The sequence below is a fragment of the Streptomyces mashuensis genome (genome assembly GCF_014654785.1).
GTDB lineage: Bacteria > Actinomycetota > Actinomycetes > Streptomycetales > Streptomycetaceae > Streptomyces > Streptomyces mashuensis.
The window spans coordinates 112776-222412 of the sequence record NZ_BNBD01000011.1; the positions used below are offsets into that span (position 1 = coordinate 112776).

At 68.5% G+C, this 109637-nt stretch carries 131 protein-coding genes and 3 pseudogenes (2 of these 134 cut by a window edge); 70 read left to right on the forward strand and 64 right to left on the reverse strand.

Annotated features, from left to right (window positions below):
* Nucleotides 1-652, forward strand: partial view of a chitinase gene (locus IE305_RS23880; RefSeq protein ID WP_190131779.1) — the final stretch only. Its footprint begins 1046 nt before the window's first position; 652 of the gene's 1698 nt are visible here — the last part of the coding sequence; its start codon lies off the left edge, out of view; the stop codon is at nucleotides 650-652.
* Nucleotides 653-757: 105 nt separating this feature from the next.
* Here the strand turns inward: IE305_RS23880 and IE305_RS23885 are convergent, their stop codons facing one another.
* Nucleotides 758-1672 (reverse strand): trypsin-like serine peptidase, encoded by a 915-nt coding sequence (locus IE305_RS23885; protein WP_190131780.1) that lies wholly within the window; start codon nucleotides 1670-1672, stop codon nucleotides 758-760.
* A gap of 231 nt (nucleotides 1673-1903) precedes the next feature.
* Here IE305_RS23885 and IE305_RS23890 point away from each other — a divergent pair, with 231 nt between their 5' ends.
* From IE305_RS23890 to IE305_RS23910, 5 genes are all read left to right on the forward strand, one after another.
* Entirely contained in the window at nucleotides 1904-3295 is a 1392-nt protein-coding gene (locus tag IE305_RS23890) for a M14 family metallopeptidase (protein ID WP_190131781.1), read from the forward strand.
* Nucleotides 3296-3474: 179 nt separating this feature from the next.
* Complete coding sequence (locus IE305_RS23895; RefSeq protein WP_190131782.1) at nucleotides 3475-4758, forward strand: alanine racemase; 1284 nt, start codon at nucleotides 3475-3477, stop codon at nucleotides 4756-4758.
* Nucleotides 4759-4835: 77 nt separating this feature from the next.
* Nucleotides 4836-6467 carry an N-acyl-D-amino-acid deacylase family protein gene (locus IE305_RS23900; protein ID WP_190131783.1) on the forward strand — a complete coding sequence of 544 codons (1632 nt, stop codon included), beginning with the start codon at nucleotides 4836-4838 and terminating at the stop codon, nucleotides 6465-6467.
* Between the two features lie 87 nt (nucleotides 6468-6554).
* Nucleotides 6555-7766 (forward strand): pyridoxal phosphate-dependent aminotransferase, encoded by a 1212-nt coding sequence (locus tag IE305_RS23905; RefSeq protein WP_190131784.1) that lies wholly within the window; start codon nucleotides 6555-6557, stop codon nucleotides 7764-7766.
* Between the two features lie 48 nt (nucleotides 7767-7814).
* A complete protein-coding gene (locus IE305_RS23910) occupies nucleotides 7815-8225 on the forward strand; it encodes an SCO4983 family protein (RefSeq protein ID WP_190131785.1) in 411 nt (136 codons plus the stop codon).
* A gap of 50 nt (nucleotides 8226-8275) precedes the next feature.
* Here IE305_RS23910 and IE305_RS23915 read toward each other — a convergent pair whose 3' ends face one another.
* Nucleotides 8276-10105, reverse strand: coding sequence for a phosphoenolpyruvate carboxykinase (GTP) (locus IE305_RS23915; protein ID WP_190131786.1), 1830 nt, complete (start codon nucleotides 10103-10105; stop codon nucleotides 8276-8278).
* 272 nt (nucleotides 10106-10377) lie between these two features.
* On the opposite strand from IE305_RS23915, the gene trhA reads away from it, so the two are divergent.
* Both trhA and IE305_RS23925 read left to right on the forward strand, forming a co-directional pair.
* On the forward strand, nucleotides 10378-11112 hold the full coding sequence (gene trhA, locus IE305_RS23920; protein WP_190131787.1) for a PAQR family membrane homeostasis protein TrhA: 735 nt from the start codon (nucleotides 10378-10380) through the stop codon (nucleotides 11110-11112).
* A gap of 302 nt (nucleotides 11113-11414) precedes the next feature.
* A complete protein-coding gene (locus tag IE305_RS23925; protein ID WP_229891437.1) occupies nucleotides 11415-12011 on the forward strand; it encodes a TetR/AcrR family transcriptional regulator in 597 nt (198 codons plus the stop codon).
* 21 nt (nucleotides 12012-12032) lie between these two features.
* Here the strand turns inward: IE305_RS23925 and IE305_RS23930 are convergent.
* A pseudogene (locus IE305_RS23930) lies at nucleotides 12033-14155 on the reverse strand (thioredoxin domain-containing protein).
* Between the two features lie 103 nt (nucleotides 14156-14258).
* Between IE305_RS23930 and IE305_RS23935 the strand changes: the two are divergent.
* Complete coding sequence (locus tag IE305_RS23935) at nucleotides 14259-15911, forward strand: recombinase family protein (protein ID WP_190131789.1); 1653 nt, start codon at nucleotides 14259-14261, stop codon at nucleotides 15909-15911.
* Nucleotides 15912-16065: 154 nt separating this feature from the next.
* On the opposite strand, the gene IE305_RS23940 is transcribed toward IE305_RS23935, so the two are convergent.
* The 18 genes and pseudogenes from IE305_RS23940 to fabG all read right to left on the reverse strand — a co-directional run bounded on the left by IE305_RS23940 (nucleotide 16066) and on the right by fabG (nucleotide 26486).
* On the reverse strand, nucleotides 16066-16311 hold the full coding sequence (locus IE305_RS23940) for a hypothetical protein (RefSeq protein ID WP_190131790.1): 246 nt from the start codon (nucleotides 16309-16311) through the stop codon (nucleotides 16066-16068).
* Between the two features lie 8 nt (nucleotides 16312-16319).
* Entirely contained in the window at nucleotides 16320-18122 is a 1803-nt protein-coding gene (locus IE305_RS23945; RefSeq protein ID WP_190131791.1) for a DNA polymerase, read from the reverse strand.
* 8 nt (nucleotides 18123-18130) lie between these two features.
* Nucleotides 18131-18670, reverse strand: a complete 540-nt coding sequence (locus IE305_RS33835) for an endonuclease domain-containing protein (RefSeq protein WP_190131792.1) — start codon at nucleotides 18668-18670, stop codon at nucleotides 18131-18133.
* Nucleotides 18671-18702: 32 nt separating this feature from the next.
* Nucleotides 18703-19218: a D29-gp49 family protein gene (locus IE305_RS23955; RefSeq protein WP_190131793.1), complete on the reverse strand. Its 516-nt coding sequence runs from the start codon at nucleotides 19216-19218 to the stop codon at nucleotides 18703-18705.
* Nucleotides 19208-19429 carry a hypothetical protein gene (locus IE305_RS23960; RefSeq protein ID WP_190131794.1) on the reverse strand — a complete coding sequence of 74 codons (222 nt, stop codon included), beginning with the start codon at nucleotides 19427-19429 and terminating at the stop codon, nucleotides 19208-19210. Before IE305_RS23960 ends, IE305_RS23955 begins: the two co-directional genes overlap by 11 nt.
* Nucleotides 19426-19995, reverse strand: a complete 570-nt coding sequence (locus IE305_RS23965; RefSeq protein WP_190131795.1) for a hypothetical protein — start codon at nucleotides 19993-19995, stop codon at nucleotides 19426-19428. Before IE305_RS23965 ends, IE305_RS23960 begins: the two co-directional genes overlap by 4 nt.
* Nucleotides 19988-20809 carry a metallophosphoesterase family protein gene (locus IE305_RS23970; RefSeq protein ID WP_190131796.1) on the reverse strand — a complete coding sequence of 274 codons (822 nt, stop codon included), beginning with the start codon at nucleotides 20807-20809 and terminating at the stop codon, nucleotides 19988-19990. Before IE305_RS23970 ends, IE305_RS23965 begins: the two co-directional genes overlap by 8 nt.
* Nucleotides 20806-21243, reverse strand: a complete 438-nt coding sequence (locus IE305_RS23975) for a hypothetical protein (protein ID WP_190131797.1) — start codon at nucleotides 21241-21243, stop codon at nucleotides 20806-20808. The genes IE305_RS23970 and IE305_RS23975 overlap by 4 nt, the downstream gene beginning before the upstream one ends.
* Nucleotides 21240-21761 (reverse strand): DUF3310 domain-containing protein, encoded by a 522-nt coding sequence (locus tag IE305_RS23980; RefSeq protein WP_229891438.1) that lies wholly within the window; start codon nucleotides 21759-21761, stop codon nucleotides 21240-21242. Before IE305_RS23980 ends, IE305_RS23975 begins: the two co-directional genes overlap by 4 nt.
* The gene (locus IE305_RS23985; protein WP_229891440.1) at nucleotides 21761-22447 is read right to left on the reverse strand and encodes a toprim domain-containing protein; all 687 of its coding nucleotides are present in this window, start codon (nucleotides 22445-22447) and stop codon (nucleotides 21761-21763) included. The genes IE305_RS23980 and IE305_RS23985 overlap by 1 nt, the downstream gene beginning before the upstream one ends.
* 22 nt (nucleotides 22448-22469) lie before the next feature.
* Nucleotides 22470-22688, reverse strand: a pseudogene (locus IE305_RS33840) (CHC2 zinc finger domain-containing protein); the annotation flags it as partial.
* Entirely contained in the window at nucleotides 22666-22821 is a 156-nt protein-coding gene (locus IE305_RS23995; RefSeq protein WP_190131799.1) for a hypothetical protein, read from the reverse strand. The pseudogene IE305_RS33840 and the gene IE305_RS23995, both read right to left, overlap by 23 nt.
* Entirely contained in the window at nucleotides 22818-23240 is a 423-nt protein-coding gene (locus IE305_RS24000; RefSeq protein WP_229891442.1) for an endonuclease domain-containing protein, read from the reverse strand. Before IE305_RS24000 ends, IE305_RS23995 begins: the two co-directional genes overlap by 4 nt.
* Nucleotides 23237-23596, reverse strand: coding sequence for a hypothetical protein (locus IE305_RS24005; protein WP_190131800.1), 360 nt, complete (start codon nucleotides 23594-23596; stop codon nucleotides 23237-23239). Before IE305_RS24005 ends, IE305_RS24000 begins: the two co-directional genes overlap by 4 nt.
* 61 nt (nucleotides 23597-23657) lie before the next feature.
* Entirely contained in the window at nucleotides 23658-24452 is a 795-nt protein-coding gene (locus IE305_RS24010) for an AAA family ATPase (RefSeq protein ID WP_229891444.1), read from the reverse strand.
* 83 nt (nucleotides 24453-24535) lie between these two features.
* A complete protein-coding gene (locus IE305_RS24015) occupies nucleotides 24536-25312 on the reverse strand; it encodes a RecB family exonuclease (protein WP_229891446.1) in 777 nt (258 codons plus the stop codon).
* Nucleotides 25309-25656, reverse strand: a complete 348-nt coding sequence (locus tag IE305_RS24020) for a hypothetical protein (RefSeq protein ID WP_190131802.1) — start codon at nucleotides 25654-25656, stop codon at nucleotides 25309-25311. The genes IE305_RS24015 and IE305_RS24020 overlap by 4 nt, the downstream gene beginning before the upstream one ends.
* Nucleotides 25657-25781: 125 nt before the next feature.
* Nucleotides 25782-26486: a 3-oxoacyl-ACP reductase FabG gene (gene fabG, locus IE305_RS24025; protein WP_190131803.1), complete on the reverse strand. Its 705-nt coding sequence runs from the start codon at nucleotides 26484-26486 to the stop codon at nucleotides 25782-25784.
* Between the two features lie 307 nt (nucleotides 26487-26793).
* On the opposite strand from fabG, the gene IE305_RS24030 reads away from it, so the two are divergent.
* Nucleotides 26794-27615: an MmyB family transcriptional regulator gene (locus IE305_RS24030; protein ID WP_229891448.1), complete on the forward strand. Its 822-nt coding sequence runs from the start codon at nucleotides 26794-26796 to the stop codon at nucleotides 27613-27615.
* A gap of 80 nt (nucleotides 27616-27695) precedes the next feature.
* Here the strand turns inward: IE305_RS24030 and IE305_RS24035 are convergent, their stop codons facing one another.
* Complete coding sequence (locus tag IE305_RS24035; protein ID WP_190131805.1) at nucleotides 27696-28190, reverse strand: hypothetical protein; 495 nt, start codon at nucleotides 28188-28190, stop codon at nucleotides 27696-27698.
* A 546-nt stretch (nucleotides 28191-28736) separates the two neighbouring features.
* On the opposite strand from IE305_RS24035, the gene IE305_RS24040 reads away from it, so the two are divergent.
* The 25 genes from IE305_RS24040 to IE305_RS24160 all read left to right on the forward strand — a co-directional run bounded on the left by IE305_RS24040 (nucleotide 28737) and on the right by IE305_RS24160 (nucleotide 52307).
* Complete coding sequence (locus IE305_RS24040) at nucleotides 28737-29033, forward strand: HNH endonuclease (RefSeq protein WP_190131903.1); 297 nt, start codon at nucleotides 28737-28739, stop codon at nucleotides 29031-29033.
* 226 nt (nucleotides 29034-29259) lie between these two features.
* Complete coding sequence (locus tag IE305_RS24045; RefSeq protein WP_190131806.1) at nucleotides 29260-29691, forward strand: phage terminase small subunit; 432 nt, start codon at nucleotides 29260-29262, stop codon at nucleotides 29689-29691.
* A gap of 16 nt (nucleotides 29692-29707) precedes the next feature.
* Nucleotides 29708-30376, forward strand: coding sequence for a terminase large subunit domain-containing protein (locus IE305_RS24050; protein ID WP_190131807.1), 669 nt, complete (start codon nucleotides 29708-29710; stop codon nucleotides 30374-30376).
* Nucleotides 30377-30389: 13 nt separating this feature from the next.
* Nucleotides 30390-31382, forward strand: a complete 993-nt coding sequence (locus IE305_RS24055) for a terminase TerL endonuclease subunit (RefSeq protein WP_229891450.1) — start codon at nucleotides 30390-30392, stop codon at nucleotides 31380-31382.
* Nucleotides 31383-31391: 9 nt separating this feature from the next.
* Nucleotides 31392-32843, forward strand: coding sequence for a phage portal protein (locus IE305_RS24060; protein WP_190131808.1), 1452 nt, complete (start codon nucleotides 31392-31394; stop codon nucleotides 32841-32843).
* Between the two features lie 44 nt (nucleotides 32844-32887).
* The gene (locus tag IE305_RS24065; RefSeq protein ID WP_190131809.1) at nucleotides 32888-33421 is read left to right on the forward strand and encodes a hypothetical protein; all 534 of its coding nucleotides are present in this window, start codon (nucleotides 32888-32890) and stop codon (nucleotides 33419-33421) included.
* A gap of 66 nt (nucleotides 33422-33487) precedes the next feature.
* Nucleotides 33488-34588: a phage major capsid protein gene (locus tag IE305_RS24070; RefSeq protein WP_190131810.1), complete on the forward strand. Its 1101-nt coding sequence runs from the start codon at nucleotides 33488-33490 to the stop codon at nucleotides 34586-34588.
* Between the two features lie 14 nt (nucleotides 34589-34602).
* On the forward strand, nucleotides 34603-34941 hold the full coding sequence (locus IE305_RS24075) for a head-tail connector protein (RefSeq protein WP_190131811.1): 339 nt from the start codon (nucleotides 34603-34605) through the stop codon (nucleotides 34939-34941).
* A 24-nt stretch (nucleotides 34942-34965) separates the two neighbouring features.
* Nucleotides 34966-35271: a hypothetical protein gene (locus tag IE305_RS24080; RefSeq protein WP_190131812.1), complete on the forward strand. Its 306-nt coding sequence runs from the start codon at nucleotides 34966-34968 to the stop codon at nucleotides 35269-35271.
* Nucleotides 35271-35600 carry a hypothetical protein gene (locus IE305_RS24085; protein WP_190131813.1) on the forward strand — a complete coding sequence of 110 codons (330 nt, stop codon included), beginning with the start codon at nucleotides 35271-35273 and terminating at the stop codon, nucleotides 35598-35600. The genes IE305_RS24080 and IE305_RS24085 overlap by 1 nt, the downstream gene beginning before the upstream one ends.
* Nucleotides 35597-35980 (forward strand): hypothetical protein, encoded by a 384-nt coding sequence (locus tag IE305_RS24090; protein ID WP_190131814.1) that lies wholly within the window; start codon nucleotides 35597-35599, stop codon nucleotides 35978-35980. The genes IE305_RS24085 and IE305_RS24090 overlap by 4 nt, the downstream gene beginning before the upstream one ends.
* Before the next feature lie 63 nt (nucleotides 35981-36043).
* The gene (locus IE305_RS24095) at nucleotides 36044-36958 is read left to right on the forward strand and encodes a phage tail tube protein (RefSeq protein ID WP_444546172.1); all 915 of its coding nucleotides are present in this window, start codon (nucleotides 36044-36046) and stop codon (nucleotides 36956-36958) included.
* Between the two features lie 114 nt (nucleotides 36959-37072).
* A complete protein-coding gene (locus tag IE305_RS24100) occupies nucleotides 37073-37363 on the forward strand; it encodes a hypothetical protein (protein ID WP_190131816.1) in 291 nt (96 codons plus the stop codon).
* Between the two features lie 113 nt (nucleotides 37364-37476).
* Nucleotides 37477-37770, forward strand: a complete 294-nt coding sequence (locus IE305_RS24105; protein WP_190131817.1) for a hypothetical protein — start codon at nucleotides 37477-37479, stop codon at nucleotides 37768-37770.
* Nucleotides 37771-37778: 8 nt separating this feature from the next.
* Nucleotides 37779-43625, forward strand: coding sequence for a transglycosylase SLT domain-containing protein (locus IE305_RS33170; protein WP_229891485.1), 5847 nt, complete (start codon nucleotides 37779-37781; stop codon nucleotides 43623-43625).
* Between the two features lie 81 nt (nucleotides 43626-43706).
* A complete protein-coding gene (locus IE305_RS24115) occupies nucleotides 43707-44627 on the forward strand; it encodes a phage tail family protein (RefSeq protein WP_229891452.1) in 921 nt (306 codons plus the stop codon).
* Nucleotides 44628-44635: 8 nt separating this feature from the next.
* The gene (locus IE305_RS24120) at nucleotides 44636-45997 is read left to right on the forward strand and encodes a Gp37-like protein (protein WP_190131819.1); all 1362 of its coding nucleotides are present in this window, start codon (nucleotides 44636-44638) and stop codon (nucleotides 45995-45997) included.
* A gap of 3 nt (nucleotides 45998-46000) precedes the next feature.
* Complete coding sequence (locus IE305_RS24125; RefSeq protein ID WP_190131820.1) at nucleotides 46001-47074, forward strand: hypothetical protein; 1074 nt, start codon at nucleotides 46001-46003, stop codon at nucleotides 47072-47074.
* Between the two features lie 10 nt (nucleotides 47075-47084).
* Nucleotides 47085-47876, forward strand: a complete 792-nt coding sequence (locus IE305_RS24130) for a hypothetical protein (RefSeq protein WP_190131821.1) — start codon at nucleotides 47085-47087, stop codon at nucleotides 47874-47876.
* A complete protein-coding gene (locus IE305_RS24135; RefSeq protein WP_190131822.1) occupies nucleotides 47869-48699 on the forward strand; it encodes a hypothetical protein in 831 nt (276 codons plus the stop codon). Before IE305_RS24130 ends, IE305_RS24135 begins: the two co-directional genes overlap by 8 nt.
* Nucleotides 48700-48776: 77 nt before the next feature.
* The gene (locus tag IE305_RS24140; protein ID WP_190131823.1) at nucleotides 48777-49859 is read left to right on the forward strand and encodes a hypothetical protein; all 1083 of its coding nucleotides are present in this window, start codon (nucleotides 48777-48779) and stop codon (nucleotides 49857-49859) included.
* Between the two features lie 147 nt (nucleotides 49860-50006).
* Nucleotides 50007-50429, forward strand: coding sequence for a hypothetical protein (locus tag IE305_RS24145; RefSeq protein ID WP_190131824.1), 423 nt, complete (start codon nucleotides 50007-50009; stop codon nucleotides 50427-50429).
* On the forward strand, nucleotides 50426-50707 hold the full coding sequence (locus IE305_RS24150) for a hypothetical protein (RefSeq protein ID WP_229891454.1): 282 nt from the start codon (nucleotides 50426-50428) through the stop codon (nucleotides 50705-50707). Before IE305_RS24145 ends, IE305_RS24150 begins: the two co-directional genes overlap by 4 nt.
* A 68-nt stretch (nucleotides 50708-50775) precedes the next feature.
* Nucleotides 50776-52035, forward strand: coding sequence for a LysM peptidoglycan-binding domain-containing protein (locus IE305_RS24155; RefSeq protein WP_190131825.1), 1260 nt, complete (start codon nucleotides 50776-50778; stop codon nucleotides 52033-52035).
* A gap of 8 nt (nucleotides 52036-52043) precedes the next feature.
* Nucleotides 52044-52307 carry a hypothetical protein gene (locus tag IE305_RS24160; RefSeq protein WP_190131826.1) on the forward strand — a complete coding sequence of 88 codons (264 nt, stop codon included), beginning with the start codon at nucleotides 52044-52046 and terminating at the stop codon, nucleotides 52305-52307.
* 435 nt (nucleotides 52308-52742) lie between these two features.
* Here IE305_RS24160 and IE305_RS24165 read toward each other — a convergent pair whose 3' ends face one another.
* The 19 genes from IE305_RS24165 to IE305_RS24255 form a co-directional block, all read right to left on the reverse strand.
* Nucleotides 52743-53051 carry a hypothetical protein gene (locus tag IE305_RS24165; RefSeq protein WP_190131827.1) on the reverse strand — a complete coding sequence of 103 codons (309 nt, stop codon included), beginning with the start codon at nucleotides 53049-53051 and terminating at the stop codon, nucleotides 52743-52745.
* Entirely contained in the window at nucleotides 53048-53875 is an 828-nt protein-coding gene (locus tag IE305_RS24170) for a hypothetical protein (RefSeq protein WP_190131828.1), read from the reverse strand. Before IE305_RS24170 ends, IE305_RS24165 begins: the two co-directional genes overlap by 4 nt.
* A 299-nt stretch (nucleotides 53876-54174) precedes the next feature.
* A complete protein-coding gene (locus IE305_RS24175) occupies nucleotides 54175-55542 on the reverse strand; it encodes a DUF3987 domain-containing protein (protein WP_190131829.1) in 1368 nt (455 codons plus the stop codon).
* Nucleotides 55543-55553: 11 nt separating this feature from the next.
* On the reverse strand, nucleotides 55554-55760 hold the full coding sequence (locus IE305_RS24180; RefSeq protein WP_190131830.1) for a hypothetical protein: 207 nt from the start codon (nucleotides 55758-55760) through the stop codon (nucleotides 55554-55556).
* The gene (locus IE305_RS33175) at nucleotides 55757-56509 is read right to left on the reverse strand and encodes an Lsr2 family DNA-binding protein (protein WP_229891456.1); all 753 of its coding nucleotides are present in this window, start codon (nucleotides 56507-56509) and stop codon (nucleotides 55757-55759) included. The genes IE305_RS24180 and IE305_RS33175 overlap by 4 nt, the downstream gene beginning before the upstream one ends.
* 149 nt (nucleotides 56510-56658) lie before the next feature.
* A complete protein-coding gene (locus IE305_RS24190) occupies nucleotides 56659-56871 on the reverse strand; it encodes a hypothetical protein (protein ID WP_190131831.1) in 213 nt (70 codons plus the stop codon).
* Between the two features lie 16 nt (nucleotides 56872-56887).
* On the reverse strand, nucleotides 56888-57094 hold the full coding sequence (locus tag IE305_RS24195; RefSeq protein ID WP_190131832.1) for a hypothetical protein: 207 nt from the start codon (nucleotides 57092-57094) through the stop codon (nucleotides 56888-56890).
* Nucleotides 57094-57453, reverse strand: a complete 360-nt coding sequence (locus tag IE305_RS24200; protein WP_229891458.1) for a hypothetical protein — start codon at nucleotides 57451-57453, stop codon at nucleotides 57094-57096. The genes IE305_RS24195 and IE305_RS24200 overlap by 1 nt, the downstream gene beginning before the upstream one ends.
* Nucleotides 57454-57617: 164 nt before the next feature.
* Nucleotides 57618-57860, reverse strand: coding sequence for a hypothetical protein (locus tag IE305_RS24205; RefSeq protein ID WP_190131833.1), 243 nt, complete (start codon nucleotides 57858-57860; stop codon nucleotides 57618-57620).
* Nucleotides 57857-58117: a hypothetical protein gene (locus tag IE305_RS24210; protein WP_190131834.1), complete on the reverse strand. Its 261-nt coding sequence runs from the start codon at nucleotides 58115-58117 to the stop codon at nucleotides 57857-57859. The genes IE305_RS24205 and IE305_RS24210 overlap by 4 nt, the downstream gene beginning before the upstream one ends.
* On the reverse strand, nucleotides 58114-58350 hold the full coding sequence (locus IE305_RS24215; RefSeq protein ID WP_190131835.1) for a hypothetical protein: 237 nt from the start codon (nucleotides 58348-58350) through the stop codon (nucleotides 58114-58116). The genes IE305_RS24210 and IE305_RS24215 overlap by 4 nt, the downstream gene beginning before the upstream one ends.
* A gap of 508 nt (nucleotides 58351-58858) precedes the next feature.
* On the reverse strand, nucleotides 58859-59128 hold the full coding sequence (locus tag IE305_RS24220) for a hypothetical protein (protein ID WP_190131836.1): 270 nt from the start codon (nucleotides 59126-59128) through the stop codon (nucleotides 58859-58861).
* Nucleotides 59129-59451: 323 nt separating this feature from the next.
* On the reverse strand, nucleotides 59452-59688 hold the full coding sequence (locus tag IE305_RS24225; RefSeq protein ID WP_190131837.1) for a PRC-barrel domain-containing protein: 237 nt from the start codon (nucleotides 59686-59688) through the stop codon (nucleotides 59452-59454).
* A gap of 17 nt (nucleotides 59689-59705) precedes the next feature.
* Nucleotides 59706-60068, reverse strand: coding sequence for a hypothetical protein (locus IE305_RS24230; RefSeq protein WP_190131838.1), 363 nt, complete (start codon nucleotides 60066-60068; stop codon nucleotides 59706-59708).
* Nucleotides 60068-60406: a hypothetical protein gene (locus IE305_RS24235; protein ID WP_190131839.1), complete on the reverse strand. Its 339-nt coding sequence runs from the start codon at nucleotides 60404-60406 to the stop codon at nucleotides 60068-60070. The genes IE305_RS24230 and IE305_RS24235 overlap by 1 nt, the downstream gene beginning before the upstream one ends.
* A gap of 251 nt (nucleotides 60407-60657) precedes the next feature.
* On the reverse strand, nucleotides 60658-60819 hold the full coding sequence (locus IE305_RS24240) for a hypothetical protein (protein WP_190131840.1): 162 nt from the start codon (nucleotides 60817-60819) through the stop codon (nucleotides 60658-60660).
* Between the two features lie 397 nt (nucleotides 60820-61216).
* Nucleotides 61217-61570 carry a hypothetical protein gene (locus tag IE305_RS24245; RefSeq protein WP_190131841.1) on the reverse strand — a complete coding sequence of 118 codons (354 nt, stop codon included), beginning with the start codon at nucleotides 61568-61570 and terminating at the stop codon, nucleotides 61217-61219.
* A gap of 1237 nt (nucleotides 61571-62807) precedes the next feature.
* Nucleotides 62808-63146, reverse strand: a complete 339-nt coding sequence (locus IE305_RS24250; protein WP_190131842.1) for a histone-like nucleoid-structuring protein Lsr2 — start codon at nucleotides 63144-63146, stop codon at nucleotides 62808-62810.
* Nucleotides 63147-63184: 38 nt separating this feature from the next.
* Entirely contained in the window at nucleotides 63185-64528 is a 1344-nt protein-coding gene (locus IE305_RS24255) for an NsdA family TPR-like regulatory protein (RefSeq protein WP_190131843.1), read from the reverse strand.
* A gap of 209 nt (nucleotides 64529-64737) precedes the next feature.
* Here IE305_RS24255 and IE305_RS24260 point away from each other — a divergent pair, with 209 nt between their 5' ends.
* The 7 genes from IE305_RS24260 to IE305_RS24290 all read left to right on the forward strand — a co-directional run bounded on the left by IE305_RS24260 (nucleotide 64738) and on the right by IE305_RS24290 (nucleotide 68791).
* Nucleotides 64738-64974, forward strand: a complete 237-nt coding sequence (locus tag IE305_RS24260) for a hypothetical protein (protein ID WP_229891460.1) — start codon at nucleotides 64738-64740, stop codon at nucleotides 64972-64974.
* Nucleotides 64975-64977: 3 nt separating this feature from the next.
* Nucleotides 64978-65289 carry a DUF7848 domain-containing protein gene (locus IE305_RS24265; RefSeq protein WP_190131844.1) on the forward strand — a complete coding sequence of 104 codons (312 nt, stop codon included), beginning with the start codon at nucleotides 64978-64980 and terminating at the stop codon, nucleotides 65287-65289.
* A gap of 133 nt (nucleotides 65290-65422) precedes the next feature.
* A complete protein-coding gene (locus tag IE305_RS24270; RefSeq protein WP_190131845.1) occupies nucleotides 65423-65701 on the forward strand; it encodes a hypothetical protein in 279 nt (92 codons plus the stop codon).
* A 201-nt stretch (nucleotides 65702-65902) separates the two neighbouring features.
* Entirely contained in the window at nucleotides 65903-66403 is a 501-nt protein-coding gene (locus IE305_RS24275; RefSeq protein ID WP_190131846.1) for a hypothetical protein, read from the forward strand.
* A gap of 90 nt (nucleotides 66404-66493) precedes the next feature.
* Nucleotides 66494-67171 carry a class I SAM-dependent methyltransferase gene (locus tag IE305_RS24280; protein ID WP_190131847.1) on the forward strand — a complete coding sequence of 226 codons (678 nt, stop codon included), beginning with the start codon at nucleotides 66494-66496 and terminating at the stop codon, nucleotides 67169-67171.
* Between the two features lie 474 nt (nucleotides 67172-67645).
* Nucleotides 67646-67822: a hypothetical protein gene (locus IE305_RS24285; protein ID WP_190131848.1), complete on the forward strand. Its 177-nt coding sequence runs from the start codon at nucleotides 67646-67648 to the stop codon at nucleotides 67820-67822.
* 114 nt (nucleotides 67823-67936) lie between these two features.
* Nucleotides 67937-68791, forward strand: a complete 855-nt coding sequence (locus IE305_RS24290) for an aKG-HExxH-type peptide beta-hydroxylase (RefSeq protein WP_229891483.1) — start codon at nucleotides 67937-67939, stop codon at nucleotides 68789-68791.
* A 6-nt stretch (nucleotides 68792-68797) separates the two neighbouring features.
* On the opposite strand, the gene IE305_RS24295 is transcribed toward IE305_RS24290, so the two are convergent.
* The 6 genes and pseudogenes from IE305_RS24295 to mca all read right to left on the reverse strand — a co-directional run bounded on the left by IE305_RS24295 (nucleotide 68798) and on the right by mca (nucleotide 72156).
* Complete coding sequence (locus IE305_RS24295; protein WP_190131850.1) at nucleotides 68798-69487, reverse strand: pentapeptide repeat-containing protein; 690 nt, start codon at nucleotides 69485-69487, stop codon at nucleotides 68798-68800.
* 94 nt (nucleotides 69488-69581) lie between these two features.
* Nucleotides 69582-70511 (reverse strand): hydroxymethylbilane synthase, encoded by a 930-nt coding sequence (hemC, locus tag IE305_RS24300; RefSeq protein ID WP_190131910.1) that lies wholly within the window; start codon nucleotides 70509-70511, stop codon nucleotides 69582-69584.
* Nucleotides 70512-70684: 173 nt separating this feature from the next.
* A complete protein-coding gene (locus tag IE305_RS24305; protein ID WP_190131920.1) occupies nucleotides 70685-70834 on the reverse strand; it encodes a hypothetical protein in 150 nt (49 codons plus the stop codon).
* A gap of 57 nt (nucleotides 70835-70891) precedes the next feature.
* Nucleotides 70892-71050 (reverse strand): annotated as a pseudogene (locus IE305_RS24310) (DUF255 domain-containing protein); the annotation flags it as partial.
* 28 nt (nucleotides 71051-71078) lie between these two features.
* Nucleotides 71079-71279, reverse strand: coding sequence for an RAMP4 family protein (locus IE305_RS24315; RefSeq protein ID WP_190131911.1), 201 nt, complete (start codon nucleotides 71277-71279; stop codon nucleotides 71079-71081).
* Between the two features lie 7 nt (nucleotides 71280-71286).
* Complete coding sequence (gene mca, locus IE305_RS24320) at nucleotides 71287-72156, reverse strand: mycothiol conjugate amidase Mca (protein WP_190131851.1); 870 nt, start codon at nucleotides 72154-72156, stop codon at nucleotides 71287-71289.
* A 114-nt stretch (nucleotides 72157-72270) separates the two neighbouring features.
* Between mca and IE305_RS24325 the strand changes: the two genes are divergently transcribed.
* Complete coding sequence (locus IE305_RS24325) at nucleotides 72271-72687, forward strand: DUF4307 domain-containing protein (RefSeq protein WP_190131852.1); 417 nt, start codon at nucleotides 72271-72273, stop codon at nucleotides 72685-72687.
* 240 nt (nucleotides 72688-72927) lie between these two features.
* The gene (gene greA, locus IE305_RS24330; protein WP_190131853.1) at nucleotides 72928-73425 is read left to right on the forward strand and encodes a transcription elongation factor GreA; all 498 of its coding nucleotides are present in this window, start codon (nucleotides 72928-72930) and stop codon (nucleotides 73423-73425) included.
* A gap of 92 nt (nucleotides 73426-73517) precedes the next feature.
* Here greA and IE305_RS24335 read toward each other — a convergent pair whose 3' ends face one another.
* The 3 genes from IE305_RS24335 to ilvA all read right to left on the reverse strand — a co-directional run bounded on the left by IE305_RS24335 (nucleotide 73518) and on the right by ilvA (nucleotide 76792).
* Nucleotides 73518-74387 carry an ABC transporter permease gene (locus IE305_RS24335; protein WP_190131854.1) on the reverse strand — a complete coding sequence of 290 codons (870 nt, stop codon included), beginning with the start codon at nucleotides 74385-74387 and terminating at the stop codon, nucleotides 73518-73520.
* Nucleotides 74384-75418 (reverse strand): ATP-binding cassette domain-containing protein, encoded by a 1035-nt coding sequence (locus IE305_RS24340; RefSeq protein ID WP_190131855.1) that lies wholly within the window; start codon nucleotides 75416-75418, stop codon nucleotides 74384-74386. Before IE305_RS24340 ends, IE305_RS24335 begins: the two co-directional genes overlap by 4 nt.
* A gap of 150 nt (nucleotides 75419-75568) precedes the next feature.
* A complete protein-coding gene (gene ilvA, locus IE305_RS24345; protein WP_229891464.1) occupies nucleotides 75569-76792 on the reverse strand; it encodes a threonine ammonia-lyase in 1224 nt (407 codons plus the stop codon).
* A 270-nt stretch (nucleotides 76793-77062) separates the two neighbouring features.
* On the opposite strand from ilvA, the gene IE305_RS24350 reads away from it, so the two are divergent.
* The 3 genes from IE305_RS24350 (at nucleotide 77063) to IE305_RS24360 (ending at nucleotide 78444) form a co-directional block, all read left to right on the forward strand.
* Nucleotides 77063-77647 (forward strand): MarR family winged helix-turn-helix transcriptional regulator, encoded by a 585-nt coding sequence (locus IE305_RS24350; protein WP_229891465.1) that lies wholly within the window; start codon nucleotides 77063-77065, stop codon nucleotides 77645-77647.
* An 84-nt stretch (nucleotides 77648-77731) separates the two neighbouring features.
* Nucleotides 77732-78205 (forward strand): sigma factor-like helix-turn-helix DNA-binding protein, encoded by a 474-nt coding sequence (locus tag IE305_RS24355; RefSeq protein ID WP_190131857.1) that lies wholly within the window; start codon nucleotides 77732-77734, stop codon nucleotides 78203-78205.
* Nucleotides 78202-78444: a hypothetical protein gene (locus IE305_RS24360; RefSeq protein WP_190131858.1), complete on the forward strand. Its 243-nt coding sequence runs from the start codon at nucleotides 78202-78204 to the stop codon at nucleotides 78442-78444. Before IE305_RS24355 ends, IE305_RS24360 begins: the two co-directional genes overlap by 4 nt.
* A gap of 53 nt (nucleotides 78445-78497) precedes the next feature.
* Here IE305_RS24360 and IE305_RS24365 read toward each other — a convergent pair whose 3' ends face one another.
* A complete protein-coding gene (locus IE305_RS24365) occupies nucleotides 78498-79643 on the reverse strand; it encodes a cystathionine gamma-synthase (protein ID WP_190131859.1) in 1146 nt (381 codons plus the stop codon).
* 123 nt (nucleotides 79644-79766) lie between these two features.
* Here IE305_RS24365 and IE305_RS24370 point away from each other — a divergent pair, with 123 nt between their 5' ends.
* From IE305_RS24370 to IE305_RS24380, 3 genes are all read left to right on the forward strand, one after another.
* The gene (locus IE305_RS24370; protein ID WP_190131860.1) at nucleotides 79767-80876 is read left to right on the forward strand and encodes a hypothetical protein; all 1110 of its coding nucleotides are present in this window, start codon (nucleotides 79767-79769) and stop codon (nucleotides 80874-80876) included.
* 46 nt (nucleotides 80877-80922) lie between these two features.
* Nucleotides 80923-81591: a peptide-methionine (S)-S-oxide reductase MsrA gene (gene msrA, locus IE305_RS24375; RefSeq protein WP_190131861.1), complete on the forward strand. Its 669-nt coding sequence runs from the start codon at nucleotides 80923-80925 to the stop codon at nucleotides 81589-81591.
* 108 nt (nucleotides 81592-81699) lie between these two features.
* Complete coding sequence (locus IE305_RS24380; protein ID WP_190131862.1) at nucleotides 81700-82233, forward strand: NUDIX domain-containing protein; 534 nt, start codon at nucleotides 81700-81702, stop codon at nucleotides 82231-82233.
* Nucleotides 82234-82237: 4 nt separating this feature from the next.
* On the opposite strand, the gene IE305_RS24385 is transcribed toward IE305_RS24380, so the two are convergent.
* Nucleotides 82238-83545: an NsdA family TPR-like regulatory protein gene (locus IE305_RS24385; protein ID WP_190131863.1), complete on the reverse strand. Its 1308-nt coding sequence runs from the start codon at nucleotides 83543-83545 to the stop codon at nucleotides 82238-82240.
* A 126-nt stretch (nucleotides 83546-83671) separates the two neighbouring features.
* On the opposite strand from IE305_RS24385, the gene IE305_RS24390 reads away from it, so the two are divergent.
* From IE305_RS24390 to IE305_RS24400, 3 genes are all read left to right on the forward strand, one after another.
* Nucleotides 83672-84094, forward strand: a complete 423-nt coding sequence (locus IE305_RS24390; protein WP_190131864.1) for an ATP-binding protein — start codon at nucleotides 83672-83674, stop codon at nucleotides 84092-84094.
* A complete protein-coding gene (locus IE305_RS24395; RefSeq protein ID WP_190131865.1) occupies nucleotides 84094-84294 on the forward strand; it encodes a hypothetical protein in 201 nt (66 codons plus the stop codon). The genes IE305_RS24390 and IE305_RS24395 overlap by 1 nt, the downstream gene beginning before the upstream one ends.
* A gap of 479 nt (nucleotides 84295-84773) precedes the next feature.
* A complete protein-coding gene (locus IE305_RS24400) occupies nucleotides 84774-85061 on the forward strand; it encodes a hypothetical protein (RefSeq protein ID WP_190131866.1) in 288 nt (95 codons plus the stop codon).
* Between the two features lie 597 nt (nucleotides 85062-85658).
* On the opposite strand, the gene IE305_RS24405 is transcribed toward IE305_RS24400, so the two are convergent.
* Nucleotides 85659-86993, reverse strand: a complete 1335-nt coding sequence (locus IE305_RS24405; RefSeq protein WP_190131867.1) for an alpha/beta hydrolase — start codon at nucleotides 86991-86993, stop codon at nucleotides 85659-85661.
* Between the two features lie 69 nt (nucleotides 86994-87062).
* Between IE305_RS24405 and IE305_RS24410 the strand changes: the two genes are divergently transcribed.
* The 3 genes from IE305_RS24410 (at nucleotide 87063) to IE305_RS24420 (ending at nucleotide 88708) form a co-directional block, all read left to right on the forward strand.
* Nucleotides 87063-87680: a TetR/AcrR family transcriptional regulator gene (locus tag IE305_RS24410; RefSeq protein WP_190131868.1), complete on the forward strand. Its 618-nt coding sequence runs from the start codon at nucleotides 87063-87065 to the stop codon at nucleotides 87678-87680.
* A gap of 397 nt (nucleotides 87681-88077) precedes the next feature.
* Nucleotides 88078-88395 carry a hypothetical protein gene (locus IE305_RS24415; protein ID WP_190131869.1) on the forward strand — a complete coding sequence of 106 codons (318 nt, stop codon included), beginning with the start codon at nucleotides 88078-88080 and terminating at the stop codon, nucleotides 88393-88395.
* Nucleotides 88396-88426: 31 nt separating this feature from the next.
* Complete coding sequence (locus tag IE305_RS24420; RefSeq protein ID WP_190131870.1) at nucleotides 88427-88708, forward strand: hypothetical protein; 282 nt, start codon at nucleotides 88427-88429, stop codon at nucleotides 88706-88708.
* A gap of 180 nt (nucleotides 88709-88888) precedes the next feature.
* Here IE305_RS24420 and IE305_RS24425 read toward each other — a convergent pair whose 3' ends face one another.
* Nucleotides 88889-89020 (reverse strand): SapB/AmfS family lanthipeptide, encoded by a 132-nt coding sequence (locus tag IE305_RS24425; RefSeq protein WP_190131871.1) that lies wholly within the window; start codon nucleotides 89018-89020, stop codon nucleotides 88889-88891.
* A gap of 337 nt (nucleotides 89021-89357) precedes the next feature.
* On the opposite strand from IE305_RS24425, the gene IE305_RS24430 reads away from it, so the two are divergent.
* The gene (locus tag IE305_RS24430; RefSeq protein ID WP_190131872.1) at nucleotides 89358-89576 is read left to right on the forward strand and encodes a hypothetical protein; all 219 of its coding nucleotides are present in this window, start codon (nucleotides 89358-89360) and stop codon (nucleotides 89574-89576) included.
* 7 nt (nucleotides 89577-89583) lie between these two features.
* On the opposite strand, the gene IE305_RS24435 is transcribed toward IE305_RS24430, so the two are convergent.
* Entirely contained in the window at nucleotides 89584-89883 is a 300-nt protein-coding gene (locus IE305_RS24435) for a hypothetical protein (protein WP_190131873.1), read from the reverse strand.
* A 171-nt stretch (nucleotides 89884-90054) separates the two neighbouring features.
* On the opposite strand from IE305_RS24435, the gene IE305_RS24440 reads away from it, so the two are divergent.
* Nucleotides 90055-90726 carry an HNH endonuclease family protein gene (locus IE305_RS24440; protein ID WP_373311736.1) on the forward strand — a complete coding sequence of 224 codons (672 nt, stop codon included), beginning with the start codon at nucleotides 90055-90057 and terminating at the stop codon, nucleotides 90724-90726.
* Nucleotides 90726-91076, forward strand: coding sequence for a hypothetical protein (locus IE305_RS24445; protein ID WP_229891467.1), 351 nt, complete (start codon nucleotides 90726-90728; stop codon nucleotides 91074-91076). The genes IE305_RS24440 and IE305_RS24445 overlap by 1 nt, the downstream gene beginning before the upstream one ends.
* Here IE305_RS24445 and IE305_RS24450 read toward each other — a convergent pair.
* On the reverse strand, nucleotides 91073-91315 hold the full coding sequence (locus IE305_RS24450) for a hypothetical protein (protein WP_190131874.1): 243 nt from the start codon (nucleotides 91313-91315) through the stop codon (nucleotides 91073-91075). The genes IE305_RS24445 and IE305_RS24450 overlap by 4 nt on opposite strands.
* Nucleotides 91308-91919, reverse strand: coding sequence for an RNA polymerase sigma factor (locus tag IE305_RS24455; protein WP_190131875.1), 612 nt, complete (start codon nucleotides 91917-91919; stop codon nucleotides 91308-91310). Before IE305_RS24455 ends, IE305_RS24450 begins: the two co-directional genes overlap by 8 nt.
* 116 nt (nucleotides 91920-92035) lie before the next feature.
* On the opposite strand from IE305_RS24455, the gene ctaD reads away from it, so the two are divergent.
* The 6 genes from ctaD to IE305_RS24485 all read left to right on the forward strand — a co-directional run bounded on the left by ctaD (nucleotide 92036) and on the right by IE305_RS24485 (nucleotide 96800).
* A complete protein-coding gene (gene ctaD, locus IE305_RS24460) occupies nucleotides 92036-93685 on the forward strand; it encodes an aa3-type cytochrome oxidase subunit I (protein WP_190131876.1) in 1650 nt (549 codons plus the stop codon).
* On the forward strand, nucleotides 93682-94035 hold the full coding sequence (locus IE305_RS24465) for a hypothetical protein (protein ID WP_190131877.1): 354 nt from the start codon (nucleotides 93682-93684) through the stop codon (nucleotides 94033-94035). Before ctaD ends, IE305_RS24465 begins: the two co-directional genes overlap by 4 nt.
* A 126-nt stretch (nucleotides 94036-94161) precedes the next feature.
* The gene (locus IE305_RS24470) at nucleotides 94162-94515 is read left to right on the forward strand and encodes a DUF6247 family protein (protein WP_190131878.1); all 354 of its coding nucleotides are present in this window, start codon (nucleotides 94162-94164) and stop codon (nucleotides 94513-94515) included.
* Nucleotides 94512-94784, forward strand: a complete 273-nt coding sequence (locus IE305_RS24475; RefSeq protein WP_190131879.1) for a hypothetical protein — start codon at nucleotides 94512-94514, stop codon at nucleotides 94782-94784. The genes IE305_RS24470 and IE305_RS24475 overlap by 4 nt, the downstream gene beginning before the upstream one ends.
* A 52-nt stretch (nucleotides 94785-94836) precedes the next feature.
* Nucleotides 94837-95469 (forward strand): hypothetical protein, encoded by a 633-nt coding sequence (locus IE305_RS24480; RefSeq protein ID WP_190131880.1) that lies wholly within the window; start codon nucleotides 94837-94839, stop codon nucleotides 95467-95469.
* On the forward strand, nucleotides 95466-96800 hold the full coding sequence (locus IE305_RS24485; protein WP_190131881.1) for a nucleotidyl transferase AbiEii/AbiGii toxin family protein: 1335 nt from the start codon (nucleotides 95466-95468) through the stop codon (nucleotides 96798-96800). Before IE305_RS24480 ends, IE305_RS24485 begins: the two co-directional genes overlap by 4 nt.
* A 6-nt stretch (nucleotides 96801-96806) precedes the next feature.
* On the opposite strand, the gene IE305_RS24490 is transcribed toward IE305_RS24485, so the two are convergent.
* Both IE305_RS24490 and IE305_RS24495 read right to left on the reverse strand, forming a co-directional pair.
* Nucleotides 96807-98027, reverse strand: a complete 1221-nt coding sequence (locus IE305_RS24490; protein WP_229891468.1) for a DUF2786 domain-containing protein — start codon at nucleotides 98025-98027, stop codon at nucleotides 96807-96809.
* A 146-nt stretch (nucleotides 98028-98173) separates the two neighbouring features.
* Nucleotides 98174-99445, reverse strand: a complete 1272-nt coding sequence (locus IE305_RS24495) for a L,D-transpeptidase (RefSeq protein WP_190131882.1) — start codon at nucleotides 99443-99445, stop codon at nucleotides 98174-98176.
* A 307-nt stretch (nucleotides 99446-99752) separates the two neighbouring features.
* Here IE305_RS24495 and IE305_RS24500 point away from each other — a divergent pair, with 307 nt between their 5' ends.
* Nucleotides 99753-100061 (forward strand): hypothetical protein, encoded by a 309-nt coding sequence (locus IE305_RS24500; RefSeq protein WP_229891469.1) that lies wholly within the window; start codon nucleotides 99753-99755, stop codon nucleotides 100059-100061.
* 24 nt (nucleotides 100062-100085) lie between these two features.
* Here IE305_RS24500 and hutH read toward each other — a convergent pair whose 3' ends face one another.
* From hutH to IE305_RS24525, 5 genes are all read right to left on the reverse strand, one after another.
* On the reverse strand, nucleotides 100086-101621 hold the full coding sequence (gene hutH, locus IE305_RS24505) for a histidine ammonia-lyase (RefSeq protein WP_190131916.1): 1536 nt from the start codon (nucleotides 101619-101621) through the stop codon (nucleotides 100086-100088).
* A gap of 102 nt (nucleotides 101622-101723) precedes the next feature.
* A complete protein-coding gene (locus tag IE305_RS24510; RefSeq protein ID WP_190131917.1) occupies nucleotides 101724-102785 on the reverse strand; it encodes a sensor domain-containing diguanylate cyclase in 1062 nt (353 codons plus the stop codon).
* A 136-nt stretch (nucleotides 102786-102921) separates the two neighbouring features.
* Complete coding sequence (locus IE305_RS24515) at nucleotides 102922-103722, reverse strand: enoyl-CoA hydratase/isomerase family protein (protein ID WP_190131883.1); 801 nt, start codon at nucleotides 103720-103722, stop codon at nucleotides 102922-102924.
* Nucleotides 103723-103824: 102 nt separating this feature from the next.
* Nucleotides 103825-105060, reverse strand: a complete 1236-nt coding sequence (locus tag IE305_RS24520; RefSeq protein WP_190131884.1) for an adenylate/guanylate cyclase domain-containing protein — start codon at nucleotides 105058-105060, stop codon at nucleotides 103825-103827.
* A 130-nt stretch (nucleotides 105061-105190) separates the two neighbouring features.
* Nucleotides 105191-106051, reverse strand: coding sequence for a biotin--[acetyl-CoA-carboxylase] ligase (locus IE305_RS24525; protein WP_190131885.1), 861 nt, complete (start codon nucleotides 106049-106051; stop codon nucleotides 105191-105193).
* 205 nt (nucleotides 106052-106256) lie between these two features.
* Between IE305_RS24525 and IE305_RS24530 the strand changes: the two genes are divergently transcribed.
* The 4 genes from IE305_RS24530 to IE305_RS24540 all read left to right on the forward strand — a co-directional run.
* Nucleotides 106257-107867, forward strand: coding sequence for an acyl-CoA carboxylase subunit beta (locus IE305_RS24530; RefSeq protein WP_190131886.1), 1611 nt, complete (start codon nucleotides 106257-106259; stop codon nucleotides 107865-107867).
* Between the two features lie 13 nt (nucleotides 107868-107880).
* Nucleotides 107881-108090 (forward strand): acyl-CoA carboxylase subunit epsilon, encoded by a 210-nt coding sequence (locus IE305_RS24535; protein WP_190131887.1) that lies wholly within the window; start codon nucleotides 107881-107883, stop codon nucleotides 108088-108090.
* A gap of 68 nt (nucleotides 108091-108158) precedes the next feature.
* On the forward strand, nucleotides 108159-108290 hold the full coding sequence (mmpB, locus tag IE305_RS33560; protein ID WP_268255948.1) for a morphogenic membrane protein MmpB: 132 nt from the start codon (nucleotides 108159-108161) through the stop codon (nucleotides 108288-108290).
* Between the two features lie 129 nt (nucleotides 108291-108419).
* Nucleotides 108420-109637, forward strand: the 5' portion of a protein-coding gene (locus tag IE305_RS24540) for a peptidoglycan D,D-transpeptidase FtsI family protein (RefSeq protein WP_190131888.1). It continues 234 nt past the right edge of the window; the window shows 1218 of its 1452 coding nt (coding positions 1-1218); it begins with the start codon at nucleotides 108420-108422; the stop codon falls past the right edge of the window.

Below are 109637 nucleotides of genomic sequence, written 5' to 3' on the forward strand. Positions count from 1 at the left end.
GATCTCGGTGGGCGGCGAGCGCGGCACGGTCGTCGTCAACGACGCGACGTCCGCCGCCAACTTCGCCGACAGCGTGTACGCACTGATGCGCACCTACGGGTTCAACGGCGTGGACATCGACCTGGAGAACGGCCTCGACCCGACGTACATGACGCAGGCCCTGCGTGCCCTGTCCGCCAAGGCCGGCCCCGGACTCGTCCTCACCATGGCGCCGCAGACGATCGACATGCAGTCGCCGTCGTCCGCGTACTTCCGCACGGCGCTCGCCGTCAAGGACATCCTCACCGTGGTCAACACGCAGTTCTACAACAGCGGTTCGATGAACGGCTGCGACGGCAAAGTGTACGCACAGGGCTCCGTGGACTTCCTCACCGCGCTGGCCTGCATCCAGCTGGAGGGTGGTCTCGCGCCGTCCCAGGTGGGCCTCGGGGTGCCCGCCTCGCCGCGCGGCGCGGGCAGCGGCTACGTGGCGCCGTCGGTGGTCAACGCGGCGCTGGACTGCCTGACGAAGGGCACGGGCTGCGGCTCGTTCAAGCCGTCGCGCACCTACCCGGACCTGCGCGGCGCGATGACCTGGTCGACCAACTGGGACGCGGCGAACGGCAACGCGTGGTCGAACGCGGTGGGCCCGCACGTGCACGGCCTGCCGTAACCCGTGCTGCCGTAACCGGTGCTGCCGCAACCCGTGGTGAACGCCTCCGCCGGGCGGCCTCGCGCACGAGGCCGCCCGGCGGAGGGCGCGATCAGACCTGCGGGGTCACGGCTTGGGCAGCGTGCAGCCCGGAAGGCTCAGGTCCAGCTTGTTGCCGGTGGCTATGCACTTGGTGAGGCCGTAGGTCTCCTGGGCGTAGCCGATGCCCTTGCGGACGGTGGTGTTGCCGTTCTCGTCGACCTCGCACGGGTTGTTCATCGTGCAGCGGTCGCCGTCCTCGTTGGCGGTGTTGTTGACGGCGACGACCTTGCCGGTCTTCACGTCGACGACCGGCGAACCGGACGTACCGCCGATGATGTTGCAGGGCGCGGTGTAGCGCATGGAGTCCTTCCACACCCAGTCCGCCTCGTGCAGCTCGGGCACGAACCCGTCGGCGTTGCAGGTGTAGATCTTCTTCCAGTAGCCGGAGACGACCTTGATGGCCGCGCCGGCCGTGGGGTGGTCGCCGGAGAGGACCAGGGCGTTGATGCCGTAGCGCTGCTTGACGGCCGCGTAGGTGGTGTCGAGCTGGTACAGCGTGACGTCGGTGTCGGTCATCGTCGCGTACGCGACCTTCGCCGCGCGCAGCGTGGCGACCTTGCCGGCCGTGGAGTTGAGCAGGCTGAACGTGCGGCTGGAGGGCTGGTCGGTGATGACCTCGCCCGCCTCCGGCATGCCGGTCTCCAGGCAGTGGCCGTTGGTGAGGACGAGGGCGGGGTCGGTGTCGGCCGAGTTCGGCATCCGGACGAGCGAGCCGGAGCAGTTGCTCAGCGCCACCGTGCCGGCGAAGTCCACGGCCTTGGTCTTCGCGGCGAGGGGCGCGCCCTTGAGGGCGGCGGGAGCCTCCTTGGTGGCCGCCGTGGCCGCCGCGGGCGCCGTGGTCGCCGCGGCCGCCGTCCCGGTGCCGGCCGCGACGGTCGCCCCGGCGCAGAGCAGGGCGGCCAGCGTTCCGGCGAGGGGTCGGCCGAGAGGTCGTCTCATGGGGGGTGGTCCTCTCCGATCACACACGCATCAGTGATGTGTCACGCGATTTGTCATGCGCATTGTTGGTGTCGCTACCGCGGACCGGCAATCGGTTGAGGTGAACTCGGAAAGAAGTTGGCCGGAACCGACCGACCCCGGACGGTCCCGCAGCATTGACGAGTACACGTCAGAACAGAACGCTGGAATCCCCCCACCCGTCGCACGAGCGGACCCCACGAGGAGGCCGGAATGCGACCCCCCACCACCCCCCGACCCCAGACCCCCCGGAGCACGACCCGGAGAGCACCCCGGAGAACGACCCGCCTGACCGCCGCCGCGGGCGCCGCCGTCGCCGGCGTCCTCACCCTCGCCCTGGCCGCCCCCGCCACCCCCGCCGGCGAGGCGCCGCCGGCCCGGTCGTACGAGGTCACCGGCCCGAGAACCGCCGCGCAGCGCACCGCGCTCGCCGCCACCGGCGCCTCCGTGGACGCCGTCCGCAAGGGCTCCGTCGTCATCACCGCGGATGCCGCGCAGGCCGCGAAGGTCCGCCGGATGGGCTGGACCGTGCGCGAACTGCCCGGCCCGCCGGACCGCAGCGGCGGCCGCAAGGCCGAGCCCTTCGACTTCCCCTCGGACGACGCGAAGTACCACAACTACAAGGAGATGACCGAGGAGATCGACGCCGCCGTCGCCGCCCACCCGGCCCTGATGAGCAAGCAGGTCATCGGGAAGTCGTACGAGGGCCGCGACATCGTCGCCGTAAAGGTCACCGGCACAGGCACGGGCACCGGAGCCGGCACCGGCCGGACCGCGGCGGCGGCCACCAAGCCGGAGGTCCTCTTCACGCACCACCAGCACGCGCGCGAGCACCTCACCGTCGAGATGGCGCTCTACCTGCTCAAGGAGTTCGGCACCCAGTACGGCAAGGACGCGCGCGTCACCAAGCTGCTCGACAGCCGGGTGGTGTGGATCGTGCCCGACCTCAACCCCGACGGCGGCGAGTACGACATCGCGACCGGCACCTACCGCAACTGGCGCAAGAACCGGCAGCCCAACGCCGGCGCGTCGGCCCGCGGCACGGACCTCAACCGCAACTGGAACTACAAGTGGGCCTGCTGCGGCGGCTCCTCCGGCAGCCCCGGCTCGGAGACGTACCGCGGCACGGCCGCCGAGTCGGCCCCCGAGGTGAAGGTGGTCGCGGACTTCGTCCGCAGCCGCGTGGTGAACGGCAAGCAGCAGATCAAGGCCGCCATCGACTTCCACACCTACAGCGAGCTGGTGATGTGGCCGTTCGGCTGGACGTACGCGGACACCGCGCCCGGCATGACGCAGGACGACCACGACGCGTTCGCGACCGTCGGCAAGTCGATGGCCGCCGCCAACGGCTACACCGCCGAGCAGTCGAGCGACCTCTACATCACGGACGGGACGATCGACGACTGGCTGTGGGGCAACCAGAAGATCTTCGCCTACACGTTCGAGATGTACCCGGACGAGAGCGGGGCCGGCGGCGGCTTCTACCCGCCCGACGAGGTGATCGACCGCGAGACGAGCCGCAACCGCGAGTCGGTGCTGCGGCTGCTGGAGAACGCGGACTGCATGTACCGCTCGATCGGCAAGGAGGCGCAGTACTGCCAGTGACGCGACTGCACGTGACACGCCGCCGGCAACGGACGCGCGCTTGTCACGCTTTCATCCCGTCCGTCACAGTTCCGCACGCACCGTTGACCCCGCCTCGGGCCCGGTGTTAGACAGCGGCGGATCGAGCAAGGACCGCACGATCGCACGACCGTACGACGTACGACCCGACGGGAGGCCCCATGGCCGCCACAGCCGACGACGCCCTCGCCCGCCTCGCGCAGGAGCGCGTGGACCACCGCTTCAAGGGGCTGCCGCCGGACGCCGAGGGGCTGACCGTCGGCGAGCTAGCCGCCGAGCGCCGCTCGCTGTTCACCGGCGGCTTCACCACGCCCGTGCTGGCCCTGTCGGCCGAGGCGCTGGACCACAACCTCGGCGCGATGGAGCGCTGGTCGGCCGGGCACGACCTGGCCTTCGCGCCGCACGGCAAGACCTCGATGGCCCCGGCGCTGTTCCGCCGCCAGCTGGACCACGGCGCCTGGGGCATCACCGTCGCCACCGTCCCCCAGCTGCGCGTGTGCCGCGCCTACGGCGTGCCGCGCGTATTCCTCGCCAACCAGGTCGTGGACGAGCCGTCGCTGCGGCTGCTCGCCGCCGAGCTGGCGGCCGACCCGGAGTTCACACTCGTCACGTACGTGGACTCGGTGCGCGGCGTGGAGCTGATGGACGCCGGGCTGCGTGCCGCCGGTGCCACGCGGCCGGTGGACGTGGTGGTCGAGCTGGGCGTCGACGGCGGGCGCACGGGGGTGCGCACGGAGGACGAGGCCGAACGGGTCGCCGGGGCGGTGGTGCGTACGGGCACGCTGCGGCTGGTGGGTGTCGCCGGCTACGAGGGCGAGATCCCGCAGGCCGACGAGGAGCGCGTCGGGGCGTGGCTGCGGCGGCTGACGGGCCTGGCGGTGACGCTCGACAAGGCGGGGCTGTTCGCCGGGCTGGACCGGATCGTGGTGAGCGCGGGCGGCAGCGCCTGGTTCGACGCGGTGGCCGAGTCGTTCGCGGCGCTGCCGGAGCTGTCGGCTCCGGTGCTGAAGATCCTGCGCTCGGGCGCGTACGTGACGCACGACGACGGCCACTACCGCCGCGTCACGCCCTTCAACCGGCACCCGGAGGAGGGCGTGCTGCGGCCGGCGTTCCGGCTGTGGGCGCAGGTGGTGTCGCGGCCGGAACCGGGCCGGGCGTACCTGAACGCGGGCAAGCGCGACGTCTCGTACGACCTGGGGCTGCCGGAGCCGCAGGTGGTGCGGTCGGCACGGGACGGCGCGGTGCGGCCGGCCACGGGCCTGAGCGTGATCAAGCTGGCGGACCAGCACGCCTTCGTCGAGGTCGGCGAGGGCGCGGACGTCGAGGTCGGCGACTGGGTGGGGCTGGGCCTGTCGCACCCGTGCGCGGTGTTCGACCGGTGGCCGATGATCCCGCTGGCGACGGAGGACGGCACGGTCACGGATTACGTGCGGACGTTCTTCTAGCCGGCGTTCTCCGGCCTTCTGGCCGACGTTCTCCGGCCGGCGTTCTGCCGGTCGGCCGGCCGGGTAGGGACCCCGGCGTGGACACGGTCCTGCGTGACGTACGGGTCGCCGACGGCAGCGGCGGCCCGCTCTTCCGTGCGGACGTCGCGCTGGACGGCGGCCGGATCGCGGAGATCCGTCGCGCGGCGGACGGCCCCGGCGGCCCGCGGCCGTCGGGGCGCCGGGTGCTGGACTGTCACGGCCTGGTGCTGGCGCCCGGCTTCGTCGACATGCACGCCCACAGCGACCTGGCGCTGCTGGAGGACCCGGCGCACGTGGCGAAGGTGGCGCAGGGCGTGACGCTGGAGGTGCTCGGCCAGGACGGCCTGTCGTACGCGCCGGCCGACGGCCGGACGCTGCCGGCGCTGCGCACCCAGCTGGCCGGCTGGAACGGGGACGGCGCCGCCCTGGACGGGGAGGCCGGCTGGGCGTCCGTGGGTGCGTACCTGGACCGGCTGAACCACGGCTTCGGCGGCGAGGGCGTCGCGGTGAACGCGGCGTACCTGGTGCCGCACGGCTCGGTGCGGATGCTCGCGGCCGGCTGGGAGGACCGGCCGGCCACGGCGGACGAGCTGGGGCGGATGCGGCGTCTGGTGGCCGAGGGGCTGGAGCAGGGCGCGGTGGGGCTGTCGGCGGGCCTGACGTACGCGCCGGGCATGTACGCCGGCGCGGACGAGCTGACCGCGCTGTGCCGGGTGGTGGCGCACTACGGCGGCTACTTCTGCCCGCACCACCGTTCGTACGGGGCAGGGGCGCTCGCGGCGTACGCGGAGATGACCGGGGTCGCCCGGGCGGCGGGCTGCGCCCTGCATCTGGCGCACGCGACCCTCAACTTCCCGGTGAACCGGGGGCGTGCGCCGGAGTTGCTGGCGCTGCTGGACGCGGCGCTGGCCGACGGTGTGGACCTCTCCCTCGACTCGTACCCCTACACGCCCGGTTGCACGACGCTGGTGGCGCTGCTGCCGGGGTGGGCGGCGGAAGGCGGCCCGGAGGCGGTGCTGGCGCGGCTGCGGGACGAGGTGACGGCGCGCCGGATCGGGCGGGTGCTGGAGGACGGGGGCAGCGACGGCTGCCACGGCGTGCCGGTGGACTGGGACGCGGTGGAGGTGTCGGGCGTGGCGTCGCCGCGTCTGGCGGGGTACGTGGGCGGGTCGGTGGCGCGGTGGGCGCGGGAGCGCGGCGAGGAGCCGTGGGAGACGGCCCGGCGTCTGCTGCTGGAGGACCGGCTGGGCACGGCGGTGCTGCTGCACGTGGGGCACGAGGAGAACGTGCGGGCGGTGATGCGGCACCGGGTGCACATGGGCGGGAGCGACGGCATCCTTCAGGGCGCGAAGCCGCACCCGCGCGCCTACGGAACGTTTCCGCGCTACCTCGGACGGTACGTGCGGGAGCTGGGGGTGCTGTCGCTGGAGGAGTGCGTGGCGCATCTCACGTCGCGTCCCGCGGCCCGGCTGCGGCTGCCGGACCGGGGTCTGGTGCGGCCCGGACACCGTGCCGACCTGGTGCTCTTCGATCCGGAGACGGTGGGCGCGGGCGCCACTTTCGAAGCCCCTGCCCGGCTTCCGTCCGGCATTCCTTATGTCCTGATTGCCGGACGCTTTGCGATGGAAGACGGACGCCGGACGGACGTCCTCGCGGGCCGGTCGGTGCGGCGGACGCCGGTGGCCTGAGCAGGGCCGTCCGGGGGCGCCGGCGGCGGGGCGGGTGCGGCGGGAAACACCGCGCGGGGGCCGGGAGGGACCCGTAGGGTGGCCGTCATGCAGGTGATCCAGTCAACGAAGCTCGCCAACGTCTGCTACGAGATCCGTGGCCCGGTGCTGGAGGAGGCCATGCGGCTGGAGGCGGCGGGTCACCGCATCCTCAAGCTGAACACGGGCAACCCCGCGACCTTCGGCTTCGAGTGCCCGCCGGAGATCCTCGAGGACATGATCCGCAACGTCGGGGACGCGCACGGCTACGGCGACGCCAAGGGCCTGCTGTCCGCGCGGCGGGCGGTGGTGCAGCACTACGAGACCAAGGGCATCGAGCTGTCGGTCGAGGACGTCTACCTCGGCAACGGCGTCTCCGAGCTCATCCAGATGTCGATGCAGGCGCTGCTCGACGACGGCGACGAGGTGCTGGTGCCGGCGCCGGACTACCCGCTGTGGACGGCGTCGGTCTCGCTGGCCGGCGGCACGGCCGTGCACTACCGCTGCGACGAGCAGGCGGACTGGATGCCGGACCTCGCCGACCTGGAGCGGAAGATCACCGACCGCACCAAGGCGCTCGTCATCATCAACCCGAACAACCCCACGGGCGCCGTCTACGACGAGGAGATGGTGCTCGCGCTGACGGAGATCGCCCGTCGGCACAACCTGATCGTCTGCTCGGACGAGATCTACGACAAGATCCTCTACGACGGCGTGACGCACACCCCGACCGCCGCCCTCGCCCCGGACCTGCTGACGCTGACCTTCAACGGCCTGTCGAAGGCGTACCGGGTGGCGGGCTACCGCAGCGGCTGGATGGCGGTGTGCGGGCCGAAGGCGCACGCCGAGAGCTACATCGAGGGCCTGACGATCCTGGCGAACATGCGGCTGTGCGCCAACATGCCGGCGCAGTACGCGGTGGCCACGGCCCTGGGCGGCCGGCAGTCGATCAACGACCTGGTGCTGCCGGGCGGCCGGCTGCTGGAGCAGCGCGACGTGGCGTACGAGCTGCTGACGCAGATCCCGGGCGTGACGTGCGTGAAGCCGAAGGGTGCGCTGTACGCGTTCCCGCGCCTGGACCCCAAGGTCTACCCGGTCAAGGACGACCGGCAGATGGTCCTGGACCTGCTGCGCGCCGAGAAGATCATGGTGGTGCACGGTACGGGCTTCAACTGGCCCGAGCCCGACCACTTCCGCCTGGTCACGCTGCCGAACGCCAAGGACCTGGCCGATGCGGTGACCCGGATCGGGAACTTCCTCGACGGCTACAGCCAAGTTTAGACACTGTCTAAGTTAGGATGGCCTTCAGAAGGACTCAGGAGGCCATCCATGTACGAACCGATCCGCACCAAGTCGGTCCACTCGCACGTGCACGGCAACGGCCCTCACCGCTCCCGCCGGGAAGAGCTGGACATCCGCCTGGCGGGGCACCTGACCGCGCTGCTGACAGTGACGGACGAACTGCGCGCACTCACCCCGTCCGCAGCCCTGGACGGGGCGGCGCGGCGCCTCGCCGACCGGATCGAGCGCATGAGCGGCACCACGCCGCTGCGCGCCGCCCCGACGGCGGGCGACACCACCGCGGCCCGCGTCACGGCCCTGCACCAGCGCGCCCACATGCTGGCGGGCCAGGCCCTGGTGGTGGCCCACAGCGCGGGCGACTCGGCGGGCACGGCCCTGGCGGCCGAACGCCTCCGGGCGCACGCCGAGGCGCTGGGGATCGCGGAGGACGCGGCCTGACACGCCGGACGGGCCGGAGCTCGCGCTCCGGCCCGTCCGGCGTTGCGGTGTCAGCCGAGCCGCTGCACCAGCGCCCGGTACTCGTCCCACAGCTCCTTCGGGGTGTGGTCACCGAAGGTGTTCAGGTGGTCGGGGACCAGTGCGGCCTCCTCGCGCCACACCTCCTCGTCGACCTTCAGCAGCAGGTCGAGGTCGGCGTCGGCGATGTCGAGGCCGTCCAGGTCGAGGGCGTCCTTCGTCGGGAGGATGCCGATCGGCGTCTCCACGCCGTCCGCCTTGCCCTCCAGGCGCTCGACGATCCACTTCAGCACGCGGCTGTTCTCGCCGAAGCCGGGCCAGACGAAGTCACCGGCGTCGTTCTTGCGGAACCAGTTGACGTAGTAGATTTTCGGCAGCCTGGACTGGTCCTTGCCCTGCCCCACCTTGATCCAGTGGCCCATGTAGTCGCCCATGTTGTAGCCGCAGAACGGCAGCATGGCGAACGGGTCGCGGCGCAGCTCGCCGACCTTGCCCTCGGCGGCGGCGGTCTTCTCGGAGGCGACGTTGGCGCCGAGGAAGACGCCGTGCTGCCAGGAGAGGGACTCCGTCACCAGCGGCACGGCCGAGGCGCGGCGGCCGCCGAAGAGGATGGCCGAGATCGGCACACCCTTGGGGTCCTCCCACTCGGGCGCGATGATCGGGCACTGGGCGGCGGGCACGGTGAAGCGGGCGTTGGGGTGGGCGGCGGGGGTGCCGGACTCCGGCGTCCAGTCGTTGCCGCGCCAGTCGGTGAGGTGGGCCGGCTTCTCGTCGGTCATGCCCTCCCACCACACGTCGTTGTCGTCGGTGAGGGCGACGTTGGTGAAGACGGCGTTGCCCCAGAGGGTCTTCATGGCGTTGGCGTTGGTGTTCTCGCCGGTGCCGGGGGCCACACCGAAGAAGCCGGCCTCGGGGTTGATGGCGTAGAGGCGGCCGTCCTCGCCGAAGCGCATCCAGGCGATGTCGTCGCCGATGGTCTCCACGGTCCAGCCGGAGATGGTGGGCTCCAGCATGGCGAGGTTGGTCTTGCCGCAGGCGGAGGGGAAGGCGGCGGCGACGTACTTGGCCTCGCCGTGGGGCGGGGTCAGCTTGAGGATGAGCATGTGCTCGGCGAGCCAGCCCTCGTCGCGGGCCATGACGGAGGCGATGCGCAGGGCGTAGCACTTCTTGCCGAGCAGGGCGTTGCCGCCGTAGCCGGAGCCGTAGGACCAGATCTCGCGGCTCTCGGGGAAGTGCGAGATGTACTTGGTGCTGTTGCAGGGCCACGGCACGTCGGCCTCGCCCTCGGCGAGCGGGGCGCCGAGGGTGTGCACGGCCTTGACGAAGAAGCCGTCGGTGCCGAGCTCGTCGAGCACGGCCTGGCCCATGCGGGTCATGGTGCGCATGGAGACGGCGACGTAGGCGGAGTCGGTGATCTCGACGCCGATGGCGGACAGCGGGGAGCCGAGCGGGCCCATGCAGAAGGGCACGACGTACATCGTGCGGCCGCGCATGGAGCCGCGGAAGACGCCGCCCTTGCCGTCCTTGCCCTGGAAGATCTCCCGCATCTCGGCGGGGGCCTTCCAGTGGTTGGTGGGGCCGGCGTCCTCCTCCTTCTCGGAGCAGATGAACGTGCGGTCCTCGACGCGGGCCACGTCGCTGGGGTCGGAGGCGGCGTAGTAGGAGTTCGGGCGCTTGACCGGGTCGAGTTTCCGGAAGGTGCCCTTGGCGACGAGCTCCTCGCACAGGCGCTCGTACTCGGCCTCGGATCCGTCGCACCAGACCACGCGGTCCGGCTGGGTGAGGGCGGCGATCTCGTCGACCCAGGAGATCAGGGCCTGGTGCCGGGTGGGGACAGGGGGAGCCGCATTGCTGCGCGCCACGATCGCTCCGTTCCGCCGGGCCGCACTGCCCGGCGCCAAATGTTTGAGGGTGGTACGGACCCGTATAACCGGTGAGGGCCGGTTCAGTCCGCATCTGCACATGTATGCCCCTTGGGGGCTGCGACCCAGACGCTTCGTAGCCGCTCATCCGGTGCCGCCCGCACTCATTTGATCATCCGACTCATCATCCGATCTGTCCAGGGGGCACCCCCGTGACCATCGCCACCCGGTACCGACGCGTAACTTACGGTGGCGTAGCTACCATGGCCGCCATGATTCCCGCGCCCGACACCCGGCACCCCGCGCCCTCCCCCGCCCCCGGGGCCGCGACGGCCGCCCCCGACGCCGACGCCCCGTCCCCCGCGCCGCCGCCGGTCAAGCCCCGGCTGCGCGGCTGGCTGCACGCGGGGATGTTCCCCGCCGTGCTGGTCTCGGGGGTCTTCCTCACCGCACTCGCCGACAGCACCCGCGGCCGCGTCGCCTGCGCCGTCTACGTCCTGACGGCCTGCCTGCTCTTCGGCATCAGCGCGCTCTACCACCGCGGCAACTGGAGCCCGCGCGTGACGGCCGTACTGCGCCGCCTCGACCACGCCAACATCTTCCTGATCATCGCGGGCACCTACACCCCGCTGACGATGCTGCTCATCCCGGGCACCCGCGGACAGGTCCTGCTGTGGGCCGTATGGGCGGCGGCCGTGGCCGGCATCGCCTTCCGCGTCTTCTGGGTGGGCGCGCCGCGCTGGCTCTACACCCCCTGCTACATCGCGATGGGCTGGGCCGCCGTCTTCTTCCTGCCCGACTTCCTGCACAAGGGCGGGCCGGCCGTCCTGACGCTGGTGATCGTCGGCGGCCTGCTCTACTCCGTGGGCGGCGTGATCTACGGGATCAAGCGCCCCAACCCGTCACCGCGGTGGTTCGGGTTCCACGAAGTCTTCCACTCCCTCACCCTGGCGGCCTTCGTCACGCACTACGTGGGCATCTCGCTGGTGGCCTATTCGCACGCCTGACGCGCGACCGGCGCGCCGACGACGCACACGTGGCCGTGGCCTGGAGGCCGCGGCCACGCTCCACATCAGGCCCGTGACGCCCGCCACCACCACCGCCAGAACGGCGATCTCCCCCGCCAGCACATATCCCGCGACGCACAGCACCGCGACGACCGCAGCAGCCAAGAGCATGCACAACCCCCTTCGGTCTCACCGACCGTATCCCTTCCCTTGACAGAGGGTGACACACGCCACTGACAGTCAGCATCCCATTAAAGATTCACCGACCCGCCCGGCCGCGGCGTTCCCCGAGAATGTCGGCCATGCCCACCCACCCCACCACCTCCCTGCGCGAGCGGAAGAAGCTCCGGACCCGCCGCGCCATCCTCCGCGCCGCCTACCGGCTGTTCGCGGAGCACGGGTACGACGCCACCCCCGTCGACCGCATCGCCGCCGAGGCCGACGTCTCCACCAGCACCGTCTTCCGCTACTTCCCCACCAAGGAGGACATCGTCCTCACCGACGGCTACGGGGAACTGCTCGCCGAGGCCGTACGGGCCCGGCCCGCCGGCGAACCGGCCGGCGAAGCCGTCCGGCAGGCCGTCCTCGCCACCGTGCGCCACGCCGTCGACCAGGACCTGGCCGAACTCCGCCAGCGCACCCGGCTCGTGCACGAGGTCCCCGCCCTGCGCGGCCGGTCCGCCGAGAGCATGGCCCGCTCCGCCCGCACGCTCTGCGCCGTCCTGGCCGGGCGCACCGGCCACGCCCCCGGCGACCTGGAGCTCCGGGTCGCCGTCGCCGCCGTCCTCGGCGCCCTGCAGGAGGCCGTGATGCTCTGGGTCGAACAGGGCCAGACCGAGGACCTCGTCGGCATCGTCACCCGCACCCTCGACGTCCTGGCCCGCGGCCTGACCCCCTGACCGCCGGGACCTTCCCCGGCGTCACCCCTCCTTGGCCGCACCCAGCCGCGCCGCCAGCTCCTCCGCGTCCGTCACCGGCGCGTCGCACGTGAAGCGCCGGCACACGTACGCCGCCGGACGGCCGTCGGCCGGCGTACGGCCGGCCAGCAGCGGCGTCTCCTCCTCGCCCGCCGGCACCCCCGGCTCGCCCACGCCCACGACCAGGCCCGGCGCCGGCGACAGCAGCGCCGCCCGGTGCAGCGCCCGCGTCGCCGGGTCGCCGGCGGGACCCACCACCGCCACCTCGCGCGGGCCGTCCAGCAGCGCCTCGGCCACCGCCAGCCCCCAGCCCAGGAACCGCGGCACCCGCGGCCCCAGCGCCGTGACGATGCCCAGCGCCTGCTCGGCCGCCTCGCGGTGCCGCGAGCTGCCCGTGTACGCGGCGTACGACAGCAGGGCCCCGGCCGCCGCCGTCCAGCCGGAGGGCGCCGCGTTGTCCGTGGGGTCCTGCGGCCGGCGGATCAGCGCCTCCGCGTCGTCGGCCGTGTCGAACAGCGCGCCGTCCGGACCGGTGAACCGGTCGAGGACCGTGTCCAGCAGCAGCCCGGCGAACTCCACCCACACGCCCTCGCCGGTCACCGCGCACAGCGCGAGGAAGCCCTCGGCGACGTCCGCGTAGTCCTCCAGCACCCCGGCGTGCGCCCCCGCCACCCCGTCCAGCGACGTCCGGCACAGCCGCGCCTCGCCGTCCATGTGGACGCGGACCAGCAGGTCCGCCGCGTCCGTCGCCGCCTGCACCAGGTCCGGGCGGTCGAAGAACGCCCCCGTCTCGGCCAGCGCGGCGATCGCCAGCCCGTTCCAGGCCGCCACGACCTTGTCGTCCCGCCCGGGGTGCGGCCGCCGCTCCCGCGCCGCACGCAGCCGGTCCCGTACGGACGCCAGCCGCGCCGCGTCCACCAGGCGCTCGCTGTCGGGCAGCTGGAGCACCGAGGCACCCGCCTCGAACGTGCCCTCCTCGGTGACCCCGAAGTACTCCGCGGCCAGCGCCGCGTCCTCCTCGCCCAGCGCCTCCCGCAGCCGGCCCGGCGTCCACACGTAGTACGCGCCCTCGGCGTGCTGCCCGCGGCCGTCGTCGCTGTCGGCGTCCAGCGCCGAGGCGAAGCCGCCGTGCGCCGTCCGCAGCTCGCGGACCATGAAGTCCGCCGTCTCCAGCGCCACCCGGCGGGCGAGCTCCGAGCCCGTGACCCGCCACAGGTGGGCGTAGACGCGGCACAGCAGCGCGTTGTCGTAGAGCATCTTCTCGAAGTGCGGCACGGTCCACGACGCGTCCACCGCGTACCGCGCGAAACCGCCGCCCAGCTGGTCGTACATGCCGCCGCGCGCCATCGCCTCGCACGTGGCCGTGACCATCTCCAGGGCCGCCTCCGACCCCGTGCGCACGTGGTGCCGCAGCAGGAACTCCAGCACCATCGACGGCGGGAACTTGGGCGCCCCGCCGAAGCCGCCGTGCAGCGCGTCGAAGTCGCGCGTCAGGCTCAGCAGCGCCGCGTGAAGCTCCTCCGCGCCCGGCGCACGGGGGGTACCGGCCGGCGTGGCGCGCCCCGACAGGTCGCTCACCACACGCCGCGCGACCTCCCCCACTTCGTCGCGCCGCTCCCGCCACGCAGCCGCGACGCCCTCCAGGACCTGACGGAAGCCGGGCAGGCCGTGTCGCGGGCCGGGCGGGAAGTACGTGCCGAAGTAGAACGGCTCGGCGTCCGGCGTGAGGAACACCGTCATCGGCCAGCCGCCCTGGCCGGTGGCCACCTGGACGGCCTCCATGTACACCGCGTCCACGTCGGGTCGCTCCTCGCGGTCGACCTTGACCGCGACGAAGTGCTCGTTGACGACGGCGGCCACGGCCTCGTCCTCGAACGACTCGCTCGCCATGACGTGACACCAGTAAATTATCAGAAGCATAAGTGACAGGACGAATAACCCACACTCAACAGAATGGGCACGTCCCGCCGCTTCGCTTCCGCCATCGCCTCCTCTCCCCATGGCCACCAATCCACTGGGTTGGAGGCGTGCTGGAGTAGGTAGGGCGACTGCTCGTTGGCAAGTCGGTTCACCCCAGCATCGTTGCACGAGGGAGCCTCGCACCCAACCCCAACACGGAGACGCATCGCCAGAAAGTTGATGTGCGATGTAGAGTGAAAGTTGATGCGCGAGGCGACTCGCCCCAATGTACACAACCCGGGCAGCCGGGACGCAAGACCAAGAAGGTGCATGTTGAACATAACCAGAGGGGGAACCTTCGGCGCCGCCGCGGCGCCCGAGGACACCGGGCCGGATGATCTTGAGCTGAGGGGCGTGCCTGCCGGGCTGCCATCCCCTGAAGAGCTGGCCAAGCTCTACCCGGACACTCCCTTCCTCATCGCCTACTCGCGCATCTCGGACGACTGGCGCAAGCACAACAAGAAGAAGGCCGCCACCTCCGCATGGGCCGCCGGGAAGGGCGTCGCCAACCAGCACCGCCGGAACGACAAGAACGCCGCCCGCCATGGCGCGATCATCGTCCACCGCTACACCGACAACGACCTGTCCGCCTCGAAGCGCGACGTGGTCCGCCCGGACTTCCTAGCGATGCAGCGGGACCTACGCCGTGGGTACACGCCGGAGGGCTACCGGGTCGATGGCGTGATCTGCGTCGACCAGGACCGCGTGCAGCGCACGAACCGGGACTGGGAAGACTTCGTGGACGCCCTCACGCTCGACCCGGCGCGCCGCTTCTACACGCCGTCAGGCCCCATGGATCTCACCGAGGAGAGTGAGATCATCAAGACGGGCGTCATGGCGGTGGTCAACAAGGCCGAGTCGCTGAAGAAGAAGCGTCGCATCCGCGACTGGCACCAGGACCGCATCCTTGACGGCCTCCCCCACAGCGGGCCGAGGCCGTTCGGCTGGGACGACGACAGGATTCACCTGCGGCCGGCCGAGGCCGACTTCCTGTTGTGGGCGATCCGCGAGCGCATCAAGGGCAAGGCCGTGAAGACCCTGTGCCTTGAAGCGAAGAAGCGGGGTCTCACGGGGACTCGTGGCGGTGAGATCGTGCCGCAGACGCTCACCCAGATGATGACCGCGCCTCGGGTCTGCGGCTACCGCGCCAACCGGGGAGAGCTGGTCCTGGACGACAACGGCGCGCCGATCGTGGGCATCTGGGAGACGATCGCCACCCCGGAGGAGTGGCGCGCGGTGTGCGCCACCTTCAAGGACGGGAGCACATACCTCGCACGCGGGTCGGGCACGCCCCGCATCACGGGCATCCCGAAGACCATCAAGTACCTGGCTTCGTCACTCCTTCGCTGTCAGCGGGTGCTGGAGGATGAGGTCGGCAACAAGAAGAAGGAACGTGTCTGCAACAACCCGATGGGCGGGAGCAAGACCAACCGGTCGAGGAGGAGCCCGTACAACTACACCTGTCACAAGTGCTCACGGAACGCGATCTCTGGTCCGATGGTCGACAAGCAGATTGAGCTGCTGCTGATGGCCAAGTTGGAGAAGGCCCAGGCGACGTACAAGGCGCCCGAGGTGGTGTGGCCGCTGGAAACCCAGCTCAAGCAGAAGGCCGACAAGTTGGCCAAGCTGGAAGCGCAGTGGGAGGCGGACGAGATCAGCGATGAGATGTTCTATCGGCTGGCCCCCAAGCTGGAGACCGAGGTGAAGAAGCTCCGGCGCGAACGGGCGCGCTTCGAGATGGAGGCTCGGCAGGGGTCAGAGGCTCCGGGGGACATCATGCGGAAATGGAAAAGCGGCGAATACGATCTCGAACAGAAGCGCAAGGTCTTGTTCGAGGTATTCGCCGCCATCCAGGTGGCCCCGGGCGAGAAGGGCAATAAGATGCCGAACCCGAGACGTCTCACGCCTATCTGGAAGTCCTAACAGACCGGGGTGAACTCGACGTCGAGGATCTTCCCCAAGGTTTCCCACTTGTCGTCTCCCCAGTCCGGGGAGGCGGCAAGTTGCGTTTGCACCCACTCATCGATCGCTTGGTCCACAGTGTCTGGCACCCGTGCCGTCTCCAGCGCTGCCGTGCTCACTCGTCACCGTCCTGGTCGTCGGCGACGGCAGTGACCTCGGGGTGCATCTCCTTGGCCCAGTAGTCCGTGGCCATCTCCTGAGCCAGGACGTGCGGGACTCCGGCCGCTATCGCCTCTGTGTAGACGACACCGGTGATCCGGGCCAGGGCGACAACAGCGGTACCCCGCTTCTCGATCAGAGCCTGGTTCATCTCCGTCTCGATGCCAGAGATCAGCTCGTCAAACCCATCAGCGTTGGACAATTCATTCCTTAGTGCTTGCTTGCTTCGAGGTCGAGGACGCTGCCCCAGCTCCGTTCGCCGATCTCGGCGTCAACGGGGACGAGGAGGCCCTTGACCGTCATTTCCATGATCCGGGCCGTCTTCTCGGCCAACTCCGCTGCCTGCTCCCGGGGGAAGCTGAAGACCAGCTCGTCGTGGATTGGAAGGCGGACGTACTCGGTGTATCCGGCCCGGTCGAGTTCGATCAGGGCTCGGGCCGTGATGTCACGGCTGGTCGACTGGATGAAGTAGTTGAGCGCCGCGTACACGCGGTCGCGGTCCACGGGGAGGCGCCGGCCCGTACCGGTGTAGATGAAGCCGGTGCGCCGCGCTTCGCGCTGAAGGCGGTCGGCCAGGCGCTTGACCCCCGGGTAGGTCTCCCAGAACGCCTTGACGGCCTTCTTGGCTTCGGCCTCCGCGACGCCGTACTGCTCGACAATTGCCTTCCAGCCGCCGCCGAAACAGACGGTGAAGTTGGTGCCCTTACCGGCCTTACGGTCAACGCCTGCGGCGTCGGCAGTGATCTGGTGCAGATCCAGGCCGCGGTGGAAGGCGTCCAGCATCGTCGGGTCGCCGCTGAAGGCGGCCAGCACCCGCAGCTCCATGTTCCCGTAGTCGGATGACACGGTGACGTGGCCGGGCTCCGCGAGGAAGCAGTGCCGCACGTACGAGTCCCCGGCCGGGAGCGTCTGCGCTGGCACCGCGCCCGTGATGCTCATACGAGCGGTTCGGGCCTGGCAACTGTTGATGCTGGCGTGGACGCGCCCCTCAGGGTCCTGGCCGCCGAGAGCCCTGTCGAACCAGGTGGCTTTCCACTTTTTCGCCTTCTTGGCCTGGATGATGGCCTCGGTCAGCGGGATGCCGATCGAGGTCAGCACCTCGTCATCGACGCATACGTTTCCCTTCTTCGTCTTCTTCGTGAGCTTGACGCCACGCTGCTGGAGAGCGGCGATGATCTGCGCGTTTGCGTTGACGTTGTCGACGCCTTCGCGCCGGGCGACCTCTTCCCATCTCTCCTGCTGGCGGGCCAGTTCGGCGGCCTTGGCCTCCGCGTACTGGCGGTCGAGGAGATACCCGGTCCGCTCGATCTTGGCTGTGATGTGCGCGAGCCGGTGCTCCCAGGAGACGAGGCCCCGCTGCCAACTACGAACCGGCACCTTCGACTTGAGGACCTTGTACAGGCGGAAGGCGAGGATCGGGTCCATGCCCGCGTACAGCAGGTAGCCGTGATGGTCGATCGGGACGAGCGGCCAAACCTCATCCTTCTTGACCTTCAGCTCCTTGGCGATGGCCGCCATGGAGCCCTTCACCTCGGCGGCGATGGCCTCGCATATGTAGTGCCGGGTCAGCTCTTCGAGCTTGAGGCCGGGTCCGCTCTCCTTGACGGCCCGAGGGTCGACAAGGTGGGCGAATAGCTTGGTGTCCCAGCTCTTGGGGGCTAGCTCCTCCATGGGGATGCCGAGGCACTGCTGTGCCACGTGCAGGTCGTAGGTGCCGTTGTGGGCAATGAGCCGGTGCGCCGTCCTGAGCGCCCAGCGGACCGCGTTGCGGAACGCGCGGCCCTTCTCGACGGGGACGACGAACGACTCGTGCGCGTTGCCGAACTGCCAGAGACGGGCCCGGAAGGTGCCGACCCCGGCGTTCCACCAGTCCAGGCCCGTTGTCTCGGAGTCGTGTGCAAGGAGGTCCTGGTTGGCCAGGATGAAGGACTCAAAGTCGGGAAGGTCGTCCTCGGCTTCAACGACGTGAATGCGAACCGCCTGACCCTTGATCGGGTATTCAAGGCTCCGCAATTCGACACCTACTCTCTATTGGCTTCGATATACGCAATGGCGGCGCGAAGGTGATCGACATTGTCGCGAAAATTGCCGATCCCCCAATTGTGATGCTTACACAGACTCCCCCGGACCTTTCCGCTGCGATGACAGTGGTCCAGGTGCATACCACCCTGCTCGTATGCACCGCATATGGCACATGGACGAGACACTATCTCCCGGTACCGCTCAAGACTGATGCCGTAGCAATGCTTGATCCTCGCTCGCGATCGAGCTTCAGGATTAGCTTTTTGCCACCCCGCTATCTGGGACTTCCAGGCAATGGATCTGCATTCCTCAGTACAGTATTTACGGTTGAAAGCGGCCTCCTTACCACAGTCAGCCCTATGGCAGATCCTCGCACCGCCGCTAGCCCTTAGCCTCCGCCGGACCTTCGAGCACTCCTCGCAATACCGCTTCACGGGCCCTCTGGACCCGAATGCCACCGCACCCTTTGCGCATTGTTCACAGGTGTACCGATATTCCACGCCATCCCCCAGGGGGTCGACGATCTCGCCGACCCCCATCGCACATCAACTTTTTGGGTAGAGTTAATTCATTACTTCGCCCGGAAGGAGCCGTCCTTCTGCCGCCAGAGCGGCGGGCACTGCTCGGACTTGTCGAGGCCCCGGCCGCCACAGAAGTAGGCGGCCCAGCTCCCGCCGTCCTTGAAGTTCCTCTGCCCGTGGTCACAGGTGTAGTCGCTGCCGTTCGTGTTCGAGGCGACGACCTTGCCGTTCTCGAACCGCTTGGGTGCGGCGCCAGCCCCGCCCTTGTACTGCTCGCGGGTGTACTGGGCGAACTTGGCGTTGTACTCGATCAGCCCCTTCTCCTTCATGGCGGTCAGCAGCTCGACGCCGCGGGTTGCCGTCTCGATGGCGGTGTGGCCGTAGACGGCCGGGGTCAGCCACTCGGCACCGTAGTCCGGGCCTGCCTTCACCGTGAGGCCGATCTTGAAGGGTGCGGGCGTGGTGGGGGCGGGAGTGGTCATGGGCTTTTCCTTAGGGGTGTCGGTTTCGGTGAGGTTGGGCTCGTCCCAGGGGGACTTGTCGGCGAACGGGTCGTCATACGACACAGCGGGTTCCCTTCGCTGCCGGGGCGTGGCTGAGCATGTCCAGCAGGCTGGTGAGGTCGAGCGGGTGGAGATTGAGTTCGGTGAGGTCGCCGTCAGCGTCCCGGTAGCCGATGTAGGTGGGGGTGCTGGCCGTGTCGTCGTAGGTGACCTCCAGCCGGACGAACGTCCCTGCGGCGAGGTCTCGCCTGTACGTTTTCGTCGTTTCGATCACACGGAGTTCCTTCGGGTGCGCAGGGTGCGGTTCATCTGCTGGGCGAGGGCGACTGCGGCCCGCGTGAGGGCTTGGCGGTCGGCCTGGTCGGGGACGGGGAGGCCGTAGACGTGGCGCCGCATGAGGAGCTGCTGATACCGCTCGGGCAGCTTCTTCATGGAGGCCGCAGCGTCGATGCGTGCCGAGACGACGTTGTCGGTGACACGGGCCTGTAGAAGGTCGTCCTTCTTCCCGACCATCTGGCTCAGCTCGTCGTCGGTGTAGAGGAAGGTCCGCAATGCGGCCTTGGCCTCGTCGGGGGTGTAGTAGTACGCGTCGTCCAGGAGGTCGCGGTAGTTGCGCTCCTTGCTGGCGTACTGGGTGCCGGCCTTCTGGAAGATCTTCCAGAGGAAGTCTTCGTTGGCGTAGTGAGCTTCGATGGTCGGCCGGTGTGCGTAGGCGTGAAGCAGGATCTCCTGCTTCACATCGTCCTGTTCAACGATGCTCCATTTCTGCGCGATGCTGTAGGCCACTCGATCCGCCAGGGCCGAGAGGTAGGCCCAGTCAAGGACGACCGGTTCAGGCAACCTTCGCTCCCTTCGTCGGGCTGACGAAGCGGCCCTGGTTGTTGCGCTGGATGGCCCCGTACCGGATGCCGTCCACCACGAACGAGCCGTCGCGCTCGACGTACACCGGTACCGGCACCGCGGAGTACTTGCCGACGAGCAGCCGTCCCCAGCCCTTTTGCCAGTTCGCCACGCCTTGGGACAGGTACTCCGCCTTCGACTCGTCCATGAGGTGCCCGACCTCGAAGCCGAAGAGCGTGCGCCGGTGCCGCCCAACGCCAACCGTCTCGGGCGAGACCGCGTTCTTGTGGGTGTGTCCCATGACGACGGACCGGTCCAGCTTCTTCACCTTCGACGCCGCTGTCCTGCCCGGGATCTGGTTCAGTCCCCGTAGCTCGTGGCCGTGCATGGCGACCCATCCGGGCGCGACTTCGGAGAACGGCGGCAAGACCTCGATGTCCAACTCGTCGAAGCCCAAGAGCACATCGATGTCGAAGGCTCGGCTGGCGGCGAGGGCCGGCGCGTACTTGAGCAGGTAGTCACGGGGGCGGGAGTCGTGGTTTCCGATGACGAACTTGATCGGCCCGCTGTAGCCCTCGCGCAGCTCGGCCAGGAGGGCCTTGCCGCCTTCGGACTCCCGGAAGACGTCGTTCTCGAACTCGGCCCTGCTGCCCTTGGACCAACGGCTGGGAGCGGCGTAGTTCATGAAGTCGCCGATGATCAGTACCTCGGCGGGCTGCCGCTCTCCGATGTAGCCCCACAGGTTCCGCACCGCCCGTGCGTCGTGAAGCGGGTACTGCACGTCCGAGACGATGGCTATTTCCTTGACGCTCACACAGCTCCCTTCTCACGGCGGGTGATTTCGTATTCGATGGCCCTCACGGCCTCTTTCAGCTCTTGCGTTGATTCGTCTTCGTACTCCGCCAGCCAGAGACTCTTCATCGCAGCTCCGATGCAGAAGGAGACCTCCTTGATGGCCGTGGGGAAGTCGTCGGTTTGTGTCACATCGGTCCTTTGCGTAGCGAGGTCGTTCGCAGGCTGGTAGAGGTAGACGGTTCTGGGCCTTCCGATCCCTGAGTCTTCTCTGACGGTCGTGATCCCGGGAAGGGACTTGACCACGGATGCGGTAGCCCTGACGTAGGGAAGAAGCTGACGGGCTGTAGCCCTTCCGCCGTGCAGCACAATCCGTTCTCTTACCTTGCCCAGCAGGTGATCGAGGTCGGTTTCTCGTATGCAGTTGCAGGGGTACGAGGAACAGCAGTCGCTCACTTCGAGCCGTCCTCAGTCCGTTCGATCTCGATCTCGACGTAGCGGATCGCCTTTCGAAGGTCCTCTACCGGGTCACCCTTCAGGCCGGCGCGCCAGATGTACTTGATGGCGTTACCCAGAGGGAAGTTCATGTGTTTGGTGATCTCGATGCACTCGATTCCGCTCGGGTGGTTGGTGTAGTGCGCTGGGTGTTCGACGGCGGGCCGGTGCGTGGGGTTTGTGCTTGAGGTGGTCAAGGCGGCCTTCACGACTTCCTGTGCTTTGTAGGTGTCGATGCCGAGGGCCAGGCCCTTCGTCTCGTCGAGGAGGCGCCGGCCCGGGTTGGACTCCGCGGCGGGTATCAGCTCGTCGTCTGTGAAGCAGAGTGCGCCGCCGTTGCGGAGCTGCACGTCGTTCGGGTACGGCTGGCCCTCGTGGACGGCTTGGACAACCCCGCGTTTGTCCTCGTAGAGCCAGCTCGCCATCTGTCCAGATCCGGCGACGACGATCACTTCGTCGCCGACGTTGAAGCGCGCCATCAGAGACCCAGCCTTTCTCGGAACTTCGCGGGACCGAACTCGTGGATGAACCTGGCGGCGTCGTAGCCGTCGCCCAGGTCGACGGCCTTGGCGTTGGGCAAGCGCTCGCAGACCTTGGCGGAGAAGCGGCGGCCGGCGTCGTCTCCGTCGCCCAGAACGAAGACGATTTCGAAGCCCGCGAACGCCGGGTCGAAGTGATCCCGCCAGCTCGACACCCCCGGGGTGCCCACAGCAGGAACGTCGGCTCCTTCGACCGCAGCGCCGTCCAACTCCCCCTCGTTCAGAGCGATGTATGGCTTGCTGGTGAGCAGGGCGGCCGTGTTGAAGAGGCGGGGCGGATGGCCGGGCAGCCCCATGTACTTGCCGTGGCCCTCGTGCTTCTCCTGGTGGGGCGGCAGGTATGAACCGTCCGGTGCCCTTACGCACGCATCGGCGATGCAGCGGAAGCGGATGGTGGCCACGGCGTGGATGCCCCCGGCGGGGCGCCAGTAGGGGATGGCCAGGCGGCCACGGTGCAGTTCATGCCCTACGGCTGGCTCCGAAACGTAGCCGAGGCGGAGCTTCGCTACGCTGCCGAGGCCGCGGTGCGCCATGTAGCGTTCCGCCGGGCTGCCCTGGTAGTTGGTCGCGTAGCGCTTGGCCGCCGTGACCAAATCGGCTTTCTGCGAGTCGTGCAGCTTCGACAAACCCCGCCTTCTCCTGTCGCATGATGATGTCGATCGAGTCCAAGGACAGGTCGCAGGCGAAGCAGTGGACCTTGTTCTTGGCGTAGTTGATGCTTGCCGAGGGCGTCCGCTCGGCGTGGAAGGGGCACAGGCATCTACTCCAGGCGCCGACGCGCGTCGGGCTCTGCGGGGGCCGCCACTCCGGGAAGTAGTGGGCGAGGACCGTGGCGATGGGTGGCCTAGCGGCTTTCTGCGCGCTCATCCTTGCCTCGCGATTCAACTTTTTGGGTATTGACCGGGAATTCGTACTTGCGGTAGGCCGCCTCCAGGAAGGCTTTGTCGCCTCGCCACTCGCGGTACGTGGCGATGGGCTTGCCGTAGCTCTTCGGTGTCACTTGTCCTTGCCTTGGTAGAAGCGCCGGCCTATGAGGCGGGGGGCGGGCGGGTCATCGAGGTACTGAGCCGCCGCGCGGAGCACGGTTGGCCGGTCTCTGGCCGCTGTGAGCAGCCTGCCGTTGCACATGCGGCATAGCAGCCCTCGAACGAGTTGGGTTTTGTGGCAGTGGTCGACGGAGAGGCGCTGACGCCGGGTTCCGCCGCAGATGGCGCAGCAGCCGCCCTGGAGGCGGAACAGGGTGTCGTACTCGCCGGGGCCCAGGCCGTAGGTGGAACGGACACGGGCCTCATGGCTGGCGGTGCTCCGTGCGGTCTTCTTGCACGTCCCGCAGATCCTGCCGCGCGGCGTGAAGAACCTCTCGGCCCGGTTCCTTTCGCAGCGCGAGCAGCGCCGGAAGCCTTTGCGGGGGCCCGTCACGCGGCCTTCCGGAGAGTGCGCTCAAGGCGCATGAGCCGTCCGGCCTGGTCGCAATCCGCCGCGTAGGCGCACAGCGTGTCGTCGGCCATGACCTTGACGAGCTGGCGTCCGCCTCGTCCGCGCCGGGTGACGACCACCTGCAACTGGCCCCGGCCGCGGAGTTCGTGGGCGAGCTGGCGCACGCTGCCGGTGGTGACCGTGTCGCCGAGTTCGACCAGCAGGGCCACCGGTTCGGTGAGCTTGGTGCGTTCGTCTGCGTCAAGCGGGAAGCGCTCGGCGAGGTTGCCGGACAGGTCCATGGAGATGCTGAAGCCCTTGGGGCGTCGGCCATGCTGGCGGTTGCGGGTGGTGATCACTGCTTCCCTTTCACGTAGAGCCCGATGCACGCCCATCGCACATCAACTTTGTGGTGCTGCTTCAGAAGGCCGTGGCGACGGCGACGTCCTCCAGGCGCATGTTGCTCGTGTTGAAGCTGAAGGAGGCGTAGGTCTCACCACTGCTGTCTTCGAAGCCCTCGCGGTTCTTCACGGGGCTGATATGCAAGGTGCGGCCGTCCATGCCGTCGATCTCCTTATGGATGGTCAGAATGAGGGCCGGAACCCTGCTGATCTTTCCCTTGAGGCCGGACTGCGGAATCGGTTTGAGCCCGTCCGCGTAGTCGCCGATGACGTGGTGCATGGCCATGACGTGTGCATGCGTTTCGCGGGCGAGTTCGTTGAGGTAGTCGCAGAGCCCTTCCAACGAGAAGGTGAACTCGTCGGCATTGGCGGCGCCGCCCGCATCGATATTGGTGATGTTGTCCACGACGACGAGGTGCGGGTAGACGTTGAAGACCTCCCAGTACGCCTCAAGGTGCAGCTCAATCTCGGCCGGCGTGGGCCTTGCGGAGTAGTTGAATCGCTGCCACCAGCGCTCTGCCAGCACGTCGTTGTACTCCTCGAAGTCGTCAGCGTGCAGTTTGGCCTTGATGCTCTTGGCGTCATCGCCCGTCAGGATGGCCGTAGCCCTGGAGAGCTGCGTTGCCGCGGTTGAGTCCGCCGAGAAGTAGAGGGTCGGCACGTTGCTGCGGACGGCCAGATTGAGGGCGGCCACAGACTTCCCCGTGCCGCCAGCGGCGGCGACAACGGACAGCTCCCCCCTGCGGAAGTCCGCCCCGAGTTCGGTCAGCCCCTTAAAAGGGGACCTGATCGGCTCACCGGCTGCACCCTTCATGCGTACGGACTGACTAAGTGAATACACCCGAACTCCTCTTTCCTTCTGTCTTCAGAGTAGTTGAATTCGCCTCGCGCATCAACTTATTGCTTAAATGAACAGGCGTGGGAAACGTCACAGAAGCGGCAGGAGAAGCCAGGGCTGGCGGGAAAGTCGCCGCGCTTCACGCCAGCGTCCATGGCGGCGTACCGCTCTCCCACTGCCTCTTCCGTTACCTTGTCCAGCGCAACGGGCCTCGACAGGCGGCCGGTCTTCGCGAGGTACCAGTCCGCCTTGTTGACCTCCACGCCGTAGAGCTTGCGTACGGCGACACCGTAGGTCTCAAGCTGGAACTTGCTCTTCATGGAGCCGGTCTTCCAGTCCCTCGGGCGCACCGTGCCGTCCGCGTCCTGCACGAGCTGGTCAATGAAGCCCCGCACTCGGACGCCGCCCAACTCGACCATGAAGTACTGCTCGACAGCGGGCGTGCCGTCGGGGGTGCGGTAGGTCTCGGTGGGGTTGGCGGCTGCCCATTCCACGTACCGGCCCGTCTGCTGCTGGCCGAGTACGTAGCGCCTCTCGATGTCCTCCCCGCCGGTGCCGGTGGCTGAGAGCCAGAGGTCGGTGTTCGGCTCTTTGTCGAGGCTCTTGTTCACCAGGGCGCTGTACCGCTCGGAGAAGAGCGTCACTACCTCGTCTGCGCCCATGGCCCGGCCGGACAGCTCGAAGGCTTCTGCGGCGCTGTGGAAGGCGGTCCCGTGGTGACTCCACGCCGCCGGCCTCGGCGTCACCTTCTCGACGCGCTGGAGGTAGAAGCGGTGAGCGCACTTCTCGTACTGCTCGGTCTGGGACACCGAGCGTGGCTGGGTCTCGATGCTCAACGGGCAACCTCCGGGTGGATGACGTACATGGTGGACTTGGCGCTGCCGGGAAAGAACATGTTGGGGTAGGGCATGTGGACGACCTCGATTGCGCCGTCCCGCCACTGCTTGATGCCTTCCTCCCGGAAGGTGGTGTCGACGTCCTTCTCGCAGTCGTCTGTGGCCTGGTCGCTCACCACGAGGTGGTAGTACGTGATGCCAATGGCGACGATCTTGCACACCATGGCGCCGACACTGACCAACAGATAACTAGGCACCTCTTTGATCGGCGCATCTTCGATGGCCTTCAGGAGGCTTTCAACCAAATGCGGCTTGGCAGGGGCCAGGGCGCAGGACAAAGCCATGCGGTCGATTCTCCTTGTCGCATGACTCGGGGGTACAGCTCACGGCGCCTTCCCCCCCGAGGCGGTCTCACATGAACACGTCCGATGACGAGCCCGGCGCAACGGTGTGCGCCGGGCTCTGAGCGTCAGTGCCCCATGGCGGCGCCGCCGTCGACCGGCACGACGGCGCCCGTGATGTAGGCGGCGGCGTCGGACGCCAGGAAGTGGACGGCTGCGGCAATCTCTTCGGGCTGCGCGAGCCTGCGCAGCGGGATCTGCTCAACCATGGCGGCCGTACGCTCCTCGGGCAGAGCCGCAGCCATCGCCGTGTCGGTCAGGCCCGGAGCGACGACGTTGCAGGTGATGTTCCGTGAGCCAAGCTCGCGTGCCAGCGAGCGCGTGAATCCGACGAGACCGGCCTTGGAGGCGGCGTAGTTGCTCTGGCCGGCCTCACCGCGCAGGGCGACGGCCGAGGAGATGGCGATGATGCGGCCGGAACGGCGCCTGAGCATGCCGCGGCTGGCGCGCTTCGCGACGCGGAAGGTGCCCATCAGGTTGGCGTCGAGGACCGCCATGAAGTCCTCCTCCGACATCCGCATGAGGAGCTGGTCCCGGGTCACCCCGGCGTTGGCGACCAGGACCTCCACGGGCCCGTGCTGCGCTTCCACCGCTGCAAAGGCGGCGTCCACCTGGGCCGGGTCCGTGACATCGCACTGCACGCCGAGGAGGCCGGCGGGTGCTTCACCAGAGCGGTAGGTGACGGCGACCTTGTCGCCCGACGCCTCGAAAGCTCGGGCTATGGCAAGGCCAATGCCTCGGTTCCCACCAGTAACGAAGACGGATCGGCTCACGGGATTCCCCTCACTCAATACCACGGGAAGTCAGGCCCGTGGCGTACGTCGTTCCGTGGCAGATCCGGAAGCAGGTCCTCCGCCACCCCTTCACTATGCACTCTTTACCGTCTCTTAGGATGGAAGTTACCGGTTCCATAGAACCGATCGATTCCTGGAACTACCGCGTTCCACTTGTGGTCGGGAATTCAACAACCATCAAATGTGTCCTACGTCACAAGATCAATGGGAACCGATAGTTGCCTGAGGCACCGTCACCTTTGGTGGCCTTAGTGACTCCAACCGAAGATCGAATAGCGAAAATCTGATGTGCCACCAGAAAAATGAATTGACCCGCCTTCTCCGCGCCTGGCGGCGGCGCGTAGACCCCAATGAGGTGCCGGGCTTCACCGCCCGGTACGGCCGCCGCCGCAAGCACGGCCTGACACAGCCTGAGGTGGCAGATCTCGTCGGTGTGAGCCTTCGCTGGTACAGCATGCTGGAGACGGGCAAGGCGGCGCCCTACTCGAACGACTTCCTGGAACGGGTTTGCCGCATCCTGCTCCTGGACGACGACGAGCGGCACGCGCTCTACGTCTACGCCGTCCACCGCGAACCGGCACCACGCCCCCGCCCCGACACGAGCAGCATCGACCCCTACCTGGCGGACTACGTCAGGCAGCACGAGATGCCGGCCTACATCTCCGATCTGGCGTGGGACCTGCGCATCTACAACCACGCGGCACTGAAGCAGTGGCGATGGATGGCCTACGGGATCAACATCATGATCTGGGTACTCACCTACCCCGAGGCGCGGATGCAGCTCATCGACTGGGAAAACGCATGGGCAAAGCCGATGGCCGCCCAGCTCCGCATGGCCGCCAACAAGAACCCGGACCACCAGCGGCTCGCCGAAGTCGTCCGCGAGATCCGCGAGAGTGATGAGGACGCGCGCCGCATCTACGACGAGGACGTCACCTCGTACACGCACCCCGACGGCTCCCACCGGCGCATCTACCTGCCGCACCACCACGACCGGGAGTTCGAGGTCGTCTGGCTCGGCTTCACGCCGCTGCGCGACCCCACGATGCGCTTCATCGTCTCGGTTCCCGCCGACAGCCAGCCCACGGGCCTTCCGCCCGCCCTCTAAGGACTGACGTGCGGCGCACCGCAGACCCTGACAGAGAAGGGCCGCCGCTTACCGCGGCGGCCCTTCTCCCGTTCCCTGGGCTACTCGGCGGACTCGCCCCGGGGCAGTTCCATGGCCCGCTGGAGTTCCGCGTCAGGCAGTTCCTTGTCCGCCGGCCACCGGATGATCCTGCGCCCGTCCGAGGGTTCCCGGGGCACGTACTTCCAGCCGTCTTCCGTCGCGGGGTCGTAGTCGATGACGGTGTTGTCCCTGAGCAGGCGGCCGACCAGCCAGTCCGCTTCGCGCTGCTGCGTCTGGCTCACCTTGTCCCCGAGCTGAACGCGCATGTAGACCTTCAGGTTCTTCAGGATGTAGGCGTTGTGGTGGCTGGGGCCGCTGCGCGATGTCTTCACGTCCCAGGCGGACTTCACCAGCTCGTTCACTCGGACAGCGATCGGCTTCTTCCTCAGCCCCATGTTCACGAGTCGCTTGTTGACGGCCTGGACGGTTACTCCGTACTGCTCGGCGAGGCGAGCGTCGGGCACGCCGAGATGGAACATCTTGGCGAGTTCGGCGTCAGAGGGCAGCTTGGTCACGGACAGCGACCTTTCGAGCACGGGCTTTCGACACGCCTTCATCGGAAGGGGGTCATGTGCAGGGGACGCTCAGACCGTACCAAGATCACGCGTCGCACATCAACTTTTCCGCCCAGAGTCAACCGCGATTCAAGCGAGAGTGACATGGATCTCACTTTGCCCCTCCGTCGGTCATATCGGTCTGAGTAACACCTACATACATAGTGAGACCGAGTGAAACGAGGTCGAACGGAAAATCTCCCTCGGAGTTCTTGAATGAATTAACTGTAAGAAAGCCCTCTTCCTGTTGATCTCCCAGATGACTCTTTTCTCTTGGTAGAGATCCAGGAAGATCACGGCCCCGGCTGCCAGACAAGAAACCAGCCGGGGCCCTCATTCGGTTCGCTGTGCTTGATCACCGCAGCGAGCAAAGGCGCGGTCGCTCCGCGCTGGAGTCGCAGTGTCAGGCGTGCACTCCGCCCCGCAAGGGCGGAAGAGCGGGTTCGAATCCCGTCGACTCACCGCTCATGGAGGGAGGCCACGATGCCCCGAGCCAAGTCGATATGCATGTCGGTGGGCTGTACCTCCGTGACCATTCGTTCAGGGCGCTGCGAGAACCACGCCCCTCCCAAGAGGACTTGGAAGACCTCGGCGCGCAACCTCAACCGGCCCGGCGACTTCCACAAGCGCAGGTCCCTTGTCCTGGCCCGAGACCGCTTCACGTGCCAACGTTGCGGCTCGCGGGCCGAGTTGGAGGTTGACCACGTGGTCCCGATCGCCAGGGGCGGCACGTGGGACTTGTCGAACCTGTGGGTCCTGTGCAGGGACTGCCACAGACGCAAGACCTACTACGAGGACCGGTAGGCCCCCCGACTCAATCATTCATTCACTCCACACCACGGAGGCTTCCAGTGCCCTTGTGCGATGGCCTGTGCGTTGACTGCCAGTGCCCCTTCCCGCCGAACAAGGCCGCCCGCCGACCTTCGAAGGCCGCGGAGAAGCGCCAATGGATACAGGACGCCCTCTTCGAGCTGTCGGAGCTGGGCGAGCTGTACGGAGTCGACCCCAACAGCCTTCGGAGTGTGCCCTGATGCCGTCTCGACGCGGGCCGGCCCCCAACCCCAACGCCCGACGCCGCAACACCGATCACGCCCTCGGGGAGCACGGCCTATCCCTCAGCTCTGGCGAGGGCCGAGCCCTGCCGAAGTCTCTCGGCATCGAAACCGGCGGCGCCAAACGCTTCTGGAAGACCTGGGCAGCAGCCCCCCAGACCGAGCACTGGCTTGAGACCGACTGGGCCGAACTGGAGCTGACCACCCGGCTCGTGGACGCGTTCTACCAGGGCAACGTGCGGCTGGCCGGCGAGATCCGGCAACGAGTCGGACGGTGGGGCGCCACCACCGAGGACCGAGCCCGACTTCGCATGAACTTCGACCAGCAAGCAGAGCAGGAAGCCGCACAAGCCACCCAGGAAGCCACCACGAACCTGGATGAGGAGCTGTTCAAGATGCTCTCCGAGTGAGAAAGGCGGTGAGCGGATGCCGCTGACGGGAAACATGCCATCCGGCATTCCGCCCCGCTCCCGGAGCCTCGGTTACGAGATCATGCGCTGGGCCGAGCGGTACATCGTCCAGCCTGACGGCGAGCACGCCGGCCGCCCGTGGAGCTTCAGCCCCGAGCAGTTGCGCTTCCTGCTGTGGCTCTACGCGATCGATGACAACGGCCGGTGGGTCTACCGCACGGCGGCCCTGCGTCGCGCCAAGGGATGGGGCAAGACCCCCTTGTTGGCGGCCATCGCGATCATCGAGTTCATCGGCCCTGCTCGCTTTTCCCACTGGGCGAAGCAGGGCGAGCCCTGCTACACCTGCGGCGGCGGTGCCGGTAAGAAGCCGCACTCCGGTCCGGAGAAGCACCCCATCGCCAAGCGGGTTCCCCTGCCGCTCGTGCAGATCGCCGCGACGTCCCTGGACCAGACCGCCAACACCAGGGACATGATCCGCGGCATGCTGGCCGAGAGTCCGGCCGAGCGCGAGTTCCGGCTCGACATCGGCAAGGGCATCATCCAGTTCAAGGACGGCCGCCCCGGGCGCATCGAGCCGGTCACCTCCAGCAGTCGGGGCCTTGAGGGGGCGAGGCCCACCTTTGCCCGGCCCCGGCAGAAACGTCTCTGTCGGGGCCGGCCCATGCCGATTTGTTGTTTGCGATGAGGTCCACCACTGGGTGGACAGCAACCAGGGCACCTACGTCTGGGAGACCCTGGACCGTAACGTCCAGAAGACAGCCGGTGCCGGCAGTCGCTTGCTGGAGACCACCAACGCGTTCAACCCGAACGAGGGCAGCATCGCCCAGCGGACCTACGAGGCCGCCATCGAGTTCGGCGCCAAGCGCATCCTGTACGACTGCCGCGAGGCGGAGCGGGACGTCGACCTCAAGGACGAGGAGGCCGTCCGGGCCGCTGTCATCGACGCCTACGGCGACTCCCATTGGGTCGATGTCGACGGCATCGTAGAGGCGGTCATGGACCCGCGCACCAGCGCGGCCATTGCCTACCGCTTCTACTTGAACAACATCCAGGAGAACGCGGACGGCTGGCTGGTCAAGGCCGAATGGGACGCCTGCCTAGACGAGGACGACCCGATCAAGCCGGGCGACCAGATATCCGTGGGATTCGACGGCAGCCTCCGCGGCGATGCCACATCAATCGTGGGTTGCCGCCTTCGGGACGGGAAACTTTTCCTGATCGGCCTGTGGGAAAACCCCCGCGACCCTCGCCAGCCTGATTGGGAAGTGGATGTCCTTGCCGTCGAAGCAGCGGTGAAGAGGACATTCGAAACCTATCGCGTTGAATGGATGTTCTGCGACCCGCCTTACTTCCAAGAGGCCATCGGGCGCTGGTCCATCGCCTACGGCGATGACCGTGTATTCGAGTACTGGACCAACAAGCCCATGCGCATGTGTGAGGCCACTGAGCGCCTTCATTCCGCTGTCGCGGTTGGCGACGTGAAGCACGACGGCAATCCGGATCTGACCCGGCACATGCTGAACGCCGTTACGCGCGAAGTGCCGCAGGGCCTCTTGATTACCAAAGATTCCCCCCGTTCCAAGAAGAAGATCGACGCGGCCGTCAGTGCCATTCTCGCTTTTGAAGGCCGGGCCGACGCCATCGCCGACGGACGACTCAATTCGCGAAGGGGGCGCGTGGTCGGCTTTTAGCGAGGTTCCATGATTGTTCCCCCCAACGGATACGCCGCGGCCGGCCCTCCGGAATCCCCGACTGACTGGCTGGCCTATCTGTACGGAAAGCTGACAGACCAGTTGCCGGACATGTTCCGCTACGCTGAATACTACGAAGGAGAGCACCAGCGGCTCGCCTTTTCGCAGGCCCGTTTCAAAGCCGAATTCCGCGAGGTCTTCGAGAGCTGGCGCGACAACTTTTGCGGCCTGATCATCGACAGCGCGACCGAGCGCATGACGGTGGACGCCTTCCGAATACCTGAATCTCCCGGCACCGACAAGGACGCCTGGGAGTTCTGGCAGCGCAGCAGCATGGATGTGCTCTCCAACGCCGTCCACCTGGACGCGATGGTGCAGGGCCGCGCCTACGTCCTGGTCTGGGCCGACAAGGAAGGCGAGCCGTCCATCCTCCCTGTCTCCGCCGAGAACATGGTCGTCCAGTACAAGCCCGGCAGCAGGACCGAGCTGGAAGCCGCGGCACGTTTCTTCATGGACGACTGGGGCCGGCAGTGGGTCACCCTGTGGACCGAGGACTACGTCTATGAGACCAAGCGCGGCGAGGCCGAGTGGGAAGACGGCGCCAAGCGCCCGAACCCCCTGGGCGTTGTGCCGGTCGTCCCGTTTCACAACCGCTCCCGGCTGTCCGGCGACCCGTACTCGGACCTCGCGAACGTCATTCCGATTCAGGACGCGATCAACAAGACGGTCTCGGATGCGCTGACCGCATCGGAATTTGCCGCATTCCCTCAGCGGTATGTGACGGGCCTGGAGATCGTGGAAGACGACCAGGGAAACCCGGTCGAGCCTTTCAAGGTTGCGGTGGACAAGCTCCTACAGGCCGAGGACCCGCAGGCGAAGTTCGGGCAATTCGAGGCCGCCAGCCTCAGCAACTATTGCGACTTGGTCGGCCTCCTGCTCCAGCACATGAGTTCCATATCCCGCACCCCGCCCCACTATTTCCTCGTAAACGGAGGAGCGGCACCCTCTGGTGAGTCCATCATCAGCGCAGAGGCCGGGCTGGTCGCAAAGGTCCGGGAACGCATGCTTCATTTTGGCGAGGCATGGGAAAAGGTAATCCGCCTCTGCTTCGCGGTGAAGCGGGATGAGCGGGCTAAGGCGTTCGCGATGGAAACTGTGTGGCGCGATCCGGAGTACAGGACCGAGGCGCAGCATATTGATGCCCTTCTCAAGCTGAAGCAGCTCAACGTTCCTGAAGAGCAATTGTGGAGCGATGCGGGTTACACCCCGTCCCAGATCAGTGCCTTCCGTGAAATGCGGAAGGACGATGCCCGCGCTGCGGCAGAGGTCCAGAAGCTCGGCCCGCAGCAACAGCAGCCGGGAGGGAGCGCGCCGAGCGAAGCGAAGGCAGCCCAAATGGCTCAGAAGTCCCCGCAAGGCAATTCAGGCAACGTGAATCGCAAGCTCAGCGAGAAAAAGTAACCGACTCGCCGGAATGGCGGGTCCATCTGAAATGGATTTAGCGCATGAACGAGACGCAGAACAACCCTGTCGACAGCCCTGCCCCCGACGTCGAGGCGCCCCAATCGCCCGAGGCTCCGGTCGAGGCCGGCCCCACTGACGAGCTGGAGAAGTGGAAGCGCCTGTCCCGTGAGAACGAGAAGCGCTGGAAGCAGGCCACCAGGGAACTGGAGGGCATCCGTCACGCACAGATGACCGAGCAGGAGAAGGCCATCGAGTCGGCGAAGGCGGAAGCCCGGAAGGCCGCACTGGCAGAGGTGGGGACCTCGCTGGCCGAGGCGGAGATCCGAGCCCAGGCAGCCGCGGCCGGTGTCTCCGTGCCGACCGACTACCTGGACCTCTCTCGCTTCGTGGCTGAGGACGGCCGCGCCGACCGTGAACGGGTCACTGAGCTGATCGCCTCGCTCCCGACGCCTGCGGCACAGCCGGAGTTCCCTCAGCTCATGGGGACCGGCTACCACCGGGGCGGCGGCAGTGACATTTCCTCCATGGACCCAAACGAGCTGGCCGACTTCATCGCTGGCGGGTCCTTCATCTAGCCCGAGACTCCCTGAACGCCCTCCCCTCCAGGAGGGCTTTTTTTATGCCCTTTTGGAGGCACGCCTATGGCGCTTACCACGCATCATTTCAATCTTGACCCAAAGCAGGTCACTATTGCTGCTCTCGGCCTCCTGGACCGGCAGCTCACCCTGGGCGGGATTCCGGCCCGGTACTCAGAGCTGAAGTTCACCGGCGGCCTCGGTGACGTGATCAACGTGAACCGCGAGAGCCGCGGCATCCCGGTGCAGGCGGCCGGCATCTCTGAGCCGATCTGGAACCCGGTGAAGGGCGACAAGAACAAGTTCGCCGCCGCTTCGGACCGGCCGCTGCCGACCAACGATCGCCTGGCGCCGGTCGGCTTCATCAACGAGAGCCGGTTCCCCGTCCAGCTCACCACCCTCGCTCAGAACTCCACCGCGCTGTCGATGGAGCAGGTTGCCTTCGACCTCAAGCAGTTCGGTACCCAGGTGCTGACCAAGCTGACGCGCGGCTTCGCGGAGTACTTCGATGACACCACCGCGACCTTCATCAAGACCAACATCACGCGATCCGGTCTGAGCGCCGCGCAGAAGAAGGTCGTCGGTGGCGATGTCGAGGTGACCATCCCGGCTGCGGACGGGACGGGCGAGAACATGAAGGCCCGCGCCCTCGGCCTGCGTACCGCGCTCGTTGACGCCCGCATGGCGATGAACGTCGCCAACGTGCCGGCCTCCGAGCGGTACCTGATCGCCGGCCCCGAGGTCGAGGCCATCCTCCTGAAGGACCCGGAATTCGTCGCGGTCGACTACTCCGGCGACACCAACGCCCTGCGGCGGGCAGTCGTGGGCCGGATCTACGGCTTCGACATCGTGATCCACAACTCGTTCGGCCTGGAGATGTACCTCTTCCACAAGAGCGCGATGCTCCTGGTCAGTGCTTGCCCGGCGATCCCGATGGGTGCCGTCCAGGGCAGCGTCCAGAACATCAACGGCATCGCCACCCGCATGCTGATCGACTACGACTACGCCAAGAAGGCGGACACGATCGGCCTGGACACCATGTACGGCCTGTCCACCGTCAAGGAGGACCCGGACTACTCGGTCCGTGGCGTCGGCATCGGCGAATCGTTCGTGCGCGGCCTGAAGGTGTCGATCACCGAGAAGACGACCGCGCCCTCGGGCTCCTAACGGAGGAGCCCGCCATGCCCGTATCCGTCGCTGACATCGAGGTCAGGCTCGGCCGGAGGTTCGAGGAGGCGGAGAGGCCACGCGTCGAAGCGTTCATCGAGGATGCCGCGGCCTTCATCCGCGACTACTGCGGTAGCCGGTACGCGCCCGACGCCCCCGGCATTCGGGCCGTTCTGTGCTCCGAAGTTATCCGGTGGCTGGCGGTCCAGCCCGGCATCGTCTCGGAGCGCGTGGGCGACGTGGAAGTCCAGTTCGGCCCTGCCTCCTCCGCCCAGCAGCTTTCACCGGCGGCCAAGACCGCCCTGAAGCGGTACCGGCGCCCCCTGTCCACCGTCCGCCTGGAACGGGGGTAGGCGTTGTTCCTGTTCAGTGACCACGTGGTGGTCCGCCGAGCGGACATCAAGGACTCGGTCTACACCAGGCGCCGGGACTGGTCGAACGCGCGGAACGTCTTCGAGGGCCTGGCCCACGTACAGCCGGACCGCGCCTTCGAGGCCCGCAGCCCGGAGCGCGAGACGGCGCAGGAACGGCTGCGGGTCTTCCTGCCCTGGGGCACCGATGTGGACTCCGCGGACCGAGTCGAGTTCGACGGCCGCACCTACGAGGTGGACGGCGACCCCATGGAATGGAACTACGGCTCGATCCGGCATGTTCGGGTCCGCGCTTGGAGGGTGGAGCACTGATGCCCGCAGCATTCCGACTCGACCTCTCCGAGGCCGGCCTCAAGGAACTTGTCTCCTCCCCCAAGGCGGCGGAGCTGAGTGCGAAGAAGGCCGAGGAGATCGCGGCCCTGGCCCGTGGCGAGGCACCGAAGAACAAGCGCGGCTCGTGGAACATGTACTCGCGCTCGATCTCGGTCACGGCCTTCGAGGAGAACGGCGTCGTGCACGCCGCTGTCCAGGCCGACCGTCACCCGCTCCTCGTGGAGTTCGGTTGGCGAGACAAGGCCGGCCGCCGCCATGCGGGCCGGCACATCCTCAAGAACGCCCTGATGAAGGTCAGGGAGTCGTGAGGATCGATCCCGTCTCCGTCGTCCATGACTATCTGCGTGCCAAGCCCGAGCTGGCCCACGCGGTGACCGGGGACCTGGTGGGCCGGGAACCCGGCGAAACCGCTATCTACGTCGAGCACGCGGGCGGCTACCGGGCCGTCCGGGACCGCATGGACCGGGCCGACATCACCTACCAGGTGTACTCGGAACTCCGCGACGAGGCCGCCAAGTTGGCCTACCTCGTTCGCGAGCACCTGCTTGAGGACCTGCCGGGCCGCCTCGTGGGCGGCGCTCTGGTGCTCGATGTCTCCGATGGCATCAGCCCGCGCTACTTTCCGGATTCGACTTCCCGAGAGCATTCCTATCTCGGCGAGGTCTCCGTATTCATCACCGAGGGATAGCACTTCCCTCTCGCCCAGCCCCCAGCAATGGGGGCTTTTTTCATGCCCTAAAGAGGAGACACATTGGCTGCTGACGCTAAGGGTAACGACGCCGGCCGAATTCGTTTCGCCCCCGACGGCGCTCTCTACTTCGCCCCCCTCCCGAAGTCCGGCTCTGGCCCGAAGCCCCCAACTGACTGTGGTGTCAAGGGCGTTGCCCCGAGTGGCTACACCCCCATGGGCTACGTGGATGAGGGTGGCGTGACGATTACTCCGTCCATTTCCTCCGATCCGGTAAAGGTCTGGCAGAGCGCCGTGCCCGTCCTCTACAACGTCAAGGAGGCGTCGTTCCAGGTAAAGGCCACCCTGCTGGAAACGAACCTCGCCACCACCGAACTCTTCTTCGGTGCGGAGTGGAAGCCCGCCATGGAAAGGGGCTCGGACGGATCTGAGAGGCCGATCAAGGACACCTGGCGCCTGGACCTGTCCAGCACCCCGGAGCTGAGCGAGATTTCCCTCGTCGTGGACTGGTCACAGGGCGCCGTGCAGTACCGCGCAGTGATCGAGCGGGCGATGATCTCCGACCGAGGCGCCATCCAGCTCCAGCGGGCCGAGGCCGGAAAGTTCGAGTTGACCATCGAGGCATTGGATGCCTCCGGCCGCCTGGGCTACGTCCTGACCAACGACGCGATCAAGGACGGAGCCGTACTCCCCGGCGAGAAGTTCCAGGCAGACCTTTCGCAGGAGACCGTCAAGCAGGGCGGCGAGGTCCACGTGACCGGCAAGGGCGCGAAGCCAAACGCTCCGATCACTGTCACCACCGGTGACCCGAAGCTGGTGGCCGACGCCGGGAACGCCTCTCCGAACGGCGCCTTCGACATCCGGGTCACCGTCGCCCCTGACGCGCCGCTGAAGGGCTTCACCATCAGCGCGAGCGACGGCGAACACTCCGCGCAGGCCGGCACGCTCACCGTCGAGGCCAAGGCTCAGACCGTCTAACGCCGCTCGGCCGCAGGCCGCGCCCATCCCCGTGGCGGGGAGGGAGAAATCCCCGCCTCCTTCCCCTACCTCTCAACGCCCCACACCGGGGCTTTCTTGCTTTCAGGAGTACCCATGGCTGCTACCGCGAATCAGGCTGCGTCCGCGAAGACCGCTGCGAAGAAGGCGGAGGCCGAGGCCGGCCCGACGACCTTCGAGCACCGGGGCATCACCTTCCAGGTACCCAACGCCCTGGACATGCCACTTGAGCTGCTGGAGGCCGAGGACGAGCTGACGGCCGTCCGCCTGATCGTCGGCGATGAGCAGTGGGCGGCCTACAAGGCCACCCGTCCGACGATCCGCGAGTTCGGCGAGTTCGCTGACCTGGTGGCGAAGGCTTCCGGTCAGGGCGACTCGGGAAACTAATCGCGACCGTCCGCGTCATCCAGGAGTTCAGCGACGAGCTGGAGGCCGATCTCCTCGAACACTTCGGGATCGATCTGCTGGACCTGTGGCGCGGGCGGCTCTCCATACGCCGCGTGGGCGTGCTCATCGCCTCCCTGTGTGGAAAGCCCGGCCGGTCCGCGCTGCTTGCGGCAATGAATGAATCATCGGCCTGGGGCACAACTGAACATCTCCTCGCCCGAATCAGCGACGGCATCGAGCTGTCCAACTACCTCTTCATCCAGGCCAATTCCTCGGAAGACACCGGCCTCGAACCTCCGACGCCTCTGCCTCGTCCGGGACAGCCTGAACAGCAGCCGGAACCGCAGTTCGAGTTCGCCTCCGGTTCCGACGTGGCCTCTTTCTTCACGCAGATGAACAACCTGTAGGGGGCCACATGGCGAGCCGCGGAAGGGCACCGGTCAAGGTCGGGTCCGGCTTCATCGAGATCTACCCGGAGCTGTCGAAGACGGGTCTGTCGCGGATGCGTACCGACCTCACCCGGCAGATGACGCGAGCCGGAGAACAGGCCGGCCGGGCGTTCTCCCGCTCGATGGGCCAGGGCTTCGCCGGTATCGCCTCGCTTGCTGCCAAGCAGGCGAAGGTCGCGGGCAAGATGACCGAGAAGGAGGCCCTGGATACCTCCAACAAGCTGCGGCAGATCGAGCGCAGCCTCACCCGGTTCCACGGTGAGGAGGCCGGGCAGCAGTTCCGCACCTATCGGAACCTCGCCAAGCAGCGTGAGCAACTGGAGCAGGGCACCAGCGCCGCAACCCGCCGTGCCATCAACGACGTCGTCCGCGCCAACCGCCTGGCGGTTGAGGAGTCGATCCGCGACGAGCGGGCCAAGGTTCAGGAGAAGCAGCGCCTGGAGCGCGAGGCCCAGGCGGAGACACGCCGCCGCGTCGCCGCCGAGCGGACCGAGGAGCGTGCTCTCGCCCGTGAGGTTGCGGAGGTCAAACGCGAGCAGGTCGCCGCCGCCCGCCAGGCCGCCGCCGAGCAAAAGGCGGCAGAGCGCGAGGTCCAGCTCGCCACCCGCCAGCGCCTGGCCGAGGAACGCCTCGCAATCCAGATGCGCACCGCCGCCCTCCAGAACGAGCTGCGCGACCTTGCTGTACAGCGCCGCGAGTACGCCAGCACCATCACCGCGAATCAGCGCCAGCTCCGCGGCTTCATGGCCGAGCACCGTGGCAGCACCAAGAGCGCGGCCGAACAGTGGAAGGCCCTCTCGCAGGGCACCGAGACGTTCGGCACCAACCTGGAGCAGGTCGGCCGGTCGATCACGCAGAATCTGGTCGCCCCGCTCGCGCTGGCAGCGGGTTACGTGACGAAGATCGGCACCCAGTCCGCGGACATGCAGTTCCTCTCGTCCCGGGGCCTGGAGCGGGCCGGCTTCAACAACAAGGATGTCATGAAGGGCATCCAGTCCATCCAGGACTTCGCGGTGAAAACGCCCTTCTCCCTTGAGGACATGACGGACAAGTTCCAGCAGCTTGCGCGGAACTTCCAGTCCTACGGTGACTCGACGGGTGAGTCCCTGAAGAAGAGCGAAAAGCTGATTCGGGGTATCGCCGACTTCGCCGCTTCGTACGGTGTCCTGGACCCCGAGCGGGTCAAGGGCGCCATGTACAGCGCGGACATGATGATGGACATGTCCAAGCTCAACACGCGGAGCTTGAAGCAGTTTTCGCGTGGCACGGGCATTCCCATCAATGAGCTGGCCAAGATGGCCGGGTTCAAGACCTCGGGCAAGGGCGACGAGGACACCGAGGCCAAGGAGTTCCTGGCAAAGGTCCAGGAACGAGGTGAAGGCGTCTCCTCGAAGTCGTTCTTCGCCAACTTCCTCAAGGCGTACGACACCCGCAAGGGCGTCAAGGGAACGGCCGAGACCCTGGGTACCGGCTCGATCGGCGGCGCGCTCCAGGCCGTCAAGGAACAGGCCCAGCTCAACTTCGGTAAGCAGTTCGGCGACTTCAATCCGGAGACGGGCCGATTCGAGTGGACGGAACTGGGCGAGCGGGTCCGCAGCCTCGTCGCCCGGCTCGGCAAGCTCCTTGAGGACCCTGACTTCCAGCACCTCACCGGCGGTCTCCTGGGCCAGTTCGTCCGAGCCCTTGGGCTCCTCCTCAGTGGGGTCGAGAAGACGGAAGGTCTGCTCAACGATCACCCGTGGCTCAAGGACCTGGTGGCCAAGGCCGTCAAGCTTGCTGCGGTTCTCGGCCCTCTGGCCATCGCCATCGGCCTGGCGACGAAGACCATCGGCAAGCTCGGCAAGTCGTTCGCGCTGCCACTCAAGATCATTGGCGGCCTGGCCAAGGGCACGCGTGGCGCGTTCCGCACCGGCAACCAGTTCCTGGCAGGCGTAACGGCCGGCCGGGGCAACTTCCGTGAGGCGTACCGCGAACGGCGCGCCGAGTCCCACGATGGGGACGACCGTTCCGTGCTGCGGCGCGGTATCGACCGGATGCGCGGGCAGGACAGCCGCGCCGAGGCCGTACAGCTGAACACCGAGGCCGCGGAGCGCGCCCTTCGCGAGATCGATCAGAAGATCCAGACGGTCAAGGCCGCCATCCGCTCGTTGAATGAATTGAGGCTCACCAACCTCGCCGAGTCTCTGGGCGGGGAAACGGGCGCCTCGGTGAAGGCCGGCGCACGCGACGCTGACCAGCGGATCGGCAGTGTCCGTCAGGGTGTGCAGCAGCTCAACGCGGCGGGCCTGGGCGAGATCACCACGAAGTTCCGCTCCTTCGCCGATGCCGCGAACGCGGCTGAGCAGCAGGTGAAGCAGACGCACGGCGCGGTGCGGGACCTCAACGACGGCAAGCTCGGCATGGTCCGCCAGCAGGTCGAGTACCTGAAGGACAAGTCGGATACGGCCAAGCGGCACATCGCAGGCGTCGGCTCCGAAGTGGGCGACCTCAACGACCGTTCCTTGTCCCAGATCCGGAAACGGTTCGCCTCGACGCTCACCCCGGCCGTCCAGGGCTCGCACAGCCAGGCACGGGATCTCAACGAGAAGATCAAGGACATCAACGGGCGGGGCCTCGGCAGCATCACGTCGAAGGTCCGCACGCTCCGCGATGCCCTGGACCAGGCGGAAGGCAAGGCCGGAAAGCTCGAAGGGAAGATCGCCGCCGTCAACGGCCTCACCGGCTTCGGTGGAGGTGACGGCAAGGGCAAGGGCGGCCGGTCGAAGAAGCACGCCCTCGGTGGCGTCATTCCGGGCTACGCCCCCGGCGTGGACAACTACCCGGCGCTCTTGAGCCCCGGCGAGGCCATCCTGCGCCCCGAGGTGGCTCACGCGCTGGGCGCCGACACCATCAACCAGTGGAACGCGGCGGCGGCCCGGGGCCAGATCTCCCGTCACGCGAAGGGAACGGCAGGAAAGGGCACCCGCAAGTCGGGCCCCTGGCCACTGTCGATCCTGGGCGAGCTGTGGGACTCGATCAACCTCGGCCCGGCGGCCAGCACCTTCGGTGGCGGTATTCAGATGGCCTCCGCCGGTCGCGCCATCGGCGGCACGACAGGCCGCAATGTCGGGCGCTGGGGATCGCAGGCCGGTGGTGACGCCGCTGGCCGTGGCGCCTTGAACCGCTTCGACAACCTGCGCGAGTTCGCCACGAACCGAATACCCGGCCTCCTTCGGGCCGCCCCGACAGGCATCGGCAACATCCTGGGCCTGGTGGCGGGCGCCGTGGCCCCGACCGCAGGTCAGCTCTTCTGGGATGACATCTGGAAGGGCCGCGGCAACATCCTCCAGCGCGGTGCGAAGTTCACCGGTGACCTGCTGAATCCGGAAAACCTCTGGCAGATGATCAAGGACGGGGTGGGCGGTCTCTGGGAGACCGTGAAGTCCATCGGCGGCCTGATCGAAAAGGTGGCGACCGACGGCCCGGCAGCGGTGCTGAAGGAAGGCATCGAGGCCATGAAGTCCATGTTCTCGGAGATGCTGGCCGGTGTCCGGGACATGATCCAAACCGTCCAGGATCTGGTCTCCAACCCGGAAGAGTTCGCCGAAGAGGTCTGGCAGAACTTCTGGGCGCGAGCCAAGGAGGCGATGCCGAACACCGAAGGGCTGCTCAAGTTCGCGAACGGCGGGATCGTCCCCGGCGGATACGCGCCGGGCAACGACAGCGTCCACGCGCTGCTGTCCCCCGGTGAAGCGGTGCTGCGGCCGGAAGCGGCCCGCTTCCTCGGCCACGCCGCTATCCAGCAACTCAATGCCGGAGCGAAGTCGGGCTCCTTGTCCGGCACAGCCCAGGAGACGACGACTTCGGTCGCCGCCCCCGACGCTTCGGCGTTCGAGGAGGCAGCCAAGCAGATCGTTGACGCAGTGGAGTCGATCGAGGCCACCTTGCGGCAGCTCCGCGCAACCTCCGATGCCGCCTGGGCGCAGATCTCCCAGCGGGTCACGACGGCCGTCGACGGCCAGCTCGTCCCTGCCTACCAGCGGCAGGGCAGCTTCCTCAGCGGGCCACTGTCCCAGGGGCACCGACAGTTCCAGTCCACGAACCAGGGCGTCTGGTCCGACGTCCAGAGCACCACAGGTTCCGCCTCGGCCCGGGTGATTGATTCATTCACTCGCCTGCGGTCCGGGCTTCAGGGGCTGTCGGGCTTCTTCCGGCAGACGGGCCAGGCGATCGAGAGCACCTGGCGCTCGTCCATGTCGTACGTGGGCTCCTCGACCAGGAGCACCCTGGCCGGGCCCTACAACCAGGGCGCGGTCTCGATGATGAGCGAGATGGCGAAGTTGGCCGGCACCAAGGCCCCGCTCCGCACACTCGCCTTCGCCCGTGGTGGTGTCGTTCCCGGCTATCAGCCGGGTGTGGACTCTGTCCCTGCCGTACTCAGCCCCGGAGAAGGGATTCTTCGTCCCGAGGTCGTTCGCGCCCTCGGAGCAGAAACGATTCTGCACTGGAATGCGGTGGCCCGTCGGGGCGGGAACGCCTTCGCAGGCGGCGGCATCGTCGGGCCGGCCCGCTTCGGCGGCCAGTCCGGCAGCGACTGGGTGAAGCGGCACAAGGACGACGACTACGACGGCTACGCCTCCGCGTTCAAGGCCGGGTGGAAGGACGTCGTCCAACCGATGCTCGACACGGTCGGGCGCACCTTCGGCCTCTCCGGAGACCTCGCGAAGCGGGACTTCCAGGCTGGCCGACCGTGGCTGGAGAAGTGGACGTCGTGGGTCGACGAGCACACGACGGGAGGCGGCGCGGTCGTCAAGCTCGCGCTGTCCGAGTTCGAGCGGGAAGCCCCGATGGTGGGCGGCGCCAAGTACACCGATGGGGCCCTGGAGTCCTGGTGTGCGGACTTCGTCTCGTGGGTCGTGGACCACGCGGGCGCGAACGCTGCTTACGGCGGGAGCCCGAAGGGGACGCCGCGGAATCGCTGGCCGGCGGTGGCGGCCTGGAACAGCGCGATGCGCCACGTCCCGGTGGCCCAGTCCCAGCCCGGCGACCTGCTGACCTACCGGGGCGACGGCCACATCAACATCAAGACCGGCCCCGATGAGACGGTCGGCGGCAACGAGTCCAACTCGCTGAAGCGAACCCGGGGTTACTGGCGTACGGCCACGGCCGCGCTGCGGCCGACCGGCGGCGGCTCGGCTACGTCGGACGGCCCGGTCCTCAACGCCTGGCCCGGTTCGATCCCGAAGTTCGTCGGCTCCCTCGGGGGCGGCGTGGACTCCGCGATCGGCCAGTACATCGCCAAGGCGATGGCGCTGACCGGGGTCAGCGGGCCGAGGTGGGCTGACGGCATGGCAACGATCATTCGCCGCGAGTCCGGGGGCAACGTCCGGGCGGTCAACAACTGGGACTCCAACGCCAAGGCCGGCACGCCGTCCAAGGGCCTGACCCAGGTGATTGACCCGACCTTCCGTGCGTATCACCAGCCCGGTACGAGCTGGGACATCTTCGATCCGGTGGCGAACATCGCCGCCTCGATCAACTACATCCGGGACCGGTACGGCGACATCAGCCGGGTACAGCAGGCCGACCCCAGCAAGCCGCCGAAGGGCTACTGGACGGGGACGACCTACGCCTCCCCGGGCCTGGCCCTGGTGGGCGAGCGGGGCCCGGAGCTGGTGAATTTCCGCGGCGGTGAGCGTGTCTACAACGACGCCGAGACCCGAGATCTCCTCGGGAAACGCTACGAGATTCACATTCACGAAGCGAAGGCCGAGAACACAACTCAGGCCGTGATTCGCGGCCTTCAGTACATGGAGGCGATGTACGCCATGTGATGGATAGGAGCGTGTATGCCAATTCCGGCTTCATGGGACTTTCTCCCGGAGAAACCTCCGGCGAACCGTCCCAGTCCCCCCGTGCCGAAGAAGTGGGGACACACCTACGTATCGATCACGGGCAACGCCGGTAAGGGGGAGGAGATCCCCCTTACCGGCTTCGGGGGCCGCTACTGGCCCAACATCTTCATGCAGGCCGGCGCCACCGGCCTCGACATGCCCCCGATGGAGATCCATTCCGATACGAGCCCGAACCTCGCCGGGTCGATGTACCGCAGCACCAGGGCCGCCGCGCGGGAGATCATGATCCCGTTGTTCCTGTACGGCATCGACCGGTACACCGTCCGGCGCCTGAAGCAGTCCCTCATACGGGCCCTCAACCCCCTCAATGGGCACTGCGTGCTCAAGATCCAGGAAAGCGGCCTGCCTGCCCGTTACCTGAAGTGCTGGTACAAGGGCGGCCTGGAGGGCAACGAGTCAGAAGACAGCAGTGGCTTCCGGTGGATTCGCTACGGCGTCCAGCTCACCGCGATGGACCCGTGGTACTACGGCGATGACTTCCACGTCGCCGAGTGGACGTTCGGCCAGGGGTCCTCGTTCCTGAAGCCCGCGAAGTCCCTCTTCCCCCTCTCGATCAGCCAGGGCCTGGTGTCACGGGAGGACTTCCCCGTGACCAACCCGGGTGACGTGTCCGCCTGGCCCGTGTGGGAGGTCACCGGGCCCGTGCGCCGATTCCGATTCACCTGCGGCGACCGGTCGTTCGGCATCGACGGCAGAGCCCAGGACGCCGTGCCGGGCGGCACCACTCTGAAGATCGACACCCGCCCCGGCCACAAGACCCTGCTGGACGACAAGGGCAAGAACTACTGGCCCCTGCTCGGCAAGTCACCGTCCCTGTGGCCCCTCCCCTCGGGCAGATCCCAGATCGGCATCGAGCTGGTGCCCGGCAGCGCGAACGCGACGCTGCGCATGACGATCGCCCCCCGCTACGAGACCTACTAGGAGGTGCTTTGGGCTACCGAGTAGAGGTCCGTGGCCGTCCCGACGAGGACGGCCTCATTCATCGGATCGGCGAGCTGGACACCTGGATCAAGCTGGACCTGATCATCCGCTACAACGCCCAAGGCACCTGGCAGCTCCTCGTCAAGGACAAGACGCCGCAGGCGAAGCTGTTGGAGAAGGGCGGGGGGATCGCCGTCTGGATGGACGGCCGCGATGACGAGCCGATCTTCTCGGGCCAGATCGAGCAGTTCCAGAAGTACTGGACCGTCGAGCAGCACACGGGGCGGGGCTCGGTGTACGTCGGCGGCAAGTGCGACAACAAGCTTCCCTACCAGTACCTCGCCTTCCCCGGCGTGAAGAACTGGGGCACGGACGCGATGGCCGTCTACCCCGCGAACGAGCAGTGGAAGGACCGCGACCGGGACGCCCGCCCGATCGGGGAAGAGGCCGGCCAGGCCCTGTGGGTCGAGATGGACCTCGCCTTCGGCGCCCGCGGCCTGCCCGGCCGAAAGGCCCCCGGCGTCACCCTGCTCCCGCCCCCGGCCGCGAATCAGCCGGGAGTGCCGCCCAAGATCGGCGCCAAGGTGGCCGGCACCGTCCGCTACGACAACCTGGGCACGCTCGCCGAGAAGTGGACCAAGGAAGGCGGCATCGGCTACCGCTTCCTGTGGCACCCCGATGACAAGAAGATCAAGCTCACCACCTTCGTCCCGCAGGACAAGACCAACAGCGTGCGCTTCTCCCCCGAGCTGGGGAACCTCCGCGAGTACGTCGCCACACTGACAGCGCCTCGCGTGACGCGCGCCATCGTCGCAGCGCAAGGCGAGGGCAAAGACCGGTTCATCCGCCAGTACCCCGAGACGGGCTACGGCCCCGACGGGCTGACCGACGACGAACGCGAATGGGGTCTGATCAGCGAGCAGTTCATCGACCGCCGCGACATCCCCCTGAAGACCGATGCCGCTGGAAAGCCGGTCCTGAACAAGCCCAAGGACGGCGGCTTCACGCTGCCGCCCGGGGCCAAGGATGAGGCCGAAGCGCTGAAGATCTACCAGGACGCGATGAAGACGGCCGCAGACGCCGTATTGAAAGAGTCGGAGAAGAACGGCAACTTCCAGATTTATCCGATCGAGACGCCCCAATGCCGCTTCGGAATCGACTATTTCATCGGCGACAAGGTGTCGGTGGACATTGAGGGCGAGATCTACGAGGACATCGTCCGCGAGGTCAACATCACCGTTGAAGACGGAGGACGGTCCGAAACCGTCGTGCCGAAAATCGGCGAACAAGGCACCGGCGAACCACTGAACCTCTACAAGCACGTATCCGACATGCGAGAAAAGCTGCGCAAGCTGGAAGCAAGGATGTGACCCATGGCGGAGATAAGTTTTCCGTTCGAGAAGGACGGCGGAGATGGAGGACGGCAGGCCGTCAGCCAGGTGGACTGGCAGAAGATGGCAACCATGTGGGGCGGGGACCGCGTAGCAACCCGCATCACCGCCGCCTCCCCCGACGCCGCGACCCTCCCCTTCTACGCCAAGATCCTCCCGAACACCCGGACCCTGGAGATTCAGGGCGGCGAAGCCTGGGTGGGCGGCTTCTACTACAAGCTCGAAGGCACTCGCCAATTCGAGATCGGCCAGAACTTCGACAAGGCCAAGGACCGCCGGGACGTGGTCGTGATCCGGGTGGACCACACCAAGGGCTCCGTGAACATGGACATCCGGCAGAGCCAGCCCTCCTCGAACCCGGTCCCGCCACAGCCGATCCACGAGGCCGGCCAGCAGTGGGAAATGGTCATCTGGGAGGTCTTCGTCCCCAGGAACAACGGCACCCCTCAGCTCTACGACCGGGCCCCCTTCGACGCACCCAACCGCGTGGCCTTCCCCTGGTGGGCCGACGACTCGATGCGCTTCCTTCCCCAGGGCAGCTTCGCCCTCGACCTCGACAGCGACGCCCGCCACGTCCAGGAGGAGATCTACAAGGGCCGCGACGGCGTGGCGGTCGCCCGCACCTTGGGCAAGTCCTGGAGCTACACGCCCGACCTGGTCAACGCCGCCAGCATCCCCAAGGGCCTTCTCCTCCGAGGCCGTTGGCGCTGGGCTGCCCCGAATCTCGTCTGGTTCACGATCGACTTCGATAACTCGTCCAACACGGACATCCGGGCGAAGGACGGCGCTCTCAGCTTCACGCTGCCCCAGAACCTCAACGGCGTGATCGGCCAATCGTTCGCGGGCTACATGCTCAACGGCGGCTATCGGGGCGGGATGCCCAACTTTGTGGCGATCACCGGCATGGCCAACGGCGGCAACAAGGGCAAGACCGTGCGCATGACGTACCCGAGCCAGCACTACCTGAGCGAGGGCCTGGACTACCTGACGGTGTTCCCGTCCCAGTCCTCGATCGTCGTCTCCGGCGTCTACGAGACCAACGCCTACAACGAGTAAGGAGCCACCAATGGAAAGGTACCTGTTCGGCGGCGGCACCGCCGACGTTGCCGAAGACGTGGACGGCGGCCGAGTAGCCGGTGCTCCGGTCACCATCTGGGACGGCCCCACCGACACCGCGAACCGGGTCATGGACCTGGTGGACGTCGAGAACGGCAGCCAGATCGAGCAGAGCACTCTCACCGCCGACGAGTACGGCTACATCCTCCCGTTCCTCGGGCCTCCCGGAGTGGAACGCCTATGGGCGAAGGCCGGCACGATGGCGAAGCGGGTCGAGCTGATCCAGATGAGCCTGTCCTCGCGGCTGGCCAAGCACCTCACCACGGACGTGGACCCGCACAAGGACCGCGAGTACACGGACCGCAAGTTCGATGCCGCGGTGGGGCGGACCGGCAAGAACGACGTCGCAACCGTCCCCGGCGATGCCTGGCTCAACGTCGAGGCCGCAGGCGGCACCAGCGACGTGATCCGCATGAACCGTGCGGGCGAGGTCGGCACACAGCTCAAGAGCAACGGCACCTTCTTCATCCAGCCGTTCACCAACAACACCGGCCTGGTCGTCCTCACGAAGAACACCAGCGAGACCACCAACGCCATCAACGTCCAGGGCGGCGCAGACGGAGCGACCTCCGTCTTCCGCGTACGAAAGTCCGGCAACGTCCTGATCACCGGCTCTCTCCAGGCGGACGGCAATGTGATCGCGCCGAACGTCGGCTCTGCCCGCGTGTTCTCCGGACCTGCCTCCGCCCTGCCGCCCGCCAGCCAACTCAAGCCCGGGGATGTGTGGTTGCAGTATGGCTAACGTCTGGAGAGTCTGGGACGGTGCCGCCTGGAGCGCCCCCAAGGTCAACTACTGGACCGGGACGGAATGGACGGCGAGCCTCCCCAGGGGCCAGTACTGGGATGGCCAGGGGTGGGTATCCGCCGCCCCGCCAGCCCGTGAGTTCGCTGCCTTCGTCGGCTCGAACAAGGGGAACTTCAAGGACACCCGTTACGCCGGGCTTCCCGTCCCGGCCGGAGTTCGCGTCAACGACTTCGTCGTCTCGATCTGCGCGAACATGAAGGGCCTCGCCAAGCTCGCCTCCCCCGCCGGCCACCTTCCCCAGGTCATCTCACCGTCCACTGACGAGATGTCCTTCGCGGTTGTCTGCTGGCCGTACACCGGCCAGGAAGGCGATGTCGTGTGGGACCTCGGCAGCTCCCCCCAGGCCGCCTGCATGAACCTGCTCTATCGCAACGGCGACGTCTCCAATCAGTCCGTGACGCCCGTGAGCGACATGCAGGTGTACAAAGCCGTGGACAAAGTCCCCCTCATGCCGTCCAAGGACTACACCAGCGTCTTTGTGGCGCTCGCGGTTTCCCGCCAGGTGTCCAGCTACGCGTGGCCCGAGGGAGTTCTTCCACGTGAAGCGGTCGTGGGCCGGTTCGGCTCGTACGAGATCAGCGCCTTCACGGCCGACACCCCGGGGGCCGGCGCCTCGCTCGGAGCCCTCCAGCTCAACACCAAGGTCGACGCCGCGGCCATGTACCTGGTGACCATCCCCGGCAGGAGCGACGGGAAGCCGACGTGGATTCTCGGCGACGCCGCCGCGTCCGTGCTCGGCAAGACGACCTACCTTCAATGAGGTGAACCATCCCTAAACCCGCACTCAATCGGTGGTCGGCCCGTGAGGTCCCGGACCCGGCTCTCATGAACGAGCGGGTGACCGCACCGCAGAAGTACTACGCGAACATGCCCTACGTCTCAACGCGGGGAGTCGTCACCAGCTCCGGCATATCGGGACAGGCCCTGTACGCGGGCCAGAAGCGGGATGTCCTGTGGGACTCCAACCGCACCTATGTCAACGGCTTCACCACGCCGGACAGCACCCGCTTCAAAATCCCGGAGGACGGCGTCTACCACGTCACCTTCAACGCCGCCGTCAACGGCAGCACGGTCCGGGGAGTCGGCGAGAACCTGAACGCCTACCTCTACGTCGACGGCGCGACCGGGCAGGGAGTCTCAGGCGCCATCGGGCACACCACCTTCCAGCACCAGATGGCATCGAACTACACCACGATCCAGGTGAGCGTCACCGAATACTTCACGAAGGGGTCCTTCGTGAGGGCCCAGGTGTACCTGGACTCTGGCGCTACCGGCATCTGGTGGATCGCCGCCGCCGACTTCGACGCCAACCTGAACGCCTTCATGCTCGCCCCGAGCGTCAACGGCTGGACACAGGCCGCCGCCCCGCCGCCGACGCTCGCAGCGTGGACCGACGGCAACTACGTCAGCGTGGACGCGATGAACAGCCAGACCTTCGACGCGTTCGTCCACCTGGAGAACCGCCCCAGGTTCCTCGCCCGTGACACCTCCTTCAACGTCGCGGCCGGCCAGGAGAAGGTAGCCCTGTCCTGGAAGACCATGTACGCGAACGACCCTGGATTTGCACTCCAGAGGCTCGCTGACGGCTACGCCGAGAGGACCGCAATCAAGGTCCCCTACTCCGGCCTGTACCTGGTCACCTTCTTTGGCGCCGTGCAACACACCAGCGGCGTAGACACGGCCTCTTACGGATTCCAGTTCAAGATCCATGGAAGCAGTGGTGACGCCAAGATTCTCGCGCAGAACAGCACCACGCGAATCAACATGGACTGCTCCGTCGCGGTCAACGACCTGGTGTACCTCAAGGCCGGGGAAACCCTCAACGTCCGTTTCTACGGCTGGGGTTCTGACACGCGCTGGGTCAACGGGACGGGAGACGGCCGAATATTCAATCTGGGGGCTACCTACATGGGAGGCTAGATGCTCACATACCCCTCGTGGCCCTCCCGACAGCTCGTGTCGGCCGCGGAACTCAATCCATACATTTACGAGAACAACAGCAGACTCGTCATCCCGAGCGCTTTCAGAGTCAAGGGCCTTGATTCCGTCAATGAGTTCACCAGTCGCGTGGAACTCAAGTGGGACCTGTGGGACTTCGAGCGCCAGGGCTGGACCTCTACGGATATGAAGAGGTTCAGATGCCCGGCCTCGGGGACCTATTTCGTCAGCGCCAACCTGACCTTCCGTCCGCCGTCCACCATGGACGGTAAGAAGACCGCCATGGTTGACGCCCTGGTGTACTCCTCCGGGCGCGATGGAAGCGGGAGCACTGCGCTGCTGAAGTCGCTGAACAATACGAAGATCATCGGCAGTTATCTGAGCGTGAACGCCTCGGGCCTGGCCTACCTCGCCGAAGGTGACCTGCTCTACGCCACGACGGCCGGGTACGGAGGTACCTGGACCAAGGCGACCTCGGAGAACAAGAACTGGTCGATGAACGCGTTCAGCGCCATCCAGATAGCCCTGGATGCGAAGGGGCTCGGCGCATGAGCAGTACGACGATGATCCTCAACGCCTTCGGGCTGGTGGGCATTGCTGCCACCGTCCTCGGCGGCTACGTGGTGTTGCGCGCCACGAACGAGGCGAAAACCTCTGAGGTCTGGAAGGGGGAGGCCGAGGCGCAGAAGGCTCGGGCCGACCGGCTTCAGGATGACCTCACCGAGATCAAACAGCGGCTCACGAGCATCGAGCGTGAAAATCAGCGGCTCATCGAGGTTCTGACATCCCTCGATCCGTCACGGCTTGCCGCGCTGCATCGCAGCAACTGACCTGAAGTAATTAATTATTCGCGGGCTGGCTTCGGCCAGCCCTTTTTCATGCCCTTTTGGAGGCGCCCATGAGTCAGGTTTCCACCGTCCTGTCCATAGCCTTTGGGGAGGTGGGCTATCAGGCGGAGCGCGCTCCGGGTGAGCGTCCCTCCGGCCATCAGAAGTACAGCGGCCAGGTTCCTGGCCTTGAGTGGTCCAACTACCAGCCGTGGTGTGCGACTTGGGTGTCCTGGGTCGCGATGAAGGCGGGCGTGGCCGACCTGTTCCCCCGCACCGCATCTGTGTGGTCCGCGATGGAGTGGTTCAAGCAGCGCTCGCGCTGGAGCGACTATCCCGCCATCGGCGCCCAGGTGATCTACGGGACGTCGGGCAGTACGCACACGGGCATCTGCTACGCCTACGACAGCGAGTGGATCTACACCGTTGAAGGCAACACCAGTACCACCAACGACGCCAACGGCAACAAGGTGATGAAGCGCCAGCGGCTTCGGCGCGACTCCTACGTCCACGGCTACGGGTACCCCTCGTACGCGGAAGGTGTGACCACCGCGGACCCGTCGAAGAAGGGTCTGGCGGGCTACACCTACGCGGCCAGCGCCTCGGCGGCGGTTGCCAACTCGGGCGGCTCGACGGGCAAGTACAAGATCAAGAAGGGTCAGACGCTGAGCGGCATCGCGGCCCTGCTGGGTGTCTCGCTTGCCGCCCTCCTGGCGGCCAACCCTCAGATCAAGTCCCCGGACCGTGTGGACGAGGGCCAGGAGATCACTGTCCCGGTCGCACCGACACCGCCGCCCAAGCCGACTGTCCCCCCGGTGAAGCCGACACCGGAGCCGAGCAAGCCGACCACACCGGCCACGACCGGCGACTTCTACACCGTGCAGAAGGGCGACAGCCTCAGTGGCATCGCCCGCTCTTTCGGGCAGTCCCTGACCGCACTTCTGGCCCGCAATCCCGCGATCACGGACCCCAACGTCATTCAGGACGGCCAGCAGATCCGGGTCAAGGGCACGGCGCCGAAGGCAGCCCCCAAGGTGGCCGGCCCCCGGCATGCGGCGCCCAAGCCGATCGCCCCGGCCCCTGCGGCGAAGCCGAAGGCGCATGAGTCCGAGAAGCCGGTGACCGTGATCGTCAAGTGCCAGTGCTCCTGTGACTGCTGCGGCACCAAGAAGCCGATTCCGCGGCCGACCACCAAGCCGGCCGACGTGCCGAAGCCGGACAAGCCGAACGACCCCCCGAAGCCGCCCACACCCCCGGTGGCCCCGGCCGTTCCGGCCGTTCCGGCTGCCGCGACCTCCCAGACCCCTGACCCCGGCCACCAGGCCAAGTAAGGAGCACCATGGAATTCCTGCGTACCCACTCCGTCCGCATCCTGGCCGCACTGGCGGCGCTCGTCCCCCTGCTGGTTGCCCGATGGCCCGGCATCGACTGGTACGGCCTGGCGGCTGTCGTCGCCGCCCTGCTCGGTGCTGGCGAAATGGCACAGCGCGTCGAGGACAGCAAGACCAGCGAGGCCCTGCACAAGACGTCGCCCTACGACGAGCTGGCCGCGATACACATGCAGCTCGCCCAGCGAGAGAGCGAGTCCACCCTCGCGCGGTAAGGGATGCCCTGCCGTGAATGAATGAATCATTGCAGGCGTGTCCATGTCATCTTCAAGTCAAAAAGGGGATGCCCCTCCCTGCCGCAAGGGCAGGGAGGGGGCGGCCTATACCCCGCACCTCGGATAACGGCGCACTACTCCCGGCCGGGGCCGAGCGCGTTCTCCATCGGGGGGTCGGGCTCTGTCCACACTCCGTCTCTCCACCTGCTCGCGAGAGCAGAAAAGCGGCCCTGCACGAATCGTGCTGGCCGCTTCTGTGGCATGGCGTTCGGTGTCACGCCGGGCGCTGCTTCTCGGCCCTCTCGACCGCCAGCGCTTGGTGGTGGTCGCACCTCGGGACCGCTGGCCCCCGTCCCGTCAGGGGCTCACGGAAGATGACCTCACCGGCGCAGCCGCCGTGATGGGCGTGAAGGCATGCCAGGTCGAACTTCTGGATCATGCTTCGTTCCCCTGCTCCTCGGCCCCCTGAGCCAGCGCGAACGTGCTGGTGGGGAGATTCACTTCGAGGACGATCCAGTTGTCGGCATGCACCCGCAGCTCGACGTTGTTGCCGTGCCTGATCAGCCGCATGGCGACCTTGCAGGCCGAAAATTCGCTCATCCGCTCAAAGAAGTAGGACAACGTGGTCAGCTCGCCGTCAGTGTCCACCTGCACGAGCGGCACGTACTCCACGTCGGCGGCGCCTGCGAAGTCCCGGGCCCACCGCTCGGCGATCTTCTTGACGTCGCTGGTGTCGCTGCTCATCGCTGCTCTGCTTTCTCGATCGGAGTCCACTTCCAGGACTCACCGTCGCGGGGTTCGCGCAGATACCCCACGACCTCGTTCGTGACTACGTGGCGGATCGGCTTCCCCAGGCCGTGGCCCTTCACCGGAAGGGTAACGACGGGTGCTGACACGGGGGCCGGCTCGGGTTCCCTGGCCGTGCTGGAGCTGTCTTCCTCGTGGGCCGGCGCGGGGTCGGGCTCGTTGATGATCTCCACCGTGTCGTCCAGGCGCACGGTCAGCAGGTGGCGGTGCGCGGCCTCCTCGCCAGGCTGGCCGAGGTGAAGCCTCCACACCTCCACCGGTTCCCCGTCCCACCGGGTGTTGTCCCGCTGGGGATCGGCCAGCAGGACGCCCTCGCGGGTAACCGTGCGGCCCCGTGGCTCACGGCCTGTGGCCCGGATGCGGTATCCCGCCGCCAGCTCCCCGATTCCTGCTTCGTTCAGCTTGAAGTGCAAGGTCTCCTCGGCTTCCGACTCGGGGGCCTCTTGTTCCAGGGTCTCCTCCGGGAGCAGCGCCAGGGTGTTCTGGTTGCAGGGGCGCTCGCCCGGCTGTCCGACGTAGATCCTCCAGACCTTCACCGACCGCCCGTCGCGCTGCGCTCGGGTGTCTTTGGGCGCCCGCAGCAGCGTGCCCTCCAAGGTCTTGGTGTACCCGCGTGTGTCCTTGCCCTTGGCCCGTACTCGGGCCCCTTGCTTGGCGCAGGAAACCGGCACCTCTTCGTAGATCAATTCATTCATCTCCTTCGGGATTTCGGGTTCGTGGCTGTCCACCAGCACGCAAAGGCCGGGGGCCTGCACACGCATCTCGCATACGTCGCAGTCGCAGTCATGGAGGCAGATGCGACAGGTTCCTTCGTCGCAGAAGGGATCAGGGCCGTGGAAGGCGTGGGTGGGGTCCGGGTCTGGGCATCCCCATGCCTCGCAGCCCCGCAGCCGTGACCAGGTGGGATAGACGATGTGTTGTCGTCGGCCCAGCGGCCCGTGCACCAGCGGGTAGCCGGGGCACGGGAAGCTGGAGCGGTCGGCCGCCTCCCTGGTGAGGAAGGCGGCTCGACACGAACGACACTGGTACCGACCTTCCGGCCGCCTGCGGAGCTGGTGTCTCACAGGCAAGCGGCGAGCGGATTACTCGGGGCCGGCGCCTGCTTGGGCTGCGGGATGACGACCTTCTTCGCGGCCGGTTCGGCCTTGGCAACCGGGACGGCCTTGGGCGGCTCGACCAGGGTGAGCACCGGTCCCTCCTCCCGCTCGGTCGGCTTCTTCTCCGCGCCGTCCGCCAGCAGCCGGTAGATGATCGGCTTCGGCCCCGCCGTCGAAGACTTGCCCCGGAAGTACTCGACGTCATCGAGCTGGTCCACCGTCTCGCGAAGGCCCTGGGCATTCGTGCGGGCCTGGAGGGACCGGAGCAGCAGGGTGGAGGTTGCCTCGCCGCCGTGGCGCTTGAGCGTTTCGCGGATCATGTCCGGGAGGCTCTTCACCTTGCTCTGGGTGCCGCTGTGGTTCTCGGTGACCAGCTTCTCCACCGAGTTGATCGAGTACTGGACGAAGGCCCAGGCCGCCATGAGGGCCTTCTTCGAGATCCGCGTCTTCATCTCCGAGGCCGCAAGGACGGCGGCCACCCGGAACACCTGCTCCGCGGTGCGCTCGAAGTACACGCCGACGTGTTCCGGGGTACCGGCCATCTTGCCGATCATGTAGGCCCGGATCTCGTCGTACGCCTTGTGCGCCTCCTTGGCGAGCGAGATTTCGCGAGGCTTGTCCTTCGCCCACTTGTACGCCTCGGCCAGCCGCTTGTCCGCGCGGATCGGGGCGCGCTTGCCGTACGGCAGCATCTTGCTCTGCTCGACCAGGACGGGGAGCAGTCGGTTGTAGGAGCCGCCGAGGGCTGCGCTGCTGCTGACGTACTTGGACCACTCGCCGGGGGTCACGTGGACGGTGAAGCCGAGCAGGGGCGCTTCGACCTTTTGGACTTCGCCGGTCCCGTCCTTGCCCTTGGTGCGGTTGGAGATCTCGTTGCCGTCCCAGGCCGTGCGGAGCTTCTGGTCGAAGGTTGGGCAGCGCTTGGCGCGCTTCAGGACCTCCGCCCACTCCTCTTCGACGATGCAGGCCCGCCCGTCCGGGCCGCCTTCACTGCCCATGGAAGCAAGCTCGATGCCGTACAGGTTGCCGACCAGGGAAGGGCCGGAGGATATGCCGTTCAGTACCCGGGTGGAGAGGAAGCCCTCGAACTGGGGGCCCAGGAGGGCGCGCGAGGCGCGGTAGGCGGTGCCCTTGCACCCGATGCCGGAGCGGCCGGCCAGCACGGTCCAGATGCAGACGGGCCGGCCCTCGTCGGTGCGGACAAAGCCGTTGATCGCTGCGGAGAACAGGCTGAGGGTCGAGGCGTAGATGCCGATGGGGTCGGCCTCGGTCTGGGGCATGATCGCTTCGACCGCGTCCCCGATGGGCCCGTACTTCATGGTGTCGAACATGGTGGTCCTCTTTATTCGGTGCAGTGAGCGGCTCGGCGGTCGCTCGCGTGGTCGGGGCAGACGAACTGGCCGGTGGTGGGGTCGTATCCGGCCTCGCAGTTCTCACAGACGAGGTGGCCGCAGACAGGGCAGTCGCCGTAGGGGATGCCCTCCTCGGCCAGCTCCTCCAGGTCTTCGCAGCAGACGGCGCAGGTGCTCATGTGCTGCGGATCGGTCACGAGGCCACGTCCATGGCGAGGGCTTCCTGACCGGCGTGTGCGTGGCGGTACGCCTCCCGGACGGTGCTGGGGATGGCGCCCTTGTCGCTGATCTTGAATCCCTCCGCCTTGGCCCAGGCCCGGATCTTCTGGGGCTCGCTCAGCTGTGGCGGCTGGGACTGCTTGACGATGCGCCGGATTTCCTGCTGCTCCTTCTCCCGGCGTTCCTCGGCCCATCGGACGCTGGACTCGGCCAGGCGGCGGTTCTTCTCCAGCCGCCACTTCTCCTCGGCCTCCACCTGGGCCTGTACGTCCTCGGCCGTCTTCTTCTGCGCCACCGTCGGGAGCGGGTCCTCGCCGATCCACTGGCCGGAGGTCACGGCCTCACGGAAGGCGCCGGCCCGCGTGGCGTCCAGGCACGGCGTACCGGCCTCCTCCGCCTCCTTCACCTTGTGCGGGGCCGGACGGACGCCGCAGATGATCAGGGCGGTGTCCTCTTCGACGTGGCCGACGATGCGGTACCCGCTGTTCTCCAGCGCCCGCCGGGCCGTGTCGGCGTCGTAGCCGGGGATCGTGCCCGTGATGACGACGCTGCCCCGTGCCTCGACGGTCGGCTCCAGGCCGTCAGTGCCGAAGAGGTCGGCGAGGTAGCCGCTGAACCGCTCGGCGTGTTCCGGGCACAGGTCCCATCCCTTGTGCCCCACCGCGATCACCGTCGCGGCTTCCTGCTCCTGGCCCTTGGCCTTGCACCCCATGCAGAGCGCGGTCATGTGCATCTCCTTTCGCTGGTCACCCATGGCGAAGGGCCAGATCCGAAGACCTGGCCCTCACCAAAGGCGCCCGCCTCGCGGGCATGAAGAAAGCGGCCCATCGGTTGATGGCCGCTCGTCTGGTGTTGCTGTTTGGTTGTGCTTATTGCTTACCGCTGCTCGACTGTCCAGCGGCGCCGCTTGCGGTCCCAGGCGACGCGGGTTCCGCCGCCCCTGTTGCCCGCATAGACGTAGGGGGCGGTGTACCAGTCGGTCTCGGGCCCCATCCGGTCACCGAAGTGCACGTTGAGCCCCGCGCCGTCGAGCGTGTTCAGCAGCTCGGCCAGTCGCTCCCAGAGCGCGGCTTCATCCGTCTTCGCCATGTTGAACTCCCTTGCGTCAGTACCTGGTTCGCGTGTCCGACCGGCCGAGGTAGCGGACGTTGACCCCGACCATGCCGGGAGACAGGTGTTTGCGCGCCCAACCCCATGCCATGTTCTTGGCCGCTTCCGGGCCCCTGGTGCTCTTCACCACCTGGATGAGGGGCTGGTTGTCATCGTCGGGCCACTCCAGCACGGCCCAGTGGTAGGTGTAGGTCTCGCTCATCACCGGCCGCCCATCGTGAGCCGGACGGCGATGTCGCACTGCTGCGCTGTGGTCAGGCCGAGCCAGCGTTCTCGGTTCTTCTCGCTCAGGGCGTCGTGAAGGGCGACGCACGCCCCTGCTGTCCAGGCGTCCACGAGCATCCCGTCGACGGTGTCGGCGGCGTGCAGCTCGGCTATCCGGCGGTACTCGCCGATGCGGCCTTCGGCCTTCCACCGCTCCTCGGCGCCCTGCTCCCAGGCGAGTTCAGCCGCCTCAGTTTCGTTGGGCTCCCGGATCTCGTAATCGCTCCGCCGGTAGACGGAGCCGCCGACGACGCCCGGGTAGTCCTGGTGGCGCCGGTCATAGGTCTCGTCGTCCACGAACCGGCGCTCAACGTGCCCCGAGCAGTATCCGAGCGGGTTTTCCGGAACGGTGGAGTATCGCGAGATGAAGGTGGTGACCACGGTCGCGGGCTCCGAGCAGAAGCCAGCCGCGCAGCGTCCGAGCGGATTCACCTGAAGCCCTGACTTGAGCGTCTTCCACATCAGGCCGCCACCGCCCCTCGTGCGGCACGGGGGACTGCCGCCATGTAGGAGAGGGCGGCCTCGTGCACCAAGCGTGCCGCGACGACATGCGGGTCGTGGTAGTGCTGGGCGAGCGTTCCGCACAGCTCGAACGTCTCCGATATCGCCTTCAGGCAGGCCCGCGGGGTGGCGTGCAGCGTGGCCAGGCCGGCCGCCTCCTGGACCTCCCACACGTCCTCGGCGTACCTCTTCATGCGGCTCATCGGCCCTCCACGCTGATCCGGACCGGCCAAGCGTCGGCCACCATGACGCTGGACTCGCCCAAGCGCTCCCACTGCGGGGCGGTGCGCCATCCGTTGGTGGGGTGCTCCCAGCTCCACAGGATGAGCGTCTGGATTGCGTGGGTCAGGTCCTGGCGTCGGCGCCATGTGTACATCGGCCCGGGGCCGTTGGAGCTGTAGATGTCGAGCTGCCCCACCTCCTCGTCAAAGGTGGCGATCCATCGGGTTGAGGTGGTCACTTGCTGTTGCCTTCCTTGATCTGTCGCACGCGGTAGGTGTGGTGCGAATCCTTGAACTCGTCGCTGCCGTGGCCGTCGCAGTACGCCGTACTCAGCCAGCGGCGGATGCCGTACCGCTCCATGTCGATCCACCGCGTTGCGGGTGCGCCACAGTGCCCTAGCCAGCACCCGATGCGCCCGTCATCGAGCGTCTGAAAGTGCCGGACTTCGCTCTTGGTCGAGCCCTTGCCCATTACCGCTCTCCTTCTCCTGCGTCCTCGCGCGCCACGTCGAGGACGGGCCTGTAGAGGCGCGAGTCAGGGTCGCGGCCGGTCACGTACGCGCTCCGCTCGTGGCTCCGCCGGAATGCCGAGCGACAGTCCTCACACATGAACTCCTCTCCATTGGGAGTTCGAGCCAGGGGGCCACGCCGCTTCTGCGCATCGACGCACGGCACGCACCAGCCCATGGGCTCCGAAATCACGTGCTCCTTGTGCGAGTTGATATGCCGGTCCCAGCACCTCTTGCACAAGCCGCCACCCTGGATGTGCTCAAAGACGGTGTGCCGCTTCCACCCCGGGTCAATGTCAACGGGTATCGCTTCCACGACCGCGTGAGGGTGCGGGACCGCATCTTCAAAAGCCTTGAACCATCGGCCGTTCCAGTGGATTGCAGTGCACGACCAGAGGCCACACGTCCCGTCGTGGGCAGCCGGGTCCGTCCAACCGTCCTTGCAAACCCATACCTCGTACCTCCAGCCGGTCACTCTTCCCCCTCCCCAACCAGGTCGTAAAGGAACGGGTTGTAATCGTTGTGGTAGTCCTTGCGATAGATGGACGGAGGGTTGGTAACACCATTCTTGGTCGCGATATGCGAGAGCGTCAGGGCAGGCACCTCCCGGTAGAGATGATCGTGCCATTCGCCCAATACGAGGTCCACGAAGGGGTGTTCCTCACTTTCCCGCCAGATGCGGACACGAATTCGGCTGCGGTTCTCTTCCCACTGCCCAGCGCGAATGATGATCTTTGACATGAGGTTCCTTATCGAGTAGCGCACAGCCCGTACGGACGGCAGCGATCGTTGATCGGGTGCTGAGAGATGAACTGGTGACCGTCCTGGCCGTGAAGCATGGAGACCCACGGGTTCACGTCGTCCGCGCAGACATGCGCGTCAATCTTCAAGCCCCGCCCATCCGGCCGGGCGGTAACGATGTGGACGCTGGCCCGGTGCGAAGGGTCGAATTCGCATGTCAGATGCATGAGTTACACCTTTCTCCTGGTCCTGTCACGTGCTGACAGGCCATGCAAAGGGCCGCCCACCGATGGCGGGCGGCCCGAGACAAAGCGCGTCAGTTATTAGGCATCAATCAGTCGTTGCAGCGTCGCGATCATCCGACGAGCATCCTCCTTGGTGATCGCTAGCATGTTATGCGAGTCCCACTTAGTGACTCCGATGGAATCTGTCCACCAGGACAGGAAGATGGTCTCTGAGTCTTTCCAGAACCCTTCGGCGAACTCAACCGTGTGCATGAGTCCGGCACCGTGATTAACCCAGAATTCCCGGACGGTCCCGTCTTCTTGCTCTTCGCTCACGTAAGCATCCTGCATGGCTATGCTGCCACCCCCTCGAATTCTGTCAGGAGTTGGCGCAGCAGGGTTTGGGCGTCGAAAGCCTGATCAGTCTGCACCTGGTCCATCCGGTCGGTCTCTGGGCCGTCGTCTGCCAAGTTCTCTTGGGGGTCGTACGACGGGACCTCTTCGCGGAGTGTCGCCAGCCATTCGGCCTCGTGCTGGCGTATGCGCCTAATGGCCGCTCGAATAATGGTCTCGAACCGCTCTTCCGGGCACACGTGGCCATCCCATGAGCAGTGCCCGCACAGCGTGTTCTTGCCGCCGTCCTCGTAATCCTCGGGATAGGCGCAAAGGTCCATCTTGCATTCGCTGCACAGGACCCGTCCGAACTCATCCACCATTACTTGGCCTGCCCCTTCAGGAAGTCTTCAAGCTGGCTGATCCCGTCAGAGATTTCGATCTCGATTACCTCTTCGACCTCCTCTTGAGTTTCTTCCTCGAAGTGCAATTCCGCCGCAGCGACGATCGATTCAGGGTCGAGGTCATTCATGCGCGCCAGGTGAAAAATGTTGGCGATCAGATCCCCGGCCACCTCTCGGATTACTTCGGGGGCAATGGTCAGGGTTCCATCGAAGTATTCACGCTGGCCGGTCTGGCCGCCGAATGCTTCGAGTGCTGTAAGTGCCCAGTGCGCGCGGGTCTTGTTCATCTCGACTGCGCCGTCGTCATAAAAGCTCACGGTAAGGCTCTCCAAGTGTGCTGCGGGTCTATTTGGCTGCCACGGCTGGCAAGCCATGACCGGTCCCCACCGGGGCGGGGGCCGATCAAAGCGCGTCAGATCTCAGCGGGTGTACTTGTGCTTCCAGAGGTTGAGTTCCACGAATACGGAAGGCAGGCCGTAGCTAGCGGCATAGTCAACCGCTTGCCGATAGGTTCCGAATCGCTTGTGCCATGCCGGGCCGATGTGTGCGACGTACATTCGACGGCCCCTCAGTTCAGGCCCATTGCGGCAATGAGGCCATCAACCGTCGGCGGGCATTCATGCGTCGCCTCCCAGACTGCAAGCGCGGTCCGCGCAATGGATTCAGTCGGCTTGTCCGTCAGGCCAAGCGCGAAGGCAATGGAGTCATCCGGCGTGCATTCGATCTCCACCCCTTCCCCGCACTGACACAAGGTGCGGACACTGCGGGATATCACGAGGGTGCGAGAGAACTCGGGCATTGGATTCCTTTCTTTTCCCGATCTGGCCAGAATGACCAGCCATAGCCGGGCCCGCCATGCGTTCACTGCACGTCAGGCCCGACTAGAGCCGTTCAGTCGGTAGCTTCGTATTCCCCGCACACGTTTCCGGCCCCGTCTTGAATATCGCCCCCGCCATCTCTTCGGGGATTCCAGGGCGCAGGCTTGCACAGAGCGTCTGTGAAGCCGTCGTTATAGGCCGTCACGGTGGCGTGTTCTACGGCTGCACCTTTACGCGATTCACCCACCGCGTAGCCTGCTACGGCAGCGGAAACAGCCAGAGCAAGGGCCATGAGAAACGTTCGGATCTTCACAGGGAAATAACCTCTCCATTTACCACATCGAATATTGCAAGCTGAGATTCCAGACGCCCCATGGCCTCAGCTTCGGCACGGTCCGTTACGTTCATGGAAAGGTCGAGGTAGACCAGGCCGCAATCAACCCAAGCGCCAAAGAAGAGCCCCTGATCAGTCACGCGGGATGCGTAGTCGGCCACATAGTGGGCCAGCACCTCGGGGCCGAATGATTCGACGGGGATGGTGCGCTCACTTCCGGCAATGCTGACCATGAAGCCATCAACAGGGGCCGGGAGAGTCGGGGAAAAGGTCAGGCCGCCGTCATTGACGATCGCGCGGCACTGCTCAGCCAGGGTCATGGTGTCCACGGGCATACCTCCATCACATCGCACATCAACTTTTTAGGTAAGGGCGGCGCTCTCTCGGCGCCGTCGCGTCCTAGGTCAGGCTCGAACTGACAGCCCACCCATAGAGGGGCTAGGACTCCGGACTCAGGCGCTCAGGGAAACCCCGTGCATCGTCGCTCTAGGCTTTGATGCTGGGCACCTGACACGCCGTGTCGTCCTGTACTGCATGACCTATCCATTACGGGCCGGTCATTTCCCGCTCTCGGTTCTCTCTCCACTCCCGGTACTCCGTCTAGCGCCTGACACCGTTAGGTGTGGGTATTGCTTCGGGCCTTCGTGGGTGCCTCCCTCCCTGGTTTGGGAGGGCGAGACCTATGGTCTGTTCCTAGCTGGTCTGCCTATCGCCCTGAGACGGACTCACATAGGCACTCATCACTAGTGCGTGTGGTTTTGGGTTCAGCCACTATGGGCCGTTCCTGTCGTGGCGCCTGATCACCTTTCGCCTGATCTCCCTTTCCACATCCCCGCTCAGCGGGTGGTACTCGGGGCGACCCTTTGGGGCGGCGCCTTTCGACATGGAAGACATTACGCGAATTCACCTCGCACATCAACTTTTGAGTTTTAGCGGTCCTCGATGCAGACGCCCTCAAGTTTCATAGGAAGACGCGCGTTGCATAGCAGTGGCGGTGAAGTCAACAGGTGTGGGAGTGATGGTGATCACGAGAAAATGCCGCAGGCTCTACCGTGCGTGATCACGAACGGGAAATAATTCACTCACTGCTACCGAAGAGATGTCTGCTCCCCCTGCCGAGTGGGCCTCCCCGGGTGGCCAGCGTGAATGAATCATTTGCGTGATCTCCGCCACATATGACGGGGGTAATGCGTTCATTCACTCAATGAGGACCCACCGGGGGTGCCTTCCTTAAATCGTGTACGGGTATGAGCCTTTCGGCGCTGGCCTGCCGGCCCGGAGGCTACCCTGCCTCACTTGTGGGCATCGTCTGGCTTAGGGGCCGGCCAGGGGGCCGTACAGGGCGTTTCTGGGGTTCCGGAACGTCGCGCAAGGCCGCGCACAGCCGGTGAATGAATGAATTGCGTGAGTTGGGCCACTCTTCATCGTTGAGGCATGACACTTCAGCCCGGATAACAACTACGTTATTTGTGCCGGGTTCTCTATATCCAGCCCTCTAAATGCCCAAGGGCCCCCTCCGCGAGGGAGGGGGCCCAGTGAGTGAGGTGAAGGAGAAGCTGTTGAAGCTCAGGCTTGAGCCTTCGAGTAGGCTTCCTTAATTTCCGCCGGCACTCGGCCGCGGTCATTCACCTCATAGCCGTTCGCCTTGGCCCAGGCTCGAATTTTCGCAGTGTCTCCGCCACTGCTGGCTGCCGTGCCGACGCGGGCGCCGGCCTTCCGAGCCCCCCGCACCTTGCGTCCAGCCTTAGTGAAGGGGGCGATGGCCTCCAGCAGCTTGTCGTAGCTGTCCGGCCCGAGGTCGATTTCGTAATTCACGCCGTCAAGCGCAAACGTGTGGGTGGCGGCCTCCGAGGACTCTTCGCCCGTGAGGTCGTCCGTATAGATAACGACGGTCTTCTGTGCCATGCCAGGAATGGTATGCCATCCCAGACAATCGATTGTGGCTATGCCGCGACAGGTGACGGCAGGGCCTTTACGCGCTCTCGGAACTCACGCACGGCCGGCTCACCCTTAAACTTCCCGAGCTTGCCGGAAAACTCAGTCAGACGCTCCAGTGCCCGCCCGGAGGCCACCCGCTGTTCGAGCAGTTCGGCCCCCTCGTTGGCCGCAGCGAGGGCCCCGTCCAAGTTCTTGCCCTCCAGGTACGCCTCGGCCAACCGCCCGGCCCGCACTGCCCGGTCACGGGGAACCGAGGCGTCGACCGAGGCGACGAGGAAGTCCGCGGCCTGGTCCGCGTGGCCGGCCCAAAGCATGATCTTTCCCCGGGTGGAGTTGATCTGCGACTCCTCGAACCACGCCAGCCACTCAGGGAGTTCCCCGCTGGAGCGGTCCCAGAGCTGCGTGGAGCGGTGAAGAGCGGATGCTGCCTGGCGGTGCTCTCCCTGTTGCGCCAGTGCAGCGGCCAGGTGCAGGTGGAGGTACGCCCTGCTGTGCGTGGGGATGGCTGTTCCACTGCTGTCGATGGCGGTGTTGAGGAGCTGCGCCCGTTCCTTGTTGTAGCCGCCGTCCGAAGCATGCACGCCCATCTCGGCGAGGACGAAGGCGCCGAGGTCGTTGTCCCCTGCCGTCCGCGCGGCTCGGAGTGCAGCCACGTAGTACTGCTGGCCTTGGGAGTGAAGGCCCGAGTCGTAGGCCATCCAGCCGGTCAGGTAGGAGACCTGGGCGGCGAGTGAGTGCAGTCGCTCTCCGACGGCGTCGGTATAGCGCGCCTGCTTGATCATGGTCGTGATGAGGGCGAGGTCGCTGCGCGCTTGGTCGAGAAGGCGCGCACCGCCCATCTGGGCGTCCAGGCTCCGCAACGTGGTGACGCGCTGTTCGAGAGTCGAGACCATTTCGTCGGTGACGCGATCCCCGTCCGCTGCTGCGGCGAAGGCCGATGGGGCGGTGGCCCAGCTCGCTGCAAGCGCGGAGAGCGTGGCACCCGTGATCGTGAGAAATCCCCTGCGATCCATGTGTGCACTCCTGACCAGATCATCCAGTGCATCAACGGTACCGGCCAGCGTCCACGGACGTCGTAGGCCGGCCACCTCCCAGACTGGCAACCAGGTCGGCCACAGCTCCGGCCGCGCGAGTTCCTGGGGCACCCCGAGCAGGTCAGCTAGGACGTACTGTGCATCGTCGTCCGGCCTCTGCCCCTGTTCCCACTTCCACACTGTTGTGCGATTCGTGGCCAGCGGAACGCCGAGCATTTGCCCATGGGTCTGCATCAGGTCTGCGAACTCAGCCTTGCCCCAGCCGCGAAGCTCAAGGAGGTAGGTGAGTGGGTGCGTCAACGGGATGTCAAGCACGGCTGTCCTCCGGTCCCCTGACAGGTGTTCGAGAGCCTACTCGCGTACTCAGGCCCAACGACCGGTCAGTACGAAGAGAAACCCCCTAGAAACCTTCCGTGACAGCGTAGTTCGCCGCAACCCTCTTGCTGTGTCGGTTCGCGGCCCCGTTCTACAGGGGCGGGTCGCCCGTCGCCGGCATCCGCCACCTGAGCAAGGAGGAGGTCACCGTGAGCGCTAAGGCATCGATCCAGCCGTCACGGGGTGACTACGTGCGGGACGCCAAGACGGGCCTGGTCGGCATAGTCATGGACCTCATGGCAGGGCAGTACTGGCTGCGCCCGGTCGGGGGCGGCCAGGAGTGGGCCGCCCGCCCGGCGGATCTTCGCGAGATCACTCAGGCCGAACTGCTGAGTGCACGGGTCGCCGCTGCCAACAGACAGCGGCAAGCGTGCGGGAGGGCTTGAACTGTGGGTCGCGTATTCCGATTCGCCACGTGGACGATCAAGCCCGACCCGCTGGCTCGGGCCTCCTGGGAAGCTGAGTGCGTCTCCGGCGAGAGCGAGGACTGCGGAGCGGAGTCCAAGGCGCTCGAAAGTCCGGAGGCCGTGGACAAGTGGATGTGCGCGCACACCGAGGCGACCGGCCACACCCGGTTCATCCGTATGGCCACCGATTACCTCCTCACCGAGCCGCCGGAAGGGAGCCTGGCGGCCGACCGCACCGCCCGCTTCCGGAAGCCTCAGCTTGAAGTCGTTGGGGGTGTCGACGATGCAGGGTGACGGCTTCTGGTGCGAGGTCTCAGCGACCTCCGGGGACCACTCTCGTGCGATTCTCCTCGGCTCGTACCACGCCAGGAACGCCCGCTTAGCCGTCAGGTGGCTGCGGGAGCAGGCAGCGCGAATCGCCAACGCCTTGGACCCTGACCCGGGCACCTGGTGGTTGTGCAACGCGCCTTTGCGCGAGGTGCCGGCCGCCCTCGGCAAGCCCGACCCCGCAGCGGAACTTCGCCAGTGGCGACGGAGCTGGCCGCGGCAGGAGGAGGCGCTGTCCCTCCTCGTGCGCGACGAACTGTTCACCTTCGTGACCTACGACGAGACCGCCTACTACTGGCTGTCCGCGCGTACCACTCAGGTCGCCTTTCTCGACCAGTGGCGGTACGACCCACCGATACCGGCCTACCAGGCCGCCTAAGACCCCGCTCCGGTCACGCACAGCCACAGGAAGACATCCGGCCCCCTCGCCGGATGTAGGGCTCGGAATCCCCCTTCCCGTGGCCGGAGCGGTACCAGACGCCCGCCCCGGTCGTGCCCCCTGAGAGGACAGGTCGAGCGACCGGGGCGGGTCAGCAAGGCACCACAAGGCACCACTCGACAAGAACCGAGAGGAACGCCAGTGACAGCCGTACTTGAAGGGCCCGCGGCCACTCGCACGCGAGACGCCCGGGAGCTGCTGAACGCCGTGCAGCCCCACATCCAGCACCTGACCATCAACGTTCTCGACTCCGGCATGACCATCTGGGACCGCGAGGTGGCGTTGCTGCTTCGCGACGAGGTGATGGTGAAGGACCTGGCGGAGCGGATACTCGGCAACGCCGTGATGTACCTGGTCGCCTCCATGGAGCACCCGGAAGTGCACCTGGGCGTCGGCAAGGTCGTGGACATCGGCGTGCACCAGATCATCCTGGACACTCCCGTGTACTTCGCCTTCTGCGAGGCATACAACGGCGGCGCGTACAAGCACCACGCGCCGTTCATCCAGCGCCGCAACGACGGCACCGTCCTCCGTACCGCGGACTTCCTGCGCTCGATCGGCTTCATGCCGGACGATGAGCTGTGGAACCGGGACGGGTCCGAGTGCTCGCCGTGCGACAGCAAGGTCCCCGACAGCCACTAGATCCGCCCGGCTGTTCGAGGTGGGGCTCCGCACACGCCACGGCGGAGCCCCACCGCTGCCCGTCTCCGAGCGCTTGAGGAACCCGATCACGTGACCGCACCCCACAACTACGACCACGAGCGTGAGCACTGGAACGCCTACGCCGAGTCGACGTCCGTCAAGGAACAAGTGGAGGATTCCGAACCGGTATTCCGCTGGACCCAGTACCGCGATCACCCGCAAGCCCCCGGCCCCGAGCTGCTGGGCACCCCGCAGAGCGTGCTGGAAATCGGCTGCGGGACCGGTAGGGCTCTCGCCTACCTTGCGGAACGGGGCGTCAAGGCGACGGGTATCGATCTGTCGCCCGTCATGGTGCAGCAGGTGACCGAGCGGTGGGGGCCTTTGGGCGTCGAGTTCGTATGCGCCGAAGTCCTGGACTATCTGGCCTCTTCAGCGACCACGTACGACGCGGTCTACTCCATCTTCGGCGCCGCATGGTTCACCGCCCCCGAGCGGCTGTTCCCCCTTGTGGCCGGCCGCCTCAACCCGGGCGGAGTGTTCGCCTTCGCGCAGCCACCGGCGATTCCCGGCGCCTACGGCCCGCAGGGCATGTACAAGGGCGGGTTCGCCGGGCCGGCCATGTACACCTACCGCTACAGCTACGAGCCGGGCGGCTGGGCGTCGTACTTGTCGGACGCTGGCTTCGTGGACGTGGACGTGCAGGTGCTCGATGCCCCCACCCCGGGCCACATCGGGACCTTGATCGGTCGAGCGTGCATGCCCTCGTGAATGAATGAATTGCACCGGCCAGCAGTCCAGCCGATGACGGTGCCTCTCTGATCGCCCGCCTCGGCCGCGGTTCTTACTCATTGTCGTCCCCCACGGCGCGAGTACCGGCCGGGGCGGGCTGCTCGTCTTCTTGCATGGGAGGGGGACGCGACTGATTCGCCGCCATTCAACTATCGCCGCTCAATAGCGCCTTCGGCTGCCTCTCCCTCCAGCGGCCGACATAAAGGCACCCGACCTCAGTTTTTCGTCGTTTCGAAAAACGGGCCGGGCCGTTCTCGTGCCATTTTTCAAATACAGATTCCTGGCATAGTCCATTTTGCATGACCATGAAATCCCCCCTTTCTCGTCTGGACGCATCGCTGTAGGTTCCTTCTCGGAAGTTCGCCCCGCAGCTAGCGTCGTCAAATCCGCTGGTATTGGCGGTCATTGCAGCGGGACATCTGGCTTCCTGGGAAACCGAGAAAGGTGAACGGGATGAGCCCGACGCAGATCGACACGGCCGAGACCGCGGCGATGCCCCGCACCGTACTGGCCGACCTCGTGGCGGCCGTCAAGGAGGACTCGCCGACCGTGGTCGCCGGTGTGAAGAAGTCCGTCGACCGGTCTCAGCAGGACGCGAACAACTGCATGATGGGCGGCTGGACCTCCTGACCGACCGCTCTGAAGCGCTGACGCGCTGACCCAGCAGTGTGCCCGGGGCGGTCGCTATCCGCCCCGGGCACACGTCTTTAAGGCCGCAAAGAAGGAGGGCTCCACGTGCACTTCATGAACATCGGCCACACCTACGAGAACACGGCCCGGCTGGTCCACGCCGTCACGGGGGAATACCCGGACGTCGAACGGCTGGACACGGCCTACCGTACGGCCATCTCCAAGGTCCGTCCCATGCCCGTGAAGGGCGAAGGCATCGACATCACGTACGAGGACGGCACCTGGGCAAAGTTCTGCACCGACAACGGCATCTTCGAGCACATCTTCAAGGGCGCCGGCCCCACGGACGGCCCCACCCGCGAGGCGTGGGACGCCAAGGTCGCCGAGGCCTTGGCCCTCATCCAGTCCATCCACCCGGACCTGCGCCGCATGGTGGACCTGATGGTCACCGACCTCGTCATCCTCAACAGCGGGGCGGATGGCGGCGGCTCTGCGTCCCATATCCCCGGAGTCGTGGTGATGAGTCCGGGCGAGGGGTGGGAGACCCTTGACTACGCCATGTGCCTCGTCCACGAGGGGATGCACCTGAACCTCTTCGTGGCCGACAAGGTGTACGGCACCTTCACGCTGCCGTCCACCGAGCTGGAGGCCGACGACCGCCGCGCCCTGTCTGCCGTGAAGATCGGCCAGAAGCGCCCCCTCGACAAGGCGTTCCACGCCGCAGTCGTGACGGTTCCGCTCATGTTCATGGAGCACCACCAGGGCAAGACGACGCTCGTGGACCTCTACACGAAGTCGCTGGCGGACGCCTGCGAGGACCTGAAGAAGCAGCGCCCGTACTTCACGGAGTACGGGCAGATGCTTCTCGACGAGCTGTGCGGCTTCGGCGAGACCATCGACTTCGGCCACGTGGCCCGCTCGATCTCCAGCCCGGAGTACGCGGGCTACCGGCCGGCCGTCGCCGCCTAGCGGGGCCTACGGCTCGAACACGAGCCCAGCTTCTCGTGCAAGGCTCAGGGCCAGCTCCATCGCCCCCGGGCCTTGCACGACGGCGCCCTTCAGGCTCGCCGTCCCGAACACGTCAAGGAGCGTGCAGCCCTCAAAGCGCACGACCCCCAGGTTTTTGGCGTTGGCGAACTGGCCGCCGGTCAGGTCACAGTTCTCGAACTTCACGTTGTGCATCTCGGCACTCTGGAAGTCAGCTCCGGCCATCTTGCAGTCGCTGAACACCACGGCGTACAGCTTCATGTGCCGGAAGAGGCCGGGTGCGATGACGCAGTTCTCGACGCGCACGTCCCGGAAGGTGCCAGACTTCCACGACGAGCCCGTGAACCGGCTCCCCGTGACCGCGCACCGAATCAGGGACACGTCCTGGGCGCCCAGTTCGGCGAAGTCGCATGTGCTGAACACGGAGTCGCTGAACTGGCTTCGGAGCAGCCGACTCCCCGTAAAGCGGGCATTCTCGAACCTGCACCCCTCGGCTTCAACGGCTTCGGCAGAGATACCCACAAAGTGCTCAGCGTCGTACACGACGCCTCGGATGATGGCGTCATCTTCGAGGGCGTCTCTCGGCATCTCGGCCGGCCGCAGGGAAAGCGGCAGCCGAGGCTCGGTCGGATTCTTGATGCGTCGGGGAGTGACGCCTTGCCGAGCAATCTGTGCCATGCGGGCATCCATTCTCGGAGTTCCGGTGAGGCCCCGAGTCTAGGGCAAATAGCCACCCTAGTTGGGCAGTTGTGAAGCCTCGAAAAGGTGACCTCTACGGGGCCGCCCTCACCGCATCGAGGATCGACCGCGCCCCCTGGTCGATGAGGGTTGCGGCCAAGGCGCCGCCGAGCTTTTCCGGCTCGACGGACGGGCCAGACAGTATCGCCGAGACGCTCTGCTGCCCGTCCAACGAAGTCACCTGACCCAGCAGCCTGAGATCCCCATCCGGGAGGGGCTCGGCGTACGCACCCACTGGCACGCTGCACCCTCCATGCAACTCGGCGAGCAGTGCTCGCTCCGCCCGCACCTGGGCGTCAACGGTCACGTCGCCGACTGTGGAGAGGACGTCTCGGATGGCCGCGTTGTCCTCACGGATCTGAATGCCGAGTGCCCCTTGGCCAGGGCTGGGCGGGAACAGGTCGAGCGGAAGCACTTCTCCGATCGCGTCGTCAAGGCCAAGTCGGCGCAGGCCGGCCACCGCGAGGACAACCGCGTCCAGCCCCATGGCTTCGATCTTCTTGAGGCGCGGAGGGACGTTCCCTCGGATCGGAACGATTTCAAGATCAGGGCGCACCGCCAGGAGCTGAGCGATCCGCCGAGGGGCGCCGGTTCCAACCCTCGCTCCCCTGCGTAGGCCGACGAGCGTAGAGCCACACAGGGCGTCACTCGGATCTTCGCGCTCCGGCGGGGGCAGCAGCGCGAGGCCCGGCGGGCTGGCTGTGGGGAGGTCCTTCAGCGAGTGCACGACCACGTCGACGTCGCCGCGGGCCAGCGCAGCTTCCTGCTCGGTGCTGAAGGCTGACCCCCCACTGACGGCTGACACGTTCGCCAGGGGCGATTCCCGGTCCCTGTCGCCCCCTTCCAAGATCACACGGTGGGTGAAGGTGATGCTTGGGAATCGCTCGCGCAGCGGGCGCAGGTACTCGCGTACCTGCGCCTTGGCGAGGTTGCTGGCGCGCGAGCCGACGAAGTACTGAACCACGGTGACCAAACCTCCGAGGCTGGCAGGTAGCTACCAGGCTAGGAGCTGACAGAGCGTGCACATGCAGACACAGGGTCGGCATGCCGCAGCGAGCCGTAGTGAATGAATCGATCAGCTTCTACTGGATGCGACAGCGCCCCCGACCAATGGTCGGGGGCGGTCTGTGCGGCTCGTCAGGCGGCTTCGCCGAGCTGCGTTTCGGAGGGCTCAAGGTAGGCCCAGACCCGGGCGTAGTGCTCGGGGGTCCAGTCCGGCGAGGCGGCGAGCTGGTCTGCGACCCAGGCGTCGATCTCGGCGTCGAAAGCGTCCTGCTGCGTGATCACGTGGTTACTCCTTGGCATCAACCCAGGTAGGGACTACCGGGTTGTGTTCAGCTACTGGCACCAGTGACACGACGAGTAGCCGACGCTCAGCAGGACGGGCACGTCACGGCGGCGCGCCTCGGCGAACGCCTCGGGCGACCAGGGCCACCAGTCGACGGGGTTGTCGGCGTGCTGGAGGAGGTAGGGGGACGTCTCGTGCGCGAGGCGGTTGGGCATGCGCCCATCCTCGCGCACGACGCGCCCCCTACGCCGTCGGCTTGCCGCTCTCCGTGGAAGGTGCCGGCTCGGGGGCCTCCTCGAAGTTCACCCGCTTCATGTGCCGGTTCATCGACTTCATCAGGAGCCAGACGGCCCCGCCGATCACGGCGAAGACGATGAACCCGAGCACACCCGGGGTGACCTTGTTCTGATCGAGGTCCGCGGCCAGCGGAAGGAGGGCGCTCATCATGGGGTCAATTGTTGCGGATACCGGCGAAGAGGTCGTTCTCGGGGAGGGACGTCTCCACGAGTGACTTCGCGAGCTCGTACTCCTCGGTCGGCCACACCTCGCGCTGGAGGTCCAGCGGCACCCGGAACCAGCCGCCGTCCGGGTCGATCTGCGTGGCGTGCGCGATCAGCGCCTTGTCACGGATCTCGAAGAAGTCGCCGCAGGGCACGAAGGTCGTCAGCGTGCGCTCCCGGCCCATGGTGTGCCAGCGCTCCAGCCACTCGCCGTAGGGCGACTCCATGCCCCGCTCCAGCAGCGCGTCGTGCAGCGCCTGGGTGCGCGGACGGTTGAAGCCCTGGTTGTAGTAGAGCTTCAGCGGCTGCCAGGGCTCGCCGGCCTCGGGGTAGCGCTCCGGGTCCCCGGCGGCCTCGAAGGCCACCATGCTGATCTTGTGGGTCATGATGTGGTCGGGGTGCGGGTAGCCGCCGTTCTCGTCGTACGTGGTGATCACGTGCGGCCGGAACTCGCGGATCAGCTTCACCAGCCGGCCCGCCGCCTCGTCCACGTCCTCCAGGGCGAAGCACCCCTCGGGCAGCGGCGGCAGCGGGTCGCCCTCCGGCAGGCCGGAGTCGACGAACCCGAGCCACTCCTGCTTCACGCCCAGGATGTCGCGGGCCTCGTCCATCTCCTTGGCCCGCACCTCGTGGATGTTCGCCTCGATGTAGGGGTCGCCCTGGAGCTTGGGGTTCAGGATGGAGCCGCGCTCACCCCCCGTGCACGTGACGACCAGCACGTCCACCCCCTCGGACACATACTTGGCCATCGTGGCCGCGCCCTTGCTCGACTCGTCGTCGGGGTGGGCATGCACGGCCATCATTCGCAGCTGCTCGCTCAAGGCTCGATCCTCAGTCACTGGTCACGTTCGGCGCCTCCTATAGTGACCGAAGCGGGGGCGGAATCATTCCGAGTTCCCCCATCGGGACAGAGCGGGGCCCAGGAGGAGACGATCATGGCTGCGGAGCCCGAGGCGCCGGCGAGCGGGCGGTACGGCCGTCCGGCGGACGCGCGCGCCGACCGCACCCTGAAGATCGTCGGCGCGGTGCTGGGCACCGCCCTGCTGGGGTTCGTCGCCTGGGCGGGTGTGCACTACATCACCCAGGAGGACGTCAGCGCGCAGCTGCTGCGCTCCCGGCCGGTCTCCGACAGCGAGGCGCAGGCGGTCCTGGAGATCCGCAAGGAGAAGGACGCCACCGCCGTGTGCACGGTCCGCTCCCTGGGCGAGGACGGCGGCGAGGTCGGCCGGAAGGACGTCACGCTGGACCGCCGCGAGGCGCACTTCACCACTCTGGTGACGGTCCGCACGACGAGCCGGCCCGTGGCCACGGAGCTGAAGGGCTGCCGTACGGTGCCGGGGTCCGGGGACTGATCCGGGGCGGTCGGGCCGGCCGGGCGGCAGGCAATTGCCCCGCGGATCGCCGGCCGGTGTCGGCGCACCGCGCTGACCAGCCTTGACGTGACGCCTGCGCGGTAGGGACCCTTTACTTCTTCCCCCTTTCCGGACGTAATTGTTAGGCTCGTGGTTTCGCCCCGCTTGGAAGGTGCACCCTTCTCAGTAGGGCGTTCATTTGTAATCCCCCAGTTTTCCCAGTACCGACGAGGAGCACCTGTGACCCAGACCAGCGACAACGTCACCTGGCTGACTCAGGAGGCGTACGACCAGCTCAAGGCCGAGCTGGAGTACCTGTCTGGTCCCGCTCGCACCGAGATCGCGGCAAAGATCGCGGCGGCCCGCGAGGAAGGTGACCTGCGAGAGAACGGCGGTTACCACGCCGCCAAGGAGGAGCAGGGCAAGCAGGAGCTTCGCGTGCGCCAGCTGACGCAGCTGCTCGAGTCCGCGAAGGTCGGCGAGGCGCCCGCCACCGACGGCGTCGTCGCCCCGGGCATGGTCGTCACGGTCGCCTTCGACGGCGACGAGGACGACACGCTCGACTTCCTCCTGGCCTCCCGCGAGTACGCCAGCTCCGACATCGAGACGTTCTCCCCGCAGTCCCCGCTGGGCTCGGGCGTCAACGGCAAGAAGATCGGCGAGGACGCCCAGTACGAGCTGCCGAACGGCAAGAAGGCGATGGTCCGCATCCTCGCCGCCACGCCGTACCAGGGCTGAGCCCTACCAGGACTGACCGCTGCGGCCGAGGGCCCCGTACGTCGTCGTAGGACGACGTACGGGGCCCTTCCCGTGCCGCTTCCCGTCCCGCGTCACGCCGCCGAGCGGTACTTCCGCACGGCCAGCGCCCGGAAGAACGCGATGATCACCACGGACCAGAGCAGCGACGCCAGGACGGGGTGCTGCATGGGCCAGGCCCCCGGCACCGGGTAGCCCTCCGGCAGGTTGCCGAAGAGCACGCGGGACGCCTGCACGGTGGCGCTGAAGGGGTTCCACTCGGCGATGTGCCGCAGCACGGCGGGCATGTTGTCGGAGGGCACGAAGGCGTTGGAGATGAAGGTCAGCGGGAACAGCCAGATCAGCCCGCCGGAGGTGGCCGCCTCGGGGGTGCGCACGGACAGCCCGATGAGCGCGCCGATCCACGAGAAGGCGTAGCCGAGCAGGAGCAGCAGGGCGAACCCGGCGAGCGCCTTGAGCACGCCGTCGTGGATGCGCCAGCCGACGATCACGGCGACGACGGCCAGGACGACCAGGGTCAGCGCGGTCTGCACCAGGTCGGCGAGGGTGCGCCCGGTGAGCACCGCCCCGCGCGCCATGGGCAGGGAGCGGAACCGGTCGATGAGCCCCTTGTGCATGTCGTCGGCTATGCCCGCGCCGGCACCGGCCGTGGCGAACGTGACGGTCTGCGCGAAGATGCCGGCCATGAGGAACTCCCGGTAGGTGTCCGGGTCGGTGCTGCCGCCCACGGCGATGGAGCCGCCGAAGACGTAGCTGAACAGCACCACGAACATGATCGGCTGTATCAGCCCGAAGATGACCACCTCGGGGATGCGGGCCATGCGGATGAGGTTGCGCCGGGCCACGACGAGCGAGTCGCGCACGGACTGCACGACGGCGCCGCCGCGGGCCTGCGGCACCGGGCGGGGCGCGCGGGGCCCGGCGGCCTCCGTGGTCGCGGTCATCGGGCGGCTCCCTTCCGTACGGGTGCGGGCTTCCGGTCGTCCGCCTGTTCCCCCGCCTGTTCCCCCGCCTGTTCCTCCTCGGGGCCGGGCTCCTCGGCGACGTGCCCGGTGAGGGAGAGGAAGACGTCGTCGAGGGTGGGCCGGCGCAGGCCGATGTCGTCGATCTCGACGGCGCGGGCGTCGAGTTCCCTGATCACCTCGGCGAGCAGCCGGGCGCCGCCGGTGACGGGCGCGGTCACCTTGCGGGTGTGCTGCTCGACGGTGGCGCCGTCGCCGCCGAAGCCGCGCAGCACCTCCAGGGCGGTCGGCAGGTGCTGCCGGTCGCGGACCACGAGCTCCACGCGCTCGCCGCCGGTGCGGGCCTTGAGCTCGTCGGAGGTGCCGCGGGCGATGACGCGGCCGTGGTCGATGACGCAGATGTCGTGCGCGAGGTGGTCGGCCTCCTCCAGGTACTGGGTGGTGAGCAGCAACGTCGTGCCGCCGGCGACCAGTTCCTGGATGACCTCCCACAACTGCTGGCGGTTGCGCGGGTCGAGGCCGGTGGTGGGCTCGTCCATGAACATCACCGGCGGGCTGACGACCAGCGCGGCGGCGAGGTCGAGGCGGCGGCGCATGCCGCCGGAGTACGTCTTGGCGGTGCGGTCGGCGGCGTCGGTGAGGTGGAACCGCTCCAGCAGCTCGGTGGCGCGCGCCTTCGCCTGGCGGGCGCTCATCTGGTAGAGGCGGCCGACCATGGTCAGGTTCTCACGGCCCGTCAGGTACTCGTCGACGGCGGCGAACTGGCCGGACAGGCCGATGGCGTGCCGCACCTCCTGGGGCCGCTTGAGGACGTCGATGCCGGCCACCGTGGCCCGGCCGCGGTCGGGCCGCAGCAGGGTGGTGAGCACCCGTACGGCGGTGGTCTTGCCGGCCCCGTTGGGCCCGAGCAGGCCCAGGACCGTGCCCTCCGGGACGTCGAGGTCGACGCCGTCCAGGGCCTTGACGTCGCCGAAGGTCTTCACCAGACCTTCGGCGTGGATCGCGCCTGGCATGGGATTCTCCCGTGCTCGGGTGAGGTGCTTGCGAGTTTACGGGGCGCGGGGCTTCCGCGCGCTGTGAATAAATCCGCTCAGGAATTATCGAATTCGTACACCTGTGATCACAAAAAGGCTTCCGCAGTCGGAAGGAAGCACGAGGGGAATTCACGCCGGCGGACCCGAAAGCTCCGCAAAGCCCGCCGCCCGCAGCGCCTCCCGCACCTGCCCGCAGTGGTCCGGGCCCGCCGTCTCCAGGTGCAGTTCCACCTCCGCCTCCCCCACGCCCAGCCGCGGGTCGGTCCGTACGTGGCCGACGTCCAGGACATTGGCGTTCAGCGCCGTCACCACCTCCAGCAGCCCGGCCAGCGCGCCCGGCCGGTCCGCCAGCCGGAGCCGCAGCGACAGGTACCGGCCCGCCGCCGCCATCCCGTGCCGCAGCACGCGCTGCAACAGCAACGGGTCGACGTTGCCGCCCGACAGCACCGCCACCAGCGGCCCCCGGAACGCCTCCGGCGCCGCCGTCAGCGCCGCCACCGGGCTCGCACCCGCCGGCTCGACCAGCAGCTTGGCCCGCTCCAGGCACAGCAGCAGGGCCCCGGCCAGGTCGTCCTCGGAGACCGTGCGCACCTCGTCGACGAGCTTGCTGACGATGGCGAACGGCACGTCGCCGGGCCGGCCGACCATGATGCCGTTGGCCATGGTGCGCGGCGCCTCCACGGCCACGGGGTGCCCGGCCGCCAGCGACGCCGGCCAGGAGGCCGCGCCCGCCGCCTGCACGCCCACGATCCGTACGTCCGGGCGCAGCGCCTTGACCGCGGTGGCGATGCCGGCCGCCAGCCCGCCGCCGCCCATGGCGACGACGATCGTGCCCACTTCGGGGCACTGTTCCAGGATTTCCAGCCCGACCGTGCCCTGTCCCGCGACCACGTCGGGGTGGTCGAAGGGGTGGATGAAGACGGCGCCCGTCCGCCCCGCATAGGTGCGGGCCTCCTCCAGCGCCTCGTCCAGCACCTGCCCGTAGGGGCGGACGTCCGCGCCGTACGCGCGCGTGGCCGCGACTTTCGGCAAGGGGGCGTCGGCCGGCATGAAGACCGTCGACCGGACGCCCAGCAGGGACGCCGCGAGGGCCACGCCCTGCGCGTGGTTGCCGGCGCTGGCCGCGACGACGCCCGCCGCCCGTTCCCGGGGCGAGAGGCCGACGATCCGCACATAGGCGCCGCGCACCTTGAACGAGCCGGTGCGCTGGAGGTTCTCGCACTTGAGACGGACCGGGGCGCCGATCAGCGCGGAGAGGTGGCGGCTGTTCTCCATGGCGGTGGTCCGGGCCACGCCCGCCAGGATCCGCCGTGCCCGCAGCACGTCGTGGAGCGAGACCGGTCGTGCGGCCATGGGGTCAGTATGCGGCGGCGGCCGGAGGGGCGCGCGGGCGGCGGAAAGGCGGCGGGCCTGGCGGCGGATCTCCGGCGGATCTCCGGCGGGATCTCCGGAATAACAGCATCCGCTGCTGGTTCCGTTCCTTTTCGAACCGCCGCTAATACCAGGCATACCGTCCGGTTTGTGCAGCTCCGGTACGGGCGGCGGAAAGGCCGCGTACCCTGTCCCCCATTCTCAGCAATACCAGCCCGTTCCCTTCCCGCCATACGAAGTGAGCCCCAGGCCATGCCCACCTCTCAGGACATGACGACGGACATGACGGACATGACGACGGATCCCACGGCCGCACCGCTGCCGGCACCGTCCCAGGACCCGGTCGCCGGACCGGTCACGGACCTGCCGCCCGGCGTGCTGGACACCCTCCAGCACCAGGTGGCCGTCTTCGCCCGCCGGGCCGAGCAGACCCGGCTCGGCGGCGTCGGCCGCGTCCACAACACCATGGACCGCGCCGCCTACTTGCTGCTCAACCGCCTCGACCAGGAAGGCCCGATGGGCGTCAAGGCGCTCGCCGCGGGCATGGGCATCGACTCCTCGACCGTCACCCGCCAGGTGGCGCCCCTCGTCGACACCGGCCTGGTCAAGCGCACCTCGCACCCGGAGGACGGCCGTGCCGTGGTGCTCCAGCTCTCGCCGCGCGGCAAGGCCCGCCTGGAGGAGGTGCGCGCCTCCCGCCGGGCCCTGATGGCGCTGGTGACCGAGGAGTGGTCGGAGGAGGAGCGCAGCGTCTTCTGCACGCTCCTCACGCGCTTCAACACCGCCCTGTCCGCGATCCACTTCACCCCGCCCACCGCGATGCCGCCCGCCTCTTGACCCCACCGCCCGCGCCGGTCTGTCCTGTAAGGGCCCGCACGTGCGCACAGAGGCAGGCGCACGGCGTGGGCGTACGGAGGCGGGGTGCGGGAGCGCCGGGCGGCACACGAACGCCGCCGCGCCCGGGAGTTCGAGTCGTTCGTCGGGGGCGCGGGCGGGCGGCTGCTGCACGCCGCGCTGCTGCTGACCGGTGAGCCGGCGGAGCGCGCCGGGGCCGCCGAGAGCCTGCTGACCGCCGCGCTGGCCCGCACGTACGCGGCGTGGGACGCACTGCGCGGCGAGGACCCGTACGACCGCGCCCGTCAGGAGCTGGTCGCCGCCTACCTCCGTACCGCCCGCCGGCACCGCCGCCCGCGCGGCGGCGCGCTGGACCGGCTCGCGCCCTACGAGCGTCTGGTGGTCGTACTGCGGCTGTACGAGGGCGTGGCCGAGGAACAGACCGCGGCCTGTCTGGGGCTGCCGGCGGAACGCGTACGGGCGCTGTGCGCCCGCGCGGTGACCGCCCTGCTGTCGCCTGCCGGGGCGCCCTCGGCCGGGCGGCGGAGGGCGGCGTCGTGAGCGGCCTGGAGCGCAGGGAGGCGGAGGCCCGCCGGCTCCTGCTGGCCGGCCCGCGCCCGCCCGTACCGGCGGACCTGGCGGCCCGTGCCGCCGGGCAGGGCCGGCGTCTGCTGCGCGGCCGCCGGTTCGTGCGCGGTGCGGCGTGGCTGCTGCTGGTGGCGGCCGTGGTGGCGCTGTGCGCCCTGACCGCCGTGGCGGGATCGTCGCCGGGCGCGGCACCCCCGCCACCGGGGTGGTGACGGCGGTGCGGACGAGCGACGGACGGGCGGGGGGAAGGGCTTGCGCCCGGGGCTCAGCCCAGGGCCTGCGTGAGGTCGGCCAGCAGGTCGTCGACGGACTCGATGCCCACCGAGACGCGGACGAGGTCGGCGGGGACCTCCAGCTGGGAACCGGCCACCGAGGCGTGCGTCATGCGGCCCGGGTGCTCGATGAGCGACTCGACGCCGCCCAGCGACTCGCCCAGCGTGAACAGCTTGGCGCGGTTGCAGACCTCGACCGCCGCCTCCTCGCCGCCGGCGACGCGGAAGGACACCATGCCGCCGAAGGACCGCATCTGCTTGGCCGCGACCTCGTGCAGCCGGTGCCCGGGCAGGCCCGGGTAGAAGACCTCGGTCACCTTGGGGTGCGAGACCAGCAGCTCGGTGACGCGCTCGGCGTTGGCGCTGTGCCGGTCCATGCGGACGGCGAGCGTCTTGATGCCGCGCAGCGTCAGCCAGGCGTCGAAGGGGCCGGCGACGGCGCCCATCGCGTTCTGGTGGAAGGCGAGCTCCTCGCCCAGGCCGGCGTCGGCCGTGACCAGGGCGCCGCCCACGACGTCGGAGTGGCCGCCCATGTACTTGGTGGTCGAGTGGACCACGACGTCCGCGCCCAGCGACAGCGGCTGCTGCAGGTAGGGGCTGGCGAAGGTGTTGTCGACGACCAGCTTCACGCCGGCCTCGTGGGCCACGCCCGCCACCGCGGCGATGTCCGTGATGCCCAGCAGCGGGTTCGAGGGCGTCTCGACCCAGATGACCTTGGTCTCCGGGCGGAGCGCCGCGCGCACCGCGGCCGGGTCGGAGGTGTCGGCCACCGACCACTCCACGCCCCACCGGCCCACGACCTTGGCGAACAGGCGGAACGTGCCGCCGTAGGCGTCGTTCGGGATCACCACGTGGTCGCCGGGGGACAGCAGCGTGCGCAGCAGGCAGTCCTCGGCGGCGAGGCCCGAGGCGAAGGCCAGGCCGCGCACGCCGCCCTCCAGGGCCGCCAGGTTCTCTTCCAGGGCGGTGCGGGTGGGGTTCGCGCTGCGGCTGTACTCGTAGCCGTTGCGCAGGCCGCCGACGCCGTCCTGCTTGTAGGTGGAGACTTGGTAGATGGGCGGCACGACGGCCCCGGTCAGCGGGTCCGCCTCCTGGCCGGCGTGGATCGCGAGGGTCTCGAAGCTGTGCTGGTCGCTCATTGTCCCGAGGGTAGTACCCCGGTCACCGGATTCGTCCTGTTCACTTGTTGCGGGCGGATGAACGATTCCGCATTCCGCCCGGAACCCGGCCCACCGTCCGATCTCGCACCCACGGGACCACTCATGGAGTTTCTGGTCATCCTGCTCGCCCTCGTGATCGTCGCCGGGGTGGTGGTGCCCCGGCTGCGGGGCCGCCGGCGCGAGCGCGCGCTGGAAGAGGCGCTGCGGTCGCCGGACGGCGGCCACGTCGTCGCGGAGCTGGTGGCCGAGCACGGCTTCGTCCCGGCGGACCGGCTCGACCTGCGGCTGCCCGGCCCCGACCCGGACCTGCTCGCGGCCGTGGAGGAGGCCCGCCGCACCCAGGACTGGAAGCCGGCGGCCGCCCTCCTGGCCCGCACCGGTGCCGCCGACGAGCCGGAGCGGCGCTGGCAGCGGGTGCAGACGCTGGCGGGCGCCGCGGTGCGCGAGCTCGCCGAGCAGCCCGGCACCGGCGGCATGTGGCTCCGCCACTGGCGCGTGGTGGCGCCGGAGGACGCGGGCGGCGCCGCGGTGCAGGCCGAGTTCCTGGTGCAGCAGGCCCTGCGGGACCCCTCCTCGCAGGACTACCGCATGATCCTGGAGGAGGCGCGCACCGTCTGCGCCGAGGCGGCACGGCTGGCGCCCGACGACGTGGTGCCGCTGATCACCGAACTGGGCGTGGCCCGCGGCCTGGGCGCCAACGAGGCGGAGTTCCAGTCGCTGTGGGAGCGCGTCGTGGCGCGCGCGCCTCAGCACATGGGCGCGCACCTGGTGGCCCTGCGCTACTGGAGCGCCGCGTGGCACGGCTCCCAGCGCCAGGCCGACACCTTCGCGGAACGGGCCGCCGCCGGCGCACCGCAGGGCAGCCTGCTGCCGGCGCTGCCGCTGTTCGCCGTGCACGACCACCTGCCGGACGTGAACCTGGTCCGCGGCCTGTACGAGAGCGTCGTGGTGCGCCAGGCCATCGAGGGGGCGCAGTACGCGGTCGCGCACGCCCCGGAAAACCACCCGGTGCTCCCCCACGTGCGGCACCTCCTGGTGTGGTTCCTGGTCAACGCCGAGCGCTACGGCGAGGCCGTCGAGCAGCTGCGCCGCGTGGACGGGCACATCGGCGCGGTGCCGTGGACGCACGAGAAGGACCCGCTCGCCGCGTACACGACGTACCGGGCCCTGGCCGTCGCCGGCTGGGAGGCCGGACGCCGGAATTCCGCGTAACGGTCGTCCGTTGTCCTGAACGACGCCTTTTCCTGGGGAGCCCACGATGCTGTTCGGCCACCGCAAGCCCGCCGCCCTGCCCACACCGCAGGAGGCCCTCCCGGGCCGTCCGGCCCCGGAATTCCCCCTGCCCGCCCGCCACGCCGTCCTGGACACCCCGCTCGCCGCGCCCTACCCGCAGGGCCTGGAGACCGCCGACTTCGCCCTCGGCTGCTTCTGGGGCGCGGAGCGGAAGTTCTGGCAGGCCCCGGGCGTGTGGACCACCCTCGTCGGCTACCAGGGCGGCCACACCCCGAACCCCACGTACGAGGAGGTGTGCAGCGGCCTCACGGGCCACACGGAGGTGGTCCGCGTGGTCTTCGACCCGTCGAAGACCACCTACGAAGCCCTCCTCAAGCTCTTCTGGGAGTCCCACGACCCCACCCAGGGCTTCCGCCAGGGCAACGACCACGGCACGCAATACCGCTCGGCGGTCTACACCCACTCCCCCACCCAGCACTCCACCGCCGAAGCGTCCCGCGCCACATACCAGCAGGCCCTCACGGCGGCCTCCCACGGCCCCATCACAACGGAAATCCGCGAGGCACCCCCGTTCTACCCGGCGGAGCCGTACCACCAGCAGTATTTGTTCAAGAACCCGTCGGGCTACTGCGGCATCGGCGGGACGGGCGTCAGCTGCCCGGTGGGACTGGCCACGACGCCGGACGACGCCTGAACCCACGGGCTCTAGCCACGCGGTCCGAACCTCGAACCGGCCTACGCCCGCCCTACCTCGCCGTGGCCTCTGGGATGCTGGGGGCCGACGGCGAGAGGGGCAACACGCATGCAGTGGAAGACCCACGGCGAACGTGTGATCTACGAAAACCCATGGGTGAACTTGTGCCTGGTGGACGTCCAGCAGCCGGACGGCCGGCGCTGGGAGCACCACGTCGTGCGGCTGCGTCATCTGGCGGTGGCGGCCGTGGTGAACGACCGGCGCGAGGTGCTGATGATGTGGCGGCACCGGTTCATCACCGACGCGTGGGCGTGGGAGCTGCCCATGGGGTTGATCGAGGAGGGCGAGAGCCCGGAGGAAGCGGCGGCCCGGGAGGTGGAGGAAGAGACCGGCTGGCGGCCGGGGGCGATGAAGCCGCTGATCTACGCGGAGCCTGCGAACGGCATCACGGACTCGCAGCACTACGTGTTCCGGGCCGACGGTGCGACGCACATCGGGCCGCCGACCGAGAAGAACGAGTCAGACCGGATCGAGTGGATTCCGCTGGACAAGGTCCGCGGCATGATCGACCGGCGCGAGATAGTGAGCAGCGGCTCGCTGGTCGGCCTGCTCTACGTCCTCATGGACGAAGGCGTCCGCTGACGCCCTACCTGAGGGAGGCCCGTAGTCGCGTCTCGAACTCCGCGGCTGCGGGCTGGCCCCGGTAGGGCACCAACCGCTGCTGGAACTCCCGAAGGTGGCCTGCCACGCGCTCGGAGTCGACGGCGGCAGCGATCTCCAGCGCGCCGGCTGCCGTGTGGCAAGCCTGGTCAAGGTTGCCCTGCTCCAGCTGGATGCTGGCCAGCCAGAAGGAGTGGAAGGCCCGGCCGCGAAGGTTGCCGGGGTGCGCGCGCTGCAGGGCGTCCGCCACGAGCGGTTCGGCCTGGGCGGCCTCCCCGAGGCGTCCGCGGGCAATGCCGGTGTCCACCACCAGCTTGGCCTGGTCGAAGTAGGTCACCCACCCCGGGTCGTCGTCGTGATCGGAGATCCGGTCGAACTCGCGGTGCGCGTCCGCAAGCGCGGTGTGCGTCGCCGACCGGTCGCCCATCGACGCGTGGGCGAACGCCTCCCTCATCGACAGCATCGCCATCACCCGCGGCGTCCCGCCGTGCAGCCGCGTGCAGTCCTGGGCGGCGGTGGCCAGAGCGACGGCATCGGCCGGCTTGTCCTCGTACGTGGACTGGAGGCTCATGCACGCCAGCACGTTGGCCATGAACGGGCGGTCGTCGGCGCTCTTGGCAAGCTGGAGAGCCTGCATGAAACAGGTCCTGGCCTGGCTGTACTGGCGCGCGTCGAAGTACGTCCAACCGGTGAGCCTGGCGAGTTCCGCGGCGACGCTCACCAGGCTCCGGCGGTACTCCCCCTCCCCGGCCTCCTTGATCAGGTTCACGACGTAGCGCAGCTGCCCCACGACCGCCGGCCGGAGCGCTTCGCCGCCGTGCTCGTCGTCGCGCCGCCAGTAGTCCTCGATCGACGAGTGCAGAGCACGCACCGTCGCCGGGCTCAGCTTCGGCCCGGCCGCCACTGCAAGGATGCTGTCCAGGTCGGCGCCGGGCAGTGCACAGACGGCGGACGGCACCTGTGGTACGAGATCCACCTCGCCGACGGACGCGCGGACCGACGGAGCGGGCTCCCAGTCCCTGCGCGCCAGGCCCAGCATGTGCCCTGGAATCCGCAGGCCGTCAGCTACGCGTTCAATGACAGCGATGTTCGTGATCCCGCGCTTCCCGGAGATCACCTCACCGACGCGGCTCGCCGTCAGCATGCACTGGCGTGCAATGACGACGTTGTGCATGCCGGCGCGCCGCGCGATCTTGAAGATGGCGGCGAAGTCGCGTTCCCGGCACGCCGCCACCATCTCCGGAGCGGCTAACAGCCGGGCGGGGAAACCGATCACGTCCGAACGCTGAGGCATGTGGGAGCTCCGTGTCGTCCGACCAACGCCCTCGGCGTCGTGGGGCTGCCTACCGTGCGGTGTACCCACTGTGGGTATCCCGTTGGGCCTTACTACCGCCCCACCCGTCTCGGGATGCTGTCAGGCATGGAGCAGACAGCCATTGCTACGAACGAACGTGTGGTGGTGCGCCGTTGGGCACGCCGCCCGGCGAGCGTCAGACGCGCGCGGCACGTGCTGCGGCAGTCGCTGGCCGACTGGGGACTGACGGGCATCGAGGGTGACGCCCTCCTCGTGCTGTCGGAGCTGCTGACCAACGCCGTCATCCACGCCCGGGTGTCGGCGGGCCGGCAGATCGAGACCCGCTTCGCCCTCCAGGGCGACACGGTGCGCATTCAGGTCGACGACGCCGACGACCGGCGCCCCGAGACCGGAGCGCGGCGGGGTCAGGGCGGCCGTGGGTTGGTCCTGGTCGCCGCGCTGTCCGAGTGCTGGGGCGTGAGCGACCGCAACGGCATCGGCAAGTCGGTGTGGGCCGTGCTGCCCGCGGCCGGGGCGGGGGGTGCGTGATGCGCCTGCTCGCCTACATGGTGCGGCCCGGTGACGTGGTGGTCGACAAGGGCAAGCGGGAGACGGTCAAGGACGTCCGCACCAAGTCGTACTCCAACGGACGTCGTGAGGCCCTGATCTCGCTGAAGTCCGGCCGCACGATACGGCTGGACGGCGACGACCCCATCAGGGTGGAGCGCGGCAGGGGAGGTGGTCGGTGATCCGCGGCGCTCTGAGGGAAGGGGCCTTGTACCTGCTCGGCGTCATGGATGAGCGCTGGTACGGGTTCTATCAGTGGGCCCTGGTGAAGCTGCACGAAGACCCGTCGATCGCCGACTGCATGTACGACGGCGAGTCCTTCAGCTTCCGATAACACCCTCACCGAGTCTCCCTCGGCACGTGAACACCCGCACGGCAAGGGCGTGCCCGCCAGGCGCCGGCCGCTGTGGGTGCTCGCCGTCGAAACGTGTCCGGGGGCGGCGGCGGTTGCTGCTCCATCCGCCGTCGGCGGTCCCGCCCCTTGCGTCAGGGGCCGGACCGCAACAACAGAACCGGGCCACCTCTCCGCCTGGAAGCAATGGAGGTGGCCCGGCCCAGGAGCCGCGAGCGACCCCGGTACTGATCGTAGTACCGGGGCCCTCGTCGTGTCCTCGACGATGCGCCCCACGCACAGCGTTACTGGCCGAAAGCATGCGAAGGGGTGGCAGAGATCATGTCCGTGCCGGGTGGCGACGGGTTCGAGTCGGCGGAGTTGGGGTTCGACCCGGACGAGGTGGTGTGGGTGCGGGGCGTCGACTACGTGGGCGGTTGGCGGCAAGCGAAGGATGCCGGGGCGGAGTTGGTGTCGGCGTTGGCGGCGGCCGGTGTGGGCACGGACGGTGTGGTGTTCGCGGCGCAGTCGGGGGCAGACGGTTCGGGGCTGGTGCGGCTGACGTTGCCGGTGACGTCGGTGCGTGCATTGACGGAACTGGTGCTGCGGGCGGTGTGACGAGTGCGGCGACGGGACGAGCAACAGGCTGTTGCGGTGACAATAGGGCTGTTACTGCTGGTGGGCGACGCGTTGTTCGGCCCGTGGCCGACGGTGGCCATCGGCTTCGGCCTCGTCCTCTTCCACCACTTCGCCCCGTTGGTTGCCGAGCAGCGGTGCGGCGCTTCGCCCGTCAGCTGCGCCGTCATCTGTGACCGCCACCCCGGACGGTGCCGCGGCCGGACGCTCGGCCACGACGGTGGCGCGCTGAGCGGAGCGCCCGCGACGGGCCCGGCCACATCGCGGCAGCAGCCCGCTCCCCCTCAGCCACGGCCGGACGGTGCGGTCTCCTCACGCGCCCGCATCCGTGACGGCGGGAGTACGGCGCCCGGCCCACGACGCGCCCGGCGGCCGACAGGCCGGGCCCGCGCCGGCCACCCCTCCCTCGTAGCCAGCCTGACCAGGCGCGCGACGACGATGCGTGCAGACGGCAGAGCACCGCAACATGCGCCACCGGCCTTTTCCGGAACTACGAGCTCGTCCTTGGCTGTACGTCGTGCAGGGCCCAGGCGGCTTCGCGGTTTCGCCCGCCTTTGCCGGTGCCGGACTGCAACGTTTTCATTTGTGGTCGCGCAGAAAGGTGGGGATCTCGTCGCGGGTCGGGTAGTTCGGCAGGGGGGCTGGATTGTCCTGAAGGAACGCTGTGATGACGGCGGCGGCTCGGTCGTTGTTGTCGTCGAGGCCGTTCCACATGTGGTGTCCGACTCCGGGCATGTACTGCGTGCGCTGGATGGCGGGGTCATTGGCAAGGACGGTGGTCTCCCATTGACGGATCTGGGAGGAGCACTCGGCGATCATCAGCATCGCGGGGGTCCGGGAGTGCCTCAGTTGCGGGGCGATGGAGGGGGAGTCCTTGACCGTCCGCTGGATGCGGAGGCTGGCGGCGGGGCTGAAGGAGAAGTTCTGTGCGGTGTCCTCGGCGGGGATGCGGTGCGCGTCGCGCGCGCAGTATGCGGATGCGGTGTCGCTGCCGAGGTCTGCGGCGGTGAAGGCGTTGTCGCCTTCGGCCTGTCCGATCAGTCCGGTGTCGGGGGTGAGGAGTCCGAGTCGCATGAGGCCGAATGCCACGGCGTACCGGGGAACATCTGTCGATCGCGTTCCCGTCGGAGCCGGCGCGAGGCCGCGTGCGGATTTTCGGCCCTTGTGCCCGGTGATGTGTGCGGTGGGGCCGTCCATGGGGCCGGGCTCGGCGATGATCGCCCGGTGCAGGCGTGCGGCGACGCGCGGGTCGGCCAGGGCTCGGGTGAGCACGGCCCCGCCTGAGGAGAATCCGAGGATGTCGGCCTGGCCTTTGTTCAGGCGGTCGATGAAGGCGGCGAGGTCGCTGACTGACCTGGAGATCGTGTACTGGCCCATGGGGAGCAGGTCGCTTCGTCCGCCGCCGGCCTGTTCGTAGGCGTAGACGTCGTAGCCCTGGCGGGCCAGGAGTTGCAGGAACCGGTGGTCGAGGACCGAAATGCCACGGACCGGTCCGCCGTTGAGGTACACGAGCGGGATGGGATGCCGGGGCCCGGGGTGCGCGGGCGGGTAGTGGTACACCGCGACCCGGCTGCCCGTGGTCAGGCTCCAGTGCTGCGCGGTCACAAAGGGTAGGGCGGGCGGGTACCGACGGGCCGTCGGCACGGTCGGGATGCAGACCGACGCCGTCAATGCTGCCGCGACAGCGACCGGCAGGAACGGCGCGAGCCGCGCCGGCCAAGTGCGGCGTCGGCCCCGCCACGTCGCGAGGACGGCCCCCAGTCCAAGGGCCGGCAACCATGCGGCGAGCCCCGAGCCTGCCCCGTCTGTGAGGGCGATCAGTGCGAGAAAGAGGACGACCAGCATCGCGACGGCGGCCAGGGCCAGCAGTAAGCGTCCGGTGAAGCGGACAAGACGTATGGCGGACTTGGGCATGGCGGACCCCCGATAGTTTCAGAACGCCGTTTCAAAACAACGTTACCAAAGAGAGGTAGGGTGCTGGCCGTGGGTAGGCCGAGAACGAACGACGAGGCCGTCAAAGGACGGCTTGTGGAGTGCGCGACCGAGATGCTCGCCACCCGCCCGCGGGAGTCGGTGACGGTCCGCGCCGTGGCCGCTGCTGCCGAGGCGTCGACTACGGCGGTGTACTCCCTGTTCGGCGGAAAGGACGGGCTGATCGGTGCGGTGCGCGACAGAGCCGTCGCCGGCCTGTTCCAGGACCTGTCAACGGTGCAGACCTCCGCGGACCCCCTCGCAGACCTCTACGCGCTGGCCGTCGCCTACCGTCGTTGGGGGTGCGGACACAGCCACCTGTACACGGTGCTCTTCGGCGGTGTGCAGTCCTTCGACCCGTCGGGAGAGGTCGGTGCCGGTGACCCGGTCCGTCCGCTCCTCGCGGCAATCGATCGCGCCTTGACGGCGTCCGTCCTCGCGGGCGACGCAACAGCGATCGCCCTGTCGATCTGGGCAACCCTGCACGGGCTTGTGACCCTGGAACTGGCCGGGGCCCTCGACGCCACCACGGCCGAAGCCGCATTCCGCTCGTCGATTCGCGCCACGCTGCGCGGATGGACGACCACGGAGGTGTTCCGCGGTCTTCGCCAAGCCGAACTCGCTCGGTAGTCCGGTCAACACCTCGATGCCGCCCACGGCAGGAGAGCGACGTTCGTTCTGCTGCTGCCGTTCTGCTGTTGTCATGGGCGGGGTCGGGGTGCGGGGCGGTGGGGCGTCCGGCTCCAGCATCGACGGCGCGACATGCGGCCGAGATGGATGGGGCACGGGTCGGCCGAGATCAACTCGGGAGTGTACGCGCAAGGGGTAATTCGTGGAGTGCGGAATTCGTGAGCCACTCGGCCACGCGCAAGGGGGATCACCCGGTTGGAGTAGTCTCGGCCCGTTTGGAGTACCGCCGGGTCGACGGCCGTAGGCATACTGGCGTTGCGGGTTTAAGCCAATGACTGCAGAGCGCACCAGGAAAAGCGCTTTCAGTAAATGCCAGCTGTAAAGTCGCGAGGATCTCATGGCTGTCACCGGACTGCATGGACGCTGGTTTTCTGGATCAGGGAACGGCTACACCACGGTCGACATGAACTTTCCCCCGAAACCGGCTTACGCATTCGCCGTGCTGCACGGCACGACTGGGGGCGGAACTTCGTACGCGGGGATAATGGGGTTTCGCCGCAGGCTATCCGATGGATCTGACCAGAGAGTTGATTTTGGGGACTGGTCGTTCTGGCCGCCTTCGGTCAGCGACTTCATGAGCAGCATCACGCTGGCCATTGCTACAACCGGCGGCCAGACCGCTTGGCTGTATGCACTGATCATGGATTGGGCGTGAAAAGATGGGCTATAATTCAACACCGAATGATATGCGCGTCGCGCAGGCCAGGGCTTGCATTTTGTACGACGTGAACGGGAAAGTGCACCATATACATCATGTGGTCGACACGGAAGGCGCCGACCTCACTTCGGACAGTTCACTGATTGAGCGCGCGAAGTCTGTCGCCAAAGAACTTGGCGACGATCCAAGAAGGCTCCATCCCCTGGTGGTGGAATCCTCCGATCTTGAGGGAGTGAAGGTCCTCCGGGTAGACAAGGAGGCGAAAGCCGTGGTGACGGAGAAATTCCCCAGAATTTCCCCATCGGAATGAAACGAACCTCCGCTCGGGTGCGCTTAGCTGTTTGCGATGTGGTAGGCGAGTGATGCGGCTGGAGTGGGTGACCGGCATCGCCCCGTGCGCTGCCCCCTCCGCAAAGGCGAACGTCGCCGCCGGTCCCTCTTCCGGCCGTCGGCGCCGGTGCCGCTGTTGCCGCGGCACCGGCGCCATTCGCTAACCCGCCGCCGAGAACTCGTGGCAGATCAGAATGCTCAGGTCGCTGGTCGGTTCCAGGACGCTGGCGTCGCCGCCGCTCGCGGCCGTGCCATCGTCCAGCTCCATGACCTGCAAGTCGAGAAGCGTCACGGCTCCTCCTCCCATCCGGCGCGGCACCCGAAAGGCCGCTGGTCCGTCGGCCCGACAGCCCATCGCTGCCCGCCGCCTGCGGCCGGTAAAAGCACCGGCAGCAACCAGCCGACGCACCACCCCGCGCACATCCGGTCACGCGCCCCCGCACACCACCGGAAGAACACCTCCCAGGGCGCGTGGACATCCGTCCGTCGCCGGCCGACCAGCCGGTGACGGGGGTTCGTCTCCGCCGGCCTGCCGTTTCACGGGGATTTCATCGGTCCCCCCGACCCTGGGGCGGCACCCGTATCCACCACCGGGGGAGGGTCACATGGGGCTGGTACACGCGTGGCGTATGCAGAAGCTTGTCTCCGAGGCGAGAGCCGCGCATGCTCGGGGCGACCGGACGTTCACCGCCGGCTTCGACATCGATCCTGCCGCCAGGGTTCCGATGCGGAAGATCCGTAAGGAGATCGACCTGATCGTCGACGCCGTGGAGGCCATCGGCTGGAAGTGTGTCCAGGTGCAGCCGTTCCTCCACTCGGTCGACATCGGCTTCGTCCGCGCCCGCTGAACCGTCCCTAGACGAACGACGAGAAGCCCGGGTCGATGCCCTGGGCCTTCAGCCAGCGCATTTCGCCGAAGCGGACGATCTCCTCGCCGTGCCGGGCCAGCAGGTCGAGGACGTCGTCCTCGGGGGTGCCGCCGAGGGCGGCGACGACCAGGGGGATTTCCTCCGGGCGGACGGACACGAAGTACTCGTACTCGCCCCGGCTCAGGTCCTGGCCCTCGAAGACCAGGTTTCCACTGGCGCCGATGCGTGCGTCCACGTACAGCTGGTTCGCTGCATACAGGCTGACCCGCCGCTCGTTCCCCGTCATTGCTGCCCCTCCGTGTTGTGCAAGGTGAAACCGCCTCCATCTTGCACCCCTTGCGGCTCGGACAGTCAGCGCATATGGGGCATATTTCGTCAATTCGATCGACTCGGCTCGTCGTCCTCCGGGTGACATTCCCCCTGCCGTCGCCCCGCGAGCGATACCCGTAGCCGCGTGATCAAACGTTTCCTCTGGGTCCGCGCCCTCACTGCCGCGGCCATCTGCCTCTCCACCGCCGCCGCTCCCGCCTCCGCAGCCCTCGCGCCGCCGCCTCCCCGGCTCGTACCGCAGCTCGACCTGCCGGAGCCGCCGTCGGCGGAGGTCGCGCGGGACGAGCTCGCCGATCTCACCGTCGCGGCGCCGCACTCCATGAACGGTTACAGCCGCGCCAAGTTCCCCCACTGGGCCACGCAGCAGGGACAGTGCGACACCCGCGAGACGGTGCTCGTGCGCGACGGGCGCGACGTGCGTACCGACGCGCAGTGCCGGGCCGTCGCAGGCTCCTGGAGCAGCCCCTACGACGGGAAGCCGTTCACCGTGTCCGGGCAGCTCGACATCGACCACGTCGTGCCCCTGGCCAACGCCTGGCGCAGCGGTGCCGACACGTGGGACACGCCGCGCCGCAAGAGGTTCGCCAACGACCTCGACGAGCCGCAGCTCGTCGCCGTCTCCGCCGCCTCCAACCGGCAGAAGGGCGACCAGGGCCCCGACCTGTGGAAGCCGCCGCTCCGGACGTACTGGTGCACGTACGCGCGGGCGTGGACGCATGTGAAGCACCACTACGGGCTGAGCGTCACCCAGGCCGAGGAAGAAGCCCTCGTCGAGATGCTCGACACCTGCGGCGCCTGATGGGCGATCCGGCAGAACGGTACGTCGACCGGGTCGCCGCCGGGCCCGGCGGCGCCATGACCGTGGACGGCGGCGGGGTGATCACCGGTGACCTCACCGTCGCCACCACCGCCCCACCCGGCGGCCCGGCCCACGTCACCGTGCAGTACACGGGCGCCGAGGAGTGGTACGTCCTGGCCGGCAGCCCCGTGCCCGTACCGCCCGAGGGGCTGCGGGCCCTGCACGAGAGCGTGCTGGAGCGCGTACGCCGGGGCGCGGCCGCCGAAGTGCCGCGCCCCGGCCCCGACACCGACCCCGACACCGGCCCCGACACCGGGACCGCCGCCGGCCCCGACACCGCGCCCGGCTAACGGAACGCCGTGAGGCCCACCGTCAGTACGCCCACCAGGGCGAGGACCGTGGCCTCGGCACGTACGACCAGCAGCAGCCGGGCCCGCCGCAGCCGCGCCCCGTACAGCAGGCGGTTGAGGGCGCGTTCGGCGTCGGCGTCCAGCGGGCGGTCCCCCCAGGGGCCGCCCGCCGCGGACGGTACGGGGTTGACCGCGCGCAGCAGGTCCAGACCCAGGTCCCGTTCGAGTTCGTCATGCATCGTCGTCGTCGCCTCCCGCGCACACGCCCGCTCGCCTGTCCCAGCCTAGGGATTGCCCGGCCTCCACCGCCGGGGCCGGCCGGAGCCGTTCCACCTCCGCCCGCAACCGGCGGCGGGCCCGGTGCAGCCGCATGGCGGCCGCGCTGCGGCCGCAGCCGAGGGCCACGGCCAGTTCGTCGAGGGTCAGTTCCTCCCACGCCGTCAGCCGGAGCGCCTCCTGGTCGGCCGGCGAGAGGCGGGCCAGGGCCTCGTGCACCCACGCGCCGGGCCGGTCCGCGTCCGGGCCGGCCACGGTCTGGCGGCGGTGCGCGGCCTCGTGGTGGCCGAGCCGCAGCAGCAGGCGGCGGTAGCGGGACAGGCCGCGGACGGTGTTGGCGAGGCAGTTGCGGGCCACGCCGTAGAGCCAGGGCAACGGTGGATCGGGCAGCTCGGAGCGGCGCCGCCACGCGACGGAGAAGACCTCCGCCACCACTTCCTCGACCTCCTCCGCCGGCCCGTCCAGCCGGCGGGCCACGAACCGGCTGACCGCCCAGTAGTGCTCCCGGTAGGCAGCGGCGAAGGCTTCCTCCGTGGCCCCGGCCTTGTCCGTGTCCTCCGTGCTCATGATCCGCAGATGTCCGGCATGGCTCGGATCTTCACATGTGCCGGACGTGACATGTGCCGCACCCTCCGGCGGCGCGCACCCGTGAACGACGGCGGGGCGCCGGACACGTACGGGGCATGAGACACCCCCGGAACCGGAACCCGGTGAAGTGGCTGACCACCACCGACCACAAGACGATCGGCACGCTGTACCTGGTCACGGCGTTCGGCTTCTTCTGCCTCGGCGGCCTGCTGGCCCTGCTGATGCGGGCGGAGCTGGCGCGGCCGGGACTTCAGGTGATGTCGAACGAGCAGTTCAACCAGGCGTTCACGATGCACGGCACGATCATGCTGCTGATGTTCGCGACGCCGCTGTTCGCCGGTTTCGCGAACTGGATCATGCCGCTGCAGATCGGCGCGCCCGACGTGGCGTTCCCGCGGCTGAACATGCTGGCCTACTGGCTCTACCTCTTCGGCTCGCTGATCGCCGTCGGCGGGTTCCTCACCCCGCAGGGCGCCGCGGACTTCGGCTGGTTCGCGAACTCGCCGCTGACGGACGCGGTCCGGTCGCCGGGCGTGGGCGCGGACATGTGGATCATGGGTCTGGCGCTCTCCGGCTTCGGCACGATCCTGGGCGCGGTCAACTTCATCACGACGATCATCTGCATGCGGGCGCCGGGCATGACGATGTTCCGCATGCCGATCTTCACGTGGAACGTGCTGCTGACCGGTGTGCTGGTGCTGCTGGCGTTCCCGGTGCTGGCGGCGGCGCTGTTCGCGCTGGAGGCCGACCGGAAATTCGGTGCGCGCGTCTTCGAGGCGGCCAATGGCGGTGCACTGCTCTGGCAGCACTTGTTCTGGTTCTTCGGCCATCCCGAGGTGTACATCATCGCGCTGCCGTTCTTCGGCATCATCTCCGAGGTCATCCCCGTCTTCTCGCGCAAGCCGATGTTCGGCTACTGGGGCCTGATCGCGGCCACGATCTCCATCGCGGGGCTCTCGGTGACGGTGTGGGCACACCACATGTACGTCACCGGTGGCGTGCTGCTGCCGTTCTTCTCCTTCATGACGTTCCTCATCGCCGTCCCGACCGGTGTGAAGTTCTTCAACTGGATCGGCACCATGTGGAAGGGCTCGCTGTCCTTCGAGACCCCCATGCTGTGGGCCGTCGGCTTCCTCATCACGTTCGTCTTCGGCGGCCTGACGGGTGTGATCCTGGCGGCGCCACCGCTGGACTTCCACGTCTCGGAGACGTATTTCGTCGTCGCCCACTTCCACTACGTCATCTTCGGCACCGTCGTCTTCGCCATGTTCTCCGGTTTCCACTTCTGGTGGCCCAAGTTCACCGGCAGGATGCTCGACGAACGCCTCGGGAAACTCACGTTCTGGACGCTGTTCGCGGGATTCCACGGCACGTTCCTCGTACAGCACTGGCTGGGTGCGAACGGCATGCTGCGCCGCATCTCCGACTACCTCGACGCGGACGGCTTCACCACCCTCAACACCGTCTCGACCATCTCCTCGTTCCTGCTGGGCCTGTCGGTCCTGCCGTTCCTCTACAACGTCTGGAAGACAGCGAAATACGGCAGGAAGGTGGAGGTCGACGACCCGTGGGGCTACGGCCGCTCGCTGGAATGGGCGACGTCCTGCCCGCCGCCGCGGCACAACTTCCACGCCCTCCCCCGCATCCGTTCCGAATCCCCCGCGTTCGACCTGCACCACCCGGAGGCCGGCGCCCCGGCCGCCGGGGCCGCCGAGGCCGGCGCACGGAAGGACGCCCTGGTATGAGCGCGACGAGAACCACGACGAAGACCACCGCCGAGGCCATCAACGAGATCGAGGGCTACCTCCTCTGGGAGAGCGAGAAGAGCAGGGCCCGCGAACGCGCCCGCGCCTTCACCGCCGCCCTCCCCTGGCTCACCGAGGCCCAGCGCGAGGCCGTGGAACACCGCTACGCCCAGGACCACCTGGCCGCCTCCCGCGACCACCTCCGCCGCATCGCCCACCGCAGCGGCGAACTCCGCACCGAGTACGAAGCGGTCCACCGCACCCTCAAACGCCGCATGACCGCCTGGTGCACCACCTGCACCGCCCTCACCACGGTCACGGTGCTCCTGACCCTGCTCAGCCACCGCTGAAGAGGGGGCAGGGTAGAGGACACCGGTCCGGACTCGGCCCCCGACATCACCCATTCGAAGGGCAGTGCGTGGTTCCCCACCAGTACGCTGGTGCCGGGGATCACGCTCTGGCCCATGGGAGAAGCGATGACGACCTCCGCTGCCGGGGAGCCCCTCATCCCGCAGCCACCGGCCACCGTCACGGCCTTGCGCCAAGCCGTGGCGACGGTCGCCCCTGCGGCGCTCCCCGCGTTCACACGCGAACTCGACCAGGCCGCCGACCAGGCGCGTCAGGGCTCGGACCTGGCCCCCCTCCAGCGCTTCATCGCCCAATGGTCCGTCTACGTCCACATCCAGCGGCATCCCCGGCTCGCTGCCCGCTACGGACAGCTGGAGGAGCGCGCCACCACGGGCGATGCCGGCGAGGCCCGCCGTGCCGCATCCGAGATCGGCCGCATCCTCGACGAGGCGCACGCCGCCTTGGGCCAGGCCCTGCGGTGAGCGACCGCTGGACCTGGGAGTACGACCCGGACGGCGCACACGTCACCGACGGTGTGCCGTCCCGTGTCGTGACAGAGGTGGAACGCCTCACGGGCCAGCTGGTCGAGCTGGCCCAGATGGGCGTGGACGTCGGCGACCTCGGCAACGGGCCCCGCCCCGGCGGCCTGCGGCGCATGGACGCGGCAGGCGGCTGGTTCTACTTCCTGGCCTCGCCCCGGGACCGGCTGATCATCGTGGTGCGCATCATCCCTCCCTACGACCACCTGTAGCAGCCCCCACCCGCCCCGCCCCCCCGTCCGGGCCCTTTGAGACGATCTCCCGATGCGTTTCAGCGGGGACTTCGAAGTACACGTGACCGGACGGGCCGGGGATGCCGGGCGGCTCGAGGAGGTTGCCCGGCTGCTCGGGGTGAAGTTCACGCACATCGAGCTCGCGCGCGGGCGGGTTGTGAGTCAGCCGATGGTGACGTGGCGCGGGGCCGGGGAGCTGGAGGGTGTGCGGGAGCGGGCCGGTAAGGTCGTGCGGGAGCTGGAGCGGCGCGGGGTGGGCGTCGTGCGGGTGAAGGTCGAGGCGTCGCCGTGGGCCGCGGGGGTGCCCGTGACCGACGCCGAGGCCGTCGCGCTCGGGGCCGCGTACTACTTCGAGCACCACGTGAAGCTGCTCCTCCCACCCGGCACCGACCCCGGCCCCCTCACCCGGCTCGCCGTCGCCCACGGCGCCCACCTCTCCCGCAACCCGCGGCGCGTCCGCGCCGACGGCCACGCCGAACGGTTCGTCACGCAGCGGTGCCACCGCATGGGGCGCACGGCCGCCGGCGCACGGCTGGAGGCGCTCACCGGGGCACTGGTGTCCGAGGGGTATGACATCGTGTCGAGCGAGCGGGAGTTCGTCGTGCACGACAGCGACGCCTCGCTCGACGCGGGCTGGATCGGCGAGGAGGGGGCACGCGCATGACCGTGACGCCGTGGGACGGGTTCGGCTACGGGCCGTGGGAGGGCACCACGGTCGTGCCGCAGCTGCCGCCGGACGAGGAGACGCGGGCCGCCGGCGACCTGCCCCGGACGCTGCTGCCGGTGGCCGGCGACGGCGTCGTGCAGCACCCCGCCTTCGACCCCGCTCTCAAGCACTACGCCAAGGCCATGCGGCTGAGCGAGCCCCGGTTCGCCGACACCGCCGCCGGCCACGCCTGGACGGCCGCGCGCCGCCGCGCCATGGACCACGTCCTCGCCGCGATCGCCGCCTCGCCGTGGGCCGGCCACCTCGTGCTGCGCGGCAGCGTCCTCCTCGCCGCCTGGTTCGGCGACGCCGCCCGCGAGCCCGGCGACCTCGACTTCGTCGTCGTCCCCGACACCTGGGACCTGCGCGACGACCGCACCGACGCCCTGCTCGACGACATCGCCCGCGCCGCCGAGGACCTGTCCCGGCAGGACGGGCCCGTCCTCATCGACGCCGCCGGCGCCGCCAGTGACGAGATCTGGACGTACGAGCGCGTGCCCGGCCGCCGCCTCGTCCTGCCCTGGACCGTGCCCGGCGAGGACCTGCCCTCCGGCACCGTCCAGCTCGACTTCGTCTTCAACGAGCGCCTGCCGCAGCCCGGCATCCCTACCGCCCTGCCCCGTCCCCAGGGCGGCGAACCGCTGCGGCTGCTCGCCGCCACCCCCGAGCTGTCGCTCGCCTGGAAGCTGCTGTGGCTGGCCAGCGACACCTACCCCGAGGGCAAGGACCTCTACGACGCCGTGCTGCTCGCCGAGCACGCCGACCTGCCGTACGACCTGCTGCACCAGGTCTTCGTGGCGGCCGACGAGTGGTATGCGGGCTTCGACCTGCCCCTCGGCCACATCCTGGGCGAGGCCGCCGGCGCCGACTGGCCCGAGTTCCGCAAGGACCACCCCCACGTGCCCGGCACGTGCATGGACTGGCTGCTGCGCCTCGCCCGCGCCCTCGCGCCCGTCTTCGCACCGGACGGGAACACCACGTACGAGCGGCTCGCCACCGCCTACGCGTACCTGACGGACCAGCTGCGCGAACCGTACGAGCAGGGCGGCCTGGCCGCGGTCGAGGAGTGGTTGGGCCAGCGCACCGTCATCACCCTCGAGGCACTCGTGTCCGTACGCGAGCTGCTGGGCCGCGACACCCACGACCTGGACGCGACGGCCGCGCTCCTCGCCGGCTTCCGGCGGCGCCCCCGCTGGGGCCAGGAAGAGGGCGAACCCGTCTTCCAGCCCTGGTACGGCGACCCGCAGGCGATAGCCACCTGGCTGAGGGCGGCGGACGAAACGGGCTGAGCGCCCTCAGCGGCCGCCCCGCGCCAGCCGCGCCGCGTCCGCCGCCTCCTCGCCCCGCGCCCACCCGTCGGCGTCACGGCCCCGGAGCCGGTACGAGGTCGTGGCGGGGAACAGCCGCTCGGCCGTCTCCCCCACCGCCACCTCCCGGGCGGCCAGCACCGGCAGCACCTCCGGCCGGGCGTCCTCGGCCGCCACCTGCCGGACCGCCGCCGACAGCCGCTCCCGGATCCGCCCCGCGTACGCGATGAGGAACGACTCGCGGAACTCCCGCGTCCGGCGCGACCGGCCCCGCGCGTGGTGGTCGTCCGCCGCGCGCCGCATCGCCGCCGTGCCCTGCACCAGCAGCGACGTGTACAGCAGCTCGACCAGCTCCAGGTCCGCCTCGAAGCCGACGACCGTGGAGAAGCCGTGCTCCTCCGACCACACCGCCTGGCAGTGGTTGGCCGCGGCCACCGCGTCCAGCAGCAGCGCCTTCGCCGCCTCGTACGGCCCCTCGACACCGATGCGGCACGCGTCCGGCCCCTCGCCGCCGAAGCCGTCGGCGGCGCCGGCCGCGAGCATCGCCTCGTCCACCGAGTAGCGCGTCATGAGCTCCTGCGCCTTCGCGGACAGTGCCTCGGCCTCCTCCGGGAACGAGGTCGACTCGGCCTTGGCCAGCAGCGCCCGGATGCGCCCCAGGGCGCGCGGCTCGGCCGTACGCGTCTGCGGGGGGCGGGCGGCCGTGCCCGGCAGCGGCCCCAGCACGCCGACGCGCGGCAGCCGGTCGAGGTAGCGCAGCGCCGTCAGCACGCACGCCGCCGTCTCCCAGCGGCTGAGGACGTCCAGGCGGCGGGCGAAAGCATCGAGGTAGCCGGTGTCGGAGTCCCACCACACGTCCGCCCGCAGCTCCCGCAGCTGCGCGGCCCAGCGCGTACCGAGCGTCCCCGGCTGGTAGCGGCGGGCCTCGGCGGCGATCGCGTCCACGGTGAAGCGCAGCTCCCCGGGGCTCAGGTCCCGCCGTACGAGCCGCGCCACGTCGGCGGGCTGCCAGCCGTCCTCCCAGCGGGCCCGGAGCGTGGCGGCGGCCAGGCGCACCACGGCGCCGCTGATCTCCTCCCAGCCGGCGGGCGCGGCGGCCAGCCGGGAGGCGGTGCCGTCGAGCGCGTCGTCGAGGGAGTCCTCGGGCACCGCGCGCAGCTCCCGCAGCGCGGCGGTGACGGTCTCCAGCGGCGGCTCGGTGCGCTCCACGTGATGTGACTCCTCGGTACAGGGGGTACGCCCCCGATGCTCGCACACGAGTGCGGCCGGCCCGTCACGCGCACGTGCCCACCTCGTACGACAGGGGCCCTTCCCGCGGCGGGAAGGGCCCCTGTCGTGTCAGGGCGAGGGAGGGATCAGGCGCCGGTGGCGCTGCCCGCGACCCAGGCGTTCCAGTCCATGTTCCAGCCGTTGAGGCCGTTCTCCGGGGAGATGACCTTGTCGTCGGAGTTCTTCACCTCGACGACGTCACCGAGCAGCGAGTTGTTGAAGAACCAGGCGCCCGGGGTGTTCGGGTCGTTGGCGCCCTGCTTGTCCTCCAGGCCCACGCAGCCGTGGCTGGTGTTGGAGACGCCGAAGACGCCGTGGCCCCAGTAGTTGCCGTGGATGAAGGTGCCGGACGTCGACAGGCGCATGGCGTGGGGCACGTCCTTGATGTCGTACTCGCCCTTGCCGTCGCCCTTGGTGAAGCCGACCGTCGAACCGTCCATGCGGGTCTCGGTGAACTTCTCCGAGATCACCATCTTGCCGTTGTACGTCGGGTTCTGCGGGCTGCCAGCCGAGATCGGGATGGTCTTGAGCGTCTGGCCGTCGCGCACGACGGTCATCTGGTGCGTCTTGGCGTCGACCGTGGACACCTGCGACCGGCCGATCTTGAACTTGACCGTCTTCTTCTGGATGCCCTTGACGCCTGGGGCGCCCTCGACGCCGTCGAGGTCCATCTTCAGCGTGACCTCGGAACCGGCCTTCCAGTAGTCCTGGGGACGGAAGTCGATGCGCTGATCGCCGAACCAGTGGCCGACGACCTTCTGGCCGCTGGTGGAGCTGACCTCCAGGTGCGACTGGACGGCCTTGCGGTCCTTGATCGGCTTGTTGAAGTTGATCGACACGGGCATGCCGACGCCGACGGTGGAGCCGTCCTCGGGCGTGAACTGGCCGATGAAGCTGTTCTTCGGCGAGACCGTGGTGAAGGACGAGTTCTCCGTGGCCTTGCGGCCCTTGTCGTCCTTCGCCTCCGCGACGATCTGGTACTTCGTCGACTGCTCCAGCTGCTTCGCCGGCTTCCAGGACTTCTTGTCCCCCGCCAGCGCGCCCTCGACCGCGGTGCCCTTGTCGGTCTTCATGGTGACGTTGGTGAGCTCGCCGCCACTGACGGTGACCTGCACGGCGTCGGGCGCGACGCCCGCGTCCGTCGTGCCGGTGCCGGGCGTGATCTTGATCTGCGCCTTGGACGCGTCCTTGGCCGCGGCCGCGTCCACCTGCCCCTGCGACTTGCCCTTCGCGTCGTCCCCGCTCTTGGCGTCACCGTCGCCGTTGCAAGCGGCCAGCGTCAGCACCCCGCCGAGCACAGCGGCCGCGGCAACGAGACTCTTGCGGCGCTTGCCGTACGTCATCACACGCTTCTCCATACGTTCCTGGACCCCGAACTCCCCCGAGCCGGTCGTGGGGCTCGTAGGGCTACACGTATCCCGGCTCCTACTTCAGGAACGTCTGCACCGGATGCCCCGTTCCACCCCCCGGCAAAGTGTGGGGAAGGCCACCCCAGTAAAGCCCCTCGGGGCCCGCCGGGGCCAACCGGGGCCTTGATAAAGGGCGAACGTGCTGCTAAGGGACCGACGGCTTCCCAGCACCCCCACGTGTCACTAACATCGTGTCAGCCGGGGCACCCCGCCGCACCGCGCCCCAATCTCCGTCTTCACAAGGGGGATTCCTCCCGTGACCGCACGCCGCCCGATGCTGACCGCCGTCGCCGCCGGAACGCTGCTGTGCGCGCTGTGGTTCGTACCGAACGCCGACGCCACGGACAGCGCCCACGCCGCACGCACCGCGACCGGCGCGCAGGCGCCGGCGGCCCCGGCCCGTACGGCGCCCGCGGCGCAGCAGCAGCTGCTCGCGGACAGCGGCAGCATCGACACCACGCCGTACCTGTGCGGCGGCGTCGCCTTCGTCGCGGCCGGCGGCGCGCTGGTCACGGGCGCCGTGCGCAGGTCGCGCACGGCGCACCGCCAGGGAGTCGCCGGCTAGGGGTGGCCGGCCAGGGGTGGCCGGCTAGGCCAGCGGGCCCGTCACCGTCTCCGCGGCGGCGACCAGGCCGCCCGAGCGGACGAACGCCTCGGCCGCCGCCAGGTCCGGGGCCAGGAACCGGTCCTCGCCCGGCCCGCCGACGCCCGCCGCACGCACCGCGTCCAGCACCGCCCGGGTCGCCGGGGCCGGCTCCCCGCCGCGCAGCTCCACGGCACGGGTGGCGGCCACCAGCTCGACGGCCACGACGCGGGTCAGCGCGTCGACCGCGGTGCGCAGCTTGCGCGCGGCCGACCAGCCCATGGAGACGTGGTCCTCCTGCATCGCGGACGACGGGATGGAGTCCACGGACGCCGGGACGGCCAGCCGCTTCATCTCGCTGACCAGGGCCGCCTGCGTGTACTGGGCGATCATCAGGCCGGAGTCGACGCCGGCGTCGTGCGCGAGGAAGGCGGGCAGGCCGTGCGAACGGTTCTTGTCCAGCAGCCGGTCGGTGCGCCGCTCGGCGATCGACCCGAGGTCGGCCGCGGCGATGGCCAGGAAGTCGAGGACGTACGCCACGGGGGCGCCGTGGAAGTTGCCGTTCGACTCCACGCGGCCGTCGGGCAGTACGACGGGGTTGTCGACCGCGGCCGCGAGCTCGCGCCCCGCGACGAGCCGGGCGTGGTCGAGGGTGTCCCGCACGGCCCCGGCGACCTGCGGGGCGCAGCGGATCGAGTACGCGTCCTGGACGCGCGGTGCGTCGTCCTGGTGGTGCCCGGTGAGCGCGGAGCCGGCGAGGACCTTGAGCATGTTGGCCGCGCTGGCGCCCTGGCCGGGGTGCGGGCGGATGGTGTGCAGCTCGGGTGCGAGCACCTTCTCGGAGCCGAGGAGCGCCTCCAGGGAGAGCGCGGCGGTGATGTCCGCGGAGGTGATGAGGCGGGCCAGGTCGGCGCAGGCCATCACGAGCATGCCGAGCATGCCGTCGGTGCCGTTGAGGAGGGCCAGGCCCTCCTTCTCCCGCAGCTCCACCGGCTCGATGCCGTGCTCGGCGAGGAGCTCGGCGGCCGGGCGCACCACCCCGTCGGGCCCCTCTGCATCGCCTTCACCCATGAGGGTGAGGGCGCAGTGGGACAGCGGGGCGAGGTCGCCGGAGCAGCCGAGCGAGCCGTACTCGTGGACGACGGGCGTGATGCCGGCGTTGAGCAGCGCGGCCATGGTCTCCACGACGAGCGGGCGGACGCCGGTGCGGCCCGACGCGAGCGTCTTGAGCCGCAGGAACATCAGCGCGCGCACGACCTCGCGCTCCACGCGCGGGCCCATGCCGGCGGCGTGCGAGCGCACGATGTTGCGCTGGAGCTGGGTGCGGAGTTCGGGGCTGATGTGGCGGACGGCGAGGGCGCCGAAGCCGGTGGAGACGCCGTAGACGGGGTCGGGCTTGGCCGCGAGGTCGTCGATCACTTGCCGTGCGGCGGCGACGGCGGCGAGGGCGTCGGCCGAGACGGTGACGCGGGCGGTGCCGCGGGATACGGCGAGGACGTCTTCGGCCGTGGTGCCGGCCGTCTCCACGACGACAGTGTGCATATCCATATTCAGGCACCCTAGATTCTGAATCGCGAACTGTCACGACCTGTTTTTCCCGGACTCGCCCCGCAGGGCCCTCCGGCCCCGCCCCTCCGCGCGTCCCTACGCGCGCCCCCGGAAACGCCGCCGCTCCGCACGGGGCGGCGCCGGGGGGCGGTCCGCCAGCCGGACCACCGGGTCCCACCGTCCCCCCTCGCGCCCCGCCACCACCGGGCCCGCCAGCCGTTCCCCCTTCGCGCGGTACTGCGCCGCGTCCGCCAGGCGGAACAGCCGCCGCGCCGACCGCACCGGCCCTATCGCGTCGCCCGTCGACGCGACGCCGCACGCCACCCCCTCCCCCAGTTCCAACTCGCCCGCGCGCCGGCACAGTTCCTCGGCGGTGCGCACCACCTCGTCCGCCTCCGGGCCCACGGCCAGCAGGCAGAACTCGTCGCCGCCGAGCCGCGCAGCCAGTGCGCCCGGCAGGCGGGCGCCGCACAGGGACAGCACCGAGCCGAAGCGTTCGAGCAACCGGTCGCCCACGGCGTGGCCCAGGGTGTCGTTGACGCGTTTGAGGCCGTTGAGGTCGCAGACGACGAGGCTGACGACGACGCCGTCGCGCTGGTGCTGTTCGACGGCCTCTTCGAGGCGGACGTCGACGGCCCGGCGGTTGGCGAGGCCGGTGAGGGGGTCGGTGAAGGCGAGTCGGCGGACCTCTTCGAGGCGTTCGGTCTGGGCGATGCCGGAGGCGGCCACCGCGGCGAGGACGGTCGCGAAGTCGGCGTCGGCGGCGTCGAAGAGGGGCGCGCCGACGGGCCGGGCCACGTACAGCTCGCCCCAGGCGCGGCCGTGCAGGACGATCGGTGCGACGACGCAGCAGCCGCGGCCGCGGCGGCGCAGTCCGGCGACGCGGGGCGCGTCGCCCTCGGCGGCTGTCCAGGCGTGCGGGGAGCCGCCGGCGCGGGTCTCGTGCAGGCAGATCTCGGGGAAGGCGTGCACGGGATAGGACTCGTCCTCGGGGAAACGTTCCTCCTCGGGGGTCAGCTCGCCCGCGTTCACGAGGACCCGGAGCCGCCCGTGCTCCCGTTCCCAGACGGAGACGGCGGCGAAGGTGCCGTGCAGGGCGCGCAGCGCGCCGTCCGCCGCCGCGGCGACGGCGTCCCGGGACGTGGGGGCGGCGGCCATCGCCTGCGCGAGCTCCACCACGGCGCGCAGCCGGTCGTCGTACTCCCCAGCAGCTGCCACCCGCGCCTCGCATTCGTGCCGTCGGACCAAGGGCGCCGGGCCCGCGCCGCCCCGGGGGGCGGGGCGGGCCCGCCGGTCACTCGCCGGGCCAGTCGGGCCGGCGCTTCTCGTTGAAGGCGGCGACACCCTCGGCCCGGTCGCCGGAGAAGGCGACCGTGCGCCAGGCGGCGTCCTCGACGTCGAGCCCGGCCCGCAGGTCGAGCCCGTGGCCCAGCCGCAGGGCGCGCTTGGCGGCGCGCAGCCCGACCGGGGAGTGTGCGGCGATGCGCGCGCCCAGCGCGAGCGCCTCCTCCCGGTCGCGGCCGGCGTCCACCAGGACGTCGACCATGCCGAGCTCACGCGCCTCGGCGGCCTCCACCCGGCGCGCGGTGAAGATGATCTCCGCGGCGCGGGCGGCGCCGACGCGGCGCGGCAACAGCTGGGTACCCCCGCCGCCGGGAATCACGCCGACGGACACCTCGGGCAGCCCGACGACGGCCGTGCGGTCGGCGACGATCACGTCGCAGGCCAGCGCGAGCTCGTAGCCGCCGCCGAGGGCGTAGCCGTGCACGGCGGCGACGACGGGCATCGGCAGCTCCAGGACGCCGGTGTAGCAGGCGCGGGCGAGGGGCCGCTGCCGGACGAGCTCGGCGTCGCTGAGGGAGTTGCGTTCCTTGAGGTCGGCGCCGACGCAGAAGGCGCGGTCGTGGCTGGAGGTCAGCACGACGGCCCGGACGGCGCGGTCGGCGGCCAGCGCGGTGGTGGCGTCGACGATGCCGCGGGCCATTCCGGAGGAGACGGCGTTCATGGCCTTGGGCCGGTCCAGGACGAGTTCGGCGACGTGGCCGTCCTCGTGGCGGCGGACCGCGACCCACTCTCCAAAGCGCTGTTCGCTCACGCGGTGGCTCACCCCTTCGGTAGACGTGAGCCGATCATGCACCGCGCCCGCCCGCCGGGGCCATACCCGCGGGCACACGGCACCCGGGGGGTCAGGCGGGGGTCAGGCGGTGGTCCGCCGGCTGAGCAGCCAGGGCTCGACGACGCCCAGGCCGCGCACGGGCCGCTGCCACATGGGCTGGAGCGCGAACCGGTACTCGGGCGCGCCCTCGCCGGCGGCGGCCGCCGCCTCGGCCTCGGACTTCGGCGCGTCGCCGCTGCGGGCGAGCTCCTCGGCGAAGGCGCTGTCGACGAGGACGGCGTCCCGGGGCGCTATCGACGTGAGGCGGCTGGCGAGGTTGACGGTGGTGCCGAAGACGTCGCCCATGCGGGTCGTGACCGTGCCGAAGGCGATGCCGACGCGCAGCTCGGGCATGGTCTCGTCGTGGGCGAGGGTCTCGATGAGCCGCAGGCCGATCTCGGCGGCGGTGCCGGCGTCGTCGGCGGCGAAGAGGACCTCGTCGCCGAGGGTCTTGATGAGCCGGCCGCCGTGCGCGGCGACGAGGTCGGCGGCGGTGGTCTCGAACGCCTCGACGAGCTCGCCGAGCTCCTCCTCCTCCAGCCGCCGGGTGAGGCGGGTGAAGCCGACGAGGTCGGCGAAGCCGACGGCGAGGCGGCGGTCGACCATTTCGGCGTCGTCCTGGGCCTGCACGACGCGGCCGGTGGCGGCGGCGAGCTGGCGCCGCCAGACGTAGACGAGGAACTCCTCCAGCTCGGGCAGGAGCAGCTCGACCAGCGGGTAGGTGATCTCGGCGCGGGTCAGGCCGGGTTCCTGGGGCTCGGTGAGGCCCTCCAGGAAGGAGTCGATCTGCCAGTCGGCGAGCCGGGCGGTGGTCTGCCCGGTGGAGCGGGCGACCTGCACGGCCATGGGCTCGCTGAGCAGCCCGGCCTCCACGAGGCCCGCGAGGCGGCGCAGCGCCAGCACGTCGGCCTCGGTCAGCGCCCTGGCCTGGCCGATGTCGGCGAAGCCCATGGCCCTCCAGAAGCGGGCGGCCAGGTCCATGGAGACGCCGGCGGCGCGGGCGGCCTGGAAGGGGGTGTAGCGGCGCTCGGCGCCGAGGATGAGCGCTTCGAGGCGGAGCGCGAGGGGGTCGCCCTCCTCGTCGGGGTCGCCCCCGTCGCCCTTGCCGGCGCCGGTCGCGCGGCCGCTGCCCGCGGCGGGCGGGCCGGTGGGCGTCCCGGCGGGGCCCCTGCCGCCGGCGGCGTCCGCCGGGGACGTACCGCCACCGGGGGCGCGGTGCTCGCCCGGGGCCTCCGCCCCGGCGCCGCGCGCACCCCCCTGCGTCTCGTCGGCGGTCACCGCCCGCCCCCTGTCCGATCCGTGCGCACTGCCCTGCCGATCACTGCTCGCTCAGTTTCCGTGCACAACGATACGTCAGGTGTGCCGTAGCTCACTCTTCTGACGGCCCGGCACTCACTCTTTACGACGTTTACGCGTCGGCGGGCCGCAAATGGACGATGTCGCCTGCTCCCACCGGCTCCTGCACGCCCTGGTCCGTCGCCAGCACCAGGCGTCCGTCGCCGTCGACGGCCACGGCCTCGCCGACCAGCGAGCGGCCGCCGGGCAGTTCGGCGCGGACGGTGCGGCCGAGGGTGGAGCAGCCGGCGGCGTACGTCTCCTGGAGGCGGGAGGCGGCGGGGTCGCCGCCGGCGGCGCGCCACGTTTCGTACCAGTCGGCGAGGGAGCGCAGGACGGCGCGCAGCAGCGGGTCGCGGTCGGTGACCTTGGCGCCGGCGAGGGCGAGGGAGCCGGCGGTGGGCACGGGCAGCTCGTCGGCGCGCAGGGTGACGTTGAGGCCGATGCCCAGGACGACGCTGTCGCCGGTGCGTTCGGCGAGGATGCCGCCGGTCTTGCGTTCCTGCCCGTCGACGGTGACGAGCAGGTCGTTGGGCCACTTCAGGGCCGTGTCGACGCCGGCGGCGCGGGACAGGGCGGTGGCGGTGGCGACGCCGGCGAGCAGCGGCAGCCAGCCCCACCGCTCGGCGGGCACGCCGGGACCGGGGGTGAGGAGGACGGAGAAGAAGAGGCCGGAGCGGGGCGGGGCGCTCCAGCTGCGGTCGAGGCGGCCGCGGCCGGCGGTCTGCTCCTCGGCGACCAGGACAGCACCCTCGGTGGCGCCGGAGGCGTGCGCGGCGACCAGGTCGGAGTTGGTGGAGCCGGTGTCGCGGACCACGTCCAGGGAGGTCCACAGCGCGCCGGGGCGCAGCAGCGCGCGGCGCAGGGCGGGGGCGTTCAGCGGCGGCCGGTCCAGGTCGGACCAGCGGTTTCCGGAGGGGTCGGAGGGCGTCATAACAGCCACGATAGGCGGGCGAGGGAGGACGAATCGGTGTGGTCAACGACGCACTGCCGCACCGCAGCCGCGCGGCTACCCTACGAACCGGTAGCACGCACGAGCCGCATGAGCCGTTCCCGTCCGTTCCCATTCGTTCTCATGCGGTTCTCATTCCGTTCCTCACTCCCATTCCACTTCTCTGGACGAGCAGGAGCCGCATCCCGTGTCCGAGCCAGAAGCCAACGGATCCGGCAACGGATTCGACATCCACACCACCGCGGGGAAGCTCGCGGACCTTCAGCGGCGGATCGAGGAGGCCACGCACGCGGGCTCCGCCCGCGCCGTGGAGAAGCAGCACGCCAAGGGGAAGCTGACGGCGCGCGAGCGCATCGACCTGCTGCTGGACGAGGGGTCGTTCACGGAGCTGGACGAGTTCGCCCGGCACCGTTCGGTCAACTTCGGCATCGACGCGAACCGCCCGTACGGCGACGGCGTGGTCACCGGCTACGGCACGGTCGACGGGCGCCCGGTGGCGGTGTACTCGCAGGACTTCACGATCTTCGGCGGTTCGCTGGGCGAGGTCTACGGCGAGAAGATCGTCAAGGTGATGGACTTCGCGCTGAAGACGGGCTGCCCGGTCATCGGCATCAACGACGGCGGCGGGGCCCGGATCCAGGAGGGCGTGGTCGCGCTCGGCCTGTTCGCGGAGATCTTCCGCCGCAATGTCCACGGTTCGGGCGTGATCCCGCAGATCTCGCTGATCGTGGGGCCGTGCGCGGGCGGCGCGGTGTACTCGCCGGCCATCACGGACTTCACGGTGATGGTGGACAAGACCTCGCACATGTTCATCACGGGCCCGGACGTCATCAAGACGGTGACGGGCGAGGACGTGGGCTTCGAGGAGCTGGGCGGCGCGCGGACGCACAACACGACGTCGGGCGTGGCGCACCACATGGCGGCGGACGAGAAGGACGCCGTGGAGTACGTCAAGGCGCTGCTGTCGTACCTGCCGTCCAACAACCTGTCGGAGCCGCCGGCCTTCCCGGAGGAGGCGGACCTGGAGGTGTCGGACACCGACCGGGAGCTGGACACGCTGATCCCGGACTCGGCGAACCAGCCGTACGACATGCACACCGCGATCGAGCACGTGCTGGACGACGGCGAGTTCCTGGAGACGCAGGCGCTGTTCGCGCCGAACATCATCACCGGTTTCGGGCGCGTGGAGGGCCACCCGGTGGGCGTGGTGGCGAACCAGCCGATGCAGTTCGCGGGCTGCCTGGACATCAACGCGAGCGAGAAGGCGGCGCGTTTCGTGCGCACCTGCGACGCGTTCAACATCCCGGTGCTGACGTTCGTGGACGTGCCGGGCTTCCTGCCGGGCACGGACCAGGAGTACAACGGCATCATCCGGCGCGGCGCGAAGCTGATCTACGCGTACGCGGAGGCCACGGTGCCGCTGATCACGGTGATCACGCGCAAGGCGTTCGGCGGCGCGTACGACGTGATGGGCTCCAAGCACCTGGGCGCGGACCTCAACCTGGCGTGGCCGACGGCGCAGATCGCGGTGATGGGCGCGCAGGGCGCGGTGAACATCCTGCACCGCCGGTCGCTGGCGGCGGCGGGCTCCCCGGAGGAGCAGGAGGAGCTGCGGGCGCAGCTGGTGACGGAGTACGAGGACGCGCTGCTGAACCCGTACGTGGCGGCCGAGCGCGGCTACGTGGACGCGGTGATCATGCCGTCGGACACGCGCCGCCACGTGGTGCGGGGCCTGCGGGCGCTGCGGGACAAGCGCGAGGCGCTGCCGCCGAAGAAGCACGGGAACATTCCGCTGTGACCGGGGAGGCGTAATGATCAAGGTCGTCCGGGGCAACCCCACACCCGAGGAGCTGGCCGCCGCCCTGGCGGTGGTCCAGGCCCGCGCGGCGGCGCGCGCCGCCGCCGCGCCGGACTCCGCCGTACGTCCCGAGTGGTCGGACCCGGCCCGCCGCGCCGAGTCCCGCCGCACCCCGCGGCCGGGCCCGCGGGCCTGGCGCACCACCTACTGGCCGGGGCGCTGAGCCGCCCGTGCGGCGCCTGAGTACGCGTACTCAGGCGCCGCACGGCTTCCCGGCGGACCATGGAGGTCATGCTCTGGTCCGACCCGTCCGACGAACCCCCCGAGGAGCTGCGCGAGGCGCAGGCCATGCTCCGGCGGGCGGGGATCGTGCTGGCGGTGGGGATGGTGCTGCTCTTCCTGGTGCTGGGCACGACCGGCTGACACCTCTGCGGTCACAGTTCTCACAGCGACCTCACAGGTTTGCTCCCACCGCAACCGCATTCGTCCGATTCACGTCATGACCGGTGAAATGCCGACTTGACGGGGGAGGACCAGGAGCGTGGTCGCGTGATGAACAAACCCGTACGCCGCATAGCGGTCTTCAGCGGGCTGCTGGTCATGGCCCTGCTGGTGCGGGCCAACTGGGTCCAGTTCGTCCGCGGCGACGAGCTCGCACACGACGACGGGAACTTCCGCGTCAAGATCGCCGCCTTCGGGCAGCCGCGCGGCGACATCATCGTCGGCGGGCAGCCCGTCACCGGGTCCGTGGAGACCGGCGGCAGCCTGAAGTACAAGCGGGTCTTCAAGGACGGCCCGATGTACGCGCCGGTCACCGGGTACTTCTCGCAGGGCTACGGCAGCACCGGCCTGGAGAACCTCAACGACAAGCTGCTCAGCGGCACCGACGACCGCCTCTTCCTCCAGCGCACGAGCGACCTGTTCACCGGGAAGAAGCCGCGCGGCGGCGACGTGGTGACCACCATCGACCCCAAGGCGCAGAAGGCCGCCTTCGAGGGCCTGGGCAACCGCAAGGGCGCCGTCGTCGCACTCGACCCGCGCACCGGGAAGATCCTCGCCCTCGCCTCCACGCCCTCGTACGACCCGTCGGTCTTCGCCGGCGTCGGCGCGAAGGACAAGGCCGCCTGGGACGCCCTGGAGCAGGACAAGGACAAGCCGACCCTCAACCGGGCGCTGAAGGAGACCTACCCGCCCGGCTCCACCTTCAAGATCGTGACGGCGTCGGCGGCGCTGGAGCACCACCTCTACACCGACATCGACGCCCGCACGAACTCCCCCGACCCCTGGACCATGCCGGGCACCCGCACCGTGCTGCCCAACCAGAACCCCCTCGCGCCCTGCAAGGACGCCTCCCTCAACGTGGCCATGCAGAACTCCTGCAACAACGTCTACGGCAAGGCGAGCTCCGACCTCGGACAGAAGGCGATGCGCGAGACCGCGGAGAAATTCGGCTTCAACCAGAGCGTGGACACGCCCGTGCGCGCCGTGAAGAGCACCTTCCCCGACGGCATCAACGCCTCGCAGACCGCGCTCGCCGGCATCGGCCAGGGCAGCCTCACCGCGACGCCGCTCCAGGTCGCCATGATGACCGCGGCCATCGCCAACGACGGCAAGCTGATGAAGCCCTACCTCGTCGAGGAGCTGCGCGGCCCCGACCTCTCCAGCGTGCAGAAGCACCAGCCGGAGCAGCTGTCGCAGGCCGTCTCCACCGACACCGCCCGCAAGGTGCAGCAGATGATGGAGGACACCGCCACCAAGGGCACCGGCAAG

Bases quoted from the DNA above. Each gene is read 5' to 3' on its own strand.
- IE305_RS23885 (WP_190131780.1), bottom strand. From the start codon at position 1,672: ATGAGACGACCTCTCGGCCGACCCCTCGCCGGAACGCTGGCCGCCCTG.
- IE305_RS23890 (WP_190131781.1), top strand. From the start codon at position 1,904: ATGCGACCCCCCACCACCCCCCGACCCCAGACCCCCCGGAGCACGACC.
- IE305_RS23895 (WP_190131782.1), top strand. From the start codon at position 3,475: ATGGCCGCCACAGCCGACGACGCCCTCGCCCGCCTCGCGCAGGAGCGC.
- IE305_RS23905 (WP_190131784.1), top strand. From the start codon at position 6,555: ATGCAGGTGATCCAGTCAACGAAGCTCGCCAACGTCTGCTACGAGATC.
- IE305_RS23910 (WP_190131785.1), top strand. From the start codon at position 7,815: ATGTACGAACCGATCCGCACCAAGTCGGTCCACTCGCACGTGCACGGC.
- trhA (WP_190131787.1), top strand. From the start codon at position 10,378: ATGATTCCCGCGCCCGACACCCGGCACCCCGCGCCCTCCCCCGCCCCC.
- IE305_RS23925 (WP_229891437.1), top strand. From the start codon at position 11,415: ATGCCCACCCACCCCACCACCTCCCTGCGCGAGCGGAAGAAGCTCCGG.
- IE305_RS23935 (WP_190131789.1), top strand. From the start codon at position 14,259: ATGTTGAACATAACCAGAGGGGGAACCTTCGGCGCCGCCGCGGCGCCC.
- IE305_RS33835 (WP_190131792.1), bottom strand. From the start codon at position 18,670: ATGGGGGTCGGCGAGATCGTCGACCCCCTGGGGGATGGCGTGGAATAT.
- IE305_RS23980 (WP_229891438.1), bottom strand. From the start codon at position 21,761: ATGGCGCGCTTCAACGTCGGCGACGAAGTGATCGTCGTCGCCGGATCT.
- IE305_RS24010 (WP_229891444.1), bottom strand. From the start codon at position 24,452: ATGAAGGGTGCAGCCGGTGAGCCGATCAGGTCCCCTTTTAAGGGGCTG.
- IE305_RS24020 (WP_190131802.1), bottom strand. From the start codon at position 25,656: ATGGCTTTGTCCTGCGCCCTGGCCCCTGCCAAGCCGCATTTGGTTGAA.
- IE305_RS24030 (WP_229891448.1), top strand. From the start codon at position 26,794: ATGTGCCACCAGAAAAATGAATTGACCCGCCTTCTCCGCGCCTGGCGG.
- IE305_RS24040 (WP_190131903.1), top strand. From the start codon at position 28,737: ATGTCGGTGGGCTGTACCTCCGTGACCATTCGTTCAGGGCGCTGCGAG.
- IE305_RS24045 (WP_190131806.1), top strand. From the start codon at position 29,260: ATGCCGTCTCGACGCGGGCCGGCCCCCAACCCCAACGCCCGACGCCGC.
- IE305_RS24050 (WP_190131807.1), top strand. From the start codon at position 29,708: ATGCCGCTGACGGGAAACATGCCATCCGGCATTCCGCCCCGCTCCCGG.
- IE305_RS24060 (WP_190131808.1), top strand. From the start codon at position 31,392: ATGATTGTTCCCCCCAACGGATACGCCGCGGCCGGCCCTCCGGAATCC.
- IE305_RS24065 (WP_190131809.1), top strand. From the start codon at position 32,888: ATGAACGAGACGCAGAACAACCCTGTCGACAGCCCTGCCCCCGACGTC.
- IE305_RS24070 (WP_190131810.1), top strand. From the start codon at position 33,488: ATGGCGCTTACCACGCATCATTTCAATCTTGACCCAAAGCAGGTCACT.
- IE305_RS24075 (WP_190131811.1), top strand. From the start codon at position 34,603: ATGCCCGTATCCGTCGCTGACATCGAGGTCAGGCTCGGCCGGAGGTTC.
- IE305_RS24085 (WP_190131813.1), top strand. From the start codon at position 35,271: ATGCCCGCAGCATTCCGACTCGACCTCTCCGAGGCCGGCCTCAAGGAA.
- IE305_RS24100 (WP_190131816.1), top strand. From the start codon at position 37,073: ATGGCTGCTACCGCGAATCAGGCTGCGTCCGCGAAGACCGCTGCGAAG.
- IE305_RS33170 (WP_229891485.1), top strand. From the start codon at position 37,779: ATGGCGAGCCGCGGAAGGGCACCGGTCAAGGTCGGGTCCGGCTTCATC.
- IE305_RS24125 (WP_190131820.1), top strand. From the start codon at position 46,001: ATGGCGGAGATAAGTTTTCCGTTCGAGAAGGACGGCGGAGATGGAGGA.
- IE305_RS24130 (WP_190131821.1), top strand. From the start codon at position 47,085: ATGGAAAGGTACCTGTTCGGCGGCGGCACCGCCGACGTTGCCGAAGAC.
- IE305_RS24135 (WP_190131822.1), top strand. From the start codon at position 47,869: ATGGCTAACGTCTGGAGAGTCTGGGACGGTGCCGCCTGGAGCGCCCCC.
- IE305_RS24150 (WP_229891454.1), top strand. From the start codon at position 50,426: ATGAGCAGTACGACGATGATCCTCAACGCCTTCGGGCTGGTGGGCATT.
- IE305_RS24155 (WP_190131825.1), top strand. From the start codon at position 50,776: ATGAGTCAGGTTTCCACCGTCCTGTCCATAGCCTTTGGGGAGGTGGGC.
- IE305_RS24160 (WP_190131826.1), top strand. From the start codon at position 52,044: ATGGAATTCCTGCGTACCCACTCCGTCCGCATCCTGGCCGCACTGGCG.
- IE305_RS24165 (WP_190131827.1), bottom strand. From the start codon at position 53,051: ATGAGCAGCGACACCAGCGACGTCAAGAAGATCGCCGAGCGGTGGGCC.
- IE305_RS24170 (WP_190131828.1), bottom strand. From the start codon at position 53,875: ATGCGTGTGCAGGCCCCCGGCCTTTGCGTGCTGGTGGACAGCCACGAA.
- IE305_RS24175 (WP_190131829.1), bottom strand. From the start codon at position 55,542: ATGTTCGACACCATGAAGTACGGGCCCATCGGGGACGCGGTCGAAGCG.
- IE305_RS33175 (WP_229891456.1), bottom strand. From the start codon at position 56,509: ATGACCGCGCTCTGCATGGGGTGCAAGGCCAAGGGCCAGGAGCAGGAA.
- IE305_RS24190 (WP_190131831.1), bottom strand. From the start codon at position 56,871: ATGGCGAAGACGGATGAAGCCGCGCTCTGGGAGCGACTGGCCGAGCTG.
- IE305_RS24195 (WP_190131832.1), bottom strand. From the start codon at position 57,094: ATGAGCGAGACCTACACCTACCACTGGGCCGTGCTGGAGTGGCCCGAC.
- IE305_RS24205 (WP_190131833.1), bottom strand. From the start codon at position 57,860: ATGAGCCGCATGAAGAGGTACGCCGAGGACGTGTGGGAGGTCCAGGAG.
- IE305_RS24215 (WP_190131835.1), bottom strand. From the start codon at position 58,350: ATGGGCAAGGGCTCGACCAAGAGCGAAGTCCGGCACTTTCAGACGCTC.
- IE305_RS24220 (WP_190131836.1), bottom strand. From the start codon at position 59,128: ATGTCAAAGATCATCATTCGCGCTGGGCAGTGGGAAGAGAACCGCAGC.
- IE305_RS24230 (WP_190131838.1), bottom strand. From the start codon at position 60,068: ATGGTGGATGAGTTCGGACGGGTCCTGTGCAGCGAATGCAAGATGGAC.
- IE305_RS24250 (WP_190131842.1), bottom strand. From the start codon at position 63,146: ATGGCACAGAAGACCGTCGTTATCTATACGGACGACCTCACGGGCGAA.
- IE305_RS24285 (WP_190131848.1), top strand. From the start codon at position 67,646: ATGAGCCCGACGCAGATCGACACGGCCGAGACCGCGGCGATGCCCCGC.
- IE305_RS24290 (WP_229891483.1), top strand. From the start codon at position 67,937: ATGAACATCGGCCACACCTACGAGAACACGGCCCGGCTGGTCCACGCC.
- IE305_RS24295 (WP_190131850.1), bottom strand. From the start codon at position 69,487: ATGGCACAGATTGCTCGGCAAGGCGTCACTCCCCGACGCATCAAGAAT.
- IE305_RS24315 (WP_190131911.1), bottom strand. From the start codon at position 71,279: ATGAGCGCCCTCCTTCCGCTGGCCGCGGACCTCGATCAGAACAAGGTC.
- IE305_RS24325 (WP_190131852.1), top strand. From the start codon at position 72,271: ATGGCTGCGGAGCCCGAGGCGCCGGCGAGCGGGCGGTACGGCCGTCCG.
- IE305_RS24335 (WP_190131854.1), bottom strand. From the start codon at position 74,387: ATGACCGCGACCACGGAGGCCGCCGGGCCCCGCGCGCCCCGCCCGGTG.
- IE305_RS24340 (WP_190131855.1), bottom strand. From the start codon at position 75,418: ATGCCAGGCGCGATCCACGCCGAAGGTCTGGTGAAGACCTTCGGCGAC.
- ilvA (WP_229891464.1), bottom strand. From the start codon at position 76,792: ATGGCCGCACGACCGGTCTCGCTCCACGACGTGCTGCGGGCACGGCGG.
- IE305_RS24350 (WP_229891465.1), top strand. From the start codon at position 77,063: ATGCCCACCTCTCAGGACATGACGACGGACATGACGGACATGACGACG.
- IE305_RS24365 (WP_190131859.1), bottom strand. From the start codon at position 79,643: ATGAGCGACCAGCACAGCTTCGAGACCCTCGCGATCCACGCCGGCCAG.
- IE305_RS24370 (WP_190131860.1), top strand. From the start codon at position 79,767: ATGGAGTTTCTGGTCATCCTGCTCGCCCTCGTGATCGTCGCCGGGGTG.
- msrA (WP_190131861.1), top strand. From the start codon at position 80,923: ATGCTGTTCGGCCACCGCAAGCCCGCCGCCCTGCCCACACCGCAGGAG.
- IE305_RS24380 (WP_190131862.1), top strand. From the start codon at position 81,700: ATGCAGTGGAAGACCCACGGCGAACGTGTGATCTACGAAAACCCATGG.
- IE305_RS24385 (WP_190131863.1), bottom strand. From the start codon at position 83,545: ATGCCTCAGCGTTCGGACGTGATCGGTTTCCCCGCCCGGCTGTTAGCC.
- IE305_RS24390 (WP_190131864.1), top strand. From the start codon at position 83,672: ATGGAGCAGACAGCCATTGCTACGAACGAACGTGTGGTGGTGCGCCGT.
- IE305_RS24395 (WP_190131865.1), top strand. From the start codon at position 84,094: ATGCGCCTGCTCGCCTACATGGTGCGGCCCGGTGACGTGGTGGTCGAC.
- IE305_RS24405 (WP_190131867.1), bottom strand. From the start codon at position 86,993: ATGCCCAAGTCCGCCATACGTCTTGTCCGCTTCACCGGACGCTTACTG.
- IE305_RS24415 (WP_190131869.1), top strand. From the start codon at position 88,078: ATGGCTGTCACCGGACTGCATGGACGCTGGTTTTCTGGATCAGGGAAC.
- IE305_RS24420 (WP_190131870.1), top strand. From the start codon at position 88,427: ATGCGCGTCGCGCAGGCCAGGGCTTGCATTTTGTACGACGTGAACGGG.
- IE305_RS24430 (WP_190131872.1), top strand. From the start codon at position 89,358: ATGCAGAAGCTTGTCTCCGAGGCGAGAGCCGCGCATGCTCGGGGCGAC.
- IE305_RS24435 (WP_190131873.1), bottom strand. From the start codon at position 89,883: ATGACGGGGAACGAGCGGCGGGTCAGCCTGTATGCAGCGAACCAGCTG.
- IE305_RS24445 (WP_229891467.1), top strand. From the start codon at position 90,726: ATGGGCGATCCGGCAGAACGGTACGTCGACCGGGTCGCCGCCGGGCCC.
- IE305_RS24450 (WP_190131874.1), bottom strand. From the start codon at position 91,315: ATGCATGACGAACTCGAACGGGACCTGGGTCTGGACCTGCTGCGCGCG.
- IE305_RS24455 (WP_190131875.1), bottom strand. From the start codon at position 91,919: ATGAGCACGGAGGACACGGACAAGGCCGGGGCCACGGAGGAAGCCTTC.
- ctaD (WP_190131876.1), top strand. From the start codon at position 92,036: ATGAGACACCCCCGGAACCGGAACCCGGTGAAGTGGCTGACCACCACC.
- IE305_RS24465 (WP_190131877.1), top strand. From the start codon at position 93,682: ATGAGCGCGACGAGAACCACGACGAAGACCACCGCCGAGGCCATCAAC.
- IE305_RS24470 (WP_190131878.1), top strand. From the start codon at position 94,162: ATGACGACCTCCGCTGCCGGGGAGCCCCTCATCCCGCAGCCACCGGCC.
- IE305_RS24480 (WP_190131880.1), top strand. From the start codon at position 94,837: ATGCGTTTCAGCGGGGACTTCGAAGTACACGTGACCGGACGGGCCGGG.
- IE305_RS24485 (WP_190131881.1), top strand. From the start codon at position 95,466: ATGACCGTGACGCCGTGGGACGGGTTCGGCTACGGGCCGTGGGAGGGC.
- IE305_RS24495 (WP_190131882.1), bottom strand. From the start codon at position 99,445: ATGGAGAAGCGTGTGATGACGTACGGCAAGCGCCGCAAGAGTCTCGTT.
- hutH (WP_190131916.1), bottom strand. From the start codon at position 101,621: ATGCACACTGTCGTCGTGGAGACGGCCGGCACCACGGCCGAAGACGTC.
- IE305_RS24510 (WP_190131917.1), bottom strand. From the start codon at position 102,785: ATGGCCGCCGCCCCCACGTCCCGGGACGCCGTCGCCGCGGCGGCGGAC.
- IE305_RS24525 (WP_190131885.1), bottom strand. From the start codon at position 106,051: ATGACGCCCTCCGACCCCTCCGGAAACCGCTGGTCCGACCTGGACCGG.
- IE305_RS24535 (WP_190131887.1), top strand. From the start codon at position 107,881: ATGATCAAGGTCGTCCGGGGCAACCCCACACCCGAGGAGCTGGCCGCC.
- mmpB (WP_268255948.1), top strand. From the start codon at position 108,159: ATGCTCTGGTCCGACCCGTCCGACGAACCCCCCGAGGAGCTGCGCGAG.